General features: G+C 72.1%; 100 protein-coding genes, 4 tRNA genes, 1 rRNA gene and 1 pseudogene. 59 read left to right on the forward strand and 47 right to left on the reverse strand.

Going from position 1 to position 101999, the window contains the following annotated elements; all coding sequences use genetic code 11:
• The first annotated feature begins 47 nt into the window (after positions 1–47).
• Positions 48–164 (forward strand): 5S ribosomal RNA (rrf, locus tag B124_RS20105).
• Positions 165–229: 65 nt separating this feature from the next.
• Here rrf and B124_RS20110 read toward each other — a convergent pair.
• Positions 230–1810 (reverse strand): type IV secretory system conjugative DNA transfer family protein, encoded by a 1581-nt coding sequence (locus tag B124_RS20110; protein WP_496504273.1) that lies wholly within the window; start codon positions 1808–1810, stop codon positions 230–232.
• 1 nt (position 1811) lies between these two features.
• Positions 1812–3185, reverse strand: a complete 1374-nt coding sequence (locus tag B124_RS20115; RefSeq protein ID WP_496504274.1) for an ATP-binding protein — start codon at positions 3183–3185, stop codon at positions 1812–1814.
• On the opposite strand from B124_RS20115, the gene B124_RS20120 reads away from it, so the two are divergent.
• On the forward strand, positions 3184–3333 hold the full coding sequence (locus tag B124_RS20120) for a hypothetical protein (protein WP_496504275.1): 150 nt from the start codon (positions 3184–3186) through the stop codon (positions 3331–3333). The two genes, B124_RS20115 and B124_RS20120, sit on opposite strands and share 2 nt — an antisense overlap.
• Positions 3334–3341: 8 nt before the next feature.
• On the opposite strand, the gene B124_RS20125 is transcribed toward B124_RS20120, so the two are convergent.
• From B124_RS20125 to B124_RS20140, 4 genes are all read right to left on the reverse strand, one after another.
• The gene (locus tag B124_RS20125; protein WP_496504276.1) at positions 3342–4877 is read right to left on the reverse strand and encodes an SCO6880 family protein; all 1536 of its coding nucleotides are present in this window, start codon (positions 4875–4877) and stop codon (positions 3342–3344) included.
• Positions 4878–4883: 6 nt separating this feature from the next.
• Positions 4884–6212 (reverse strand): hypothetical protein, encoded by a 1329-nt coding sequence (locus B124_RS20130; protein WP_496504277.1) that lies wholly within the window; start codon positions 6210–6212, stop codon positions 4884–4886.
• Positions 6202–7038 carry a hypothetical protein gene (locus B124_RS20135; RefSeq protein WP_496504278.1) on the reverse strand — a complete coding sequence of 279 codons (837 nt, stop codon included), beginning with the start codon at positions 7036–7038 and terminating at the stop codon, positions 6202–6204. The genes B124_RS20130 and B124_RS20135 overlap by 11 nt, the downstream gene beginning before the upstream one ends.
• Positions 7039–7247: 209 nt before the next feature.
• Positions 7248–7556 carry a DUF8827 family protein gene (locus tag B124_RS20140; protein WP_018840935.1) on the reverse strand — a complete coding sequence of 103 codons (309 nt, stop codon included), beginning with the start codon at positions 7554–7556 and terminating at the stop codon, positions 7248–7250.
• A gap of 343 nt (positions 7557–7899) precedes the next feature.
• Between B124_RS20140 and B124_RS20145 the strand changes: the two genes are divergently transcribed.
• Positions 7900–8121 (forward strand): hypothetical protein, encoded by a 222-nt coding sequence (locus tag B124_RS20145; RefSeq protein ID WP_496504279.1) that lies wholly within the window; start codon positions 7900–7902, stop codon positions 8119–8121.
• A gap of 81 nt (positions 8122–8202) precedes the next feature.
• Here the strand turns inward: B124_RS20145 and B124_RS20150 are convergent, their stop codons facing one another.
• Positions 8203–8910, reverse strand: coding sequence for an SDR family oxidoreductase (locus B124_RS20150; RefSeq protein WP_496504280.1), 708 nt, complete (start codon positions 8908–8910; stop codon positions 8203–8205).
• Positions 8911–9128: 218 nt separating this feature from the next.
• On the opposite strand from B124_RS20150, the gene B124_RS20155 reads away from it, so the two are divergent.
• From B124_RS20155 to B124_RS20165, 3 genes are all read left to right on the forward strand, one after another.
• Positions 9129–10304 (forward strand): serine hydrolase domain-containing protein, encoded by a 1176-nt coding sequence (locus B124_RS20155; RefSeq protein WP_496504281.1) that lies wholly within the window; start codon positions 9129–9131, stop codon positions 10302–10304.
• A 58-nt stretch (positions 10305–10362) separates the two neighbouring features.
• Positions 10363–11349 (forward strand): C40 family peptidase, encoded by a 987-nt coding sequence (locus tag B124_RS20160; RefSeq protein WP_496504282.1) that lies wholly within the window; start codon positions 10363–10365, stop codon positions 11347–11349.
• 216 nt (positions 11350–11565) lie between these two features.
• On the forward strand, positions 11566–12306 hold the full coding sequence (locus B124_RS20165; RefSeq protein WP_496504283.1) for a phosphatase PAP2 family protein: 741 nt from the start codon (positions 11566–11568) through the stop codon (positions 12304–12306).
• 165 nt (positions 12307–12471) lie between these two features.
• Here the strand turns inward: B124_RS20165 and B124_RS20170 are convergent, their stop codons facing one another.
• Positions 12472–14028, reverse strand: a complete 1557-nt coding sequence (locus B124_RS20170; RefSeq protein WP_496504284.1) for an FAD-binding oxidoreductase — start codon at positions 14026–14028, stop codon at positions 12472–12474.
• 80 nt (positions 14029–14108) lie between these two features.
• Positions 14109–14324 (reverse strand): hypothetical protein, encoded by a 216-nt coding sequence (locus B124_RS20175; protein WP_496504285.1) that lies wholly within the window; start codon positions 14322–14324, stop codon positions 14109–14111.
• A gap of 92 nt (positions 14325–14416) precedes the next feature.
• Here B124_RS20175 and B124_RS20180 point away from each other — a divergent pair, with 92 nt between their 5' ends.
• Positions 14417–15304: an SCO4651 family lipoprotein gene (locus B124_RS20180; protein WP_496504286.1), complete on the forward strand. Its 888-nt coding sequence runs from the start codon at positions 14417–14419 to the stop codon at positions 15302–15304.
• Positions 15305–15469: 165 nt separating this feature from the next.
• The gene (locus tag B124_RS20185; RefSeq protein ID WP_496504287.1) at positions 15470–15667 is read left to right on the forward strand and encodes a hypothetical protein; all 198 of its coding nucleotides are present in this window, start codon (positions 15470–15472) and stop codon (positions 15665–15667) included.
• Between the two features lie 193 nt (positions 15668–15860).
• On the opposite strand, the gene B124_RS20190 is transcribed toward B124_RS20185, so the two are convergent.
• A complete protein-coding gene (locus tag B124_RS20190; protein ID WP_496504288.1) occupies positions 15861–16193 on the reverse strand; it encodes a metal-sensitive transcriptional regulator in 333 nt (110 codons plus the stop codon).
• Between the two features lie 204 nt (positions 16194–16397).
• Here B124_RS20190 and B124_RS20195 point away from each other — a divergent pair, with 204 nt between their 5' ends.
• Together B124_RS20195 and B124_RS20200 are read left to right on the forward strand one after the other, a co-directional pair.
• The gene (locus B124_RS20195; protein WP_101423001.1) at positions 16398–17018 is read left to right on the forward strand and encodes a DUF47 domain-containing protein; all 621 of its coding nucleotides are present in this window, start codon (positions 16398–16400) and stop codon (positions 17016–17018) included.
• 5 nt (positions 17019–17023) lie between these two features.
• Complete coding sequence (locus B124_RS20200; RefSeq protein WP_496504289.1) at positions 17024–18022, forward strand: inorganic phosphate transporter; 999 nt, start codon at positions 17024–17026, stop codon at positions 18020–18022.
• A gap of 76 nt (positions 18023–18098) precedes the next feature.
• Here the strand turns inward: B124_RS20200 and pstB are convergent, their stop codons facing one another.
• From pstB to pstS, 4 genes are all read right to left on the reverse strand, one after another.
• Positions 18099–18875: a phosphate ABC transporter ATP-binding protein PstB gene (gene pstB, locus B124_RS20205; protein WP_496504290.1), complete on the reverse strand. Its 777-nt coding sequence runs from the start codon at positions 18873–18875 to the stop codon at positions 18099–18101.
• A 29-nt stretch (positions 18876–18904) separates the two neighbouring features.
• The gene (gene pstA / locus B124_RS20210; RefSeq protein WP_496504291.1) at positions 18905–19963 is read right to left on the reverse strand and encodes a phosphate ABC transporter permease PstA; all 1059 of its coding nucleotides are present in this window, start codon (positions 19961–19963) and stop codon (positions 18905–18907) included.
• On the reverse strand, positions 19960–20961 hold the full coding sequence (pstC, locus tag B124_RS20215; protein WP_496504292.1) for a phosphate ABC transporter permease subunit PstC: 1002 nt from the start codon (positions 20959–20961) through the stop codon (positions 19960–19962). Before pstC ends, pstA begins: the two co-directional genes overlap by 4 nt.
• A 140-nt stretch (positions 20962–21101) precedes the next feature.
• The gene (gene pstS / locus B124_RS20220; RefSeq protein ID WP_496504293.1) at positions 21102–22235 is read right to left on the reverse strand and encodes a phosphate ABC transporter substrate-binding protein PstS; all 1134 of its coding nucleotides are present in this window, start codon (positions 22233–22235) and stop codon (positions 21102–21104) included.
• Between the two features lie 306 nt (positions 22236–22541).
• On the opposite strand from pstS, the gene B124_RS20225 reads away from it, so the two are divergent.
• The 11 genes from B124_RS20225 to B124_RS20275 all read left to right on the forward strand — a co-directional run bounded on the left by B124_RS20225 (position 22542) and on the right by B124_RS20275 (position 34009).
• Complete coding sequence (locus tag B124_RS20225) at positions 22542–23702, forward strand: zinc-dependent metalloprotease (protein WP_496504294.1); 1161 nt, start codon at positions 22542–22544, stop codon at positions 23700–23702.
• 205 nt (positions 23703–23907) lie between these two features.
• On the forward strand, positions 23908–25077 hold the full coding sequence (gene tilS / locus B124_RS20230; RefSeq protein ID WP_496504295.1) for a tRNA lysidine(34) synthetase TilS: 1170 nt from the start codon (positions 23908–23910) through the stop codon (positions 25075–25077).
• Positions 25078–25261: 184 nt separating this feature from the next.
• Positions 25262–25801, forward strand: coding sequence for a hypoxanthine phosphoribosyltransferase (gene hpt / locus B124_RS20235; protein WP_496504364.1), 540 nt, complete (start codon positions 25262–25264; stop codon positions 25799–25801).
• A gap of 301 nt (positions 25802–26102) precedes the next feature.
• The gene (gene ftsH / locus B124_RS20240; RefSeq protein ID WP_496504296.1) at positions 26103–28178 is read left to right on the forward strand and encodes an ATP-dependent zinc metalloprotease FtsH; all 2076 of its coding nucleotides are present in this window, start codon (positions 26103–26105) and stop codon (positions 28176–28178) included.
• Between the two features lie 85 nt (positions 28179–28263).
• Positions 28264–28905: a GTP cyclohydrolase I FolE gene (gene folE / locus B124_RS20245; protein ID WP_496504297.1), complete on the forward strand. Its 642-nt coding sequence runs from the start codon at positions 28264–28266 to the stop codon at positions 28903–28905.
• Positions 28905–29885 carry a formylglycine-generating enzyme family protein gene (locus B124_RS20250; RefSeq protein ID WP_496504298.1) on the forward strand — a complete coding sequence of 327 codons (981 nt, stop codon included), beginning with the start codon at positions 28905–28907 and terminating at the stop codon, positions 29883–29885. The genes folE and B124_RS20250 overlap by 1 nt, the downstream gene beginning before the upstream one ends.
• 353 nt (positions 29886–30238) lie before the next feature.
• Positions 30239–31102 (forward strand): dihydropteroate synthase, encoded by an 864-nt coding sequence (gene folP, locus B124_RS20255; protein ID WP_496504299.1) that lies wholly within the window; start codon positions 30239–30241, stop codon positions 31100–31102.
• A 171-nt stretch (positions 31103–31273) separates the two neighbouring features.
• Positions 31274–31642 (forward strand): dihydroneopterin aldolase, encoded by a 369-nt coding sequence (gene folB / locus B124_RS20260; RefSeq protein ID WP_496504300.1) that lies wholly within the window; start codon positions 31274–31276, stop codon positions 31640–31642.
• A gap of 3 nt (positions 31643–31645) precedes the next feature.
• A complete protein-coding gene (gene folK, locus B124_RS20265; protein ID WP_496504301.1) occupies positions 31646–32239 on the forward strand; it encodes a 2-amino-4-hydroxy-6-hydroxymethyldihydropteridine diphosphokinase in 594 nt (197 codons plus the stop codon).
• A gap of 60 nt (positions 32240–32299) precedes the next feature.
• Positions 32300–32791, forward strand: coding sequence for a DUF3180 domain-containing protein (locus B124_RS20270; protein WP_496504302.1), 492 nt, complete (start codon positions 32300–32302; stop codon positions 32789–32791).
• 33 nt (positions 32792–32824) lie between these two features.
• Complete coding sequence (locus tag B124_RS20275; protein ID WP_496504303.1) at positions 32825–34009, forward strand: NADH-quinone oxidoreductase subunit D; 1185 nt, start codon at positions 32825–32827, stop codon at positions 34007–34009.
• A 24-nt stretch (positions 34010–34033) separates the two neighbouring features.
• On the opposite strand, the gene B124_RS20280 is transcribed toward B124_RS20275, so the two are convergent.
• Complete coding sequence (locus B124_RS20280) at positions 34034–34981, reverse strand: coiled-coil domain-containing protein (protein WP_496504304.1); 948 nt, start codon at positions 34979–34981, stop codon at positions 34034–34036.
• Between the two features lie 370 nt (positions 34982–35351).
• Here B124_RS20280 and B124_RS20285 point away from each other — a divergent pair, with 370 nt between their 5' ends.
• From B124_RS20285 to B124_RS20310, 6 genes are all read left to right on the forward strand, one after another.
• The gene (locus tag B124_RS20285) at positions 35352–35996 is read left to right on the forward strand and encodes a hypothetical protein (RefSeq protein WP_496504305.1); all 645 of its coding nucleotides are present in this window, start codon (positions 35352–35354) and stop codon (positions 35994–35996) included.
• Positions 35997–36310: 314 nt separating this feature from the next.
• Complete coding sequence (locus tag B124_RS20290) at positions 36311–37036, forward strand: hypothetical protein (protein WP_496504306.1); 726 nt, start codon at positions 36311–36313, stop codon at positions 37034–37036.
• Between the two features lie 406 nt (positions 37037–37442).
• Entirely contained in the window at positions 37443–37736 is a 294-nt protein-coding gene (locus B124_RS20295; RefSeq protein ID WP_496504307.1) for a hypothetical protein, read from the forward strand.
• A 1-nt stretch (position 37737) separates the two neighbouring features.
• The gene (locus B124_RS20300) at positions 37738–39090 is read left to right on the forward strand and encodes an enoyl-CoA hydratase/isomerase family protein (RefSeq protein ID WP_496504308.1); all 1353 of its coding nucleotides are present in this window, start codon (positions 37738–37740) and stop codon (positions 39088–39090) included.
• A 64-nt stretch (positions 39091–39154) separates the two neighbouring features.
• Complete coding sequence (locus B124_RS20305; RefSeq protein ID WP_496504309.1) at positions 39155–40036, forward strand: hypothetical protein; 882 nt, start codon at positions 39155–39157, stop codon at positions 40034–40036.
• Positions 40033–40713, forward strand: coding sequence for a hypothetical protein (locus tag B124_RS20310; protein WP_496504310.1), 681 nt, complete (start codon positions 40033–40035; stop codon positions 40711–40713). Before B124_RS20305 ends, B124_RS20310 begins: the two co-directional genes overlap by 4 nt.
• Before the next feature lie 130 nt (positions 40714–40843).
• Here B124_RS20310 and B124_RS20315 read toward each other — a convergent pair whose 3' ends face one another.
• From B124_RS20315 to B124_RS20325, 3 genes are all read right to left on the reverse strand, one after another.
• Complete coding sequence (locus B124_RS20315) at positions 40844–41782, reverse strand: ABC transporter substrate-binding protein (RefSeq protein ID WP_496504365.1); 939 nt, start codon at positions 41780–41782, stop codon at positions 40844–40846.
• A gap of 208 nt (positions 41783–41990) precedes the next feature.
• Positions 41991–42770 (reverse strand): ABC transporter permease, encoded by a 780-nt coding sequence (locus B124_RS20320; protein WP_496504311.1) that lies wholly within the window; start codon positions 42768–42770, stop codon positions 41991–41993.
• Positions 42770–43498 carry an ABC transporter permease gene (locus tag B124_RS20325; protein WP_496504312.1) on the reverse strand — a complete coding sequence of 243 codons (729 nt, stop codon included), beginning with the start codon at positions 43496–43498 and terminating at the stop codon, positions 42770–42772. Before B124_RS20325 ends, B124_RS20320 begins: the two co-directional genes overlap by 1 nt.
• Positions 43499–43581: 83 nt before the next feature.
• Here B124_RS20325 and B124_RS20330 point away from each other — a divergent pair, with 83 nt between their 5' ends.
• Positions 43582–44745, forward strand: a complete 1164-nt coding sequence (locus B124_RS20330) for an ABC transporter ATP-binding protein (protein WP_496504313.1) — start codon at positions 43582–43584, stop codon at positions 44743–44745.
• 149 nt (positions 44746–44894) lie between these two features.
• Here B124_RS20330 and B124_RS20335 read toward each other — a convergent pair whose 3' ends face one another.
• On the reverse strand, positions 44895–45935 hold the full coding sequence (locus tag B124_RS20335) for an SAM-dependent methyltransferase (protein ID WP_496504314.1): 1041 nt from the start codon (positions 45933–45935) through the stop codon (positions 44895–44897).
• A 94-nt stretch (positions 45936–46029) separates the two neighbouring features.
• Between B124_RS20335 and B124_RS20340 the strand changes: the two genes are divergently transcribed.
• Positions 46030–47259 carry a sensor histidine kinase gene (locus B124_RS20340; RefSeq protein WP_496504315.1) on the forward strand — a complete coding sequence of 410 codons (1230 nt, stop codon included), beginning with the start codon at positions 46030–46032 and terminating at the stop codon, positions 47257–47259.
• 93 nt (positions 47260–47352) lie between these two features.
• Complete coding sequence (locus B124_RS20345; protein ID WP_496504316.1) at positions 47353–48027, forward strand: response regulator; 675 nt, start codon at positions 47353–47355, stop codon at positions 48025–48027.
• 143 nt (positions 48028–48170) lie between these two features.
• Here the strand turns inward: B124_RS20345 and B124_RS20350 are convergent, their stop codons facing one another.
• Positions 48171–49259 (reverse strand): DUF5937 family protein, encoded by a 1089-nt coding sequence (locus B124_RS20350; protein WP_496504317.1) that lies wholly within the window; start codon positions 49257–49259, stop codon positions 48171–48173.
• A 106-nt stretch (positions 49260–49365) separates the two neighbouring features.
• Complete coding sequence (locus B124_RS20355; protein WP_496504318.1) at positions 49366–50628, reverse strand: threonine aldolase family protein; 1263 nt, start codon at positions 50626–50628, stop codon at positions 49366–49368.
• A 208-nt stretch (positions 50629–50836) separates the two neighbouring features.
• Here B124_RS20355 and B124_RS20360 point away from each other — a divergent pair, with 208 nt between their 5' ends.
• The 10 genes from B124_RS20360 to B124_RS20405 all read left to right on the forward strand — a co-directional run bounded on the left by B124_RS20360 (position 50837) and on the right by B124_RS20405 (position 59088).
• Positions 50837–51745 (forward strand): Rossmann-like and DUF2520 domain-containing protein, encoded by a 909-nt coding sequence (locus B124_RS20360; RefSeq protein WP_496504319.1) that lies wholly within the window; start codon positions 50837–50839, stop codon positions 51743–51745.
• Positions 51746–51756: 11 nt separating this feature from the next.
• Positions 51757–52677, forward strand: a complete 921-nt coding sequence (gene panC, locus B124_RS20365) for a pantoate--beta-alanine ligase (protein ID WP_496504320.1) — start codon at positions 51757–51759, stop codon at positions 52675–52677.
• On the forward strand, positions 52674–54395 hold the full coding sequence (locus B124_RS20370) for an L-aspartate oxidase (protein WP_496504321.1): 1722 nt from the start codon (positions 52674–52676) through the stop codon (positions 54393–54395). Before panC ends, B124_RS20370 begins: the two co-directional genes overlap by 4 nt.
• A 32-nt stretch (positions 54396–54427) precedes the next feature.
• A complete protein-coding gene (gene nadC, locus B124_RS20375) occupies positions 54428–55450 on the forward strand; it encodes a carboxylating nicotinate-nucleotide diphosphorylase (RefSeq protein ID WP_496504366.1) in 1023 nt (340 codons plus the stop codon).
• Positions 55451–56248, forward strand: a complete 798-nt coding sequence (locus B124_RS20380) for a type III pantothenate kinase (protein ID WP_101422945.1) — start codon at positions 55451–55453, stop codon at positions 56246–56248.
• A 119-nt stretch (positions 56249–56367) separates the two neighbouring features.
• Complete coding sequence (locus B124_RS20385; RefSeq protein WP_496504367.1) at positions 56368–57183, forward strand: hypothetical protein; 816 nt, start codon at positions 56368–56370, stop codon at positions 57181–57183.
• 213 nt (positions 57184–57396) lie between these two features.
• Entirely contained in the window at positions 57397–57567 is a 171-nt protein-coding gene (locus B124_RS20390; protein ID WP_496504322.1) for a hypothetical protein, read from the forward strand.
• A gap of 114 nt (positions 57568–57681) precedes the next feature.
• Positions 57682–58107: a BlaI/MecI/CopY family transcriptional regulator gene (locus B124_RS20395; protein ID WP_496504323.1), complete on the forward strand. Its 426-nt coding sequence runs from the start codon at positions 57682–57684 to the stop codon at positions 58105–58107.
• A 15-nt stretch (positions 58108–58122) separates the two neighbouring features.
• Positions 58123–58641 carry an amino-acid N-acetyltransferase gene (locus B124_RS20400; RefSeq protein ID WP_496504324.1) on the forward strand — a complete coding sequence of 173 codons (519 nt, stop codon included), beginning with the start codon at positions 58123–58125 and terminating at the stop codon, positions 58639–58641.
• Positions 58642–58761: 120 nt separating this feature from the next.
• Positions 58762–59088, forward strand: a complete 327-nt coding sequence (locus B124_RS20405) for a histone-like nucleoid-structuring protein Lsr2 (RefSeq protein WP_496504325.1) — start codon at positions 58762–58764, stop codon at positions 59086–59088.
• On the opposite strand, the gene B124_RS20410 is transcribed toward B124_RS20405, so the two are convergent.
• Positions 59027–59764: a hypothetical protein gene (locus tag B124_RS20410; RefSeq protein ID WP_496504326.1), complete on the reverse strand. Its 738-nt coding sequence runs from the start codon at positions 59762–59764 to the stop codon at positions 59027–59029. The two genes, B124_RS20405 and B124_RS20410, sit on opposite strands and share 62 nt — an antisense overlap.
• A 461-nt stretch (positions 59765–60225) precedes the next feature.
• Between B124_RS20410 and B124_RS20415 the strand changes: the two genes are divergently transcribed.
• A complete protein-coding gene (locus B124_RS20415) occupies positions 60226–62754 on the forward strand; it encodes an ATP-dependent Clp protease ATP-binding subunit (RefSeq protein ID WP_496504327.1) in 2529 nt (842 codons plus the stop codon).
• 161 nt (positions 62755–62915) lie between these two features.
• On the opposite strand, the gene B124_RS20420 is transcribed toward B124_RS20415, so the two are convergent.
• Positions 62916–63476 carry a TetR/AcrR family transcriptional regulator gene (locus B124_RS20420; RefSeq protein WP_496504328.1) on the reverse strand — a complete coding sequence of 187 codons (561 nt, stop codon included), beginning with the start codon at positions 63474–63476 and terminating at the stop codon, positions 62916–62918.
• Positions 63477–63579: 103 nt separating this feature from the next.
• On the opposite strand from B124_RS20420, the gene B124_RS20425 reads away from it, so the two are divergent.
• From B124_RS20425 to B124_RS20435, 3 genes are all read left to right on the forward strand, one after another.
• Positions 63580–65169 carry an MDR family MFS transporter gene (locus B124_RS20425; RefSeq protein WP_496504329.1) on the forward strand — a complete coding sequence of 530 codons (1590 nt, stop codon included), beginning with the start codon at positions 63580–63582 and terminating at the stop codon, positions 65167–65169.
• Positions 65170–65395: 226 nt separating this feature from the next.
• Complete coding sequence (locus B124_RS20430; RefSeq protein WP_496504368.1) at positions 65396–65782, forward strand: helix-turn-helix transcriptional regulator; 387 nt, start codon at positions 65396–65398, stop codon at positions 65780–65782.
• A 58-nt stretch (positions 65783–65840) separates the two neighbouring features.
• Entirely contained in the window at positions 65841–66281 is a 441-nt protein-coding gene (locus B124_RS20435; protein ID WP_496504330.1) for a VOC family protein, read from the forward strand.
• Positions 66282–66476: 195 nt separating this feature from the next.
• Here the strand turns inward: B124_RS20435 and B124_RS20440 are convergent, their stop codons facing one another.
• The 9 genes from B124_RS20440 to B124_RS20480 form a co-directional block, all read right to left on the reverse strand.
• Positions 66477–67454, reverse strand: a complete 978-nt coding sequence (locus B124_RS20440; RefSeq protein ID WP_496504331.1) for an HhH-GPD family protein — start codon at positions 67452–67454, stop codon at positions 66477–66479.
• A gap of 103 nt (positions 67455–67557) precedes the next feature.
• Positions 67558–67633 (reverse strand) — tRNA-Gly (locus tag B124_RS20445).
• A gap of 70 nt (positions 67634–67703) precedes the next feature.
• Entirely contained in the window at positions 67704–68309 is a 606-nt protein-coding gene (locus B124_RS20450; RefSeq protein WP_496504332.1) for a response regulator, read from the reverse strand.
• On the reverse strand, positions 68306–69619 hold the full coding sequence (locus B124_RS20455) for a sensor histidine kinase (protein ID WP_496504333.1): 1314 nt from the start codon (positions 69617–69619) through the stop codon (positions 68306–68308). The genes B124_RS20450 and B124_RS20455 overlap by 4 nt, the downstream gene beginning before the upstream one ends.
• A gap of 118 nt (positions 69620–69737) precedes the next feature.
• Positions 69738–70571, reverse strand: a complete 834-nt coding sequence (locus tag B124_RS20460) for an ABC transporter permease (protein WP_496504334.1) — start codon at positions 70569–70571, stop codon at positions 69738–69740.
• Positions 70568–71587 carry an ABC transporter ATP-binding protein gene (locus tag B124_RS20465; protein ID WP_496504335.1) on the reverse strand — a complete coding sequence of 340 codons (1020 nt, stop codon included), beginning with the start codon at positions 71585–71587 and terminating at the stop codon, positions 70568–70570. Before B124_RS20465 ends, B124_RS20460 begins: the two co-directional genes overlap by 4 nt.
• A gap of 185 nt (positions 71588–71772) precedes the next feature.
• A tRNA-Gly gene (locus B124_RS20470) sits at positions 71773–71845 on the reverse strand.
• Positions 71846–71919: 74 nt separating this feature from the next.
• Positions 71920–71991: transfer RNA gene (locus B124_RS20475), tRNA-Gly, on the reverse strand.
• Positions 71992–72155: 164 nt separating this feature from the next.
• Positions 72156–72473: a histone-like nucleoid-structuring protein Lsr2 gene (locus B124_RS20480; RefSeq protein WP_496504336.1), complete on the reverse strand. Its 318-nt coding sequence runs from the start codon at positions 72471–72473 to the stop codon at positions 72156–72158.
• A gap of 321 nt (positions 72474–72794) precedes the next feature.
• Between B124_RS20480 and purS the strand changes: the two genes are divergently transcribed.
• The 3 genes from purS to purL are packed head-to-tail and all read left to right on the forward strand — an operon-like array spanning position 72795 to position 76017.
• On the forward strand, positions 72795–73064 hold the full coding sequence (gene purS / locus B124_RS20485; protein WP_496504337.1) for a phosphoribosylformylglycinamidine synthase subunit PurS: 270 nt from the start codon (positions 72795–72797) through the stop codon (positions 73062–73064).
• Positions 73061–73741: a phosphoribosylformylglycinamidine synthase subunit PurQ gene (purQ, locus tag B124_RS20490; RefSeq protein ID WP_496504338.1), complete on the forward strand. Its 681-nt coding sequence runs from the start codon at positions 73061–73063 to the stop codon at positions 73739–73741. Before purS ends, purQ begins: the two co-directional genes overlap by 4 nt.
• Positions 73738–76017 carry a phosphoribosylformylglycinamidine synthase subunit PurL gene (gene purL, locus B124_RS20495; protein WP_496504339.1) on the forward strand — a complete coding sequence of 760 codons (2280 nt, stop codon included), beginning with the start codon at positions 73738–73740 and terminating at the stop codon, positions 76015–76017. The genes purQ and purL overlap by 4 nt, the downstream gene beginning before the upstream one ends.
• A 24-nt stretch (positions 76018–76041) precedes the next feature.
• On the opposite strand, the gene B124_RS20500 is transcribed toward purL, so the two are convergent.
• The gene (locus tag B124_RS20500) at positions 76042–76554 is read right to left on the reverse strand and encodes a PH domain-containing protein (RefSeq protein WP_496504340.1); all 513 of its coding nucleotides are present in this window, start codon (positions 76552–76554) and stop codon (positions 76042–76044) included.
• Between the two features lie 54 nt (positions 76555–76608).
• On the opposite strand from B124_RS20500, the gene B124_RS20505 reads away from it, so the two are divergent.
• A complete protein-coding gene (locus B124_RS20505; protein ID WP_496504341.1) occupies positions 76609–77457 on the forward strand; it encodes a sterol carrier family protein in 849 nt (282 codons plus the stop codon).
• A gap of 192 nt (positions 77458–77649) precedes the next feature.
• Here the strand turns inward: B124_RS20505 and B124_RS20510 are convergent, their stop codons facing one another.
• The 4 genes from B124_RS20510 to B124_RS20525 form a co-directional block, all read right to left on the reverse strand.
• Complete coding sequence (locus B124_RS20510; protein ID WP_496504342.1) at positions 77650–78939, reverse strand: hypothetical protein; 1290 nt, start codon at positions 78937–78939, stop codon at positions 77650–77652.
• On the reverse strand, positions 78926–80500 hold the full coding sequence (locus tag B124_RS20515) for a hypothetical protein (RefSeq protein WP_496504343.1): 1575 nt from the start codon (positions 80498–80500) through the stop codon (positions 78926–78928). The genes B124_RS20510 and B124_RS20515 overlap by 14 nt, the downstream gene beginning before the upstream one ends.
• Positions 80500–81234, reverse strand: coding sequence for a hypothetical protein (locus tag B124_RS20520; RefSeq protein ID WP_496504344.1), 735 nt, complete (start codon positions 81232–81234; stop codon positions 80500–80502). Before B124_RS20520 ends, B124_RS20515 begins: the two co-directional genes overlap by 1 nt.
• Positions 81235–81303: 69 nt before the next feature.
• Positions 81304–81960: a flavin reductase family protein gene (locus B124_RS20525; protein ID WP_496504345.1), complete on the reverse strand. Its 657-nt coding sequence runs from the start codon at positions 81958–81960 to the stop codon at positions 81304–81306.
• Between the two features lie 56 nt (positions 81961–82016).
• Here B124_RS20525 and B124_RS20530 point away from each other — a divergent pair, with 56 nt between their 5' ends.
• Together B124_RS20530 and B124_RS20535 are read left to right on the forward strand one after the other, a co-directional pair.
• A complete protein-coding gene (locus tag B124_RS20530; protein WP_496504346.1) occupies positions 82017–82745 on the forward strand; it encodes an ArsR/SmtB family transcription factor in 729 nt (242 codons plus the stop codon).
• A gap of 130 nt (positions 82746–82875) precedes the next feature.
• Entirely contained in the window at positions 82876–83430 is a 555-nt protein-coding gene (locus tag B124_RS20535; RefSeq protein WP_496504347.1) for a YciI family protein, read from the forward strand.
• A 58-nt stretch (positions 83431–83488) separates the two neighbouring features.
• On the opposite strand, the gene B124_RS20540 is transcribed toward B124_RS20535, so the two are convergent.
• Positions 83489–83893, reverse strand: coding sequence for a DMT family transporter (locus B124_RS20540; protein ID WP_496504348.1), 405 nt, complete (start codon positions 83891–83893; stop codon positions 83489–83491).
• A gap of 50 nt (positions 83894–83943) precedes the next feature.
• Positions 83944–84264 carry a DMT family transporter gene (locus tag B124_RS20545; protein ID WP_496504349.1) on the reverse strand — a complete coding sequence of 107 codons (321 nt, stop codon included), beginning with the start codon at positions 84262–84264 and terminating at the stop codon, positions 83944–83946.
• A 143-nt stretch (positions 84265–84407) separates the two neighbouring features.
• Here B124_RS20545 and B124_RS20550 point away from each other — a divergent pair, with 143 nt between their 5' ends.
• Positions 84408–84767, forward strand: a complete 360-nt coding sequence (locus tag B124_RS20550; RefSeq protein WP_496504350.1) for a MerR family transcriptional regulator — start codon at positions 84408–84410, stop codon at positions 84765–84767.
• Positions 84768–84892: 125 nt separating this feature from the next.
• Here the strand turns inward: B124_RS20550 and B124_RS20555 are convergent, their stop codons facing one another.
• Complete coding sequence (locus tag B124_RS20555; protein WP_496504351.1) at positions 84893–85423, reverse strand: PadR family transcriptional regulator; 531 nt, start codon at positions 85421–85423, stop codon at positions 84893–84895.
• 33 nt (positions 85424–85456) lie between these two features.
• Here B124_RS20555 and B124_RS20560 point away from each other — a divergent pair, with 33 nt between their 5' ends.
• Entirely contained in the window at positions 85457–86116 is a 660-nt protein-coding gene (locus B124_RS20560; protein WP_496504352.1) for a cysteine hydrolase family protein, read from the forward strand.
• Here B124_RS20560 and B124_RS20565 read toward each other — a convergent pair.
• Positions 86082–86507 (reverse strand): annotated as a pseudogene (locus tag B124_RS20565) (ATP-binding protein); the annotation flags it as partial. The gene B124_RS20560 and the pseudogene B124_RS20565 overlap by 35 nt on opposite strands.
• Before the next feature lie 303 nt (positions 86508–86810).
• Between B124_RS20565 and B124_RS20570 the strand changes: the two are divergent.
• Complete coding sequence (locus B124_RS20570) at positions 86811–88163, forward strand: NsdA family TPR-like regulatory protein (protein ID WP_496504353.1); 1353 nt, start codon at positions 86811–86813, stop codon at positions 88161–88163.
• A gap of 148 nt (positions 88164–88311) precedes the next feature.
• Positions 88312–89496 (forward strand): helix-turn-helix domain-containing protein, encoded by a 1185-nt coding sequence (locus B124_RS20575; protein WP_496504354.1) that lies wholly within the window; start codon positions 88312–88314, stop codon positions 89494–89496.
• Here B124_RS20575 and B124_RS20580 read toward each other — a convergent pair.
• Complete coding sequence (locus tag B124_RS20580) at positions 89493–89840, reverse strand: hypothetical protein (RefSeq protein ID WP_496504355.1); 348 nt, start codon at positions 89838–89840, stop codon at positions 89493–89495. The two genes, B124_RS20575 and B124_RS20580, sit on opposite strands and share 4 nt — an antisense overlap.
• 109 nt (positions 89841–89949) lie before the next feature.
• Between B124_RS20580 and B124_RS20585 the strand changes: the two genes are divergently transcribed.
• The 3 genes from B124_RS20585 (at position 89950) to purM (ending at position 93330) form a co-directional block, all read left to right on the forward strand.
• The gene (locus B124_RS20585) at positions 89950–90420 is read left to right on the forward strand and encodes a GNAT family N-acetyltransferase (RefSeq protein ID WP_496504356.1); all 471 of its coding nucleotides are present in this window, start codon (positions 89950–89952) and stop codon (positions 90418–90420) included.
• 171 nt (positions 90421–90591) lie between these two features.
• A complete protein-coding gene (gene purF / locus B124_RS20590; protein WP_496504357.1) occupies positions 90592–92109 on the forward strand; it encodes an amidophosphoribosyltransferase in 1518 nt (505 codons plus the stop codon).
• Positions 92110–92184: 75 nt separating this feature from the next.
• Positions 92185–93330, forward strand: a complete 1146-nt coding sequence (gene purM / locus B124_RS20595) for a phosphoribosylformylglycinamidine cyclo-ligase (protein ID WP_496504358.1) — start codon at positions 92185–92187, stop codon at positions 93328–93330.
• Positions 93331–93506: 176 nt separating this feature from the next.
• On the opposite strand, the gene B124_RS20600 is transcribed toward purM, so the two are convergent.
• Together B124_RS20600 and B124_RS20605 are read right to left on the reverse strand one after the other, a co-directional pair.
• A complete protein-coding gene (locus tag B124_RS20600; RefSeq protein WP_496504359.1) occupies positions 93507–93779 on the reverse strand; it encodes a DUF3073 domain-containing protein in 273 nt (90 codons plus the stop codon).
• 384 nt (positions 93780–94163) lie between these two features.
• Positions 94164–95246 (reverse strand): Leu/Phe/Val dehydrogenase, encoded by a 1083-nt coding sequence (locus tag B124_RS20605; RefSeq protein ID WP_496504360.1) that lies wholly within the window; start codon positions 95244–95246, stop codon positions 94164–94166.
• A 194-nt stretch (positions 95247–95440) separates the two neighbouring features.
• On the opposite strand from B124_RS20605, the gene B124_RS20610 reads away from it, so the two are divergent.
• Together B124_RS20610 and bldC are read left to right on the forward strand one after the other, a co-directional pair.
• Positions 95441–96274 carry a DUF8083 family protein gene (locus B124_RS20610; RefSeq protein ID WP_496504361.1) on the forward strand — a complete coding sequence of 278 codons (834 nt, stop codon included), beginning with the start codon at positions 95441–95443 and terminating at the stop codon, positions 96272–96274.
• Between the two features lie 691 nt (positions 96275–96965).
• Complete coding sequence (gene bldC, locus B124_RS20615) at positions 96966–97172, forward strand: developmental transcriptional regulator BldC (protein WP_003949541.1); 207 nt, start codon at positions 96966–96968, stop codon at positions 97170–97172.
• 364 nt (positions 97173–97536) lie between these two features.
• On the opposite strand, the gene B124_RS20620 is transcribed toward bldC, so the two are convergent.
• The 3 genes from B124_RS20620 to hrpA all read right to left on the reverse strand — a co-directional run.
• Positions 97537–97758, reverse strand: coding sequence for a DUF6274 family protein (locus B124_RS20620; protein WP_496504362.1), 222 nt, complete (start codon positions 97756–97758; stop codon positions 97537–97539).
• A gap of 187 nt (positions 97759–97945) precedes the next feature.
• Positions 97946–98020: transfer RNA gene (locus B124_RS20625), tRNA-Asp, on the reverse strand.
• Positions 98021–98111: 91 nt separating this feature from the next.
• The coding region (gene hrpA, locus B124_RS20630; protein WP_496504363.1) for an ATP-dependent RNA helicase HrpA at positions 98112–101999 on the reverse strand (3888 nt) is incomplete at its 5' end.

Below are 101999 nucleotides of genomic sequence, written 5' to 3' on the forward strand. Positions count from 1 at the left end.
ACCTGTGTGTGCTGGTGTTGGGGGTGTGGGGGATAGTTTCATAGTGTTTCGGTGGTCATAGCGTTGGGGAAACGCCCGGTCTCATTCCGAACCCGGAAGCTAAGCCCGACCGCGCCGATGGTACTGCATGGGGGACCGTGTGGGAGAGTAGGTCACCGCCGAACAAACTTTACGATTCAACCCCCGGACACCCTCCGGGGGTTGAATCATTTCCAGACCCCTCGACCCCTCATACCCCCAGCGACAACCCCGGCCAGCGGCTGCGCGCCTGCTCCGGGGAGCGCATCGTGGCCAGGGTGGGCAGTCCCTCGCGGTCGCCTTCGGTGAGGAGGGCGGGGAGCTGGGCGAGGGGGGCGACGGCGGCGATGTCGTCGAGTACGAGGGTGAGTGGTGGGTCGAGCCGGCCGTCGGATGACCCTGCGGCCATGCGGCGGCCGTGCTCGACCACGTCTGCGGCGAGGGCGGTGAGCAGTGGCATCGCACCCGGGCGGGACCGGGGGCCCTCGATGGCTTCACCCACCAAGTAGAGCGTTCCCCCTTCGTCGATGAATGACTCCAGGACGAGCGAATCTGCTCGGGTGGGTTTTGAAGAGTTTCGGATGTGGACCGACGACATGCCCTCCAGCGCAGTCGCCACCAACTCCGAAGCCTCGTCCCGCCGTTCCGGATGGCCTGTCAGTACCGACTCCAACTCGCCGGCCGCGCCCGAGGCCGCCTCAGGGGCCGAGCGGAGGATGCCCACCGGTTCGTGGGCGCCGGTGCCCTGGGCCCAGCGGTGGACCTGGGCGAAGGGGCGGTCCGCTACGGCGGCTGCGTGGAGCCAGCACGCCAGCATCGTCTCCGCGGTGTCCGCCAGCGTGGTGTCCGTACGGTGCTGGGGGCGGACCGGGCGGAGGAGGGCTGCGGAGCGGGTGGCTGCCGCCTGGCGGTCCCTGCAGCCTGCGGTGGGGGACCAGCGGAGGCGGTCCGGGGTGTCGCAGAGCTGGCCCGGGTCGTAGACGAGGACGGGGCCGAGCTTGGCGCGGGCGTCCTTGGTGTCCGCCCACAGGGTGGCGTCGGAGGTGGTGACGAGTGCCGGGCCCGCTGCGCCCAGCAGCGTCTCCCGGGTGACGGCCACGGCCGTCGGGCTGCCCTTGCGGAACACCAGCGGGCCCGCGTGTGCCGGCGGCGAGCCGCTGGGGGGCCGGCCTGCCGGGGGCTGGGTTGTCGCTGGCTGGGTTGTCGGGGGTTGGGCCGGGCGCTGCTGCGGGACCCTCGGCTGGGGGTGCGTGGGCTGAGCAGGCTGCGGGTGCGGCTGCCGGGTGCGCTGTACGGGCGGTCTGGGCTGGGGTCTGGGTTGGGGCGCCGGTGCCGGGGGGTCCGTGTCCTCGTACCGGTCGGCAAAGCCGTCTGCGAGCGCCTCGTCGCCCGCCGCCGCCTTGTGTGCCGCCGCCCGGCGCGCCTTCCAGCTCGCCAGCGTCGTCATCCCCGCGAGCGTGAATGTGCCGAGCACCATCAACTGGCTGATGAACACGCCCCAGAACAGCCCCCACCCCGACAGGGACTCCCGTGGTGTGTCCGGCCAGGCGGCCGGCAGGTCGTGCGGCTCCGAGACCAGCTCGCGCATCGCCAGCGGGGTTCGCGTGAACGTCACGCCGTCCGGCCAGGCGCCGTGCGCCAGCAGCCCGGACAGGCCCGTTGCCATCCACACCAGGACTGTCAGGCCGAGCAGGAACGCCAGTCCGCCGATGAGCAGGCCGTCGGGGATGCCGCGCTCCGGGCTGCCCTGTGCCGGTCCGCCCCCGTTTCGTCCACCGTGACGCTGCGCCATCTCAGGCCACCGTCGATTCCTTCTCCATCACCACCGGACCCGTGTCGTCCGCCGCCTCCAGGGCCGGTACCGGGGAGGACTCCGTCATCGCCCGGTCGGTGAAGACCAGCGGCCGTTCGGCCTCGGTCACCAGGTGTTTGACGACCTGGACGTTGCCGTTGACGTCCCAGACCGCGATGCCGGGCGTCAGGGACGGGATGATTTCGACGGCCCAGCGGGGCAGCCCGAGGACCTTTCCCGTCGCACGGGCCTCGTCCGCTTTCTGGGCGTAGATCGTACGGGTCGACGCCATCTTCAGGATCGCCGCCGCCTCCCGCGCCGCGGCTCCGTCCACGACGTCCGACAGGTGGTGCACGACGGCGACGAAGGAGAGGCCCAGGCGCCGGCCGAACTTCAGCAGGCGCTGGAAGAGCTGGGCGACGAAGGGGGAGTTGATGATGTGCCACGCCTCTTCCACCAGGAAGATGCGCTTCTTGCGGTCGGGGCGGATCCAGGTGTGCTCCAGCCACACGCCGACGATCGCCATGAGGATCGGCATGGCGATCGAGTTCCGGTCGATGTGGGAGAGGTCGAAGATGATGAGCGGCGAGTCGAGGTCGATGCCGACGGTCGTCGGGCCGTCGAACATGCCGCGGAGGTCGCCGTCGACGAGGCGGTCGAGGACGAGGGCGACGTCGAGGCCCCAGTTGCGGACGTCCTCGACGTCGACGTTCATGGCCTCGGCCGCGGTCGGGGCGGGGTGGCGGAGCTGCTCGACGATGTCGGTGAGCACCGGCTGGCGGTCGGTCACGGTCTCGTTGACGTAGGCGTGGGCGACCTTGAGGGCGAAGCCGGAGCGTTCGTCGAGGCCGCTGCCGGTGGCGACTTCGATGATCGTACGGAGCAGGGCGAGCTGGCCGGTGGTGGTGATCGCCGGGTCCAGGGGGTTGAGGCGGATGCCGCTGTCGAGGGCGGCGAGGGGGTCGAGGCGGATGGGCGTGATGCCCAGCTCCTGGGCGATCAGCGCCCATTCGCCGACGCCGTCCTCACCCTGGGCGTCGAGGACGACGACCTGCCGGTCGCGGAAGCGGAGCTGGCGCAGGACGTAGGTCTTCTCCAGCGCGGACTTGCCGTTGCCGGACTCGCCGAGCACCAGCCAGTGCGGCGCGGGGAGCTGCTGGCCGTAGAGCTGGAAGGGGTCGTAGATGTAGCCCTTGCCGCTGTAGACCTCGCGGCCGATGATGACGCCGGAGTCGCCCAGGCCGGGCGCGGCGGTGGGGAGGTAGACGGCCTGCGCCTGCGCGGTGGAGGTGCGCACGGGCAGCCGCTGGGTCTCCGTCTTGCCGAAGACGAAGCCCGCGAAGGCGCGCGTCGCCAGATCGAGAAGGTCGGCCATGGAGGGTCACCTGATCCCGGTCGCGGAGGGCAGCGTGGGCACGAACGCGCGGTGGTGCCGGGTGCCCTTCCGGGCGTGGAACGGGGCGTGGGGCGGCGGGCCGCACGGCACCGTGCGTTCCGTCTCGTGGGGGAGCATCAACCGCTGAGCCATGGGTCACCTGATCCCGGTCGCGAAAGGCAGCGTGTTCACGAAGGCGCGGTGGTGCTCTCGGTCGCACCATTCCAGTTTCAGGTATGACTTCCCCGCTGAGGCGCGGATCGTGCGCTTGTCCCGGGCGAGGGCTTCGGGGGAGCGGGCGGAGACCGTCAGATAGCCGACGAGGTTGACGCCGGCGGCGCCGGAGGCGAGGTCTTCGCCGCGCTGGTCGATGCGGTCGTGGTGGGCGATGTCCCGGGGGTCGACGACGCGGTTCATCTTCGCCTGCCGGGACGCCTCGGCGTCGTCGTTCGTCTTCTCGGTCAGCATCCGCTCGATGGCCACTTCTGTGGGCTCCAGGTCCATGCATACGGCGACCGTGCGGATGACGTCCGGGGTGTGGACGAGGAGCGGGGCGAGGAAGTTGACGCCGACCGGGGTCATCGGCCATTCCTTCACCCACGCGGTGGAGTGGCACCAGGGGTCGCGGGTCGCCGACTCGCGGGTCTTGGCGCGCAGGAACTGCGGGTCTACGGCGTCCAGTTCGGCCGGCCAGGCGTTGCGCTGAGTCATGGCCTGGATGTGGTCGATGGGGTGGTCCGGGTCGTACATGGAGTGCACGAGGGCCGCGAGGCGGGCGATGCCCAGCGGCTGCCGTACGCGGATGTCGGCCTCGGAGAGGCGGGCGCAGATGTCGCCCAGCTCGCGGGCCATGATGACGGCGATGCACTCGTCGCGGCTCTGCTTGGTCGCGCGGCCCATCACCGTGGCCTCCTGGCCGAGGTCGCGGGTGTAGGGCATGCAGGCGACGAGGTAGGCGCGGTGCTGCTCGGAGGAGGTGGAGACCATGGACTGGAGCTGGTCGTACGAACCCTTTATCCACTGCGGCGCCCGCGGGTCGCCGCGCTGCGCGACGTCCTTGGCGTGCGCGTCCGGGTCGGCGGGCAGCGTACGGGCGAGCATCTGCAGGCGGCGTACGAAGCCGTCGCCGTTGGCGGCGTGCTTGAGGAGCGTGCCGAAGCGGTCGACGAGGGCCTCTTGGTCCTCGCTGTCGCGCAGGCCGACGCCGGGGCCCTCGATCTCTATGACGGCGGTGACGGTGCGGCGGTCGGCGTGCAGCAGGACGGCGATCTCGTCGGGGCCGAAGGGGGCGACCTGCCAGTTGATGCGGCCGATGCCGGGCGGGGTGCCGACGGCGACCTCCTCGCCGTTGAGTCGGGTGCCGGCTTCCTGGGCGCCGGAGCGGTAGACGGCGGCGCCGCTGCGCAGGAGGCGGCGGTGGCTGCGGCTGATCTCGAACCAGCGGTAGAAGGTCCGGCCGCGGTACGGCACGTAGACGGCGGCGAGGGCGAGCAGCGGGAGGCCCATGAGCAGCACGATGCGCAGCGTCAGCACGGGGACGAGGAGGCCGCACATCATGCCGAGGAAGGCGCCGCCGATGATCATACCGATCTCGCCGGTCTCGCGGTTGCGGCCGACGATGGCGTTGGGGCGGGCCTTGCCGATGAGGTACGTGCGACGGGGGGTGATCGGTGGTGTGTCGTGCGTGGTCACCGCAGGTCACCTCCTGTTTCCGGGCTGTTGGGGGGACTGCGAGGGCACGCTGCGGCCACCTTGTGAGCCGGAGCCGGCACCGCTTGACCCGCGGCTGGGCGTGCTGGGCTTGGGCGGGGCGGACTGCTGCGGGCGGGTGCTGTGGGCGGAGACGCCGCCGGCGACGGGGTTGGCCGGCCGGGCGGCGGAGCGGGACTCGCCGGTGGCGCCGCCGGCGGGGCCGGCGGACGAGGTGCGGGAGCCGTGGGTCTTCATGCCGGCGGTGACGAGGGCGGCGGGGGTGGCCATGACGGCGGAGGCGGGGTTGGCGGAGGTGGCGCGGCGGCCCTGCTTGGCGGTCATGATCTCGTCGCCGAAGCCGGGCACGAAGCGGTAGATCATCGCGCTGGCGAAGATGGCGAGCAGGATGATGGCGAGGCCGGAGACGACGGCGGAGAACGCGTCGGGCCCCTCCTCGGCGGAGAGGGCGCCGGCGAGGCCGAGGACGATGACGATGACCGGTTTGACGAGGATCACGGCGATCATGATCCCGGCCCAGCGGCGGACGTGGTGCCACATGTTCTTGTCGACGAGCCCGGCGTAGACGGCGGTGCCGAGGAGGGCGCCGACGTAGAGGAGGGCGGCGCGGATGACGAGTTCCAGCCAGAGCACGCCCGCGGCGAGCACGGAGACGAGGGAGACGACGATGAGCATGATCGGCCCGCCGCCGATGTCCTCGCCCTTCTTGAGCGCTTCGGAGAAGCCGCCGAAGAAGGTGTCGGTGTTGGCCGACGTACCGGACGCGATGGCTTCGGTGACGGAGTCGGTGGCGGTGACGAGGGTGTAGAGGACGAGGGGGGTGAAGGCGGAGGCGAGGACGGTGAGCCAGAGGAAGCCGATGGCCTCGCCGAGGGCTTCGCCGAGGGGGACGCCGCGGATGGCGCGCTTGGCGACGGCGAGGAGCCAGAGGGTGAGGGTGAGGATGGTGGAGGCGGCGAAGACGACGGCGTACTGGCGCAGGAAGGTGGCGTTGGTGAAGTCGACGGTGGTGGTGGAGGTGACGGCGTCGGAGAGCTTGTCGATGGTCCAGGAGGCGGCTTCGGCACACCCCTTCGCCAGCGAGGACAGGGGGTCGACGGATTCGGTGACGTCACCGGGTGAGTTGGGCGCGGAGCGACCGCCGTCGTCCTCCTTTTCGCAGTAGTCCCGGGCGGGGCCGATGAGGCTGTCGCAGGGACTGTCGTCCTGTGCGGGTACGGCGCCGGAGGCACGGGGCGCGGCGAGCAGGAGAGCGGCCGGCGCGCCGGCGAACAGGGTCAGGGCTGAGGCGACGCGACGCCGCGGGCTACCGCGCATAGGTGAAGCCTCCGAACTGCTCGACGGCGTCCTCGATCTGCTCGTCGGTCGCCGCGGGCACGTCACCGGGGACGGGGGCGGGGCCCCGCTTCTGGGAGTCGGCGGCGATCTTCCAGTCGCCGCCCGACCACTGGAGTTCGAAGGTCCAGGTCTGCCAGGTGGTGCGTACGGGCACGTCCGAGTCGGGGCCCGCCAGGCCGATCAGGCCGGTGTACCAGACGGCGACGGTGGCCGTTTCGTCCTCGTACTCCTTGACGGTCGTGCCGATCGGGACCGTCCGGGAGATGAAGGTCATGCCGGAGGGGGGCTCGCCCTCGGCGTCGAGGCCGAGGTTGGCGAGGAAGTCCTCGGAGTACGCGGCGTCCATGCCGCTCTTGGTCTTCTCCGCCAGGGCCGGTGTGTACAGGGCGTCGACCAGTTCCTGGCGTCCCTCGGGCGTGAACATCTGGTCTCCGCCGAGCGCGACGGCGTAGTTCGCCGCCGCCGACTGGGCGCCCGCCGCGGACTGGGGGAAACCCGTGGGGATGCCGGCGGTGGGGTTTTTGACCGGGGTGTCGCCTGTGGGGGCCGTGGGTTGGGTGGTCGTGTCGGGGTTGGCGGTGGATTCGGAGTCTTCCTGGGCGTTGCCGCCGCGGTTCGCGAAGGCGATGGCGGCGATCAGGAGGACCACGACGCCCACGACCGTGACCATCGCGCGGGAGGGCGAGACCCGACCGCCGCGGCGCGGGGCGCCGTAGCGGTCGTCGTTGTCGCCTTCGGCGAAGCGGGTACGGGTGCCGGGTGCGGGGGTGGCGTAGTCGACGTAGTCGGCGTCGTCGTGGCTCATGCCGGGTCACCCCCTTCGTGCGCCGGTGCCGCGTTGCACCGGCGTCGTAGGCACAAGAAGGTAGCGGTGCGCCGTCTGACGTCGCACGGGGGTGCCCGGGCCGCGGCCGGGGGGTGGTCGCCTCCCGGGCCGCGGGCTCGGGCGGCGTCCCGTCGCCGTGTGCCGCACCGCCGTTCGCCGTACGCCTGGCCCTGAAGTCACGGCCCGGCCTACACCGCCATTCCGTACACGATCGTGAACACGGTGCCGAGGGAGCCGATGATGAACACTCCCGTCAGTCCCGCGACGATCAGCCCCTTGCCCTGCTCCGCGCTGAACGTGTCGCGCAGCGCCGTCGCGCCGATGCGCTGCTTGGCCGCGCCCCAGATCGCGATGCCCAGGCACAGCAGGATCGCGACCGCCATGACCACCTCGATCATCACGCGCGCCTCTTGGCCCAGGCTTCCGAAGGGGCCCCAGTCAGGGGCGATACCGCCGATGATGGTGTTGATGTCGCCCTTGTCGGCTGCCAGGAACATGTCGTAACTCACCGCCCCATGCGCTGTGTTGCCGTCCTGGGTGGACGGCAGGAGTCATCGTCCATCCTCCCTGATGATGCCCCCGTGAGAGTCGATTTGGCGTCAACCGCGCGGATTTCACAAGGGTGTTCGGAACTCTCCCCCGACCTTCCTGTATGTATCACGTTAGGTGACTATTGGCAACGCTGCGTGCCTACGGGGTCGGGGAGGCGATCGGCTTGTCCGACCTGCGCCGAATCGGAGTATGTGAAGAGTGGGCGGTGCGGTGACGGCGCCGGGCGGGCGTCGTTGGTGGATTTGACTCAAACAGGCCCTGGGGAAGGCGGCGGATGTGTTCGAGGGGATGACGGTCGTCTCGGGGGTCGTGGTGCTCGTCGGCGCGGTCACCGGCGTCGGTGCGTCCCTGCACGGGGCCGCCGGGCCGGCGGTGGCGCGGGCGGCGCAGGCGGGCGGGGCGGCGGGCGCGGCGAGCGTCGCGGAGGGGGCCGTGCTGGAGGCGGCGGTGGGGGGCGCGGTGCCCGGTCGGCCGGTGGCGGCGGGGTGGCCGGTGCCGGCCGCGGCCTGACGCGCCGCGCCCGCCGGCCGCCGGGGCGCGGCGGCGGGCGGGCGGGGGCGTACGGGCGCGCGGGCGGCGCGCCCGTGTGCCCTATACGGGCTGGCCGATGGGGCGCATGACGACCGTGTTGACGTCGACGCCCGCCGGCTGGTTCAGCGCCCAGACGATCGACTCGGCGACCTGGTCGGACGTCATCATCTCCATGTCCCCCGTCCCTCCGCTCAGGCCGTTCCAGAAGGGGCTGTCGGTGCGGCCGGGGGCGACGAGCGTGACGCCGACGCCGTCGCCTGTCACCATGCGGCGGGTGTTCTCCGCCAGGCCCGTCATGGCCCATTTGGTGATGCCGTAGATGTTGCCCGGGGTGTTGATGAAGCCCGCGACGCTGCCGACGATGACGATCCGCCCGCGCGTCTCGCGCAGCGCCTCCAGCGAGCTGCGGATCAGCAGTGCGGGGCCCAGGACGTTGGTGAGCACCATGTCCCGCCAGCCGGCCGGGTCGCCGGTGGCGAGGTCGTCGTGGGTGGCGAAGCCGGCGTTGGCGACGACGGCGTCGAGCCGGCCGAACGCCTTGAGCGTCGCCTGCACCGCCTCGTCCACCACCTCGTGGTCGGAGGCGTCGCCGGGCAGGGTCAGCAGCTCCGGCGGATCGCCCGCGTCCGCGGCGAAGCGGCGCAGCCGCTCGGCGCCGCGGCCGGTGACGGCGACGCGCCCGCCGCGGGCGAGGAGTTGACGCGCGGCGGCGGCGCCGATGCCGCTGCCGCCGCCGGTGATGAGGGTGACGGGCGAGTCGTGGGTCATGGGGTACGGGGCCTCCGGTGGCGTTCTGGTGGGATGCGCCGAGTGGACCACTTGGAGTGTTCTCTATGTCAACACCTCGGGCGGAGGCGGGCGGAGGTGGCCGTACGGCGCCCTCGGCCGTGGTGCTGGTGCCACCACCGGTCCGGCGGGCGGCACCAGTGAGCGCGGGCCGTACGGGCACGAGGGTGGAGCCCACACCACGACCGAGGGAGACCACCGTGAACCGCCCCCGCCCCGCCGCCCCCGGCCCCGCCGCCCCCGGCCCCGCCGCCCGCCGCGCCGCCGCCGCTGCCCTCCTCACCGCCGCCGTCATCGCCGGTGCCGCCGCGCCCGTCGCCGCCGCCCACGGCGCCACGGGCGGCCCCGACCCCGTACAGAGCCGCCTCGACGCCCTCGTCGAGCGCGACGGCGTCCCCGGGGCCCTCGCGTACGACGGCCGCACGACCCGTACCGCCGGCGTCGCCGACACCGCGACCGGGCGGCCCATGGTCGGCGCCGAGGGGCGCTTCCGGATGGCCAGCAACACCAAGGCGTTCACCGCCACCGCTGTGATGCGGCTGGTCGCCGAGGGCCGGGTGCGGCTCGACGCGCCCGCCGCGCGGTACGTGCCGCAGCTCGCGGGCACCGGCGTCACCGTGCGGCACCTGCTCAAGCAGACCAGCGGGCTGCCGGAGTACCTGCAGTTCGTCGACTGGACCAGCGCCGCCACCGAGGAGGAGTACCTCGCGCTCGCCCTCGGCCACCCCGCCGACTTCGAGCCCGGGGCCGACTGGGGCTACTCCAACACCAACTACCTCGCGCTCGGCCTGCTGATCAGGCACGTCACCGGCGAGGACTACCGCACGCACATCGAACGCACCCTCATCCAGCCGCTCGGCCTGAAGGACACGTACTGGCCGGCGCAGGGCGAGCTGACGATCCGCGGCCCGCACGCCCGCAACTACGGCGTCGACCCCACAGACCCGGAGGCCGGCGTCACCGACGTGACCGAGCTGCCCGGCTACGAGTTCGGCGCCTCCGGCGGCCTCGTGACCTCGCCGAAGGATCAGAACGCCTTCTGGAACGCCCTCTTCGGCGGCCGGCTGCTGCCGGGCTGGGCGCTGCGGGCGATGACCCACGACACCACCGACGTCGGCGGCCGGGACACGTACCCCGAGGGCAGCCGCTACGGCTACGGCGTCGCGTCCTTCCCGCTGAGCTGCGGCGGCGTGTACTGGGGGCACGGCGGCGACCTGCCCGGCGACTCCGTCGCCGGCGGGCGGGCCGGCCGCGGGCGGGGGACGGTCACCGTCTACACCACCACCTGGGCGGCGGAGGGCGAGCGGCTGGCGGACCTGCAGGGGGCGGCCGACGCGGCGCTGTGCGCGAAGGAGCGTACGGGCAGGGGGCGTTGACGGCGCGCCGCGCAGGCAACGGGCAGACAGCCGGGGCCCGATGAGGGATGGTTGAGGGGTGCGCAAGCTCTGGCTGTTCGTGGTGCTGGGGCTGGGGATGGCGATGGCGTTCCTGGCCCTGCTCGTCGTCGGCACGTACACCGCCGCGTCCGGCCTCGCCGGCCGCGGCGTCGGCCTGGCGAAGGGCGCGGTGCCCGCGACGTACCAGCCGCTGGTGCAGAAGTGGGGCAACCTCTGCCCGGCCCTCAACCCCGCCCTGCTCGCCGCGCAGTTGTACCAGGAGAGCGGCTGGGACCCCGGCGCCGTCAGCCCCGCCGACGCGCGCGGCATCGCGCAGTTCATGCCCGGCACCTGGGCCACCCACGGCATCGACGCCAACGGCGACGGCGAGCGCGACATCAACGACCCCGAGGACGCCATACCGTCGGCGGCGACGTACGACTGCAAGCTCGCCGGCTACGTCGAGGACGTGCCCGGCGACCCGACGGACAACATGCTCGCCGCGTACAACGCGGGACCGTACGCCGTCATCAAGTACAACGGCGTGCCCCCGTACGACGAGACGCAGAACTACGTACAGATCATCCGCGCCCTGGAGCAGAGCTTCGCCGCCCCCACCGCGCGCCTGTCGCCGTCGAAGCAGGCCGCCGGCGCCATCCACTACGCGCAGAACAAGCTCGGCACGCCCTATCTGTGGGGCGGCGACGGCACGCCCGAGGAGGGCGGCCGGTTCGACTGCTCGGGGCTGACGAAGGCGGCGTACGCCGAGGTGGGCATCGAGCTGCCGCGGGTGGCGAACGACCAGTGGAACGCCGGGCCCCACCCGGGCAGGGACGAACTGCTCCCCGGCGACCTGGTGTTCTTCGCGTACGACATGAACGACTCGCGCTCCATCCACCACGTCGGGCTGTATGTAGGGGGCGGCTACATGATCGACGCCCCTTACACCGGCGCGGTGATCCGCTTCGATCCGGTCGACTCGCCGGACTACTTCGGCGCGACCCGGGTCACGGAGGCCGGCGCCGAGGCGCTGCCGCAGCGCTGACGTGCGGCGGGCCGCCCGACCCCGAGCCCGGCGGCGCCGGCGGCCGGTGCCGTACGGGCCGCGGGGGCGGTCACTCTTCGATAACCTCCCGGTGATCTTTCGGTCGCGGGCGGAACGCCGGCCCGCGATGCGCCGTTGCAAAGGTCGGGCGGCACCGTTGCAATAGGAAAGACGGCAGCCGCCGGTCAGCGGGAAACGGGTGGGGAGAGGAGCCGAGTGGACATGCGTTCGCTGCACCTGGCGGGGGCACCCCCGAGCGGGTCGAACGCCGACGTTTCCGTGCTGTACGACATCAACGGCGTCGCGGACTCCACGCCGCCCTGGTTCGACCGCGGGGCGGCGTTTCTGGGTGAGTACGGGCTGATCGGGCTCCTCGGCGTGCTGCTGGTCGTGTGCTGGTGGCGGGCGCGCCGGCGCCCCGGCGCGGCGGGGGCCGTGACCGCGCTGCTGTGGGGGCCGCTGGCGGCGGCGCTCGCGTGGGTGGCGAACATGCCGATCCGCGCGATCGTGGAGCGCCCGCGGCCGTTCCGGGAGCACGACGGCCTGGAGGTCCTGCTGCCTGGCACGACCGGGTACTCCTTCGTCAGCGACCACACGTCGGTCGCCATGGCGCTTGCGGTCGGCATCTTCATGGCGAGCAGGCGCTACGGGCTCGCGGCCCTGGCGCTGGCGCTGCTGGAGGCGCTGAGCCGGGTCTACCTGGGCGTGCACTACCCCTCGGACGTCGTCGGCGGCATCGCGCTGGGCACGTCGGTGGCGCTGCTGCTGGCGCCGGCGGCGACGGCCGCGCTGCTGCCGCTGGTGCGGCGGGCGCCGGAGTGGCTGGTCGGCGACCCGGAGCCGCCGGACGCCGGGGCGGACCCGGCGGGCGGTCCCGGCGCGGTCCCGGCGCCGCGCACGGAGCCGCTGGAGCGGGGCGGGCCGGGCGGCCGGGACGGCGACGAGCTGGCTGCGTAGGGGCCGTAGGGGGCTGTCAGGGGTACGGCAGGGGGCGTGCAGGGGGCGCGGCAGCCGCCTGCGGAGGCCGGGGCCCGGGGGCGTACGGAAGCACTCCCGGCCGGGCGCGTGCGCCCATGCGCCCCCTGGAAAGCCTCGCGCCCTGCTGCTGCACACACCCTGCTGCTACACCGCCTGGTCGAAGTCGAACAGCCGCTCAGGGTCGTACCGCTCCTTCACCTTCGCCAGCCGGTCCGCCGCCGGCCCGTAGTACGCGCCGCGCCACTTCCGCAGCGCCGGATCCGCGTAGTTCTGGTACGCCGCCCCCGAGGCGTACCCCCGCATCGCCGCGTGGGTGTCCGCCAGCCACCGCTCGCCCGGCCCGCCGTCGTCGCCCTCCTCCCACGACGAGATGTACTGCGCGAGCACCCGCGACTCCCGGTGCACGAACGCCGTCTCCGCCACCGGCACCCGGTTCATCGCCCCGCCCAGCGCCGTGAGGATGAACAGCGCGTCCGCCGCCTGCGACGCCTTCTCCGCCCGGTCCAGCAGCGTGCCGATGCCGCTCGCGCTCAGCGGCTCGTCGTAGAAGTCGGAGCGCGCCGCGAACGTGTCGCGCTGCAGGATGCCGCGCGCGTTGCGGCCCGGCACACTGCCCTGCAGCCGGCACTGCTCGCGGCTGGCCTGCGCGCAGCCCGCGTAGGAGCGCATGGCGTGGATGTACGTCTGCGGGCCGATGGAGACGTCCTCGGCGGGCCCCGGGCCGCCGGCCTGGTCGGCGAGGAAGTCGACGGCGGTGTGCATGTCGTCCTCGCTGCCCAGCGACAGCGCGGCCACGGAGATCGTCGGCTCGCCGCCGCGGGTGGTGCCGAAGTGGACCGCGGACCACAGCTCGTCGGGCTGGTCCGGCCCCCACTGCTGCCAGGTGGTCAGCAGCGCCTCGGCCTTCGACCAGGGCCACACCATGTTCGCGGCGACGACGTCCGCGGCCTCGCGGGTGTCGTAGCGCAGCTCGGTGACGATCCCGAAGTTGCCGCCGCCGGCGCCGCGCAGCGCCCAGAACAGGTCCTTGTTCTCCTCCGCCGAGCACTCGACGGTCTTGCCGTCCGCGGTGACGACGGTGGCGCCGGTCAGGTGGTCGCAGGTGAGCCCGTACGCGCGCGAGACGACCCCGTGGCCGCCGCCGAGGGTGAGGCCGGCCATGCCGACGGTGGCGCAGGAGCCGGCGGGTATGGTCCGGCCGCGGACGGCGAGGGCCTCGTAGGCGTCGATGGTGCGCGCCCCGGCGCCGACGGTGGCGGTGTCGGAGTCGGAGTCGATGGTGGAGAGGGCGGAGACGTCGACGACGAGGCGGCCGTTGCCGCTGGAGAAGCCGGCGTAGGAGTGGCCTCCGCTGCGTACGGAGACGGGGACGCCCGCGGCGCGGGCGAAGCGCAGGCACTCGGCGGCGTCGTCGGCGTGGTCGACGTATGCCACGGCGGCGGGGCGCAGGTCGTCGAAGCGGGTGTTGTACTGCTGGGCGGCGAGACGGTAGTCGTCGTGCCCGGGGAGGACCAGGCGGCCGGCGAGGGACTCCGCGAGCGCGGGCCAGTCCGGCGGGCCGGTGGTCCTGCCGCCGCCGGAGCCGCTGGGCTTGGGGTCGGGCTTCCCGCCGTCGTCGTCGCCCGAGCAGCCGGCGAGGCCGGCGCCGCCCACGCCGGCGGCGGTGGCGAGGGCGGTACGGAGCACTGTGCGCCTGTCCATCCGCACAGCACAGCGCATGCGGTCCCTCCTTCGCTACCCCCAAGTAGCAAAGCCTGGCCGTGCGCGCCCCTGAGCCCGGGTCAGCCGGGGGCGTCCGGCAGGTGGTCCGCGGCGTCCGCGCGGGCGCGGGAGCGGGCACGGCGGGCCGGGCCCCTCCAGCCGCAGGTGCAGCAGGCGTACGCGAACGAGCCCCGCTCGGCGGTCGATGTGCGGTGGCTCCCGTCGCGGTACGGGCCCTCAGAACCCGCGTCGCCCCGGGGGTCGCCCGGCCCGTGGCCGGGCCCGTCGCTCAGCACGCGGTCACCGTACCGCGGTGGGAAAGACCGTGACGGGGCCCCCTCCGCATCGTTAAGCGAACCGAGGAAACACCGGCCGGGGGTAGCGAGAGATGGCGGCTGAGCAGCGGCGGACCGTACGTACCGGCACCACGCCCGCACGCCCCGGCGCCGCCCCCGCGGCCCGGTCCGCGGCGGCGCTCGCGCTCCTCGGCGCCCTCGCCGCGGCGGCCCTGACCGCCACCGCCGGCTGCTCGGAGCGCGGCGCCGTGGCCGACGAGCACCCGGGCGGCGACCCGCTCAGCGCCGTGCGGCACGCCGCCGACGCCCTGGCCGGCGCGGGCAGCTCCCGGGCGCGTACGGCGATGGAGATGACCAGCGGCGGCACCCGGGTCACCGTCAGCGGCGACGGCGCCTTCGACTACGCGGCGCGGCGCGGCATGCTGCGCGTGGTGCTGCCGCAGGCGGAGGGGGAGCCGATCACGGAGCTGTACGCGGGCGGCGAGCTGTACATGAAGAACCGCGGCGCCGGCGTCCCCGCCGACAAGTGGCTGCGCCTCGACACGACCCGGCTGTCCGACGGGAACCTCGTCACCAACGGCGCCACCGACCCGCTGACCGCCGCCGAGCTGCTGCGCGGCGCCCGCGAGGTGCGGTACGTGGGCGAGGAGCGGGTCGGCGACAGCGTCGTACGGCACTACGAGGGCACCGCCGACCTCAGCCGTGCCGCCCGCGCGGCGTCCCCGTACGCGCGCGGGGCGCTGGCCGCCGCGGCCGGCGGGTTCGTCCAGACCGCGGTGCCCTTCGACGCCTATCTGGACGAGGCCGGCCGGCCGCGCCGGGTGCGGCACGAGTTCGAGCTGTCCGGCGCCTCACCGGTGCGGGTGGCGTCGACCGTCGAAACCTACGACTTCGGGGCCCCGGCCGGCGTGAAGCTGCCCGCGGATCGCGACATCTATGCCGGAACGGTTCGCCAGAGCGGCCAACAGCCCGCTTCCTGAGGGGAGTTGATTCCGCTCGTTTGCGCGGGGGCGTCGGGATTCGCCCGGGAAGGCCGGGGCCGTAAATGGTCCAGACGTGTCATGCGCAGACTGCGCCGCCCTACCTACGCTGAGCGGGAGCCCGGCTGCCGGCGGGTGTGCATGGGGAAATGGGGGTGATTGCACGTGGGTCGGGGGTCGACTGTCCAGGACCATGTGGCTCTCGCCGAAATCGAGCTGTGCGGTGAATTGATCATCGCGGCGACGAGCGCACCGGAAGAGCGCCTGAGCGATGACCGCATCGACGAAGTGCTGAGGGTGGACGCCGCGCGGCGCGGCTCCGAGCGGGACCGCAGGCGCGGCCGGCAGGAGATCACGTCGTAGCGCGAGAGCGCTGGAGTACGAGAGCGATGAAGTGCGAGGGCGCTGAGGTACGAAGGCGCCGTAGCGTGAGGGCGCCGAGCGAGGCGAAGGCGCGCAGCAGAGCAGAGGCACGGAACGGAAAGGCACGCGGCGGCGCGGGCCGCGGGCGCCGCGCGCGGTGGCAGGGCGCGCGGCAGCGGCTCCCCGCCCGGCGTTACGCGCGCAGCATCCGGGCGATCGCGGCGGTGGCCTCCTCGACCTTCGCGTCGACCTCGTCGCCGCCCCGGGCGGCGGCGTCGGCGACGCAGTGCCGCAGGTGCTCCTCCAGCAGTTGCAGCGCGAAGGACTGCAGCGCCTTCGTGCCCGCGGAGACCTGCGTGAGTATGTCGATGCAGTAGACGTCCTCTTCGACCATCCGCTGCAGACCGCGGACCTGGCCCTCGATCCGGCGGAGGCGTTTGAGGTGGGCCTCCTTGTCCTTGCTGTACCCGTGCGGGCCGTCCGGCGCCGTCTCGACGGCGGTCGTCGTTGCTGTGGTGTCGCTCACGTGCCCGTCCTTCCGTTCCCTTCCCCCGGTCCGCGTACCACCGTAGGCGAACCGGGGCTACCATACCCTCCAGGGGTATATGGTACCGCGTTCGTGGCATTCTGTCCTGCGGCTGCTCCGCAGAGCCGGTTCGCTCCGCAGGTGTGGCTCGCCTAGCATCATCACGAACTATTCGCCGATATTCGCAGCACTGAGGATCATCACGTGCGATTTCGTCTGACCCCCAGGGAGACGAGCTTCTACGATATGTTCGCCGCCTCGGCGGACAACATCGTGACGGGCTCGAAGCTCCTGATGGAACTGCTCGGGGCGGATTCCTCCGCCCGGGCCGAGATCGCCGAGCGGATGCGTGCCGCGGAACACGCCGGCGACGACGCCACCCACGCCATCCTCCACCAGCTCAACGCCTCGTTCATCACGCCCTTCGACCGCGAGGACATCTACCGGCTGGCCAGCTCCCTCGACGACATCATGGACTTCATGGAGGAAGCCGTCGACCTCGTCGTCCTCTACCAGATCGAGGAGCTGCCGCGGGGCGTGGAGCAGCAGATCGAGGTGCTCGCGCGGGCCGCGGAGCTGACGGCGGAAGCGATGCCCAACCTCCGTACGCTCAACCACCTGCCGGAGTTCTGGATCGAGGTCAACCGGCTGGAGAACCAGGCCGACCAGATCCACCGCAAGCTCCTCGCGCACCTCTTCAACGGCAAGTACGACGCCATCGAGGTGCTCAAGCTCAAGCAGATCGTCGATGTCCTGGAAGAGGCCGCCGACGCCTTCGAGAAGGTCGCGAACACCGTGGAAACGATCGCGGTCAAGGAGTCCTGAGCCCGGTGGACACCTTTGCGCTCGTCGTCACGATCGGGGTTGCGCTCTTCTTCACGTACACCAACGGGTTCCACGACTCCGCCAACGCGATCGCGACCTCCGTCTCCACCCGCGCCCTGACGCCGCGCGCCGCGCTGCTGATGGCCGCGGTGATGAACTTCGCCGGCGCCTTCCTCGGCAGCGGCGTCGCCAAGACGGTGAGCGAAGGGCTGATCGAGACCCCGCGCGGCTCGCACGGGATGTGGATCCTGTTCGCCGCCCTGGTCGGGGCGATCACGTGGAACATGATCACGTGGTATTTCGGGCTGCCGTCGTCGTCCTCGCACGCGCTCTTCGGCGGCATGGTCGGCGCGGCGCTGGCGGCGTCGTCCACGGTGTACTGGTCCGGGGTGCTGGAGAAGGTCGTCATCCCGATGTTCGTCTCGCCGGTCATCGGGCTGTGCGTCGGCTACCTGGTGATGTGCGCGATCCTGTGGCTGTTCCGGCGCTCCACCCCGCGCCGCGCGCAGCGCGGCTTCCGGATGGCGCAGACCGTCTCGGCGGCGGCGATGGCGCTGGGGCACGGGCTCCAGGACGCGCAGAAGACGATGGGCATCGTGGTGATGGCGCTGGTCATCGCGGATGTGGAGGACGAGGGCGACGCCATCCCGTGGTGGGTGAAGGTGCTGTCCGCGACGATGCTGTCGCTCGGTACGTACGCGGGCGGCTGGCGCATCATGCGGACGCTGGGGCGGCGGATCATCGACCTGCAGCCGCCGCAGGGGTTCGCGGCCGAGACGACGGCGGCGGGGATCATGTACTCGGCGTCGTTCATGTTCCACGCGCCGATCTCGACGACGCACGTGATCACTTCGGCGATCATGGGCGTGGGCGCGACGAAGCGGGTCAAGGCCGTGCGGTGGGGGGTGGCGAAGAACATCGTGATGGGGTGGTTCGTCACGATGCCGGCCGCGGCGGGGGTGGCGGCGGCGGCGTACTGGCTCGCGTACCTCGCCTTCGAATAGTGCTGAAGCGTTTCTCCTGCGCCTGAGCCCTCTCCTGAGCCCGCTGCCTGAGCCCTGAGCCCTCCGCCGCGAGCCCTCAGCCGAAGCGGCCCGAGATGTAGTCCTCGGTGGCCTTCACCTCGGGGTTGGAGAAGATCTTGTCGGTGTCGCCGACCTCCACCAGCCGCCCCGGCTCCCCGACCGCCGACAGGTTGAAGAACGCGGTGCGGTCCGAAACCCGCGCCGCCTGCTGCATGTTGTGCGTCACGATCACGATCGTGAACCGCTCCTTCAGGTCGGCCATCAGGTCCTCGATGGCGAGGGTGGAGATGGGGTCGAGGGCCGAGCAGGGCTCGTCCATGAGGAGCACCTGCGGCTCGACGGCGATGGCGCGGGCGATGCACAGCCGCTGCTGCTGGCCGCCCGAGAGGCCGGAACCCGGCCGGTTGAGGCGGTCCTTGACCTCGTTCCACAGGTTCGCGCCCCGCAGCGACTTCTCCACGATCTCGTCCAGCGCGCGCTTCTTGTACGAGCCGTTGAGCCGGAGCCCGGCGGCCACGTTGTCGTACACGCTCATCGTCGGGAACGGGTTCGGCCGCTGGAAGACCATGCCCACCACCCGGCGCACCCCGACCGGGTCGACGCCCGGCCCGTACAGGTCGTCGCCGTCGAGGCGGACCTCGCCCTCGACGCGCGCGCCCGGGGTGACCTCGTGCATGCGGTTGATGGTGCGCAGGAAGGTGGACTTGCCGCAGCCGGACGGGCCGATGAAGGCGGTGACGGACTTCGGCTCGATGGACATCGAGATGCCGTCGATCGCCTTGAAGTCGCCGTAGTAGGCGCTCAGGTCGCCGATGTCGATGCGCTTGGCCATGGTTCTGGGATCTCTCTCGTACGTGGCCGTCAGCGGCCGGTCTTCGGGGCGTGGAAACGGGCGATGAGGCGGGCGATCAGGTTGAGGAGCATGACGAAGACGATGAGCACCAGGGCGGCGGCCCAGGCGCGGTCGTAGGAGGCGTCGTTGCCGTTGGCCCACTGCTCGTAGATGTAGAGCGGCAGGGACGCCTGGGCGCCGTCGAAGGGGTTGTCGTTGATGGCGGGGTTGCCGAAGACGAGCAGCAGCAGGGGAGCCGTCTCGCCGGTGATGCGGGCGACGGCGAGCATGACGCCGGTGGTGATGCCGCCGATGGAGGTGGGCAGGACGACCTTCAGGATCGTCTTCCACTTCGGTACGCCCAGGGCGTACGACGCCTCGCGCAGCTCGTCGGGGACGAGCTTCAGCATCTCCTCGGTGGAGCGCACGACGACCGGCATCATCAGGATGGCCAGCGCGAACGAGCCGGCGAGGCCGGAGTAGCCGAAGCCCAGCCCCATGATCCAGACGCTGAGGACGAACAGGCCGGCGACGATCGACGGGATGCCCGTCATGACGTCCACGAAGAACGTCACCGCCTTCGCCAGCCGCCCGCGCCCGTACTCGACGAGATACACGGCCGTCAGCAGCCCGATCGGGGTGGCGATGGCCGTGGCCAGCGCGACCTGCTCGATGGTGCCGAGGAGGGCGTGGTAGATGCCGCCGCCGGGGGCGATGGCGACGACGCCGTTCATGGAGTGGGTCAGGAAGTAGCCGTCGAGGACCTTGACGCCCTGCCGCACGGTCTCCCAGACCAGCGACGCCAGCGGGATGACGGCCAGCAGGAAGGCGCCCCACACGAGCGACGTCGCCAGCCGGTCCTTCGCCGTGCGGACACCCTCCGCGCGGGCCGAGACGGCGTACAGCCCGGCCACGAAGAGCAGCGCGGCGATCAGCCCCCACTGCACCCGGCTGGTCAGCCCCGCGCCCAGCCCGACGGCCACCGCCGCGGCCACCGCGGCGAGGGCGACGCCGGCGGGCGCCCAGCGGGGCAGGCGGGGCTGGTGGATGGCGAAGGTGTCGGCACGCTCGGCCACGGGCGCCCTCATGCGCGGGCCCCCGAATACTCCCGGCGCCTGGCGATGATCAGCCGGGCCGCGCCGTTGACCAGCAGCGTGATGACGAACAGCACCAGGCCGGACGCGATCAGCGCGTCCCGCCCGAACTCACCGGCCTCCTTGAACGCCGAGGCGATGTTCTGTGCGAACGTCCCGCCCCCGGGGTCCAGGATCTTCGCCGACAGGACCGCCGACGGCGACAGCACCGTGGCCACCGCCATCGTCTCGCCGAGCGCCCGCCCCAGGCCCAGCATCGAGGCCGAGATGACGCCGGAGCGCCCGAAGGGCAGCACCGACATCCGGATGACCTCCCAGCGCGTGGCCCCGAGCGCCAGCGCCGCCTCCTGGTGCGTCTGCGGCGCCTGCCGGAACACCTCGCGGCTGACGTTGGTGATGATCGGCAGGATCATGATCGCCAGCAGGATGCCGGCGGTCATCAGGGAGCGCGGGGCGCCGCCGCCGTACGAGAAGACGCCGGTCCAGCCGAGGACGTCGTCCAGCCACTCGTACGGGCCGACCAGGTGCGGCACCAGGAACAGGGCGCCCCACAGGCCGTAGACGATGGACGGGACGGCCGCCAGCAGGTCGATGACGTAGGCGAGGAGGCCGGCCAGCCTGCGTGGCGCGTAGTGGGTGATGAACAGCGCGATGCCCACCGCCACCGGCACCGCGATGACCATCGCGACGACCGACGAGACGACCGTGCCGAAGGCCAGCACGGCGATGCCGAAGACCGGCGGGTGGGCGTTGGCGTCCCACTCGAAGGTGGTGAGGAAGTTGCCCTCGTTGTCGGCCAGGGCGAGGGACGCGCGGTACGCCAGGAACGCGGCGATCGCGGCCATGACGACGAGCAGGATGATCCCCGAGCCCTTCGACAGGCCCGCGAAGACGCGGTCGCCGAGGTGCGCGGAGGCCCTGCGGCGGCGGTGCCGCCCGGGCGGCGCTTTGGGCGGCGGGGCCGGGGTGCGTATGTCTGTGTCGGTACTCACGTGCGGTCTCCGGTCTGGGTGGGGCGGCGGCGCGGGGGTGTGCGCCTGTCGTCCCGGCGGCGGTGCACCGGATACGGGACCCGGGCGCTCCCGGCCCCCGCGCGGGTGGGCGCGGGGGTCGCGGGGGCGCGGGCCGGGGGTCAGGAGAGGGACTCCACGGTCGTACGGACCTTCCCGGCGATCTCGGCGGGCAGCGGGGCGTAGCCGAGCTGGCTCAGCTTCGCCTGGCCGGCCTCGCTGGCGGTGTAGCCGAGGAAGGACTTGACCTTGTCGAGGGTCGCCTTGCTGTTGCCCGTGTCGCAGGCGATCTCGTAGGTGAGGAGGGTCAGGGGGTAGGCGCCCTTGGCGTCGGTGGTGTAGTCGAGCTTCATGGCCAGGTCCTTGCCGGTGCCGGTGACCTTGGCGGCGGCGATGGCCTTCGAGGCGTTCTCGCTGGTGGCCTCGACGGGCTCGTCGGCACCGGTGTCGAGCTTGACGGTGTCGATGCCGCTGGCCGTGGCGTAGGACAGCTCGAAGTACGAGATGGCGCCGTCGGTCTGCTTGACCTGCGAGGAGACCCCGGAGGAGCCGTCGGCGGCCTGGCCGCCCTGTACGGGCCACTTCTTGCCGGGCTGGTGCGGCCAGGCGTCCTGCGCGGCGGCGGCCAGGTACTGGGTGAAGTTGTCGGTGGTGCCGGACTCGTCCGAGCGGTGCACCGGCTGGATCGTGGTGTCCGGCAGGTCGGCATCGGGGTTGAGAGCGGCGATGGCCGGGTCGTTCCAGGTGGTGATCGAGCCGGCGAAGATCTGGCCGAGGACGTCCGCGTCGAGCACGAGGTCGTCCACGCCCTCGACGTGGTAGCCGACGGCGATGGGGCCGCCGAGCATCGGGATGTTGATGGCCTCGCCGTCCTTGCAGACCTTCTTCGACGCCTGCACCTCCTCCGGCTTGAGCGCCGAGTCGGAGCCGGCGAAGCCGGTCTTGCCCTGCAGGAACTCCTGGATGCCGGCGCCGGAGCCGGTGGCCTTGTAGTTGACGGTGATGTCCGGGCAGGAGCTCTGGAAGTCGCTGACCCACTGGTCCACGGCGTTCTTCTGCGCGGAGGAGCCCGACGCCAGCAGCTCGCCGGAGCCGGCGCACGTCACGTCTCCGGCGGCGGCCTGCGCGCCGCCGCCGGCCTGGGCGCCGCCGCCGGTGTTGTCGTCCGACCCGCAGGCACCGAGGACGAGGGCACCGGCGAGGGCGAGTGAACCGGCGGCGGCGGTGCGCAGCCGGGTGGTGCGGGAAAGGTTCACGGTGGGGGGTCCTTTGCGGTTCTTGCGGTACTGGAGCGAGACCTCTTCCTCAGGTATGCGCGTTCTCATCCGTCTCGCCTGCCCTGATTCACGTTTCGTTGCCGAAGTTAGGCAGAAGAGGTGAATCGATTCGCCATCGAAAGTGAACGAAAAGTGAATCTCGTCCCTCGTTCGGGCGCCCGCCTCACCGCCCCGCCCGGCGCCGCGTTCCGCGCCGGTCCTGCCAGGTCCCCTACGGGGCCTCCCGCAGCCGGTTCCGGGAGCCGTGCGCTCCCGCTCGGCCGCGTGGGCACGTACGGTGAAGAGATGACGAGCATCGGTGGTGCGGAGATGGTCGACTGGAACCTCGCGGTTGCGACCGCGACGCGGCTCGTGCGGCCGGGGCCCGAAGTGAGCCGGGACGAGGCGCGCGCCATCGTCGGCGAACTGCGGGCGCACGCCCGGTCGGCCGAAGAGCACGTACGCGAGTTCTCCCGGATGTATCCCGAGGGCGCCGACCCCCGGCACGACACCCCGATCCTCGTGGTCGACCGGCCCGGCTGGATCAAGGCGAACGTCGCGGGCTTCCGCGCCGTCCTCGCGCCGCTGCTGGAGAAGATGGACAAGCGCCGCTCGGGCCTGCCCGGCGGGGCCGTCCTGGGCGCCGTGGGCGGCAAGGTCACCGGCGTCGAGCTGGGGATGCTGCTGTCGTTCCTGGCCTCCCGCGTCCTCGGGCAGTACGAGACCTTCGCCCCCGCCACCCGCGAGCTGCCCGGCGGCCCCGCCGCCCAGGCCGGCTCCGACTCCGGCAGCGGCGGCGCGGGCCAGGGCCGGCTGCTGCTCATCGCGCCGAACATCGTCCACGTCGAGCGCGAGCTGGAGGTCGCCCCGCACGACTTCCGGCTGTGGGTCTGCATCCACGAGGAGACCCACCGCACGCAGTTCACCGCCGTGCCGTGGCTCCGCGACCACCTGCAGGGCGAGATCCAGTCGTTCCTGGGCGAGACCGAGATCGACCCGGCCACCCTGCTGGACCGCGTACGCGAGGCGCTGCAGAGCCTCAGCGGCAGCCGGGAGGAGGGCGGCGAGGAGCGCAGCATCGTCGAGGTCGTCCAGACCCCCGCCCAGCGGGAGATCCTGGGCCGGCTGACCGCGGTGATGTCCCTGCTGGAGGGGCACGCCGACTACGTGATGGACGGCGTCGGCCCGCAGGTCGTCCCGTCGGTCGCGGAGATCCGGGAGAAGTTCACCAAGCGCCGCCAGGCCGGCGCCGGCCGGCTGGACCAGGCGCTGCGCAAGCTGCTGGGCCTGGACGCCAAGCTCCGCCAGTACCGCGACGGCGAGCGCTTCGTCCGGCACGTCGTCGACCAGGTCGGCATGGACGGGTTCAACCGGGTGTGGACCTCGCCGAACACCCTGCCCACCAAGTCGGAGATCGCCAAACCGGCGGACTGGATCGCGCGGGTGCACAGCCGCGCCGAGAACTGACGCCCGCTTCCGGCGGTTCCCGTGGCGGCGTATTCGCGCGACATTCGCTCGACTTTCACCCGTCCGAGGGAGCGAACCCGGCGTTGCCTGCGTGCAATGCTCGGTTGTCCGCTCTCCTCTGTCACCATCGGCATACTTACAGTGACGGTCGCGGGGGTGAGCCCGAACAAGCTCTTCCGCCGCCAGCGAAAGTGAAGTGAAAGCCATGGGTCCCCATCCAGCGGTCGCCGCGATACGTCTGGCGGTACGCCAGGTCCTGCACGACGTGCTGACCGAGTACGCGACGGCGCACGTTCCCCCCACCACCGCGGCCTCCCCTGCGTCTCCGGCGGCCCCCGCCGGCCCCACGGCCGCGGTCCCCGCACCCGCGTCACGCACCCGGCCCGCGGGCCCCCACCCGGCCGCCCCCGCCGACTCCTCCGCTCCCGCCCCTCCTGCCCCTCCTGCCATCCTTTCCGCCGCCCCGCTCGTCCTCGTCGCCTGCTCCGGCGGCGCCGACTCCATGGCGCTGGCCTCCGCCCTCTCCTTCGAAGCCCCCCGCCAGGGCGCCCGCGCCGGCGGCATCACCGTCGACCACGGCCTCCAGAACGGCTCCGACCTGCGCGCGCAGGAGGTCGTCGGCCGGCTGCGCGCCCTCGGTCTGGACCCCGTCGAGTCCGTGCGCGTCGCCGTCGGCCGCGGCGGCGGCCCCGAGGCCGCCGCCCGCGACGCCCGCTACGCGGCCCTGGACGAGGCCGCAGAGCGCCTCGGCGCCGCCGCCGTGCTCCTCGGCCACACCCGCGACGACCAGGCCGAGACGGTGCTGCTGGCGCTCGCTCGCGGCTCCGGGGTGCGCTCCCTGTCCGGCATGGCCGCCGCCTCCGGGCCCGGTGGCCGCTACCGCCGCCCGTTCCTGCAGATCGACCGCCAGGTCGCCCGCAAGGCGTGCCTGGTCCAGTCGCTGCCCGTCTGGGACGACCCCCACAACGCCGACCCCGCCTACACCCGCTCCCGCGTCCGCCACGAGGCGCTGCCCGTGCTGGAGAAGGCCCTCGGCCGCGGTGTCGTCGCCTCCCTGGCCCGTACCGCCCGGCTCTCCCGCGACGACGCCGACGCCCTCGACGAGTGGGCCGCCGACGCCGAGCGCGGCGTGCGCGACGCCGACGGCGGCCTCGACGTCCGCGGCCTGCACGCGCTGCCGCCCGCCGTCCGCCGCCGCATCCTGCGCCGCGCCGCCCTCGCGGCCGGCTCCCCCGCCGGCTCGCTCTTCAGCCGGCACATCGAGGAGATGGACAAGCTCATCACCGGCTGGCGCGGGCAGAGCGCCCTCAACCTCCCCGGGCGGGTGTCCGCCCGCCGCGAACAGGGCCGGCTGATCGTCCGGCGGGGGGGCTGAGACCCGTACGCCGCGGATCCCGCCGGTGCCCCGGCCGGCGGGGCCGTACCGCCGCCGGCCGGCGGGCAGACGTGCGGAAAACGTGTCCGACGCGCTCCTGACCGGCGGGAGAACGGATGGCAGACTGTTCGTTCGGCAGTGGTCGTCGGACGAACGAGAGTGACCCCGGGTGGACGTGAAGGACATGGGCACGGACCTTGAGAAAGTGCTCATCACCAAGGAAGAGATCGACGCGAAGCTCGCCGAAATGGCCGCGAAGATCGACGCGGAGTACGCCGGCAAGGACCTCCTGATCGTCGGGGTGCTCAAGGGCGCCGTGATGGTCATGGCGGACCTCGCCCGCACGCTCTCCACGCCCGTGACCATGGACTGGATGGCCGTGTCCTCCTACGGCGCGGGCACCCAGTCCTCCGGTGTCGTCCGGATCCTCAAGGACCTCGACACCGACATCCAGGACCGGCACGTGATGATCGTCGAGGACATCATCGACTCCGGCCTCACCCTCTCCTGGCTGCTGTCCAACCTCGGCTCCCGGCATCCGGCCTCGCTGCGGGTCTTCACCCTGCTGCGCAAGCCGGAGGCGGCGAAGGTGCCCATCGACGTGGACTGGGTGGGCTTCGACATCCCCAACGAGTTCGTCGTCGGCTACGGCCTCGACTACGCGGAGAAGTACCGGAACCTGCCCTTCGTCGGCACCCTCGCACCGCACGTGTACGGTGGCTGAGACAGCCTGCGGCCCCATGTGCGCGGGCTGAGGGGGAAGGCCGGACGCCGCCTCCAGGTGGCCGGACGCGGGCCGGCAAGGTCCCGCCCGGGGAACACCGGGGCGTTTCCCGCCGTTGGAGCATGGGAAAGCCGGTTTGTTAGCCGTCCCCGCCGGGGGCGGGTGACAATTCTGGGGTACCGTCCGAACGACAGTCGTTTCAGTTTGGACCCATACAGGCATACGCACGGCCACAGGCTCGGTCAGGAGCCAGCCGTGCCTCACTGGGCAGGAGGGACGGGGCGTACGCCGCCCCGTGTGGATGGACGTGAAGCGCTACTTCCGTGGGCCGGTCATGTGGATCGTGCTGGCCGTCCTCGCCGTGGTCCTGTTGATGCAACTGGTCGGCTCCTCCGAGGGCTACAAGTCCGTTGACACCGCCAAGGTCGTCGCCGCGATCGAGAAAGATCGCGTCAGCTCCGCGGAGCTGACCACCGGCAACAGCGAGACCATCAAGGTCCAGCTCAAGGGCGACGACGAGATCGACGGCAGCGGCAAGGTCCAGGCGAACTACATCGACACCCAGGGTGCCGACCTCGCCGACCGGCTCCAGACCAAGTTCGAAGGCGGCCACATCCCCGACGGGTACTCGGTCAAGGAGACCAAGGACAACCCGTTCCTCAGCATCCTGCTCTCCCTGCTGCCGTTCGTCCTGATCGTCCTCGTCTTCCTCTTCCTGATGAACCAGATGCAGGGCGGCGGCTCCCGGGTCATGAACTTCGGGAAGTCCAAGGCCAAGCTCATCACCAAGGACACCCCGAAGACGACCTTCTCCGACGTGGCGGGTGCCGACGAGGCCGTGGAGGAGCTCCACGAGATCAAGGAGTTCCTGCAGGAGCCCGCGAAGTTCCAGGCCGTCGGCGCCAAGATCCCCAAGGGTGTGCTGCTCTACGGCCCGCCCGGCACCGGCAAGACGCTGCTGGCCCGCGCGGTGGCCGGCGAGGCCGGCGTGCCGTTCTACTCCATCTCCGGGTCCGACTTCGTCGAGATGTTCGTCGGTGTCGGCGCCTCCCGCGTCCGTGACCTGTTCGAGCAGGCCAAGGCGAACGCGCCGGCGATCGTCTTCGTCGACGAGATCGACGCGGTCGGCCGGCACCGCGGCGCCGGCATGGGCGGCGGTCACGACGAGCGCGAGCAGACGCTGAACCAGCTCCTCGTCGAGATGGACGGCTTCGACGTCAAGGGCGGCGTCATCCTCATCGCGGCCACCAACAGGCCCGACATCCTCGACCCCGCCCTCCTGCGCCCCGGCCGCTTCGACCGGCAGATCGGCGTGGAGAGCCCCGACATGCAGGGCCGGCTGGAGATCCTCAAGGTCCACCAGAAGGGCAAGCCCGTCGCCCCCGACGTGGACCTGTCCGCCGTGGCCCGGCGCACCCCCGGCTTCACCGGCGCCGACCTCAGCAACGTGCTGAACGAGGCCGCGCTGCTCACCGCGCGCAGCAACCGGAAGCTGATCGACAACGAGATGCTGGACGAGGCCATCGACCGCGTGGTCGCCGGCCCGCAGAAGCGCTCCCGGATCATGTCGGAGAAGGAGAAGAAGATCACCGCGTACCACGAGGGCGGGCACGCCCTGGTCGCGGCGGCCTCGCCCAGCGGCGACCCGGTCCACAAGGTGACGATCCTCTCCCGCGGCCGGGCCCTCGGCTACACGATGGTGCTGCCCGACGAGGACAAGTACTCCACCACCCGCAACGAGATGCTCGACCAGCTCGCGTACATGATGGGTGGCCGCGCGGCCGAGGAGCTGGTCTTCCACGACCCGACGACCGGCGCCGCCAACGACATCGAGAAGGCCACCGGCCTCGCCCGCAAGATGGTCACGCAGTACGGCATGACCGAGCGGCTCGGCGCGATCAAGTTCGGCTCCGACCAGTCCGAGCCCTTCCTGGGCCGGGAGCTCTCGCACCAGCGCGACTACTCCGAGGAGGTTGCCGCGCTGGTCGACGAGGAGGTCAAGAAGCTGATCGAGACCGCGCACAACGAGGCGTGGGAGATGCTCGTCGAGAACCGCGACGTGCTGGACAACCTGGTGCTGGAGCTGCTGGAGAAGGAGACCCTGGGCAAGGAGGAAATCGCGGAGATCTTCCGCCCGCTGGTCAAGCGTCCGCTGCGGCCGGCGTGGACCGGCTCCTCGCGGCGTACGCCCTCCACCCGGCCGCCGGTCACCTCCCCGCGGGAGACGAACGGCTCGGGCCCTGCGGGCCCGAGGATGCTCGACAAGGCCGAGACTCCGCAGGTCGGCGGCGGGCTGCCGGGCGGTCTCCAGGGCGGCACACTGCCGGGCGAGGGCCCGCAGCACCAGCCGTCGCCGAGTGAGGGCGGTCAGCCGTAGCGGATACTGCTGGAATGTGTGCAGCGCCCCCGAGGTTCTAGCCTTGGGGGCGCTGGCCATGGGCGCAGGTACGAGAGGCACCACGATGACGGATGCGGCTGTCCGGCCGGGACACGGCGACACGGAGTACGGCGACACGGAATACGGCAACGCGGAGTACGGCGACTTCGACGAGAAGCGCGCCGAGGACGCCGTGCGGGAGCTGCTCATCGCCGTCGGCGAGGACCCGGACCGCGAGGGTCTGCTGGAGACGCCGGCGCGGGTGGCGCGCGCGTACAAGGAGATCTTCGCGGGGCTGCGGCAGCGTCCCGAGGACGTACTGACGACGACGTTCGACCTGGGCCACGACGAGATGGTGCTGGTCAAGGACATCGAGGTGCTGAGCACGTGCGAGCACCACCTGGTGCCGTTCGTGGGCTTCGCGCACGTGGGATACATCCCGTCGCAGGACGGGAAGATCACGGGGCTGTCGAAGCTGGCGCGGCTGGTGGACGTCTACGCGCGCCGGCCGCAGGTGCAGGAACGGTTGACCACGCAGGTCGCGGACTCCCTGATGGAGATACTGGAGCCGCGGGGCGTGATTGTGGTCATCGAGTGCGAGCATATGTGCATGACAATGCGGGGAGTGCGCAAGCCGGGGGCGAAGACGCTGACGTCGGCGGTGCGCGGGCAGTTGCGGGACCCGGCGACCCGGGCCGAGGCGATGAGCTTGATCAGGTCGCGCTGATGGGGAGCGGGGGTACGGAGCCGGGAGCCTGCTGCGCACCCGGCCGCGGGGCGCAGGGGAGCGGGGCGGAGGAGCCCGCTGCCCCGGCGCCGGCGGAGGCCGCCCCCGTAGCGGGAGCGGGGACGTACGAGCCGCGCGGAGGGTGGCGGAAGCTGCCCGGCGGGACGTTTCTGATGGGCTACGACGACGGCCCGTACCCGGCGGACGGGGAGGGCCCGGCGCGCGAGGTGACGGTCGACGGCTTCGCGGTCGCGGCGACGACGGTGACGAACGAGGAGTTCGCGGCCTTCGCCGACGCCACGTCCTACGTCACGGACGCCGAGCGCTTCGGCTGGTCCTTCGTCTTCGCGGGCTTCCTGCCCAAGAACTTCCCGCCCACCGCCTCACCGCCGCAGACGCCCTGGTGGCGGCAGGTCTTCCAGGCCGACTGGCGCCACCCCGAGGGCTCCGGATCGGGCCTGCGCGGCCGGTGGGACCACCCGGTGGTGCACGTCTCGCACACCGACGCGCTGGCCTTCTGCGACTGGGCGGGCGCCCGGCTGCCGACGGAGGCGGAGTGGGAGTACGCGGCGCGCGGCGAGCTGGAGGGCCAGCAGTACCCGTGGGGCGCGGAGCGGGATCCGGAGGGCGCGTACCGGATGAACATCTGGCGCGGCAGCTTCCCGGACCGCAACACGGCCGCGGACGGCTACCGGGGCACGTGCCCGGTGGACGCCTTCGAGCCGAACGGCCACGGGCTGTACAACGCGACGGGGAACGTGTGGGAGTGGTGCGCGGACTGGTTCCACGCGAGGCACCACCGCAACGGGCCGCGGGACAACCCGCGGGGGCCGCGGATGGGGCAGTCGCGGGTGCTGAAGGGGGGGTCGCATATGTGCCACGAGTCGTACTGCATGCGGTACCGGACGTCGGCGAGGATGGGGAACACGCCGGACAGCTCCAGCGGCAACACGGGCTTCAGAACGATCCGCGAGCCCTGACCCCCACACCTCCGCCACCCGCGCGCTGGCACTCCTGCCCGCACACCCGCCCCAGGGTAGGCACTCCCTCTGACATCGCACAGGACTGCGTCGGCGCCGACGGACTGCCCCCGGACTGCCCCGCACACCCGCCCCAGGGTAGGCGCCCCCTCTGACATCGCTCCTGCCTGCTCTCGCCGCCTCGGGCGCCCCGCGCCCCGCCCTGCCGCCCTGAGCCGCCCTGAGCAGCTCCGCCCTGCCGCCCTGAGCCGCCCTGAGCCGCCCTGAGCAGCTCCGCCCTGCTCAGACCGCCCTCGGCGCCGCCCCGGCGCCCTGCCGCGCCCCGTCGTACCGGAGGCGCATACGCTGGTGGTATGACGGATGCACGCAGGGGGCAGGTGGCAGGGCTGCCGGACTTCGGACGCTGCGCCGTCATGGGCGTCGTCAACGTCACCCCCGACTCCTTCTCCGACGGCGGCCTGTGGTTCGACTCCGCGACCGCCATCAAGCACGGCATCGACCTCGTCGCCACCGGCGCCGACATCGTCGACGTCGGCGGCGAGTCCACCCGCCCCGGCGCACCCCGCGTGGACGAGGACGAGGAACTGCGCCGCGTCCTGCCCGTCGTACGGGGCCTCGCGGCCGAAGGCGTACTCGTCTCCGTCGACACCATGCGCGCCACCGTCGCCGAACGGGCCGTCGCCGCCGGCGCCCGGCTCGTCAACGACGTCAGCGGCGGCCAGGCAGACCCCGCGATGGTGCCGACGGTGGCCGCGGCCGGGGTGCCGTTCGTCGTCATGCACTGGCGCGGGCAGTCCATCGACATGAACAACCGCGCGGTCTACGAGGACACGGTCACCGAGGTCGTCGAGGAGATGCGCCGCAGCCTGGACCGGGCCGTCGCCGGCGGGATCGGCTTCGAGCGGATCATCGCCGACCCGGGCCTGGGCTTCGCCAAGGAGGCGCCGCACGACCTCGTGCTGCTGAACAGCCTCGCCCGGCTGCGCGCGGAGCTGGGCCGGCCGCTGCTGGTCGCGGCGTCGCGGAAGCGGTTCCTCGGGCGCGTGCTGGCCGGCCCCGACGGTTCGCCGCCGCCGGCGCGCGAGCGGGACGCCGCGACGGCGGCGGTGTCGGCGATAGCGGCGCGCGAGGGCGCGTGGGCGGTACGGGTGCACGAGGTGCGGCCGACGGCGGATGCCGTACGGGTCGCGTCGGCGCTGGAGGGCAACGGGGCGTAGCAGCGCGGGAGGGGGCGCACCCGCTGCCCCTCCCCGCAGGCGTCGCCGCACGCCATCCCCCTGCCCCGAACCCGCAGCCCCGGTCGTGTGGCTTGTCAGAGGCCGCAGGTACATTCGATCGAGAGCTCCGGGGCAGCAGGCAGCCGCAAGACGCAGAAGGCGAGGTGAGCCATGACCGATGCCGACCGGGTTGCGCTGCACGGCCTCAGGGCCCGCGGCCACCACGGCGTCTTCGCGCACGAGCGCGCCGAAGGCCAGCCGTTCGTCGTCGACCTCGTCCTCCACCTCGACACCCGCCCGGCCGCCGCCACCGACGACCTGGCGCGCACCGTGCACTACGGCGTCGTAGCGGAAGAGGCCGTCGCCATCGTCGAGGGCGAGCCCGTGGACCTGATCGAGACGCTCGCCGAGCGGATCGCCGCGCAGTGTCTGACGCACACGCCCGTGCAGCAGGTGGAGGTGACGGTGCACAAGCCGGACGCGCCGATCACCGTTCCGTTCGACGACGTGACCATCACCATCACCCGAAGCAGAGGTTGACCATTGAATCGCAGCGACCCGACCGTGCAGCCAGTGCCGCGTTCCGTGGTCGAGCAGGTCGACGCGGCCGACTCGACCCTGCAGAACCCCAAGAGCGCCGTGCTCTCCATCGGCAGCAACCTCGGCAACCGCCTGGAGACCCTCCAGGGCTCCGTCGACGCCCTCGAAGACACCCCCGGCCTCCGCGTCAAAGCCGTCTCACCGGTCTACGAGACCGACCCCTGGGGCGTCGAGGCGGGCAGTCAGCCGGCGTACTTCAACGCCGTCCTGCTCGTACGGACCACCCTCCCGCCGACGTCGCTGATGGAGCGGGCGCACGCCGTCGAGGAGGCGTTCGCGCGTACCCGGAACGAGCAGTGGGGCCCGCGCACGCTGGACGTCGACATCGTGGCGTACCAGGGCGTCGTCTCGGACGACCCCGCCCTGACCCTGCCGCACCCCCGTGCGCACGAGCGCGCCTTCGTCCTCGTCCCGTGGCACGACGTGGACCCCGCGGCGGAGCTGCCGGGGCACGGGCCGGTGGCTGAGCTGCTGGCGCACGTCGGCCGGCAGGGCGTGCGCCCGCGCGCGGATCTCGAACTGCGGCTGCCCGACTGAGCGCGTCCTGCGGGCCCTACGGGGCTACGATCTCTGGGAGTTCTGGGAGGAGCGCGTTCGGTGAGGCAATTGCGCATCGGGGTGTTGGCCGGCATCTTCTTGGTGGCGGGAGTGCTGGCCTGGGCGGGATCCCGGCTGTGGAACTCGGTGGGTACGCTGCCGAGCGTCCCCGTCGCCGCCCCGGTGGTGCTCGCGGTGATCGCCACGATCCTCACGGCGACGGCCCTGTCCATCCGCTCCCGCCTCGGCGCCCAGCGCGACCGCGACCCGCAGGCCAAGGGCGTCGACCCGCTGATGGCGGCGCGGGCGGTGGTGCTCGGCCAGGCGAGTGCGCTGGTCTCGGCGCTGGTCGCGGGGTTGTACGGCGGGCTCGGGCTGTTCCTGGTGCTGGACGGGCTTGACTACGGCACGCGCCGCTCCCAGGTGGTGTACGCGGCCCTGGCGGTGGTGGCCGCGGGGCTGGTCGTCGCGGCGGCGCTCTTCCTGGAACGGGTGTGCAAGCTGCCGGACGACGACGATGAGGACAAGGACCGCAAGCCCCCGCGGGCCTAGGGCCCGTACCGTACGGCCGCTAGGCTCGATGGCATGACTGCCGCGCCCACCGGAGACGCCGCGCCCGCCGCACGCACAGCCCCCGTGACGATCGGCATCGGAGGTGCGGCAGAGCAGACCGACATGGTGCTCAACATCGGCCCGCAGCACCCCTCGACCCACGGCGTGCTGCGCCTGCGCCTGGTGCTCGACGGCGAGCGCATCCAGACCGCGGAACCGGTCATCGGCTACATGCACCGCGGCGCGGAGAAGCTCTTCGAAGCCCGCGACTACCGCCAGGTCATCGTGCTGGCCAACCGCCACGACTGGCTGTCGGCGTTCTCCAACGAGCTGGGCGTGGTCATGGCCGTCGAGCGCATGCTCGGCATGGAGGTGCCGGAGCGGGCGGTGTGGCTGCGTACGCTGCTCGCCGAGCTGAACCGGGTGCTCAGCCATCTGATGTTCCTCGGCTCGTACCCCCTCGAACTCGGCGGCATCACCCCGATCTTCTACGCCTTCCGCGAACGTGAGGACCTGCAGGCCGTCATGGAGGAGGTCTCCGGCGGGCGGATGCACTACATGTTCAACCGCGTCGGCGGCCTCAAGGAGGAGCTGCCCGCCGGCTGGACGGACCGGGCACGTGCGGCCATACGCGCCACGCGCGCGCGGATGGACGTCTTCGACCGCCTGGTGCTGGGCAACGAGATCTTCCGCGGCCGTACCCGCGGCGTCGGCGTACTGCCCCCGCAGACGGTGCACGCGTACGGCGTGAGCGGGCCCATAGGGCGCGCCTCCGGGGTGGACTTCGACCTGCGGCGCGACGAGCCGTATCTGGCGTACGGGGAGTTGAGCGGCACGCTGCGCGTCGAGACCCGCCGGGAGGGCGACTGCCTGGCGCGCTTCGAGGTGCTCCTGGCGCAGACGCACAACTCCCTCGACCTGGCCGACGCCTGCCTGGACCGGCTGGCGGAGCTGCCGCCCGGGCCGGTGAACCAGCGGCTGCCGAAGGTGCTGAAGGCGCCGGAGGGGGAGACGTACGCCTGGACGGAGAACCCGCTGGGGCTGAACGGCTACTACCTGGTGTCGAAGGGCGAGAAGACGCCGTACCGGCTGAAGCTGCGCTCCGCGTCGTTCAACAACATCCAGGCGCTGACCGAGCTGCTGCCGGGGACGCTGGTGGCGGACATGGTGGCGATCCTGGGGTCGATGTTCTTCGTGGTCGGGGACATCGACAAGTGAGGAGGAACGGGGGCGAATCCCCGTTCAGCTCGCCTGCTCCAGGTTGATGACACGCCCGACGGGCCCGTGGGGGTCGTCGTCGGGGTCGTCGGCGTCACCGGAGGAGGCCGAAGGGGCGTCCGCCTCAGCCTCGGACTCGGCCCCGGCTTCGGCTTCGGCCTCGGCGAGGACCTCGGGCCCGACGACATCGGCGAGGTCGGTCCCGGCGTCAACGGGCTCGTCGGGGCCGGAACGGTGGCCGCCGGCGGTCTCACGCCCGGACACCGGGGGAGGCACCTGCGGGGAACCGCCGACCGCGGGCTGCGCGGGGGACTGGGCCCGCTGCGGCCGGGAGAAATAGCTGAAGCCGGCGGCGTCGCCGGAGGGCGCCTGCTCGTGGGTCTGCCCGAGCCCCTGACGCGCGGCGTTGCCGGCGAGGCTGTCGAGGGCGTGGGAGGCGCGCAGGTACGCGCTGGCGGAGGGCGGTCGCTGCGGCGACGGAGAGCCGGCGGGCGGCAACTGCTTGACGGGCGACGCGGCCTCGATAGCCAACTGCCGCCGCCCCTCGAGCGCGGCGGCGCGCTCGGACTCGGCGGTGGCGTACCGCGCGAGCAACGCGGCGTGGTCCGTACGCAGCCGGGCGAGGTCGCCGTGCCGCGACCCGAGCCGCTTCTCCAACTCCCCGCGTATCCGGCGCGCCTCTTCGAGGTCGCTCTTCACCTCGGCCAACTGCTCCTCGTGCCGCCGCTCGGCCCGGGCCAGCGCCCCGGTCGCCTCGGTGACGTGCAGCGCGGCCATCCGGTCCCGCAACCGCATGAACGCCGAAGCCCCCACAGCAGCCCCGGCACTCCCCACGGCCAACCACCGCACGGCGGACCCGTCCCCGGGAACCAGCCAGGCCGCAGCCGCGCAACCCAGCGCGACCGCGGCGAACGACACGGGCGGCAGGAGCCCGCGCATCGGCGAGGAGAAGCGGTGGCGTCCACGAGGCATAGGCCGCAACTTACCGTGGAGATGTCCCAAATGGAGCAGCCCAGAACCAATTGTTTCCCGCCAGTTACGTCCCACCCACCCGACACCCCGCCCCCCGCGGAGACCGGTCCGCGCCGGTCGGTCGATCTTGGACGGCCCGGGGCCGACCAGGGCAGACCGGGAGCGGTGGGGGGCGGTCGGGCGGGCGGGGGTGCGAATTCGGGGAATCGGTTTAGCGGGAGGGGATCCGCCTGGCTCGGAGCCGGTGGCCGATGGAATTTCATCACTGCCGGATGAGGCAATAGGTGACGGAAATTCGACGGTGGTGCAACTCGATGGACCTTCGATAGCGTCACACCCCAGAGAGATCCCCCTACTCCCCGGAGCCGATGTGAAGCGCCGCCCTATCCCCGCCGCCGCGGCGGCCGTTGCCGCCCTGAGCCTGCTCCTCGCCGCCTGCGGCGACAGCGACGACGACACAAAAGCGAACGACAAGATCACCGGAGCCGACTCGCCCACCCCGTCCCCGTCGCCGTCCGAACTGGACGACGGGAGACCGGAGATCGAACTGCCGGACGAGGCGAAGAACGTGTTCGAGGGTTGGGAGACCGGTGACCCGAAGAAGGACGCGGTCCTGGCGGACAGTGCCGCTTCCGTCGATTCGGTGGACGAGGCTATTCTGCGCGGAACAACAGACACCGAGGCGTTGGAGTTTTACAATTCCGGAAACGCTCTCATGTCGTCGCTGCAGTACATCAACGGCTACCTAGACAAAGGGCGGTCGTGGGCGGGAACCACCCGGTACTTCAATCAAGAAGTGACCTTTCGGGACGATGGGGCGGTGTCCGTCATCTATTGCTCCGACGAGAGTGACTCCTATATTACGAATGCGGACACCGGTAAAGCGATCGAGGATTCCTCTGGCGGCGCCAGTGCGTATGTCCTGTACAACACCCGCCTGGAGAAAAATGCGGAGGATGTCTGGCAGACCGTCAATGTCGTCTCGAAGCGGGGGGCGGAACAGTGCGAGGGGTGAAGTTAGCAACGTCGGTGGTTGCATTCGCTGTCGTCGTCGGCACTCTGACCACCACCGAAAGCCTTGCGCAGAGCGGCGGGCGAGCCGCTGGCGGTAGCCGTGGAGGCGACACGGTGGAAAAGGGAGGAACCGGCGGTGGAGCTGTCTCCGCCACCGCGGGAGCCGAGATCGAGATCGAGCAGGCCGGTGGCAGCGATGCAGGCGGCTCCGGCTCCCTTGCCCCCCTCGCCGACTGGACACCCCCTGCGTGTTGGTACGCACCCAAGTGGACGGCTCGGGAGGCCGCGCAGACCAGGTTTGACGGAGGAATCGACATGAGCCCGCAGCATGATGCGGGCAACGCGGAGGCGATGAGGGACAAGTACGTAGATGGAAAGCACGGGCCCTTCAATGTTGAGAAGAACGACGAGGGGTTCTGGTGGGGTGTTTACACGGATCCCGACCAGGCCGACACTCTTGCAGCCGCTGAGTGTCTCGGGACGCCCTTCTGGGTCGATATCGGTGACGAGCCGCCTGCCGAGATCGAGAACGCCATCAACCCCGAGATTCTCGCCCAGCTCGCCTACCAGGAGATCCGCATCCCGGAGGCCACGCCAACCCTGCAGCCCGACACCGGCCGGCAGGTCGTGAACCTCCCCACCTGGGTGTCGCTCGACGACGCCGCCTTCCAGCCCGTGTCGGTCACCGCATCCGTCGACGTCCTCGGCATCTCCGCCACCACCACCGCCACCCCCGGGAGTCTGCACATCGACGCCGGTACCGACGACGCCCTCACCTTCCCCGAGTCCGGCGAATGCCCCCTCAACGACGACGGCAGCGTCGGCCAGAAGCGGCCGGCCGGCGCCGAAGGGCCGCCGCCGTGCGGTGTGCAGTACCTCCGCTCCACCGAGGCGACGGGGCCGTACGAGTTCGCGGGCACCGTCACGTGGGACGTCAGTTGGACCGGGACCAACAACCCCGAACCTGCCGAACTGCCCTCCGGGACATACGGCAGTGAACAAGAGGTCACGGTCAGGGAAGTCCAGTCCGTCGTCCGCTGAGTGAGCAGGTTCGGTGGTGGCGGGTGGGGGCTTGATCACGCCCTGACCCGCGGCCGGATCGTCTTCCGTTACCGGAGCTTGCGCCGGTGGCCGCCGCCCGCGGGGACTGATCCCGGATTCCGGCTCCCGGTCGCGGTGTACCCGTGGCCCGGACTCCGGCGACCACGCGCACGGCCCTGGCGCCGGCCATCGCACCGGCAGCGCGGCCCGCGAGTCTGGCCCGAGCCGCGTACCCCGCCCTGAGAGCGGCAGTCGTCGGGCGATGTTGCCGCGCAGGTGCGAAATGGTATTTCAGAGTTGCCTCATGAGGCAATGCCTGGCGAGAATTCGACGGTGGTGTGTCGGCGCCGACTTCGGCTAGCGTGACGTCACGCAGGGATATCTCGACCTCGGCTGAAGGAAGTTGATGGCGGACTTAAAGATCAAGGGCGACGTTCTCGATGATCTGTTCCACACGTTCACGACCATGGCCAAACGCATGGACTACGCCGCCCGGTCGAAGAGAGGCGCCGACACCGACGTGGTCGGAGCCTGGATGCTCATGCGGGAGCTGCAGGATTTCGCCGAGTCCTGGGAATACGGGATCGGGCAACTCGGAGAGCACGCCGACGGGGCCGCCAAGATGCTCCGGAAGATTGCCACGGACTTTGACGGGCTGGAAAAGGAGCTGGAAGCAGCCCTCCAGCCCAAGGGGAGCTGACGTGGCCGACAAGGACTACCCCACCCTCGGATTCGACCCGACCCCCGGTGACGCGCACAGCACCAAGTACTTATCCCGCACCGTCGGCCGGCTGGCCGGTGAGCTGGGCACCACGGCCAGGGAACTGGAGCGCCTCGACAAGGGAGCGTGGAAGGGCAAGGCCGCTAACGCCTTCGCCGACCACGTGTCAGACAAGGTCACTCCCGATATCAAGCGGGCGCACGAGTCGTTCGAGAAGGCCGCAAGAGCACTGCGACGCTGGTCCGACAAGTTGGAAGACTTCCAGGACGAGGCGCGTGCGTTGGAGCGCGAGGCGCGGCGGAAGCAGGAAGCTCTCGGCGACGCGCAGCGCCTGCTGGACGCGGGCAAGGCGACACCGTTCCCCGGCGCGTCGGATGACGACAAGGCGTCGGACGCGCAGAAGGAGCAGCAGGAGAAGCGCGAGAAGGCCGCGGAGGAGGCCGGTGACGCGCTGGACGACGTACGGAACCGGGCGGAGGAGCTGAAGGGGCGCTACTTCGCGGAGGCGTGGTCGATCTCCCGGGAACTGGACAGTGCCGGCGACATAGCCCCGGACGAGCCGGGGCTGTTCGACCGTATCGCCAGCGGGGTGTCGGATGCACTGGGCGACACCCTCGACTGGGTCCAGGACCACGCGGACCTGATCAAGGCGATCGGTGACGTCCTCAGCTACGTCACCGTCGCGTTGACCGTGCTCGCCATTGCCACTGCCCCCTTCCCGCCGATCGGTGCGGCCTTCGCGACGGCGGCGCTGTTCTATGCCGGCTTGACGCTGGTGACGCACGGGGTGGCGAAGGCGGCGGGCGCGGATGTCAGCTGGACGGCCCTGGGGCTGGAAGCTCTCGGGTTGATACCGGGCATGGGTGTGTTCGCTAAAGGGGTCAAGATCGTCGGCAAGGGTGCGGCGGAAGCCCGGGTCGCCCAACTGGGAGGGAATTTCGCGATGAAGCAGGTGCCGAGCGTACGCAACATTGTCTCCACCGGGGACCTCGCGGGCACGGTCCGCGGCGGCGTCAGGCTCACCATCGCGGGCAAGGGTGTCGCCCTGTGGGGGAAGAACCATGACGTCTTCATGCTGGCGGACGACTTCAGCAGGACGAGCACCAAGATGGCCGCGATCAGCGAGCCCACCCGCCGCGGGCGGATGCTCGGCAGCATGGGCCTCGACATCGTCACCGGGGGGAAGGTGGCTATCAACCCGATGTCCGTGGGAGGGCGGCTACTGGATACGGGTACCAAGCTCGCTCCGCAGTTGGCCGCGCCGATCGTCGAGCGTCTCCCCGGTGATCCGGTGGGAAGTCTCGGGGACCGTCTCCAGGGTGCGTTCGGATAGGGAAGGGAGGAGTGCCATGGCCTGGTATCCCCGAGCGGGCGAGACGTTCTTGTACCGAGGACCGATGGCTTTCGCCACCGGAGTGGCGGCACCCGTCGCCGGCATGCGGTTCTTCCGGGACACTGATCGCCGTGACATCCAGCACGAGTTACCTGGCTGGCCCGAAGGGCCACGTTACGTCGTACGTGACCGGGCGGGCCGGAGCACGCGGCGGGTTGGACGGGGGGTGTCCGTGGGACTCCAGTTGGTCGTGGGCTTCGCCCTGAGCGCGGTGACCATGGGCACGTTCGGCCCCAGCCTGCGCGGTCGGCCGGAGGACCCGGCCAATGAGGTCGAGGACTTTCCCGTCATGTGGGCGGCGCCGGGTACCGTCGCCCGCAACCTGCCGTGGCAACTCGACCCGAAGCGACGCACGAAGAAATACAGCACCCACGCCATCGCGACCGACCGGCGACTGGTCTTCGTCGGCTTTCCCGACGAAGACACCACCCGTGACGAGGTGCTCGGCGAATTCGACCGGGCCTGCATCGCGCGGGTCGCGCGACAGAAATTCAGCAGCGAACAGCGCGACATCCGGGTCGACTTCGCCGACGGCTCATGGTGCCGCCTCCACTCTGACAGGGAGGATTCCGTCGAGGAATTCGTCCGCCATCTGGAGGCGCCGCCTCAGCTTGTCCCCGAGGAACAGCTCACTCCCGGCCAACTCGCCACCATCCACAAATGTGTCACATCCGCCGCGAGCTTCAACAATAGAGCCCCCACCGACTACGACGGCTGGAACGTCACCCTCAGGCCGAGCGGAAACTTCTTCTTCCAGGCGTGGTGGTACCGGGCCGATCCCTGGTCCGGTGCCGTCGGTCCGAGCGCCATCATGGACCGCGACGGAAACCGGGCCTACGACCCCAGCGACTTCGCCTCCGCCGACCGTCAGGGACCTGCCTCATGAGCGCCCCCGCAGACCTCACCGCAACCCCGCCCGGGACAGGCATCCCACCGATGTGGTTCACCGTCCCCGACGGATTCCACCCCCTGCCGATCGCGGCCACCGCCGAGGAGCGCACCGCCCTGGCCGACGCATTCGTGCGGGAGTTGTACCCCAACGGCGACGACGCACTGTGGGCTGCCTCCGCACCGTACTACGGTGCAGTGGGGGAGTTCATGGGCAGCAGTGGGCTCTCCTATTCCGCGATGGGGCTCTTCGCGCGGGACGACGGCGGAGTCGTGCACTGCACGCTCACCGCCGCGGGCATCGAGTCCAGGCACACTTCCGTGGAGGCGGCAGCCAACGGAATAAGGGAAGTCCTGGTCCGGGATCCCACGAACGATGCGCGGTGGGTGGATCTGCCATGTGGGCCAGCGGTTTCGTGTATTACCTTGCGGGAATTCACCGTGCCCGCGGAGCTGGCCGCCGACGGGAAGGAGACGAAGCTCCACACGGCACAGATCCAAGTTCATGTCCCGTTCCCCACCGGGCCGTACCTAGCGGTCTTCACACTCGACACCACGGCCCTGGACTATTGGGGCGAGTTCTGTGAGATGACAGCAGCAATCATGCGAACCGTCAGCTTTTCCCCGCCCCAGGAAGAGGAGACTGCCCCGTCCAGCACGCAGAGCCACCCGTGAAGCGCCGAAAGTTTCCCGCCGTTGCCGCCGCCGCTGCGGGACGACCCGGCGCAACCTGACGCCGAACCCCCCCGCCCCGCCGGGGTGAACCGGCGGGGCAGAGGGCAGGGGGTCGGGTGATCGGCGGGGGTCAGGAGCCGAGGAGGTTCTTCTCCTCCAGGTACTCCTTCGCCGCGTCCTCCGGCTTCATCCGCTCCGCGTCGACCTTGCGGTTCAGCTCGATCAGGTCCTCCGTCGTCAGCACCTGGGTGAGCTTGTCCAGGGTGGCCGCGATCTCCTTGTCGCCCGCCGCGTCGGCGTTGACGACCGGAAGGATGTTGTCCGCGTTCTGCAGGCCCTTGTCGTCCTCCAGGAGCACCAGGTCGAAGCTGTCCAGGGTGGCGTCCGTGGTCGTCGTCAGGGCGAGCTGGTTGGTGCCGTCCTGGACCGACTGCTTGGCCGCCGGGGTGCCCACGCCCAGGGGGTCGATCTTCGTGATGTCGATGTCGTACGTCTTCTCCAGGCCCGGTTCGCAGAACGGGCGCTCCGGGCATTCGTCGCCCGCGGCGAGGCGGATGGGGTCGCCGGTCTTGCCGAGGTCGGAGAGGGTCTTGAGGTCGTTCTCGGCGGCGAAGTCCGTGGAGACGGCGAAGGCGTTCTGGTCGACGGCGTCGCCGGCGGAGAGCACCTTGAGGCCGCGGGGCTCGGCGAGCTTGCGCAGCGCCGCCACGGTCTCGTCCACGTCGTTGGAGGCGACGGGGTTCTTGTCCGGGGCCTCCACGCCGTTCTCCTTCGCGTTGAGGAACTCGGCGAGGGTCGCGGCGTACTCCGGGAAGACGTCGATGCTGCCCTTCTCCAGCTCCGGCTCGTACAGTTCGCGGTTCTCCAGCTTCTTTATCGTGACGTCGTAGCCGGCGTCCTTCAGCATCGCCGAGTACAGCTCGGCGGTCACCGTGGAGACCGTGAACCCGGCCTGGCCCACCACCAGGGATGACTTGTCGTCGTCCGAGGAGTCCGTGCCGCCCTTTTCCTCCAGGCTGTCGCCGCCGCAGGCCGCGAGCCCCGCGGTCAGGGCGGCGGCGGCCAGCACCGAGGCGGCGGCGCGGGCGCGAACGCGGTTGGTAATCAAGGGATTCTCCGTCCATAGGGAGTCGGTAGTCGTGGCATTACTGGAAAAAGGGGGGGCTGGATGACTGGTGATTCTGTTGAGTATCCGGAGGAGAATGCCGGCATTTTGGGGGTACGCCGACGGCGCCACGTGACACGGCGCTGCGCTGCGCGCGACGTGACGCCGAACCCTACAGCGACGCCGGCACGGACTTCTGTTCCCCCGGCGGTACGTCCGCACCCTCCGCTCCCGGCGCCGCCAGGTCGTCTCCTGGCGTCCGCCGCCCGCGTCCGCGGCGGCCGTTGCCACGGCCGCGCATCGGGTCGAGCAGCCGCTCGGCGACGACGAGCACGCCCTCCAGCACCAGGGCCAGCACCGCCACCAGGAAGGCGCCGGCCACCACCATCGGTGTGTTGTACGTCCGGAAGCCCGCGGTGATGATCCGGCCGAGCCCGCCGCCGCCCGCGATGGCCGCCAGCGTGGCCGTCGCGACCACCTGCACCGTCGCCGACCGCAGGCCGGTCATCACCAGGGGATAGCCCAGCGGCAGCTCGACCCGGCCCAGCAGTTGCGGTCCGGACATGCCCATGCCCCGCGCCGCCTCCACCACGTCCCTGTCGGCCTCGCGGATCCCCACGTAGGCGTTCGTCAGCAGCGGCGGCACCGCGAACAGCACCAGCGCGATGACCGTCGGCCAGTCGCCGTGCATGCGCAGCGGCGTGAGCATGAGCAGCCCGAGCACCGCCAGCGTGGGCACGGCCCGCCCGATGTTCGAGATGTTGATCGCCAGGGTGCCGCCCCTGCCGATGTGGCCCAGCCAGAACGCGATCGGCAGCGCGATGGCGCAGGCTATGGCCAGCGACATGCCGGTCAGGTACAGGTGTTCGCCCAGCCGTACGCTGATGCCGCTCGGACCCGACCAGTTCGACCCCGTCGTCAGCCAGGTCCACGCGTCCGCGATCGTGCCCATCAGGCCGCCTCCTTCTGCCGCCCGGCGGTACGCAACCGGAACCTGCCGCCACCGCTGCGCCGCTGCGCTCGCGTCCACGGCGTCAGCAGCCGCTGGACACCCAGGAGCAGCAGGTCCGCCAGCACGGCGAGCAGCACGCACAGCACCGACGCCGTCAGCACCTGCGCCTTGAACAGGCTGCGCATGCCCTCGACGATCAGGTTGCCCAGGCCGCCGTAGCCGATGATGCCGCCGACGGTCGTCATCGCGATCGTCGACACCGTCGCAATCCGCAGCCCGGCCATGACGGCGGGCAGCGCGAGCGGCAACTCGACGGCGAACAGCAGCCGCGTCTGCCCGTACCCCATACCGCGCGCCGCCTCCCGCGTCTCCGCCGGAACGGAATCGAGGCCCGCCAGCAGATTGCGGATGAGGATCGTCAGCGAATAGAGCACGAGGCCGGTGACGACCACGGACGCCGAGATGCCCATGAGGGGGACCAGCAGGGAGAACATGGCGAGCGACGGAATCGTGTACAGCACCGTCGTCAGGCCGAGCACCGGTCCCGTCAGCACCCGCCAGCGGCGGGCGATCAGGGCCAGCGGGAAGGAGACAAGCAGGCCGATCGCCACGGACGCCAGCGTGATCCAGACGTGCTGGACCGTGGCGTCCACGAGCTCGTCGCTGCGGCTGCGGACGTATTCACCGCAGATCCACTCGTTCGCTGCCAGGCAGCCGGAGGCTTTCACGCCACCGCTCCTTCCCATAGGCAGCTCCATTAGACCCTCCGCCACTGACACCGGGGGCGGCGGGCGGGGCAGAATGAGGAAACATGATCCGATTCGAGCACGTGACCAAGCGGTACCCCGATGGGACTACCGCGGTGAACGACTTGTCGTTCGACGTCGCCGAGGGCGAGCTGGTGACGCTTGTCGGCCCGTCCGGCTGCGGCAAGACCACCACGCTGAAGATGGTCAACCGGCTCATCGAGCCCACCGCCGGCCGCATCGAGGTCGACGGGCAGGACGTCATGGCCGCCGACCCCGTCGAACTGCGCCGCCACATCGGCTACTGCATCCAGAACGTCGGCCTCTTCCCTCATAAGAACGTCCTCGACAACACCGCCACCGTGCCCCACCTGCTGGGCACCCCGCGCGACAAGCGGCTGAAGCGGGCGGCCGAGCTGCTGGAGATGGTCGGCCTCGACCCGCACGAACACGGCCGCCGCTACCCCGACCAGCTCTCCGGCGGCCAGCGCCAGCGCGTCGGCGTGGCGCGGGCGCTGGCGGCGGACCCGCCGGTGCTGCTGATGGACGAGCCGTTCGGGGCGGTGGACCCGGTGGTGCGGGAGCACCTGCAGAACGAGTTCCTCAAGCTGCAGGCACAGATGCGCAAGACCGTGCTCTTCGTCACGCACGACATCGAGGAGGCGGTACGGCTCGGCGACCGCATCGCGGTGTTCGGCGAAGGGGACATCGAGCAACTCGACTCGCCGGCGGCGGTCCTGGGCGCGCCCGCGACCCCGTACGTGGCCGACTTCGTCGGCGCCGACAGGGGCTTGAAGCGGCTGTCGGTGACGGAGATCGAGCACGGTGACCTGGAGCAGCCGCCGGTGGTCCGGCTCGACGACGACGCGCGGAGTGCCGCGGTGGCGCTACGGGACGAGGGCGCGCGGTGGGCCGTCGTGCTGGACAGCGACGGTGAACTGCACGGGTGGGTCGCGGCCGACGAGATCGCCAAGGGCGGCGCGGTGTCCGACTACGCGCGACGGATGGACGCCTGGCTGCCGCTGGGCGCGAGCCTGAAGAAGGCGTTCGCGACGATGCTGCAGTACGACGCGGGGTGGATCGCGGTGGTGGACGCCGAGGAGACGGGGCGGTTCGCCGGCGTCCTGACGCCGACGAGCCTGCACGAGGCGCTGCGGCGGTCGATCGACGCGGACGCGCGCGCGGTGGCGCGGACGGAGGTGGAGCTGGACTCGCTGTCGCAGGTGTGAGAGCCGCCGCAGGCGTGCGGCGCTGCCGCGCAGGCGCGGCGCGCGGCGGCACGGGCCCGGGCGGCGGTCCGTACGGAACGGGCCCGGGCGCTGCGGAGCCGCGCCGGGCGGCGACGCGTACGGGCGTCGGCCTGCCCGGGCCCGCGGAGTCAGGGGAGGACCGGGGCGATGCCCACGTGGTGGGCCAGCCAGGTGAAGCCGCCGAGCCCCGCGGGGTCGAGGAGTTCGGCGGCCTGCCCGGCGGCGGCGAGTCGCCGCAGGTAGCCCGCCGGGTCCGTTGACGCCAGCGCCAGCGGCGGCCGGCTCCCCTCCAGTCCGAGACCGCGCAGCCCGTCCCGCTGCGACATCGGCAACGGCGGCCCGCCGCCCTCCGCCGGCCCCGCCACCAGCGCGGCTGCCACCGCGTCCAGCGCCACGTGCGCCGTCACGTCGCAGCTCCCGTCCGGCACCGGGGCGACCTGGTGCCCGTCGCGGAACGCCGTCAGCGTGCCGTACGGGGGACGGGTGGCCCGGGTGTGGGCGTAGTCCGCGGTGAGCGCCAGCCCGGCGGTCAGCGTCGTGACCGCCGCCGACCACGCCGCGTCGCGCGGTGCGCCGATCTCCGCGCGGCTGCCCGGCGGCGCACCCGCCAGCGGCCACCAGCGGCGCAGCCACTCCGCGTCGGCGCCGGTGATCTCCGTCCCCAGCCGCTCCGTGCCGTCCGCCGCGACCTCCACGTACCGCGGCACACCCACCTCGTCCGTCTCCGCGACCTCCACCGGCACGTTGTCCAGCCACTCGTTGGCGAACAGCAGGCCCCGCACCCCCGCCGGCGGCTCCGCCAGCCACGTGATCCGCTCGTCCAGCCCTTCCGGCCGCGGGCCGAGCTCCACCGCGTACGCCCGCAGCCGCCCCGGCCCGCCGTACGCCGCCAGCACCCCCGTCAGCAGCTCCCCGCGGCCCGCTCCGACGTCCACCACGTCCAGCTCCGCCGGCCGCCCCAACGCGACCGCCACCCGCCGCACCAGCTCCGCCACCGCCGCCGCGAACAGCGGCGACGCGTGCACCGAGGTCCGGAAGTGCGCCGCCGCCCCGTCCCCAGGTCCGCCCCGGCGGTAGAAGCCCTCCGGCCCGTACAGCGCCCGTCCCATGGCCTCCCGCCAGCGCAGCCGGCCCCCCGCGCCCCGTCCGCCCGTCCCACCGTTCTCCACAGGCGCATCCTCCACCCTGCGGAGTAGTTGCATGTGTCAGGGATCGCCCCGCGGACTGACTCCCGCCCACGCGCGCGTGCCTACGCTGGGTGACGTGCAACGTGTCTACGATTTCCTCCGCCGTCATCCGACGCTGGTGGACAGCTTCTGGGCTGTCTGCCTCGTCCTGATGACCGGCGCCTGGCTGATCGCCGTGGACACGACCGATCCCCACGACACCCCGCACGCCCCTTATTCCGACGGCGAGAAGACGGTCGCGCTGGTCATCGGCATCGTCTACGCCGTCGTGGTCGCCCTGCGCCGCCGCTTCCCCGAGCGCATGCTGCTCGTCGCCGGTGCGCTCGGCGTTACCCAGGTCGTGCTGGACTCGACCCCGGGCCCGGCGAACTTCGCCATGCTCGTCATCATCTTCACCGTCGCCGCCGGCGACGTGCCCTGGGCGTCGCGGCTGGCGCTCGTCGGCGCCGCCATCGCGCCCGTGGTCAACCAACTGCGGTGGCCGGCCGCCGACGAGTCCGTCGTCGAGAAGGGCGTCGGCCTCGTTTTTCTGACGGTCCCGTTCCTGCTCGCGTGGGTGCTCGGCGACTCGCTGCGCACGCGTCGCGCCTACTACGCGCAGCTTGAGGAACGGGCCGCCCGCCTGGAGCGGGAGCGGGAGACGCAGTCCCGCATAGCGGTCGCGGCCGAGCGCGCGCGGATAGCCCGCGAGCTGCACGACGTCGTGGCGCACAACGTCTCCGTCATGGTCGTCCAGGCGGACGGCGCCGCGTACGTGCTGGACAGCGCGCCGCAGCAGGCCAAGGAGGCGCTCACGACGATCTCCGGCACCGGCCGGCAGGCGCTGGCGGAGATGCGCAGGCTGCTCGGCGTGCTGCGCACCGGCGACCCGGGCGCGGGCCGCGAGTACGTGCCGCAGCCCGGCGTGGAGCAACTCGCGGAGCTGGTCGAGCAGGTGCGCGGCGCGGGGCTCACGGTCTCGTTCGAGGTGGCCGGCTCGCCGCGGGAGCTGCCGAGCAGCATCGAGCTCGCGGCGTACCGCATCGTCCAGGAGGCGCTGACCAACACCCGCAAGCACGGCGGCCCCGAGGCGGGCGCCGCGGTGCGGCTGACGTACGCGGACAGCGAGCTGCAGGTGCTGGTGGAGGATGACGGCCGCGGGTCGCTGCCCGAGCTGTACGAGGAGGGCGGCGCCGACGGCCAGGGGCACGGGCTCATCGGCATGCGCGAGCGGGTGGGGATGACCGGCGGGGAGCTGGACGCGGGTCCGCGGCCCGGCGGCGGCTTCCGCGTGCGTGCCGTGCTGCCGCTGAAGGCGGCTGCCTGACGGGCGGTCCGGCGGGCGGCTTACCGTCGGACGCGGGAAGAGGCGGGAACCCAGGGCGGCCCACGCGGCCCTGTTGAGAGAGAAGGGGCTCACGTGACGATCCGGGTCATGCTCGTGGACGACCAGGCGCTGCTGCGCACCGGCTTCCGGATGGTGCTGGCGGCCCAGCCCGACATGGACGTCGTCGCGGAGGCCGGGGACGGCGACGAGGCGGTGCAGCTCCTCGCCGTGACGAAGGTGGACGTCGTCCTCATGGACGTGCGCATGCCGCGCCTCGACGGCGTCGAGGCGACGCGGCGCATCTGCGCGGACAAGCCGGCGGAGGCACCGCCGAAGGTGCTGATCCTGACCACCTTCGACCTCGACGAGTACGCCTTCTCCGCGCTGCAGGCCGGGGCGTCCGGCTTCATGCTCAAGGACGTGCCGCCGGGCGACCTGCTGAGCGCCATCCGGGCCGTGCACAGCGGCGACGCGGTCGTCGCGCCGAGCACGACGCGGCGGCTCATCGACCGGTTCACGGCCGTGATGCCCGCCCCGGCGGGCGAGCGGGCGCACCCGGAGCTGAAGCGGCTGACGGACCGGGAGCGCGAGGTGCTGCTGCTGATCGCGCAGGGGCTGTCGAACGGGGAGATCGCGGCGCGGCTGGTGCTGTCGGAGGCGACGGTGAAGACACATGTCGGGCGGATCCTCACGAAGTTGGAGCTGCGGGACAGGGTGCAGGCGGTGGTCCTGGCATACGAGACGGGCCTGGTACGGGCCGGGGGCTGACGGCGGACGGGAGCCGGCCGGGGGAGACCCGGGCCGCCGAGCCGGCTGAGGGCATGAAGGTCGCGCACGTACGGGCATGCCGGCGGTACCCCACTCCGGGGACCGGCGTCCCGCGGGCCGCGCCGCCGCGCCGGCGGCCCGCCTCAGCGCAGCAGGCCCTCCAGCAGCGACCCGCCCAGGCGGGCGACCGCCGGCAGCGACAGCTCGTACTGCACGTACCGCCCGCGGCGCCGCGTGACGACCAGCCCGGCCTTCTTCAGCACCGCCAGGTGCCGCGAGACCTCCGGCGCCGTCAACTGGTGCACGGCGGCCAGCTCCACCGTCGTCGTCGGCGTCCGCGAGATCGTGCGGCACAGCCGGAGCCGCACCGGGTGCGCCAGCGCCTCCAGCCGCAGTTGCAGCGTCTCCAGCGGCGGCGTCCGGGGCAGGTCCGGTGACGGTATGGGGTACTGAATCACCGGGTGCCAGCCCGGTGCGTACACCACCAGCACGTGCGGCCAGCCGAACGCGGTCGGTATGAGCGTCACGCTCTCGTGGGCGACCGCGCCGCCGCTGGTCAGCTTGTCCGCGACGATCCGGACCGAGCCGTCCTCGCCCTCGTCCAGCCGCAGCGCCCCCGACACGTCCTCCAGCGCCACCGCCAGCCCCTTGCGCCGCAGCAGGTCCGTCTTGTGCCGCGCGTCCGCGGCGAGGGGGTGGCGGACCCGCTCCCACGTCTCGTCGAAGAACGCCTGCCCGCAGTCCTCGAGCAGCCGTCGCAGCCACACCCGCAGCCCGTCGGGGTCGGTGAGCATCCGCTCCACGAACGCCGCCTGCCGCGGGCCGCGGGCGGCTGCCCGCTCGACCGCGGTCCTGCGGGTGGCAGGGTCGGTGAGCGGAGAGGGACTGCCGTGCTGGTAGGCCGGGTTGCAGACGATCTCGAACGCGGCGGTGACGAAGGCGTCGTCAGGGATCCGGTCGAGCGCGTCCAGCTCCTCGGTGAGGGTCGCTCCCGGCGCGGCGGGCAGCAGGATGTCGGCCCGCCCCGCACTCCACAGGAACTCCGCCTCGCTCAGCCGGTCCGCGAGCCCGGGGTCGAGCGCGGCTGCGGTCGCGGTCGTCCAGCCGGCCGCCCCGGGGTGGTGGGCGGGCGAGGAGAGCGCGTGCAGCGCGGCGCCCAGCTCGGCGAGCGGGGAGGGCGTGAAGCCGATGCGCTCGACGGCCAGGCCGGTGATGTCGAGGGTGACGCTCATGAATCCATGGTCCGGCACGGGACTGACAGCACCGGGCCCGCGAGCAGGTATTCGGGGCCGCGCAGTTGGACAAGGCCCGAAACGGCGGGCTCAAATCCACCTGCGGTCAGTTGGACACCCCCGGGTCCCCGGCGCCCCAGTCTCCAGCGCCCGGGTCCCCAGCGCCCGGCTCCGCACCCTCCGAGTCCGCAGCCCCCGGGTCGGTACCCCCCGAGCCGGCCCGTCCCGCCCCCGCCACCAGCCGCACCCGCTCCACCAGCGCCGCCGCCTCCCGCGCCACGTCCTCCGCCGTCCACGCCAGCCCCGGCTCCGTCACCGTGACCTCCGTCATCGAGAGCCCCGGCGGGTCGCCCGGCTCCGTCCACACCCGGAACAGGCACGTCCCCGTCTCCTCCGCCAGCGCCGTCCCCGCGTCCATCAGCGTCTCCGCCCCGTACGGCAGCCAGACCTGGAACTGGTGCGTGTGCGGCACCTCCGGATGCACCCGGAAGAACGGCACCCCCGCCCCCGCGAACCCCTCCCGCAGCCCTTCCGCGACGACCCGTGCGTGCGCCACGTACGACGGCAGCCGCGGCAGCTCCCGCTGCAGCCCGTCCAGCGCGGCCAGCGCCGCCGGCCACTGCTGGAACACCTGGCCGCCGTACCGGTGCCGCCAGGCCCGTGCCTCCGCCACGAACCCGGCGGGGCCAGCCAGCGCTGCGCCCGACAGCCCGCCCAGCGACTTGTAGAACGAGACGTACACGCTGTCCGCGAGGCCGGCGATCTCCGCAAGACCGCGCCCGAAGTGCGTCGTGCACTCCCACAGCCGGGCGCCGTCGAAGTGGACGACCGCCTCCCGCTCCCGCGCCGCCGCGACGACCTCCTCCAACTCCTCCCACCCCGGCAGCACGAACCCCGGCTCGCGCATCGGCAGCTCCAGCATCAGCGTGCCGAAGGGCTCGTCCAGCGCCCGCACCTCCGCCGCCGTCGCGACCCGGGGCGCCCGCGTGGGGTGGACGGCGCGCAACCCGCTGACGACCGCGTACGCCGCCCGCTCGTGCACCTCCAGGTGGGCCAGCGGGTGCGAGGCGACGGTGCGGCTGCCGGTGCGCTCCGCCCAGCAGCGCAGCGCGACCTGCTGCGCCATGGTGCCGGTGGGGAAGAACGCCGCGTCCGCGCAGCCCAGCAGGTCCGCGGTGCGCTCCTCCAGCTCACCGACGATGCCGCCGGCGTAGACGTCGACCTGCTGGTCGAGGTCGACGCCGCCGGGGCGGGTGGAGGCGAGGCGGGCCAGGCGCGCGGCGATGGTGGGGAGGGAGGCCGTGAGGGTGTGCTCGGCCGCCGCCCACGTCGCGCGCCTGCGGGTCATCGGGTCGTCCGCGTCCGTCATGAGGCCCGATCATGCCTCCCGTCGCACGTCCGTCACACCGGATTTACGCCCCGTGGCGCCTCGCCGTACCCCGAAGCGGCCGGCACGCGCGCGTAGGACGCACCCCCGGCCGTACACCGTGCTCAGTCACACACCGGCACCCGCCCTCGCCGCAAGTACCATGAACCCGTACGTCCGGTACCCGAAGCGGACTGGAACGGAAGGCGACGTGAACCCCAGCCCCACCCCTGAGCCGCAGGAGAAGCCCGCCCGGCTCGCCGTCGGCGTGGTCGGCGCCGGCCGGGTCGGCCCGCCGCTCGCCGCGGCGCTCGCGCTCGCGGGACACCGTCCCGTCGCCGTGCACGCCGTCTCCGACGGCGCCCGCCGGCGGGCCGACGAGATGCTGCCCGACGTGCCCGTCACCGAGCCGGCCGAGGTGCTGGCCCGCGCCGACCTCGTGCTGCTCACCGTGCCCGACGACGTGCTGCCCGGCCTCGTCGAGGGCTTGGCGGGCACCGGTGCCGTTCGCCCCGGGCAGCTCCTCGTGCACACCTCCGGCCGGTACGGGGCCGGGGTGCTGGAGCCCGCCACCCGCGCCGGCGGGCTGCCGCTCGCGCTGCACCCCGCGATGACGTTCACCGGCACCGCCGTCGACGTGCAGCGCCTCGCCGGCTGCTCCTTCGGCGTCACCGCGCCGGGCGAGCTGCGGATGGCGGCGGAGGCGCTGGTCGTGGAGATGGGCGGCGAGCCGGAGTGGGTGGAGGAGGCGGCCAGGCCGCTGTACCACGCGGCGCTCGCCATCGGCGCCAACCACCTCGTCACGCTGGTCGCGCAGTCGACGGAGCTGCTGGCCAAGGCCGGCGTCGGCGCCCCCGACCGGATGCTCGGCCCGCTGCTCGGCGCCGCCCTCGACAACGCGCTGCGCAGCGGCGACGCCGCGCTCACCGGCCCGGTCGCGCGCGGCGACGCGGGCACCGTGGCGGCGCACATCGCGGAGCTGCGCGTCCACGCGCCGCAGGCCGTGCCGGCGTACGTCGCGATGGCCCGGGCGACGGCGGACCGCGCGCTGGCGGGCGGGCTGCTCAAGCCGGAGCTGGCCGAGGACCTGCTCGGGGTCCTCGCCGACGGAGGACGCTGAGGACGGCGACGATGACCGCTCTGCTCGTACACCAGGCCGCGGATCTGCCCGAGCCGCCGGGGGCGCACGTGCCGCCGGCAGCGCACGGCGCGGCGCCTGAACGCCCGGCGCGCGCCGTGGTGATGACCATGGGCGCGCTGCACGAGGGCCACGCCGCCCTCGTCCGCGCCGCCCGCGCCGAAGCCGGCCCGCACGGTCAGGTCGTGGTCACCGTCTTCGTCAACCCGCTGCAGTTCGGCCCCGGCGAGGACCTGGACCGCTACCCGCGCACCCTCGACGCCGACGTGAAACTCGCGGGCAAGGAGGGCGCCGACGTCGTCTTCGCGCCGTCCGCCGACGAGGTCTACCCCGGCGGCGAGCCGCAGGTGCGCATCAGCGCCGGGCCGATGGGGGAGCGGCTGGAGGGAGCGTTCCGCCCCGGGCACTTCGACGGCATGCTGACCGTCGTCGCCAAGCTGCTGCATCTCACACGGCCGGACATGGCGCTCTACGGGCAGAAGGACGCGCAGCAGCTCGCGCTGATCACCCGGATGGTGCGCGACCTGAACTTCCCGGTACGGATCCTCGGCGTGCCGACCGTACGCGAGCCGGACGGCCTCGCGCTGTCCAGCCGCAACGTGTACCTCTCCGCGCCGGAGCGCCGCACCGCGCTCGCGCTGTCCCGTGCGCTGTTCGCGGCGCGCGACACGGCGGGCGGGCCGCGGGAGGCGCTGACCGCGGCACAGTCTGTGCTGCACGGCGCGGGCGGGCTGACGCCCCCGCTGGAGCTGGACTACGCCGCACTGGTGGACCCCGCGGACTTCACACCGATCCCGGACGGCGCCGCACAGCAGAACGGCACCGCCCACGGGGCCGTCCTCGCCGTCGCCGCCAAGGTCGGCGCCACCCGCCTCATCGACAACATCCGCCTCACCTTCGGAGGTGCCCGGTGACCGCGATACGGCTCGGGGCCCCCGCCCCCGGCTGGGTGCTGAACACCGACGTCGTCGTGGTCGGCTCCGGCGTCGCCGGCCTCACCGCGGCGCTGCGCTGCGCCGAGGCGGGCCGCCGGGTCACCGTCGTCACCAAGGCCAACCTCGACGACGGCTCCACCCGCTGGGCCCAGGGCGGCATCGCCGCCGCCCTCGGCGACGGCGACACCCCCGAGCAGCACCTCGCCGACACCCTCGTCGCCGGCGCCGGGCTGTGCGACGAAGACGCCGTACGCACCCTCGTCACCGAAGGCCCCGCCGCCGTACGCCGCCTCATCGCCACCGGCGCCGCCTTCGACACCGACCCCGCCACCGGCGCCATCGAGCTGACCCGCGAGGGCGGCCACCACCGCCGGCGCATCGCCCACGCGGGCGGCGACGCGACCGGCGCGGAGGTCTCCCGCGCGCTGGTCGCGGCGGTGCGCGAGGCGGGGATCGAGACCGTCGAGCACGCACTCGTACTCGACCTGCTCAAGGACGCGGAAGGGCGCGCCGCGGGCGTCACGCTGCACGTCATGGGGGAGGGCGCGCGCGACGGCGTGGGCGCCGTGCACGCCCCCGCCGTGGTGCTCGCCACCGGCGGCATGGGCCAGGTCTTCTCCGCGACCACCAACCCGGCGGTCTCCACCGGCGACGGTGTCGCGCTTGCGCTGCGGGCCGGGGCGGAGGTGTCGGACCTGGAGTTCGTGCAGTTCCACCCGACGGTGATGTTCCTGGGCGCGGACGCCGAGGGCCAGCAGCCGCTGGTCTCCGAGGCGGTACGCGGCGAGGGCGCCCACCTCGTCGACGCGGACGGCGTGCGGTTCATGGTGGGCCAGCACGAGCTGGCGGAGCTGGCGCCGCGCGACATCGTGGCGAAGGGCATCACGCGGCGGATGCGCGAGCAGGGCGCCGACCACATGTACCTCGACGGGCGGCACTTCGGCGCGGAGATGTGGAAGCAGCGCTTCCCGACGATCTCCGCGGCCTGCCGCGCGCACGGCTTCGACCCGGTCCACGACCTCGTCCCCATCGCCCCCGCGGCCCACTACGCCTCCGGCGGCGTCGTCACGGACCTGCGCGGACGGACGAGCGTCCCGGGTCTTTACGCCTGCGGTGAGGTGGCCTGTACGGGCGTGCACGGCGCGAACCGGCTGGCGTCCAACTCCCTGCTGGAGGGGCTCGTCTTCGCCGAGCGCATCGCGGCGGACGTCGCGGCCGGGCCCGTACCCCGGGAAGCGACGGCGCCGACGGAGAAGGGCCGGACCCGGGAGATGGCCCTCCTTCCGCCGGAGGCCCGCGCGGACGTCCAGCGCGTCATGACCGCCGGCGCCGGCGTCCTGCGCTCTGCCGCCAGCCTGGACGGGGCCGCGGCAGAACTGCGCGCGATACGCGACACCGCCAGGCCGGCCACGGCGGCGCCGTGCGTGGAGACCTGGGAGGCCACCAACCTCCTGCTCGTCGCGCAGGTGCTCGTCGAGTGCGCCCGCCGCCGCACCGAGACCCGGGGCTCGCACTGGCGCGAGGACCACGCCGGCCGCGACGAAGCCCACTGGGCCCGCCACTTCCTCGTCACCCTCACCACCGATCCCGTACGCACCGAAAACCCCGAAAACCCCGAAGCCCCCGAAGCCCCCGCACAACCCGCACTCGCCGTCCGGGCCACGGCCGGCACCGCCTTCCACCGGGAGACCCCGTGAGCAGCACCCCAGAGCCCCACCGCCCCCAGCCCGTGGAGCTGACACTCCTGCCCCTCGGCGGCCCGGACACCGACGCCGCCGCCGGCGGCTGCGGTGACGCCTGCGGCTGCGGGGCAGACGACGGTGCAGCCGGCGCGGCGTACGGCCACGACCCCCTGGAGTGCGGTCTCGACCCCGGTCTCGCCCAGCTCCTCGCCGACGCGGGCCTCGACCCCGTCTACGTCGAGGACGTCGCCCACCTCGCCGTCGAGGAGGACCTCGACCACGGCGTGGACGTGACCACCGTGGCCACCGTCCCCGAAGACGCCGTCGCCACCGGCGACTTCACCGCCCGCGAGGCCGGCGTCGTCGCCGGGCTGCGGGTCACCGAGGCGGTGCTGTCCGTCGTCTGCACTGACGACATGGAGGTGGAGCGGCACGTCGAGGACGGCGACCGGGTCGCGGCCGGACAGCCGCTGCTGACGGTCCGTACCCGTACCCGCGACCTCCTCACCGCCGAACGCAGCGCGCTCAACATCCTTTGCCGCCTGTCCGGAATCGCCACCGCCACGCGCGCGTGGGCCGACGCCCTCGACGGCACCAGAGCCAGGGTCCGCGACACCCGCAAGACGACGCCCGGCCTGCGCGCGCTGGAGAAGTACGCGGTGCGCTGCGGCGGCGGCGTCAACCACCGCATGTCGCTGTCGGACGCCGCGCTGGTCAAGGACAACCACGTGGTCGCCGCGGGCGGCCTGGCCGAGGCGTTCCGGCTGGTCCGGGCCGAATTCCCGGACCTGGACGTGGAGGTGGAGGCGGACACCCTGCACCAGGTGCGCGAGGCCGTCGACGCGGGCGCCGACCTGATCCTTCTGGACAACTTCACGCCCGTCGAGACCGAGGAGGCCGTCGCCCTGGTCGCCGGCCGCGCCAGACTGGAGTCCTCCGGGCGGCTGACGCTCGACAACGCGCGCGCGTACGCGCAGACGGGCGTCGACTATCTGGCCGTAGGGGCGCTCACGCACTCCACCCCCATCCTCGACATCGGCCTCGACCTGCGCGAGGAGGGCGACGGCTAGATGCTCCTCACCATCGACGTCGGGAACACCCACACCGTCCTCGGCCTCTTCGACGGCGAGGAGATCGTCGAGCACTGGCGCATCTCCACCGACGCGCGCCGCACCGCCGACGAACTGGCGGTGCTGCTGCAGGGCCTGATGGGCATGCACCCGCTGCTCGGCGAGGAACTGGGCGACGGCATCCACGGCATCGCCATCTGCTCCACCGTCCCCTCGGTGCTGCACGAGCTGCGCGAGGTCACCCGCCGCTACTACGGCGACGTCCCCTCCGTGCTCGTCGAGCCGGGGGTGAAGACCGGCGTGCCCGTCCTGATGGACAACCCCAAGGAGGTCGGCGCCGACCGGATCATCAACGCGCTGGCGGCGGCCGAGCTGTACGGCGGCCCGGCCATCGTCGTCGACTTCGGCACGGCGACGACGTTCGACGCGGTCAGCGAGCGCGGCGAGTACGTCGGCGGGGTGATCGCGCCGGGCATCGAGATCTCCACGGAGGCGCTGGGCGTACGCGGCGCGCAACTGCGCAAGATCGAACTGGCCCGGCCGCGTTCGGTGATCGGCAAGAACACGGTCGAGGCGATGCAGTCCGGCATCCTGTACGGGTTCGCCGGGCAGGTCGACGGCGTGGTCAACCGCATGGCGGCGGAGCTGGCCGACGACCCGGACGAGGTCACCGTCATCGCGACCGGCGGTCTTGCGCCGATGATGCTGGCCGACTCCTCGGTGATCGACGAGCACGAGCCGTGGCTGACGCTGATCGGCCTCCGCCTGGTCTACGAGCGGAACGTCTCGACCACCTGACGGGTACGAGCCGGCGACCCGCCCCGCCGCGAAAGCCCGCTCCGCGCGCCTTCGCGGCTTGAGCCCTGTTAAGGGCCTAAAGTCGGATTATGCCTACGCCATACGGTTCCCGAGGCGGTGTGGCGCTCAGCGCCGACGAGCTCCGCGTCGTGCGTGACGCGCTGGCCATCGCCATCGAGTCGAGTTGGGGCCTGCCCAGGCCCGCCAGGGGTGAGTCAGCGGAGCCGGCCGCCGCGCCGGCGGTCCCGCGCGGCGCCGTCGTACGGGACTGTACGGAGCTGGCCGCGGCGCTGGACGAGGCGGCGGCCGAGGCGGACCGGATGCGCCTGTTCCGTAACGCCGACCTCGCCCGCTACCGCGCCGCGCTCCCCGGCAGCGCCTCCGGATACGCGGAGGTGCTGCACGACGCCCTGGGGACCGGCTACGTGCCCCGGCAGGCCGACGTCGCCGCGCTGCGCGCCCTGTGCGCCGAGCCGGCGGCCCCGGGCGTGACGGAGCGCCGGCGCCGGCTACTGCGGCGCTGCGAGGCGCTGACGGCGGCCCAGGTGGCGCCCCGCCGCCGCCCGCCGCCGCTGCCGTCGCTGCCGAAGTCGCCGCCGTCGGCGGAGCCGGTCGCGCCGGTCGCGCCGGTCGCGCCCGTCACGCCGCCCGTGCCGCTGGCGCTCTTGCCGCGCCCCGTGCTGCGCGCTCTGCCGGGCGGCAGGGGCCTCTGGGCGGCGCAGGCGTCGGAGGAGCGGGAGCCGGCCCCTGACCGGCAGCCGCGCAAGCCCGGCGAGCAGCCCCGGGAGCGCCCGCCCCGCGACAACCCCCCGGACCGGCAGCCCGCGTCCCCGAACCGGCCGGTGCCCACCCCCGCCGAGGTCTTCCCACCCCGCCGCCGCCCGGCCCCGCCCACGGAGCACCTGCTACGCCCCCACGCGGCCCGCACGGCCTGAGCCCCCGTATCCGTACGGCCCGAGCCCCCGTATCCGTACGGCCTGGGCCCCGCATCCGTACGGCCCGAGCCCCGGCGCGGCACCGCGCCTGATAGCACCATCCACCCCTCTCGGCAACCCGCCACTCCGGCCCTTCAGGGGGCGGGCTACGCTGGAGCCCGCGGCACCTCCGCGGCGCCCGCGCCCAGTAGCCCGCAACGATGGATGGCTCTCATGGATTACCTCTCCGCGCTGCTGCCGTCGACCGTCATGGCCGTCGCCTTCACCGCGATGATCGTGACGATCGTCAAGAACCAGGGCGGGCCGAACAAGGCGAAGGAAGACGCCGCCGTCGATGCCGCATTCGCACAGGCCGAGGCGGCGAAGCGGAAGTCCGCCGAGTAACGCACCCCGCACCCGGCGGCGGCCCCGCCACCGCCGCGTGAATCGCCACGCCCGCCGCCCCCTTCACTGTCCCAATCGCCCCGTTGTTCATGCTCCTGCGGGTATTGTGCTGGCGTGGTCCGGCCATTGGGAGAGCTCGAAGACGCGGTCATGACCCGGGTGTGGGAGTGGAACCGCCCGGTCACGGTCCGGGAAGTGCTGGAAGACCTCCAGCAGGAACGCTCTCTCGCCTACACCACCGTCATGACCGTAATGGACAACCTCCACCAGAAGGGCTGGGTGCGGCGTGCTCCCGAAGGCCGCGCCTATCGATATGAAGCGGTGTCCACCAGGGCGGCCTACTCCGCCGCACTCATGAACGAGGCATGGGCGGCCAGCGACAATCCGGCCGCCGCCCTTGTCGCGTTCTTCGGCATGATGTCACCGGCCCAGGTCGAGGCCCTGCGCGATGCGCTACGCGTTGTGTCGCTGGACTCACCCGGTGACACCGGAGCCGGTGACACCGGTGCAGAAGCCGGTGGCACCGGAGCAAGCGCGTGACGATAGCGTCATGCCATGCCCAGCGATTCTCACGGCGTCACCATCCGGCGTGCCCGCACCTCGGATGTCCGGGCCATCCGGCGGCTGCTCGATCCCTACGTGCACCGTGACATCCTTCTCGGCAAAGCCACGGTGACGCTTTACGAGGACATCCAGGAGTTCTGGGTCGCCGAGCGGGACTCGGACGGCGTCGTGGCCGGTTGCGGAGCGCTCCACGTGATGTGGGAGGACCTCGCGGAGGTGCGTACGCTGGCCGTGGATCCCGCCCTCAAGGGCACCGGCATCGGCCACCAACTCCTCGCCAAGTTGCTGGACACCGCCCGCTGGCTCGGTGTCAGCCGCATTTTCTGCCTGACGTTCGAAGTGAACTTCTTCGCCAAGCACGGCTTCGTCGAGATCGGTGAGACTCCGGTGGACCAGGACGTCTACAGTGAGCTGCTGCGCTCGTATGACGAGGGCGTTGCCGAGTTCCTGGACCTGGAGCGGGTGAAGCCGAACACCCTCGGCAACAGCAGGATGTTGCTGCATCTCTGATGGCGCTTTGTCCGAATCGCGAAGATATAGTTGGGCGAGTTCTCCGACAGGGTTTGAGTTTTTCGCTGAAAAGCGGTTTGCTTTCGCCAGCACACATTGTTCCGATGAAAGGGAAGCCCGGTGGCTCAGAAGGTACAGGTCCTTCTCGTCGATGATCTCGATGGCGTTGAGGCAGACGAGACCGTGACGTTCGCTCTCGACGGCAAGTCCTACGAGATCGACCTCACGACCGCCAACGCGGAAAAGCTGCGCACCGCTCTGGAGCAGTACGTGAAGAGCGGCCGCAGGACTGGCGGGCGCACCACGAAGCGTTCTCGCGGCGGGGCGTCCGGCAGCCAGGACACGGCGAAGATCCGCGCGTGGGCGAAGGAGCAGGGTTACGAGGTCAGCGAGCGTGGCCGTGTTCCGGCGAACATCCGCGAGGCATACGAAAAGGCGAACGGCTGACGTTCAGGGCGAGGCGGTGGCAGGCCGTCGCCGCCGCGCTCACCAGCCGAACCAGATCCGGCCGGTCCGCAACCCGGTGCCGCGCCGGAACGGCATCGCCGTCCGCGTAACCCCTGTCCCCATCCATTTCGACAGCATCCCGGACGGCGTCTCCGGCACCATCCGCGTCCTCTCCTGCGACATCCCCGTCCACGACTCCGCCCCCGCGGCCGGCCCCCGTGTCCACGGGCAGCCGTACCGCGGGGAGCCGTGCCAGCGCCGCCCTGCCCGGCGGGCGCAGCCACAGAGTCGGCGGCCAGTTCCGTACCGCCGCCGGCGCCGCGCTCAGGTCCAGCGGGATGCCGCCCCACTCCAGCCAGTCCAGCAGCCCCGGCAGCTCTGCCGCGCCGCCCTCGGCGATCAGGAAGTGCATCCGGCCCCCGGCCAGCCCCACGGGCCCCGTGGCCGGCCGCCTGCGCAGCACCGCCCAGCCGGCCTCCGCGGGCATCTCCAGCACGTCGCAGCGCAGCGCCCCGGGCGGCAGGGCGCCGGCTGAGGACCCGCCCGCCGCGGACTGCGCGGCGGGCTCCCCGCCCGGCTGCGCACCCGACCCGTTCCGGCCGCCCGCGCCGCTCCCGCCCGCCGGGGCGGGCCTGCCCTGCGGGCCGGTCTGGCGGGGAATCCTGGAGCCGGTCACACCCTGAGCAACGGGGTCGCGACCGCGTTGGTTACGACATGTGTCATCCCGGTCGCCTAGCGCGCTTCTTCTTCCCCGCACCCGCGCCCGCAGACGTTCCACCTTGTTCGCCGTCAGCGCAGGGAAGAGGCCGGAAAATCTGATGGCACCGCCCGCGGTGCGGGTAAGACTTGGCTAGTGGCGCTGGTGAGAGCGGTGGCTTCGGCAAGCTTCGGTGGTCTTCGACGGCGGCGTTCGCCATGGGCGTAGCGGCATTGAGAGTATTCGCCTGGCCTGCGGGAACATCGTCTCGCACCATCGGGTTGGAGCAGTTGTCGGCTGTTCGGTGCAGGAGACTGAGGGAGTCAGCGTCCGGGTGTCGGCAGTTGGAATGAGCGGTCCCTGCTTGCGGGACTAAGCTGCGGAAGGACAGGGAGGGGAACGTCCCCGATCTGCCTGACCGCTCTGAGGAGCGATTAACGATGTTCGAGAGGTTCACCGACCGCGCGCGGCGGGTTGTCGTCCTGGCTCAGGAAGAAGCCCGGATGCTCAACCACAACTACATCGGCACCGAGCACATCCTCCTGGGCCTGATCCACGAGGGTGAGGGTGTCGCCGCAAAGGCCCTGGAGAGCCTCGGGATCTCGCTCGAGGCGGTCCGCCAGCAGGTGGAGGAGATCATCGGCCAGGGCCAGCAGGCCCCGTCCGGCCACATCCCCTTCACTCCCCGGGCGAAGAAGGTGCTGGAGCTGTCGCTCCGCGAGGCCCTTCAGCTCGGCCACAACTACATCGGTACGGAGCACATCCTGCTCGGCCTCATCCGCGAGGGCGAGGGCGTCGCCGCCCAGGTCCTCGTGAAGCTGGGCGCCGATCTGAACCGGGTGCGCCAGCAGGTCATCCAGTTGCTCTCCGGCTACCAGGGCGGCAAGGAGACCGCCACCGCCGGCGGCCCCGCGGAGGGCACGCCGTCGACGTCCCTGGTGCTCGACCAGTTCGGCCGGAACCTCACGCAGGCGGCCCGCGAGTCCAAGCTCGACCCGGTCATCGGGCGCGAGAAGGAGATCGAGCGGGTCATGCAGGTGCTGTCCCGCCGGACGAAGAACAACCCCGTGCTCATCGGCGAGCCGGGCGTCGGCAAGACCGCCGTCGTCGAGGGCCTGGCGCAGGCCATCGTCAAGGGCGAGGTGCCCGAGACGCTGAAGGACAAGCACCTCTACACCCTGGACCTGGGCGCGCTGGTCGCGGGCTCCCGCTACCGCGGTGACTTCGAGGAGCGCCTGAAGAAGGTGCTCAAGGAGATCCGCACCCGCGGCGACATCATCCTGTTCATCGACGAGCTGCACACCCTGGTGGGCGCGGGGGCCGCCGAGGGCGCGATCGACGCGGCGAGCATCCTCAAGCCGATGCTGGCCCGCGGCGAGCTGCAGACCATCGGCGCCACCACGCTCGACGAGTACCGCAAGCACCTGGAGAAGGACGCGGCCCTGGAGCGCCGCTTCCAGCCGATCCAGGTCGCGGAGCCGTCGCTGCAGCACACCATCGAGATCCTCAAGGGTCTGCGCGACCGGTACGAGGCGCACCACCGGGTGTCCATCACGGACGCCGCGCTGGTCGCCGCGGCCCAGCTCGCCGACCGGTACATCTCCGACCGCTTCCTGCCGGACAAGGCGATCGACCTGATCGACGAGGCGGGCTCGCGGATGCGCATCCGCCGGATGACCGCGCCGCCGGACCTGCGGGAGTTCGACGAGAAGATCGCCGACGTGCGGCGCGAGAAGGAGTCCGCGATCGACTCGCAGGACTTCGAGCTGGCCGCCGGCCTGCGCGACAAGGAGAAGCAGCTCCTGGCGCAGAAGGCGCAGCGGGAGAAGGAGTGGAAGGCCGGCGACATGGACGTCGTCGCCGAGGTGGACGAGGAGCTCATCGCCGAGGTCCTGGCCACCGCCACCGGCATCCCGGTCTTCAAGCTGACCGAGGAGGAGTCCTCGCGGCTGCTGCGCATGGAGGACGAGCTCCACAAGCGCGTCATCGGGCAGGAGGACGCCATCAAGGCGCTCTCCCAGGCCATCCGCCGTACGCGGGCCGGCCTGAAGGACCCGAAGCGCCCCGGCGGCTCGTTCATCTTCGCCGGCCCGTCCGGCGTCGGTAAGACGGAGCTGTCGAAGACGCTGGCGGAGTTCCTCTTCGGCGACGAGGACGCGCTCATCCAGCTCGACATGTCGGAGTTCAGCGAGAAGCACACCGTCTCGCGGCTGTTCGGCTCCCCGCCCGGCTACGTCGGTTACGAGGAGGGCGGTCAGCTCACGGAGAAGGTGCGCCGGAAGCCGTTCTCGGTCGTCCTCTTCGACGAGGTCGAGAAGGCCCACCCGGACATCTTCAACTCGCTGCTGCAGATCCTGGAGGACGGCCGGCTGACCGACTCCCAGGGCCGGGTCGTGGACTTCAAGAACACGATCATCATCATGACGACCAACCTCGGCACCAAGGACATCTCCAAGGGCTTCGGCCTGGGATTCGCCGCCGGGGGCGACGTCAAGTCCGGCTACGAGCGGATGAAGTCCAAGGTCAGCGAGGAGCTCAAGCAGCACTTCCGGCCGGAGTTCCTCAACCGTGTGGACGACATCGTGGTCTTCCACCAGCTCACCCGGGACGACATCATCGAGATCGTCGACCTGCGGCTGGCCGAGCTGGACAACCGGCTCAAGGATCGCGACATGGCCATCGAGCTCTCCACCGAGGCCAAGGACCTGCTGTCCAAGCGGGGCTTCGACCCGGTGCTGGGCGCCCGGCCGCTGCGCCGCGCGATCCAGCGGGAAATCGAGGACGTGCTCTCGGAGAAGATCCTCTTCGGCGAGCTGCGCCCGGGCCACATCGTGGTGGTCGACACCGAGGGCGAGGGTGACGAGGCGACGTTCACCTTCCGCGGCGAGGAGAAGTCGGCGCTGCCCGACGCCCCGCCGGTCGACGCCGCCGCCGGCGGCGCGGGCCCGAACCTGAGCAAGGAGGCGTGAGCCCGTAGCGGCTCGGCTTCCGCCGTACGACATAAAGCCGCCCCGGACCCCACGGTCCGGGGCGGCTCTATGCGTACGTGCCGGGTGTGCGCCGGGTGCGCAGGGGAGCGGCGTGCGGGGCGTTCCCGTACGGGAAGCGGGCGCGGGAGCACTCGCCCGGGTCAGCCCTTGTGCGCCGCCGTCACCAGCTCCTGCGCGACCTCCAGGCAGGCGATCCGCTTCTCCTCGGCGTCGCCCGGGGCGTCGGCCAGGGCGACCATGCCGGCGTGCATGGTGAAGAGCGCCGAGATGCAGCGTGCCTGGTCCTTCAGCTCGGCGTCCTTGTCGCGCAGCATGCCGATGAGGACGCCCATGCGCTCCTTGAACGCCTCGCCGAGGCTCAGCTCGCGCATGCTGGCCTGGTTCTCGTGCATGAACCGGAAGAGGGTGCTGCCGCCGGCGAGCAGCCCGCTGTACCGCGCCAGCAGCTCCAGCCGGGTCTCCAGTGTGGCCGGCTGGTCCTGGCCCCAGGTGACCAGCTCGTCGACCTGCCCGAGATAGTCCTCGACCAGGCTGACCAGGATGTCTTCCTTGGTCTTGAAGTGGTAGTACAGCGCGGCCTTCGTGACGTCGAGCCGTTCGGCGATCTCGCGCAGGGAGGTCTTGTCGTAGCCCTTCTCGGCGAAGAGTTCCAGCGCGACGTCCTGAATGCGCTGGCGGGTATCGCCCCTGGTCGTTCCCATGATCCCTGCTTCCGTCAGTTACTTACTTGACGCCCGGCAAGTAAGCGGCGTACCTTCACATGGTACTCACTAGCCGGGCGGCAAGTAAGTAGGGAGAGGGCCCATGGCGGACAAGGATCAGGAGGCGGTCCCCGCACCGCCGCGCAACATCAGGGTGATCATGCTCGGCCTGATGATCACGATGATGCTGGCGATGCTCGACAACCTGATCGTCGGCACCGCGATGCCCACCATCGTCGGCGAGCTCGGCGGCCTGAACCACCTGTCCTGGGTGGTCACCGCGTACGCCCTGGCCATCGCCGTCTCCACGCCGCTGTGGGGCAAGTTCGGCGACCTCTATGGCCGCAAGGGCATCTTCATGTCCTCCATAGTCCTCTTCCTGATCGGTTCCGCCCTCTCCGGCATGGCCCAGGACATGGGCCAGCTCATCACCTTCCGCGCGGTCCAGGGCCTGGGCGGCGGCGGTCTCATCGTGGGCGTGATGGCGATCATCGGCGACCTCGTACCGCCCCGCGAACGCGGCCGGTACCAGGGCATGATGGCCGCCGTCATGGGCATCGCCACCATCGGCGGCCCGCTGGTCGGCGGCACGATCACCGACCACCTCGGCTGGCGCTGGGCCTTCTACATCAACCTGCCGCTCGGCCTCGTCTCGCTCTTCGTCATCTCCACCGTGCTGCACCTGCCGAAGAAGCGCATCAAGGCCCGCGTGGACTACACGGGCGCCGCCCTGCTCTCCGTCGGCCTGACCGCGCTGGTGCTGGTGACCTCCTGGGGCGGTACGGAGTACGACTGGGCGTCGGCGCAGATCATCGGCCTGGCCGTGCTCGGCGTCGCGTCGCTGGCGGCCTTCGGCTGGGCCGAGACCCGCGCCACCGAGCCGATCATCCCGCTGCGCATCTTCCGCAACGGCAACTTCACGCTGATGAACGTGATCAGCTTCATCGTCGGCTTCGTGATGTTCGGCGGCGTGACCTTCCTGCCGCTGTTCCAGCAGAGCGTCCAGGGCGCCTCGGCCACCAACTCCGGGCTGCTGCTCCTGCCGATGATGCTGCCCGTCATGGTCGTCTCCCTGTTCGTCGGCCGGGCCACGACGAAGTCCGGGCGCTACAAGATCTACCCGATCGTCGGCGGCGCCACCCTGTTCCTGGGGCTGTACCTGCTGTCGACGATGGACTCCGGCACCACCCGTCTGACCTCCGGGCTCTACATGGCGGTGATGGGCGCCGGCCTGGGCTTCATCATGCAGATGTCGATGCTCGTCGGACAGAACAGCCTGGAGATGCGCGACATGGGCGCCGGCAGCTCCACGATCACCCTGACCCGCACCATCGGCGGCTCCTTCGGCGTCGCCCTGATGGGCGCGCTCTTCAGCAGCCGGGTCTCCGAGACCATGGCGGAGAAGGCCGGGCCGGAGGGCGAGAAGGTGGTGGGCGGCGGGCAGTTGACGCCGGAGCGGATCGAGCAACTGCCGGGGGCCATCAAGGAGGCGTACCTGGACGCCGTCTCGAACGGCACCCACCAGGTCTTCCTCCTGGGAGCCGCGGTCGCGCTGGTCTCGTTCATCGCCGCGTGGTTCGTCAAGGAGGTCCCGCTGCGCGGGGCCGGCACGGGGAAGGAAGACGCCGAACCGGCCGGGGACGCCGGTTCGGGCTCCGCACAAGCGGAGGCGGAGGCCCCGGCGAAGGTCTAGAGCGGAGACCTGGAGCCCCCGAGGACGGGCCGCGTGCCTCCCGCGGTAGCGGGCGTGAGGCACGCGGCCCTTCCGTGTGCGTACGGGCCGTACGAGCCGTACGGGCCGGGAGCCGCCGGGTGCCGGGGGAGCGGCGGCTTGCGCGGGGCCGGTTGTCAGTGGGGCGTGCCATGCTCGCAGAGTGCTCCGCCCCGATCTGCGCGCTCTTCGCAGCGCCAAGGACGCCATGGACCGCGACTGGGCCGATCCGAGTGTCGACCTGGACGCGGTGGCGACGCACGCCGGTTACTCGCGGTATCACTTCATCCGCGCCTTCAAGGCCGCCTACGGCGAGACCCCCGGGCAGTATCTGACGCGCCGCCGCCTGGAGCGCGCCGAGCACCTGCTGCGCACCTGCGACCTCTCCGTCACCGAGGTCTGCCACCTGGTCGGCTTCTCCGCCCTCGGCACGTTCTCCGCCAGCTTCAAGCGGCGTACGGGGCTGTCCCCGAGCGCGTACCGCCACGCGCACGTGGGCCGCGGCACCGCGCTCATACCGGGCTGCTTCGCGCTGCTGTGGGCCGGCGGGTTCGACCCCCGGATCAAGGAGCGCAATTCTGAGGAAGCCGGCTGAGGCCCCGCCCGCCTAGCGTGGCCGCACTGCCGAAGCGCCATCCACCTGGGAGAACGTCATGATCACGAACCTGGCCATCGCCACCGTCTGGACCACCGACCAGGAGCGCAGCCGCGACTTCTTCGCCGACAAGCTCGCCTTCGAGATCCGCGACGACATCGAGATGGGCGAGGGCATGCGCTGGATCACGGTCGGGGTCCCCGGCCAGCCGGACGTCATGCTGGCCCTCATGCGGACCACGGGACCCGGCCTCGACCCGGAGTCGGCCGAGGCGCTGACGACGCTCGTCAGCAAGGGCGTGCTGGGTGCCGGGGCGTTCCACACCGACGACTGCCGGGCGACGTACGAGAAGCTGCGGGCCCGGGGGGTGGACTTCGTCCAGGAGCCGCAGGAGCGGCCATACGGGACCGAGGCGATATTCCGCGACGACAGCGGCAACTGGTATTCGCTCACGCAGCGGCGGGAAGGCGGTCTTGACCACAGCAAGCCCTGGGCCTGACGCCGCGGGGTCGCCTCCGGCGCGGGCGGCGGGTTGCACGCGCCGGCGGGACGGGTCGGCGCGCCACGGGGCCGACGGCTGCCGGGACGCGGGGTGCTCTGCGGCGGTGGGGCCTGGCGGGGTATCCCCGGCCGGGCGGGTGCCGGGTGGCCGGGCGGTGGGGCCGCTGCCCGGTGCTCGGGCAGACGGCGGCCGTCAGCCCTGCGGCAGCCGGTACAGCCCCTCCGCCAGCGGCTCCACCAGCCCGTCCGACACCAGGCTGTCCAGCGCCCGCGCCCGCTGCACCGGCTCGTGCCACACGGCGTCCAGCCGATGCTGCGGCACCGGCCCGTCCGCGTCCCGCAGCACGGCCAGCAGCCGGCCGCGCACCTGCCGGTCCGTGCCGGCGTACGTCTGCGTGCGGCGCGGCGGGCCCGCATGCGCGGGGTGTCCGGCCAGCCGCCAGGCGCAGAGCGTCGCCACCGGGCAGTTGCCGCAGTCGGGCTTGCGGGCCGTGCAGACGAGCGCGCCCAGCTCCATCGTCGCGGCGCCCCAGCGGGCCGCCTCGGCGTCCTCCTCCGGCAGCAGCTCGCGCGCGACGCGGCGCTCCACGGCCGTCGTCGCGCCGGGCGGGAACTCGCTGCCGCCGACCAGCCGGGCGTAGACCCGGCGGACGTTGGTGTCGAGCACGGCGTGCCGCTGCCCGTACGCGAAGGAGGCCACGGCGGCGGCGGTGTACTCGCCGATGCCGGGCAGGGCGAGGAGCTGCGCGTGCCGCTTGGGCACGTCGCCGTTGTGCCGCTCCTTTATGGCGGTGGCGGCGGCGTGCAGCCGCAGGGCGCGGCGCGGGTAGCCGAGCCGGCCCCAGGCGCGCACGGCCTCGCCGGGCGCCTCGGCGGCCAGGTCGGCGGGGCGGGGCCAGCGCTTCAGCCACTGCGTGTAGACGGGGAGCACACGGCTCACCGGCGTCTGCTGCAGCATGAACTCGCTGACCATGACGCCCCAGGGGCCGGCTTCCGGCCGGCGCCACGGCAGGTCGCGGGCGTGCTCGTGGAACCACTGGAGGACTGGCCCGTGCAGCGCCGCGGGCTCGGGCGCAGACGCGGGCGCGGCGCCGGCGGGGGCGGGCGCGGATGCAGGCGCGGCGCCGGCCGGGGCGGGCGCGGATGCGGTACTTGCTGTGGTCGCAGTCATGGCACCCCTGATCCTGGCACAGAAAGGGGCGGTGGCCCGGGCAGCGCCGTGGCCTTGCGTGTTGTGACGTCGGCGGGCGCGGAGAAGGCGGTGCGCCGGTGCGTGGAGCGGACGACGAGACTCGAACTCGCGACCCCGACCTTGGCAAGGTCGTGCTCTACCAACTGAGCTACGTCCGCGCGCCCATAGGGGCGACTGCCCACTATACCCCGGTACGGGGGCCGCGGACCGGCCGCGGCCGGTCCGCCCTCACAGCCAGCCGCGTTCCCTCGCCATCCGGGCCGCCGCGTGCCGGTTCTCCGCGTTCAGCTTCGCCATCGCCGACGACAGGTAGTTCCGCACCGTCCCCGGCGTCAGCGACGCGCGGCGCGCGATGTCCGACACCGGGGCGCCGTCCGCCGCCAGCTCCAGCACCTCCGCCTCCCGCGGCGTCAGCGGGGAGTCGCCCGCCGCGATGGCGTCCGCCGCCAGCTCCGGGTCGACGTACCGGCCGCCCCCGTGCACCGTGCGGATCACCTCCGCCAGCCGCTGCGCCGAGAGCGTCTTGGGCACGAAGCCCCGTACCCCCGCGGCCAGCGCCTGCTTCAGCGCCCCCGGGCGCCCGTGGCTGGTGACGATCAGCGCCGCGCAGCCGGGTGCCGCCGTACGCAGCGAGGCCGCCACGGCGACGCCGTCGAGCCCCGGCATCTGCAGGTCCAGCACGGCGACGTCCGGCCGGTGGGCGCGGGCCATGGCCAGCGCCTCGTCGCCGCCGGCTGCCTCGGCGACGACCGTGAGGTCGTCCTCCAGCGCCAGCAGCGCGGCCAGCGCGCCGCGGATCAGGTGCTCGTCGTCGGCGAGCAGGACGCGGATCACGGCACCTCCAGGTCGATACGGGCCGCCAGCCGGAACCGCCCGCCGGTCGTGCGCTGTGCGCTCAGCGTGCCGCCGACTGCCGCCAGCCGCTCCCGCAGCCCGGTGAGCCCGGCGCCGTCGGCGGGGGTGCCGGGCTCGGCGGCGGGGGCGCCGTCGTTGTCCATGACGAGCTCGGCCACGCCGTCCGCGGCCCGCAGCGACACCGTGCACGTGCGGGCGTCCGCGTGCCGCAGCACGTTCGTCGTCCCCTCCCTGACCACCCACGCCAGCGCCGAACGCGCCCCCTCCGGCACCGCCGCCCGCGCACCCGGAGCCGCCTCGTCCACCTCGCAGTCGACCCCGGCCGCGCGCAGCACCGCGCGGGCGCCGGCCAGCTCGGCGTGCAGGTCGGCGGCGCGGTAGCCGCGTACGACGGCGCGGATCTCGCGCTGCGACTCCTGCGCGACGCGCTGCACCTCGGCCATCTGGTCCGCGGCCTCGGGCCGCCCGCGCTGCGCCAGTTGGACGGCCAGCTCGCTCTTGAGCGCCATGACGGCGAGGTTGCGCCCCAGTACGTCGTGCAGGTCGCGGCCGAAGCGCAGCCGCTCCTCGGCGACGGCCAACTGGGCCTGGACGGTGCGGGCGGCGTCCAGTTCGTCGACGAGCTTCACGCCCCACGCGGAGGAGCGGTAGGTGAGCCCCAGGAAGGGCGCGCCCAGCGCCGTGGTGAGCGCGGTGATCGCCAGCCACTGCCCGCGCGGCCCGACCGCCAGCGCGGCCAGCAGCGTCGCGGCGCACAGCACCCCGACGACCACCGCGCTCCGGCGCGGCGGCAGCGCCAGCACCACCGGGCCGGCGGCGAACATCAGCACCCAGACCAGGAACGGCCCGAGCTGCTCCGGCTCCAGCCGGTCCGCCGCGCGCAGCGCGAGGCCGGCGGCCAGCAGCGCCGAGACGACGGCGAGGTGCCCGGTGAGCAGCCGGCGGCCGGGGCCTGCGGCACCGAGGTACGGGGCGGTGAGGGAGAGCCTGACCTGCAGCGTGAGGTGCGTGAGGAGCAGCACGGCCACGGCCGCGAACGGCACCGGGCCCACCGCCTCGCGGTTGCTGTCCAGCCATACGCCCATCAGCACGGCCTCGAAGACGGCGAGGAAGTACATGGTGGAGACGGTGTAGCGGCGCCAGCGCTCGGGCCCGCTCATGCGCCGGGCGCGGTGCAGCCAGCGGAGCACCCCGCCTGGCGTGCCCGGTCCCGCGTCCGGGCCCGCGTCCCGTCCCGCGTCCGGTCCCGCCTCCAGGCCGGGTGCCCCGCCCGCGTCCGGCTCGCTCATCTCGTACGTCCCCTCCGCCCGGATCGCCCCGGCCGGTCCGATCGCCCCGTACGGTCGTACCGTACGCGCACCGCCCCCGGCGGGCGCACGGCCGGCGGTACGACCGGCTGCGCCGTGCTCACGCCCGCGGCTCCCACCGGAACCGCCGCCGCACCGCCCACACCCCCGCCGCCGTCCACGCCACCGCCACCGCCAGGGCCTCGGCGACCGCGCCGCCGCCCAGCTCCCCGGTCCAGCCGCCGCGCACCAGCTCCACCACCGGCGACAGCGGCAGCCGCCGCGCCACCTCCGCGACCGAGTCCGGCAGCGTCTCGAACGGCAGGAACAGCCCCGAGCCGAACATCGACACCACCAGCAGCGGCATGCTCGTCAACTGCGCGCTCTCCGCCGATTTCGTCACCGCCGCGGTCGCCGCGGCCAGCACCGTCAGCATCGCCATCCCCGCCAGCACCCCCAGCACCGCCAGATGCGGCGCCTCCGGCGCCGGCGAGTCCATCGCCAAGGTCACGGCGACGGCCAGCACGAGACACTGCGCCAGCGCCACGCACAGGGTGGGCAGCGCGGCGCCGGCGAGCACTTCGCGGTCGCTGAGCAGGCCGGTGCGCAGCCGCTTGAGGACGAGTTCCTCGCGGCGGGCGACGTAGACGATGACGAGGTTCGAGTAGACGACGAAGAGCAGCGCGAAGACGACGGCGCTCGGCAGCACCACGGTGGCCGCGGTGAGGCCGGTGTCGGACAGGTCCAGCTCCTCGACGGCGGACCGGGTGGCCAGTGCGAAGGCCGCCGGGGTGAACAGGGCGCCGAAGAGCACGACCCTGCTGCGCCACATCAGCGTCAGCTCGGCGCGGCCGATAGCGGCGAGCCGTGCGAGCGGGCCGGGGACGCCGGCGGCTGGGCTGGCTGAGGCGGCCGAGGCGGCTGAGGTGGCCGAGGTGGCTGAGGTGGTGGTCATCGGCCGGTCCTCTCGTCGGTACGGGCCGCGTCGGCAGCGTACGCAGCGGGCCGTGCACCCGGGCCGGGCGCCTTCTGCGGCCCCGCGCGGCCGTCCGCCGCGGCGCCCGCGATCTTCAGGAACGCCTCCTCCAGCGACGCCGACCGGGCGTCCAGACCCGCCAGCTCCACGCCGTTGTCCCGGGCCCACACCAGCAGCCCCGTCAGCGTCCGCTGCAGCGTGTCCGTACGCAGCCGTACGCCCGTCCCCGCCAGCTCGTGCCCCGTCACGCCCAGCTCCGGCAGCGGCGGCAGGTCGCCCGGCAACCAGCCGGCGGGCAGCCGGAACGAGACGGTCGCCGGGTGGGCGCCGACGATCTCCTCGACGGTGCCGGCCGCGGCGATCCGCCCGCCGGCCATGATCGCCAGCCGGTCCGCCAGCTCCTCCGCCTCCTGGAGGTAGTGCGTGGTGAGCAGCACCGTCGTCCCGTCGGCGCGCAGCTCGCGCACCAGCTCCCAGGTGGCGTGCCGCCCCTCGGCGTCGAGCCCGGTGGTCGGCTCGTCGAGGAAGAGCACCTCGGGCCGGCCGAGCAGCGCGAGCGCCAGGTCGAGCCGCCGCCGCTCGCCGCCGGACAACTGCGCCACCCGTACGTCCCGGCGGTCCGCGAGCCCGACCAGCTCCAGCGCCTCCGCCACGGGCCGCGGCCGGGCCGTGCAGCCGGCCCACATCCGTACCGTCTCGGCGACCGTGAGTTGCGCGGGCATTCCGCCCTCCTGCAGCATCACGCCGGTGTACGGGCGCACGTGCCCGCGCTCGCGGTACGGGTCACGCCCCAGCACCCGCACCTCGCCCCCGCTGGGCTCCGCCAGCCCCTCCAGCAGTTCCACGGTGGAGGTCTTGCCGGCGCCGTTGGTGCCCAGCAGGGCGAACAACTCGCCCCGGCGGACGGTGAAGTCGATGCCGCGTACGGCTTCGAAGTCTCCGTACGCGCGCCGCAGCCCTGTGGCGCTGATCACGTTCTCCTGTGCACTCACCATGCCTTCAGGTTTCCGCCGCCGCGCGCGCCGGTGCAGTGCGCGCTGTCATCGGACGCGATGACAGATGTCATGAGGGGCGGTGTCACAGCTGAGATCGAGGGCGAGATCGCGGAAGACCGCTTTCGCGCACACGAAACCTTCGCACACACGAAAAGAGCCCCGGCCGAAGCCGGGGCTCTCTGCTGAGCGGACGACGAGATTCGAACTCGCGACCCTCACCTTGGCAAGGTGATGCTCTACCAACTGAGCCACGTCCGCGTGCATCCGAACAGCTTTCACCATCCGGCGCGTGCTCCACTCTACCCCACCAGCTAACGGGGCTTGTGTGGCGGAGCGGGTGACAGGAATCGCACACTGCGCCTCCCTCTTGGAAAGAGGGCGCTCTACTACTGAGCTACACCCGCGTGGCCTCGGGGGGTCTCCCCTTGGCGCGTGCCCCGACTCTATCGGATCCCGGGGGGCAGATGGCAAGCCGGACCGGTGAACGGCGCCAAGAGCGCCCGGCGGACGGCCGGATGAGGGATCGCCGGGCGGCCGGACCGGGGTCGCTGCGGGACCGGCGGCAGCCTCAGTGGGCGGCTTCGAACGCCTCGTAGACCTTCTTCGGGATACGGCCTCTGGCCGGCACCTCCATGCCCTGCGACCCGGCCCAGGCGCGCACCGTGGCGGGGTTGGGCGCGATGTCGGTGCGGGTGAACGCCCGCCCCGACGCGGCCCGCTTCCGCCCGGCCCGCAGGAAGGGCGCAAGCGTGCTGCGCAGTTTCTTGGCGTTCGAGGCATTGAGATCGATCTCGTACGACTTCCCGTCGAGTCCGAAGTTGACCGTCTCGGTCGCTTCTCCGCCGTCGATGTCGTCGAAGAGGCTGACCACTACGCGCTGCGCCACGAAACCGGTCCTTCCGTCGGTCGCGCCTGCCGTTTCCCGCCCGCCGCGCGACCTGCGCGGCAGACCGGGGGCACGGGAGCGCCGGCTTATTTGATCAATGCTTTACCTTTGTATCGCGACGGATTTTCACGCGGAAGCCAGGCAATTCAGCCGGCGTGTCACGTCGCAATGCGGACCCTACTTTTAATGGGACCTTTACCCAAGTAGATATCACGGGCGATGCGGAACCGTAACCGGCCCGACCCATATCTACCCGGGTAGATTTGTCCGCAAGGTACGCTGTCGTCACCGCTTCTTCACGACCCTTACCGGGAGTAGCCAGTGGCCCGCGTCGTAGTCGACGTCATGCTCAAGCCGGAGATCCTCGACCCGCAGGGACAGGCCGTGCAGCGCGCGCTGCCGCGCCTCGGCTTCGCCGGGATCGCCGACGTCCGCCAGGGCAAGCGCTTCGAGCTCGAAGTGGAGGGACCGGTCGACGACGCCGCCCTCGCGCAGATCAACACGATGGCCGAGACCTTCCTCGCGAACACCGTGATCGAGGACTTCACCGTGCGCGTCGAGGAAGCCGCGCACCCGGGAGAGGCGAAGTGACCGCTCGTATCGGTGTCGTCACCTTTCCCGGCTCTCTGGACGACCGGGACGCGCTGCGGGCGGTACGGCTGGCGGGCGCCGAGCCGGTCTCCCTCTGGCACCGGGACAAGAACCTGCACCAGGTCGACGCGGTCGTGCTCCCCGGCGGTTTCAGTTACGGCGACTATCTGCGGGCCGGCGCCATTTCCCGCTTTGCACCTGTGATGGATACGGTCATCGAGCAGGCCAGGTCCGGTATGCCGGTCCTCGGCATCTGCAACGGCTTCCAGGTGCTCACGGAAACTCATCTGCTGCCCGGCGCGATGTTGCGCAACAACCACCTCCACTTCATCTGCCGGGACCAGAAGCTGCGGGTGGAGAACGCCGGCACGGCCTGGACCGCCGACTACACCGCGGGCCAGGACATCCACATCCCGCTCAAGAACATCGACGGCCGCTACACCGCCGACGAACACACGCTCGACGAGCTGGAGGCCACCGGCCGCGTCGTCTTCCGCTACCTGGACGGCAACCCCAACGGCTCGCTGCGCGACATCGCCGGCATCGCCAACGAGGCGGGCAACGTCGTCGGCCTCATGCCGCACCCCGAGCACGCCGTCGAAACCCTGATCGGCACCGGCCGCACCGACGGCCTCGGCTTCTTCACCTCGATCCTCAAGAGGCTGATCACCGCATGAGCAGCACGACGCGCACCCCCCTCGACACCGTCAAGCACGCCTCCGGCACCCCCGGCGCCGAGCAGCCCTGGGCAGAGCTGGGGCTGAAGCGGAACGAGTACGAGCAGATCCGCGAGATCCTCGGCCGCCGCCCGACCGGCGCCGAGCTGGCCATGTACTCCGTGATGTGGTCAGAGCACTGCTCGTACAAGTCGAGCAAGGTGCACCTGAAGCAGTTCGGCGACAAGGCCCCGCCCTCCGACGCCCTCCTCGTCGGCATCGGCGAGCAGGCGGGCGTCGTGGACGTCGGCCAGGGCTACGCCGTCACGTTCAAGGTCGAGTCGCACAACCATCCCTCGTACGTGGAGCCCTACCAGGGCGCCGCCACCGGCATCGGCGGCATCGTCCGCGACATCATCGCCATGGGCGCCCGCCCCGTCGCCGTGATGGACCCGCTGCGCTTCGGCGCCGCCGACCACCCCGACACCAAGCGCGTGCTGCCCGGCGTCGTCGCCGGCATCGGCGGCTACGGCAACTGCCTCGGCCTGCCCAACATCGGCGGCGAGGTCGTCTTCGACCCCTGCTACCAGGGCAACCCGCTCGTCAACGCCCTCTGCGTCGGCGTCATGCGGCACGAGGACATCCACCTCGCCAAGGCCGCGGGCGTCGGCAACAAGGTCATCCTCTACGGCGCCCGCACCGGCGGCGACGGCATCGGCGGCGCCTCCATCCTGGCCTCGGAGACGTTTGACGATGCCCACGGCACAAAGGGGCCCAGCAAGCGCCCCAGCGTCCAGGTCGGCGACCCGTTCCAGGAGAAGCTGCTCATCGAGTGCACCCTGGAGGCGTTCGGCGAGGACCTCGTCGTCGGCATCCAGGACCTCGGCGCGGCCGGGCTGTCCTGCGCCACCTCCGAGCTGGCCTCCAACGGCACCGGCGGCATGCGGGTCGAACTCGACGTCGTACCGCTGCGCGACGCGACGCTCTCGCCCGAGGAGATCCTCATGAGCGAGTCGCAGGAGCGGATGTGCGCGGTGGTCGAGCCCGCGAAGGTGGACCGCTTCCTCGCCATCTGCGAGAAGTGGGACGTCACCGCCACCGTGATCGGCGAGGTCACCGACGGCGACCGGCTGGAGATCTTCTGGCACGGCGAGCAGATCGTGGACGTACCGCCGCGCACCGTCGCCCACGACGGTCCGGTCTACGAGCGGCCGATGGCCCGCCCCGGCTGGCTCGACGCCCTCCAGGCCGACGACGCGGCGAAGCTGCCGCGGCCGGCGGACGGCGCCGAGCTGCGGGCCCAGGTGCTGCGGCTGGTCGGCTCGCCGAACCAGGCGGACAAGTCGTGGATCACCTCGCAGTACGACCGCTTCGTCCTCGGCAACACCGTCCTCGCCCAGCCCGAGGACTCCGGCATGATCCGCATCGACGAGGAGAGCGGCCTCGGCGTCGCGCTGGCCACCGACGGCAACGGCCGGTACGCCAAGCTCGACCCGTACACCGGTGCGCAACTGGCCCTGGCGGAGTCGTACCGCAACGTCGCCGCCACCGGCGCCCGGCCGCTCGCGGTCACCGACTGCCTCAACTTCCCCTCGCCTGAGGACCCGGCGGGCATGTGGCAGTTCGCCGAGGCGTGCCGCGGCCTGGCCGACGCCTGCCGCACCCTGGGCACCCCGGTGACCGGCGGCAACGTCTCCCTCTACAACCAGACCGGCGACCAGCCGATCCACCCGACGCCGGTCGTCGGCGTGCTCGGCGTGATCGACGACGTGGCGCGGCGCACGCCGATGGCGTTCGCGAAGGAGGGCCAACTGCTCTACCTCCTCGGCGAGACGAAGGAGGAGCTGGGCGGCTCGGCCTGGTCGCAGGTGGTCCACGACCACCTGGGCGGGCTGCCGCCGGCGGTCGACCTGGAGCGGGAGCGGCTGCTCGCCGAGATCCTGATCTCCGCCTCCCGCGACGGCATGATCGACGCGGCGCACGACCTGTCGGACGGCGGTCTTGTCCAGGCGGTCGTCGAGTCCTGCCTGAAGGGCGGCCACGGCGCGCGGCTGGTGGTGCCGGAGGAGCAGGAGCCGGCGGTGTTCCTGTTCTCCGAGTCGCAGGGCCGCGCGGTGGTGGCGGTGCCGCGGAGCGAGGAAGTGCGGTTCACGGACATGTGCCGCGTGCGGGGGCTGCCGGCGGCCCGGATCGGCGTGGTCGACGGGGACGCGGTGGAGGTGCAGGGGCAGTTCACGCTGCCGCTGACGGAGCTGCGGGAGACGTACGAGCGGACGATCCCGGAGCTGTTCGCCTGAGCCTCATCGCGCTGCGGGGGCGGGTCAGCGCGCGGGCGCGGATCCGCCCCCGAGGGCGTCCACGGCCCGGTAGATCTCGGCCTTCAGCCCCTCCGGGTCGGGTACGTGCCGCAGCGTCATCACGCCCTGTTCGGACGCGGACTGCACGTTCAGCGTCCCGTAGCGCATGATCCGTTCCCAGAGGTTGGCGCGGAACGACACGTCGTTGACGCGGGTCAGGGGGATGCTGCGGCCGGACTTGGACAGGAAGCCGCTGCGCTTGTGCAGCCGCTTGGTGGTGAGGATGTACAGCGTGCTGCGCCACTGGAGCAGCGGGATGAGCCAGAAGTAGCAGGCGAAGATCGCCGCCACCGCCAGCACCCCGAAGGCGGTGTACTTCCCCCAGTCCTCGTCCCGCGGCAGCCACCACACGAGCGCACCGGCGGCCACCCCGATGACGCAGAGTGCGAGGAACTCGTTGACCAGAGTGGTCCAGTGCTGGCGGGTCACGTACACCAGCGACTCGTCTTCTGCGAGGTAGCGGTCGGCGATAGGCATGCGCGCATGGTGGCATACGACCGCGTTGTCACACCCCGGTCGTAGGCTCCTGTCATGCCGACCGACAAGCGGAGCGGGGCCCGCAGGGCGCGTACGTACGACCCGGAGAAGACGTGGACGGCGCTGATGGCGCAGGCGCGCGCGCTGTGCGCCGCGGCGCGGGCGCTGGACGAGCGCCGGCTCGCGCTGCCGTCGGTGCTGCCGGGCTGGGACGTACGGCTGCTGCTGGCGCACGTCGTCGACCAGGTCGAGGCGACGCCGCGGCTGCTGGCCGAGCCGGCGCCGCCGGCGCCGGGCAGGGGAGCGGGCGTCATCGACCTTCCCAGGTGGGCCGTGTCGACGGCGGGCATAGCCGACCGGCTGGACGAGCGCGCCCGCCGCGAGGCCGACCGCATCGCCGCGGAGCACGGGGAGGGGCCGGCGGCGCTCGCCGCCGCGCTCGACGCGGCGGCGGAGCGGCTGGCGGCGGCCAAGCCGGAGGCCGTACGCACCGACCGCCTGCTGCCGCACCGCTTCGGCCCGATGACCGCGCGCGACATGACCGTCACCCGCCTCGTCGAGCTGGTCGTGCACAGCGACGACCTGAACCGGGCCGCGGAGGCCGACGTCCCCCTGGACCGCGGCGCGGTGGCCGCCACCGTCCGCGTCCTGGCGGACGCGCTGGCGGCGAAGGCCCCCGGCTCGGCGGTGGAGGTACGGATCCCGCCGTACGCGGCGATCCAGTGCATAGAGGGCCCGCGCCACACCCGCGGCACGCCGCCGAACGTGGTGGAGACGGACCCGCTGACGTGGATCCGGCTGGCGACGGGGCGTATGGAGTGGTCGACGGCGCGGAAGGAGGGGGCGGTGTCGGCGAGCGGGGAGCGGGCGGACCTGAGCGGGGTCCTGCCGGTGCTGGCCTGAGGCGGGTCGGGGGTCGGGGGTCGGGGGGGTGCGGGCGTGCGGCACGCGGAGTGCCGGTGGCCGGGTGGCCGGGTGGGGCACGGCGTGCGGCGTACGGGTGTCCGGGTGGGGCAGCGCGGGGATGAGCCCGGTGACGCGGACCCACCTGGTCCCGGAGCCGTCATCGCGGACCCGGCAGGCGGGTGACCGGTGTCAGGGCTCCAGGGCGCGGGTGAAGTCGCCGCGGGCCACTCGTGCCGCCAGCGGATCGCCGGCCAGCGAGCCGTAGCCGGTGGCGGCCCAGAGGCTGCGTTCCGCGGGGACCTCGAAGTACGGCAGGTCGCGGCCGTCCAGCCGCTCGGTCAGCACCTCCGGGGCACGCCGGGCCTGGACGGCGGTCGCACACGTGGCGCAGGCCGAGACGCGCAGGTGGTCGCGGCGGCCGAGGGGGCGCCACTTGACGCGGCGGGCGCCGCGGCCGTGGAGGGGGTTGAAGAAGCACAGCGGCAGGGCGGCCCGTGAGTCCTGCAGTGCGTCGCGGCCTTCGAGGACCAGTGCCAGGACGCCCGCCAGGTCGGCGCGGCCACGCGCTCCGTCGAGCACGGTGCCCGCGGCGGTGTAGGCGTCCAGGGCGCGCTGGACGCCGGCCGGGTCGGCGTCGTGCGGGTGGGCCTGTGCCGCTTCGCCGAGGGCGATGACCTCGGCCTCCGCGCGGCGGCGCAGCTCCGCCTCGTCCGCTGCCGCGGCAGCGGCGAACACCGCCCGGGGGAAGACGAACGGCGCCCGGCCCCTGGGCCCGTGGCGGCGGCGTACCACCAGCAGCCCGGCGAGGCCGAGCAGCACGGCCGCGGCGACGGCGATCAGGGCGACGGTGCCGGCGCCGACGCCGCCGGCCGACTCCGTCGCGTCGGGACCGGCCGGTGTCCCGGTGGTCGGGGAGGGGGTCGGCGGGGCGGTCGGCGTCGGGGTGCGCAGGTCCTCGGTGGCCTGATCGTAGACCTCTTCCCCGTTGCCCGCGGCGACGATCTCGACGGCCTTGGCCAGCCGGGTGCCGAGGCCGGCGCCCCGCATCTCGTCCAGGTGGAAGACGGCAGCCGCGGCCGGCCCGGCCTGGTGCTTGCCGTACGGCCACTCCCAGCCCTCCACCACGTCGCTGGAGTCGCTGGTGGTGAGGATGACGGCATCCCGGTCGAGCCGGTCGTGCACCGCGCCGGCGAGCTGCTTGGCGTCGCCGCCGAACGCGTCGCCCGTCGTGAGGGGCACCGCCACCACGTACAGCGGCAGCCCGGTGTCCTCGATCTGCGCGGCCAGCTCCTGCTGCCGGGCGGGCGGGAGCGCGGTCTCGTACCCGTCGTCCACGTACACCGGCGACCGGCTCAGCGCGTCGGCGATCTCCTCGGCGGGGCTGGGCTGCGCCGCGGCGGAGCCGGCGCCGAGCAGCACGGCGACGGCCCCGGCGAGCAGGGCGGCGAGCAGGCGTCTGGCGGAGTCAGTGCGGCACACCGGCGTACTCCCGGACCTGGCGGATGAGTTCGGTGATCCCGGTTGCGGCGGCGGGCAGCGGGCCGGGGACGGAGTCGTACGGGACGGGCCCGTGGGCGGTGGGCAACTGGAGCTGTATCCCCTGCGGCGGCGCGGGGGCGTACCGGCAGCCGGCGCAGAGCGGGACGGGGCCCGGCCCGGGCGTCTCGGGACCGTGCAGCGGGTTGTTCCGGCAGCAGCGGTAGTCGGCGGTGGCGTGCGGGGCGCCGCCGAGGGCCGCGTGCCCGGCGCGGGCCAGCACCAGGGCGCAGACCAGAGCCGCCGGGTCGGCGTCGCGGTCGACGCGCCCGTCCTGCTGGGCGTCCACCGCGAGCAGCGCGGCATCGAGGCAGTCCGCGGCCCGGAGGACGGCGTCGGGGCCGCCGTGACCCCCGAACCCGCCTGGGCCCCCGAGCACCCCGGGTCCGGCGGGTCCTCCGGGTCCTCCGGGGTCTCCGGGTCCGCCGGGCCCGTCGGGGCCCCGGAGTCCTCCGGGGCCACCGGGGCCGCTGGGACTGCCGTGTCCTCCGGGGGCGCCTGGTCCGCCGGGACTGCCGGGACCTCCGAGTCCGCCGGGGCCGTCCGCCACGGCCGCGTACCGCTGGGCGAGCGACCGCACGGCGTCCTGCGCCGCCCGGTGCAGCACCGGCCGGCCCGGCGCGCGGAAGCTGGCCGCGCCCGGCGCGATCACCGGCGTTGCCCTGAGCAGCTTGCCCGGCTGCTGGGCGGGCAGCGGCACCCACATCGCGGCGCGGCGCCGCCGTCGCGCCCGCCACGGGGTCAACGCCGCGACCACCAGGCCGAACAGCGCCAGCGCCAGAACGGCCCCGATGGCCAGGCCGGGCCCGAAGTCCGCCCCGAACACCGACGGCAGCGGCTCCGGCTCGTACTCCTCGGACTCCTCGTCCAGCTCCCGCCCCGGCCGGTACGGCGGCTCGCCGGGCGTGCTCTTCCGCGGCGCCTCTTCCAGCAGGGTCAGCAGCGCGTCGAGCCTCTCGGCGATCTGCGGGTCGTCGACCCCGGAGTCCTCGTCGGGGCGCGGCAGTCGGTCGGGCAGCTCGTATTCGAGGTCGTCGCTGTCCAGCAGAGTGCCGTAGTTGGCGAGCTCGATGGTGCCGGTGTACACATCGGCGACGACATAGACGCCGTCGTGGCCGACCCGCTCGTGCAGCCGCCGCATCAGCTCCACGGCGTCACCGCCGGACTCGTCCTCCCGCGGCGTCGGCACGATCGCGATGTAGACCGCGTGGTCGAAGTCACGGATCCGGTCGAGCAGCGCGCGGCGCTCCGCGTCGTCCAGCACCCGCTCGCTCTCCGGATCGGAGTAGAGCGGCTCCTCGGCGAGCGCCGCGCCGACCCGCTCGACCCGCAGCCGCAGATCCGCCTTGGTCGGCGTGTGCGCCGCGGACGGGCCGGGCGCGGGCCCGGCGTCGGCCGAGTCCGAGGAGCCGCCGCCGAACAGCAGGCCGGCGGCCACCGCGACGACCACCGCGACCAGGACGGCGGCGGAGACCTCCGGCCGTCTGCGCAGCCACGCCCCCATCAGTGCCGCCCCTCTCCGGCAGCGTACGGAAGCCGCCGTGCGCGCCGGACGTACGCGCCGACGAGGAGGATGAGCAGCGGCAGCCCGGCCAGCGATATCCCGGTGAGGAAGCTCTGGTTCTTCCGGTCGGTGACCGACACGTCGTCGTCCCTCTCCGGCGCCTCCGGGGTGGGGTGAAGGGGCTCCGGCCTGGCCGTCGGCGACTGCCCGTCGGGCCCGCTGCCGTACTTCTCCCGTGCGGCCCGCGCCCGTTCGGCGACGTCGTCAGAGGTCAGCGCCTCGACGAAGAGCTCGAACGACTCGATCGGCCAGACGTCGTGGGGCAGCTCGAACGTGGTCACCGACCTGGCGTCCGTCACGGGCAGATCCACGCCGTACCCCTCGGCGTCGATCCAGGACATGCCGGCATCGATCAGCACGTACAGCCCGTTCTCGCCCAGCCGGTCGTGCACGGCGGCGAGCAACTGATCGGCGAACGCGGGGGCGTCCGGCAGCACGAGCACGTACGTCGGCACGCCGGTCTTCTCGGCCGTCTTGGCGAACTCCCCCGCCGCCGAGCGCGGGACCGAGCGGGGCACCTGATCGGAGACGTAGACGGGGTCCTCGCGCAACTGCCGGGCGAGATACGCGGCCTGTGTCTCCCCGTCCTCGGCGGCGGCCTGCCCGGCACCGAGCACCAGAACCAGCACCAGCGCGGCCGTGATCCCGGCAAGCCAACGCTCTCGAAGCCGCACGCTGCCACCCCCTCCCGGATGGCGACTGTACTCCGCGGCTCCGACACCCGACAGCGGCCTGCGCGGAGGCTAGAGCCGTGACCGGCGGGGTGTCTGCGTGCGGTAGGAATGGCCGAGTTCCGGGCCGAGCCCGAAGTAGTGGCGGAAGTTGTAGATGAGGGGACTCCAGGCGGCGGGGTCGATGTGGTCGGTGCCGGGAACGACGATGCGGGGGTCGGCGTGGACCTTGCGTACGACGGTCTCGACGATGACGAATCCCCCGGCGGCGGCCGGCAGCAGCCGCGCGGCCCGGGCCTCCAACTGGATCGGGCATTCGGCGACGCGAGGCGGCCGGACCAGGTGGGACGGCTCGCCGGTCAGGCCCGCCGCGGCGAACTTGCCGGGCTCGAACCGGCACCCCTCGGGTTTCGTCGAAGGCACGGGATTCCGGCCGGTCAGCGGCGCCAGCCGCGCCACCGCCGGCCACTGCTCGGGGGCGGGCAGGCTGATCACCACGTCGGGTCTGCTGGCGAGGTTGTGCGCGGTCTGACCCTCCTCGCCCAGCCCGATGACGACGGTCCGCCCGAGTGCCCACGCGGACGATATCGGGGCGAGGTTGACCGAGCCGTCCTCGTTCTCCGTCGTCAGGAGCACCACGGGCGTCCCGAAGTAGAGGATGCTCGGTTCGATCTCCAGGTGGGTGGCGACGGCCTTGGCGGGCGGGGCGCTGGGAATCTCTGCGTGCATGGCGGGCAGGCTAGGTTCCGGTCGTTTCGGCAGACGCCGAAGCGTCCCGGGCGACAATGGACCGCATGGACACGAGGCGCGCGCCTGGAGCAGGCCCCGACCTGGCCGCCGTAGCCAGGCTTCTGGGCGACGGCACCCGGGCCGGCTTCTGCCTGGCCCTGCTCGACGGCCGGGCATGGACGGCGACGGAGCTGGCGCGCCATGCCGGGGTGGCGCCCTCCACCGCGACCGAGCATCTGCACCTGCTCGTACGCGGCAGCCTGCTGGTCGAGGAACGGCAGGGCCGCCACCGCTACGTACGGCTGGCAGGACCGCATGTCGCCGAGCTGATCGAGAGCCTCGCGGCCATGGCACCCGACCGCACCCCGGCCCCCCGGTCCCTGTCGGCCACGGGCCGCCGCAAGGCCCTCGCGCACGCCCGTACCTGCTACGACCACCTCGCCGGCAGAGCCGGGGTCGCCCTCACCGACGCCATGATCGAGCGGGACCTGCTGGATCTGGAACACGGCCTTCGCCTCACCTCCGCCGGGGCGGCCTGGCTCGCAGACCTCGGCGTCACCGTCCCCGTCGGCACGCGCCGGCCGGCGGTGCGGTCGTGCCTGGACTGGACGGAGCGCCGGCCCCATCTGGCGGGCGCCGTCGGCGCGGCCCTGTGCCGCCACGCACTCGACGCGGAGTGGATCACCCGTATCGGCACCACGCGCGCGGTGGCCTTCACCGCACTCGGCCGCCGGGAGCTGCGTCGCCACCTCGGCGTCACCGATGATCTCCTCTTGCGGGAATGAGCGGTTCCGGTCGATGGCGGACCGCGTGGCGGGCGGGTGGTGGTCAGTGTGCGCGCCGCCGGGTGGGGGATCCTGGTACGGGTCGTAGCTGCTCGCGACGGTGTTGCCGCCGCCCCGGCAGACTGGGGCCATGGAGTTCTTCTGCTACCACCGTGACCGGCCCGGATCCCTGCCGCTGCGCATGGAGCTGCTGGAAGAGCACTGGTCCTACATGGACCGGTACGGGGCGGAGATGATCGCCCGCGGTCCGACGCTGAGCGCCGACGACCACGACATACCCACCGGCAGCGTGCACATCCTCGACCTGCCGGACGCCGCCACCGCCCGCGCGTTCGCCTTCGACGAACCCGGCTACCAGGCGGGCGCGTACCGCGACGTGCTGCTGCGCCGCTGGCGCAACGCGCTGGGCCGCACGATGTGGGACTTCCCCGGCGGCCGGACGGGCGGCAGCCGGTACCTGGTGCTGGGCCTCGGCGCGGGGGAGCCCTTCGACCTCGAACCGCCGCGGGAGCGGGACGAGCTGATCGCGTACGGGCCGCTGCTGTCCGACGACGGCGCCGCCTGGCTGGGCACGGCCGCGCTGGTACGGGCCCCGGACGCGGACGCGGCGCGGGCGGTCCTGACGGCGGACGCGTACGCGGACGTCGAGGTGCACGACTGGCAGTCCGGCGGCCGTCCGTCCTGACCCGGCCGTCGGCCCTCACCCGCCCGCCGTCCGCCGCCCGCCGGACGCCCCGCGGTCGTCACGGGCCGGCGGGCGGCGTGGTCCGGCCGGGGCCGTCGGCGAGCTTGAGCCAGACGACGCCCCCGATGATCACGGTGAGCCAGAGGGCCTTGCCGGCGGTGAGTGTCTCGTCGAAGAAGACGGGGCCGAGCAGGGCGGCCCCGACGGCGCCGATCCCCGCCCACACGGCGTACCCGATGCCCACGTCGATGGTGCGCAGGGCGACGCTCAGCGCGAAGAGCGTCAGGAGGAAGAAGACGACCGCGACGAGTGACCACGAGAGCACGGTGAATCCTTCGCTGCCGCCCACGGTGAGGGCGTAGCCGACCTCGAAGGCGCCGGCGAGGAGGAGGGTGAGCCACGCCCGTGCGCGGTCGCTCCGGGCGGTGACGTTCTGGCGGGCGGTGGCGTGGTCGCCGGACATGCGGGTCCTGCCTTTCCGATACGTCGTACGGGGGCTGCCGGGCCGGGAGGTCACGCCGCGCCGCTGAGCTGCAGGCCGACGACTCCGGCGATGACCGCGGCGATGCCGAGCAGCTTGCGCCAGCCCAGGCGCTGACCGAAGAGGGCGGCGCCGAGGACGACGATCCCGACGCCGGCGACGGAGGTCCACAGGGCGTAGCCGACGCCGACGTCGAAGGTCAGCAGCGCCCGGCTGAGGAGGTAGGTGGCGATGCCGCCGCTGAGCAGCGTGGCGGTCGTCCAGGCGGGGCGGGTGAAGCCCTGTGCCTTGCCGGCGGACAGGGCGACGGCGATCTCGAAGACGACGGCGAGGGCGAGAAAGAGCCAGTGCATGGTGGGTGTCCTTCGGGCGGGTGAGTGCCGGGGGCGGTGCAGCCGGATCGGCGTGGCGTTGCTTCGGGGCGGGTGGATCGTGGCACTTCACACCGGTGTCAACTGCAAGAATGGGTGCCGGCGGACAACCGCAAGGAGGTCTGATGCGCATCGGTGAACTGGGAGCTGCGACCGGCGTCAGCGCGCGCTCCCTGCGGTATTACGAGGAGCAGGGCCTCATCTGCTCCCAGCGCACCTCCGGCGGGTGGCGCGACTTCGACAGCGCCATGGTCGAGCGGGTCCTGATGATCCAGCACCTGTTGGCCGCCGGACTGACCAGCGCCACCATCAACGAACTGCTCCCGTGCCTGGAGGCCCCGCCGGAGGAGCGCACGGGCGTGATGGAGCGGCTGCTTGCCCAGGAAGTCGAGCGGCTTGAGGCCAAGCGGCGCGACATCGACCGCGAACTCGACACCTTGCGGGCGCTCCACAACGAAACGGCGCTGGTCGGCGAAGCCCCGTAACCGGGCCCGGCCACCGTCGCCGCGTACGGGATTCGCCCGGCCCGGCCCGGGCCGCCCCGCCCCGCCCTGCCGGGCCGGTCGGGCCGGGAATTTCCGGACCCATGTCAGTCACGGCCGGTGCCGTGTCAGCCCAGCGTCTCCCGCAGCCAGGCCCTCTCCGCGCGGCTGGTGGCGCGGGCGATGGTGAGCATGCCGCGCCGGTACGGGTCGTCCGTGTCCTCGGCGCCCAGCGGGCGGTCGCCGTCGTGGAAGAAGCTTGCCGGCTGTTCCAGGAAGTCCAGCCGGCGACGCAGCACCGCGTGCTGGTCGGCGGTGCCGGGCAGGTGGGAGAGGAAGGCCAGGACGGTGAAGAACCGGCTGCTGTCGCTCACGTCCAGGCCGTCGGCCTCCCGCAGCCGGCGCAGCAGCTCGCCGCGGCCGGCGCCGGTGAGGCTCAGCGTGTGCCGCTGGGCGGCGGAGGCGCCCGGCTCGGTCCGCCGGTCGAGCAGCCCGGCCCGGACCAGCCGGTTGATCGCGGGGTAGAGGCTGCCGTCGCTGACCGGCCGGGCGTGGCCGGACAGGTGGGTGATGCGGCGGCGTAGCTGGTAGCCGTGGAGCGGCTCCTCGGCCAGGAATCCCAGGATCGCGAGTTCGAGCATGGTGTTACTCTCGCACATCGAAACGAGGTACCTCGAATCGATGGAGTGGTCATGACGTACACAGAGGAGTGGGTGACGGCGCGGGCGCGTACGGCCTACGAGAGCGGCCGGGCGTCCTTCGACGTACGACCCGAACGGACAGCGCTGCTGGTCATCGACATGCAGGACGAGTTCGTCCGCCCCGGCTGGAGCCCGTACTGGGTCCCCGCGGCCACCCGGATGGCACCCCGCCTGCAACGCCTGGTCGCCGCCTGTCGGGCCGCCGCCGTCCCCGTGATCTGGACCATCTTCGACGACACCCACCTCGGCCTGGACCGCCCCCATGCCCTGCGGTTCCTCCCGCACGCCGCCACCGACTGGCGCCGCCCGGCCCCCGCCGAGGTCTGGGCCCCCATGGGCCGCCGCCCCGAGGAGCCGGTGATCCGCAAGCCCTCCTACGGCGCGTTCTACGACACCCCGCTCGACACGATGCTGCGCAACCTCGGCCGCGACACGGTCATCGTCACGGGCACGCTCACGAATTACTGCTGCGGCACCACGGCCCGGCAGGCGTACGAACGCGGCTACGAGGTCGTCTTCGGCTCCGACGTCACGGCCACCGACGACGAGTCCCGCCAGGAACCCGAACTCGCGGTCCTGCGCAAGGGCTTCGCGCTGGTCCTGACGGCCGAGGAGATCACCGAGCGCTTGGCCGCGGCAGCCGCGGCGTGACCGCGGCGCCCTGCGGGGACGGTCGACCGCCGACCCTGAACTCGGCCCAGACCGCCTTGCCGGGCCCGGTGCGGCCGCTGACGCCCCAGTCGTCGGCGAGGGCCGCGACGACGTGGAGGCCGCGGCCGTGGCAGTCGTCGTGGGCGGGTGCGCACAGGCGGGGGCCAGCGTCCCCGGCGTCGTGCACTTCGATCCGTACGGCGTTGTCGCGGGTGGCGACCTGGACGAGGAAGTCCCGGCCGCGCGGCCCGTACCGGACGGCGTTGGTGGCGAGTTCGGAGACGCACAGGCGGATGTCGTCGGCGGTCTTGGCGTCGACCGCGGAGGCGAGCACGCTGGCGACGAAGTCCCGCGCACGCCCCACCGCCCTCGCCCTACGGGCGAACTGCCGCTTCCCGGCGAGCCCGTCGCCGCCCCCAGCACCGGGCGGATCCGCCGCCGGGCCCGCACCAGCGATCCGGCCATGGCGATCGAGACTCGCGCCCCGGGCTCTGCGCGGAAGGGGCGTGAAAGAGTCGCCGGTCCCTTCTGGGTGGCCGTCGACAGGCGTCGCGCTGCTGGTCATAGTGATGCCCTCCCGCGAAGTGGTGAGTTCGTACGACTAGGCAACATCCGTGACACGGGTGCCGGTACTGTCTGAAGGGGTGCCGAAAGGTGTCGTTTCGCTCCCCTGTCGCGTCGGGAGGCTGTGACGATGAAATCGCCGAACGAGGATCTTGCGCGGTGGCTGGGCCAATCCGGGGTGAGCCGGGGCGAGTTGGCGCGGCTGGTGAAAGCGAAGGCCCGCGCCTGGGGGCAGCCGCATATCTCCCCATCGACTACGCGCGTACGTTGCTGGCTCGAAGGCGAAAAGCCCCGGTCACCGATCCCAGACGTCATCGCTGCCGTGTTCTCCGAGCGCTTCGGGTTCCGCGTGACGACCTACGACCTCGGGCTCGGGGACAGCTCCGTCGGCGATGCGGCGCTCGTGTACAACCGGTCGTTCATGGCTACCGTTGACGTAGTCGCAGACTTGGGGAGGGCGGACGTGGATCGACGCAAGTTCCTCGCCGGTGCACCGTTTACCGCCGCGGCCGGTGTGGGCCCCTCGCGGGACTGGCTGCTGAGCACGCTGGAGCAGAATCCGGCGCCGGGCCCGCAGGTACGTCTTGAGGACGTGACCGCGGTCAAGAACATGTTCGTGACTTTTCAGCGCATGGACATCTTCCAAGGCGGCGGGTCGGGCAGGCTCGTGCTCGCCGAGTACATGACGCAGCACGTCTACCCACTGCTCCACCGTGCGCACAAGCGCGACGTGCGCCGAGCGCTGTGCGAGGCTGCTTCCGAGCAGACCTATCTGCTGGGGTGGATGGCCTACGACAACGGCGAGCAAGGCACCGCACAGCGCTACCTGATCCAGTCGCTCCGGCTCGCGCAGGAGTCGGAGAACGCTGCGCTGGGCGCGCACGTGCTCGCAGGCATGGCAGACCAGGCCACGCTTCTCGGCAATCCCGCGGAGGGGCGCAGGCTGGCGCAGGCGGGTCGTCACGGGCTGTCGCATACCACCTCGCCGGCATGTCTGGCGGACCTGTGGTGTCTGGAGGCACGCGCGCTCGCCCTGCTCGGCGAGAGCACCGCGGCTGCTCGCGCCGTTGCGCGCTCGGAGACGGCGTACGAGCGGGTGCACCTGGACAAGGAGCCGGACTGGGCGGCGTTCATCGATCCCGCCTACCTGCACGGTGAGCACGCCAACACCTTTCGTGACCTGGGCGATCCGGCGGCGGCAGGGGAGCACGCGCGCCGGTCCATCGGCCACGCGAAAAAGCAGAAGCGCGCCCGCCGCGGAGCCATGTCACAAGCGGCACTCGCGGCGTCGCACCTCCAGGAGCGCGACCTGGACTCCGCGTACGCGGCCGGGGTGCGCACACTCTCGCTGGCCAGGCAGGTCAAGTCATCGCGCGCGGTCGAGGCCGTGCAGGATCTGCAACGGCGGATGCGACCGTTCGGGAAGAGTCCACTGGTCGCCGACTTCAACGAACGAGCACGCGAACTGGTCGCGGCGGCGTAGTCGCCGAGCCAGCCATCCCCGGCCGGGGCGCCCGCACTGCCGCGAGGCAAATCTCGGAGCCAGTGGGCGATTTGATCCGATTCGGCAAGGGGGTTACCGCGAGTTACGACCGTTTTTCTCCACCGTCGGACTGCGGGAGATTGGACTCATGAGCACGACGGATCTGCCTCCGGGCGCGAACCTCAAAGCGTTGCGGACGGCGCACGGGTGGTCACAGGTGACGCTCGCGCGGCGGGCGTCGGTGTCCGTCTCGCTGCTGAGCAAGATCGAGGTCGGCGACCGTACGCTCACGCCCGCCGTCGCCGCCGCGGTCGGCAAGGCGCTGGGCGTGACCATGGACGCCGTGCTGGGCCGGGCCGGCGTCAGCGGGCAGCGGGCGGGCGTGCAGCTTGCCGCGCTGCGGGCTGCCCTGCGCGACTACGACCTGCCGGACGGCCGGGCCGTCGCCGGAGACCGGGTCGCGGCCGGGCTTGCGGGGGCCGGGGCGTACCGCGACGCGGTGGACGTGCGGGCGTTGCTGGCGCTGCTGCCGGGGCTGGTGCGGCAGGCGACCGCGTACGCGCACGCAGAGAACACCGCCGCCGCGTGGATGGCGCTGGCCGAGGCGTACAGCAGCGTGTACTGGCTGGCCGCCCGGCACCGGTGGATGGACCTGGCGGAGCTGGCGGTGGCGCGTGAGCGGTGGGCCGTCGAGCAGCAGCCCAACCCGCTGGGTTCGGCCATCGCGGCGCGGGACCGGGCCGGGACGTACCTCAACTTCGGCGACGTCGAGCGCGGGCTGACGGTGGTCGACCGGGCGATCGCCGACGCGCAGTCGGATCTCGGCGGAGCCGACCGGGACATCGCCATGTGCGTGCTGGCGCTGCGCGGCATGACGCTGGCCGGCCGGCTCGACGACAAACGCGAGGGGCGGCGCGAAGCCGAGCGCCACGTACGCGCCGCCCGGCATGCGGCGTCCGGCATCGGCCGGGACATGGACGTACACGGGTTGACCGTCGGTCCGCAGAACGTCTTCACGCACGAGCTTGCGACCCGCGTGGACCTCGGCAGACCACGCGCCGCGCTCGCGCTGACCGACAATCTCGCCGCCGCGCTGGACGGCCTGCCGCCCACCCGGATCGCACCGACGTACATCAACGTGGCCCGCGCCCAACTCGACACCGGAGACCGTGACGCCGCGCTGGAGAGCCTGTCGATGGCCTGGGACACGGCGCCGCAGATGGCGCGCATCCATCCGATGGGCCGCGAGGTTTTCCGTGTGCTGTCGTCGCTGCACCGGCGCAGCAATGCGCAGTTGCTCAGGCTCTCGAAACTGTCCGGCATGACGCTCTAGACGTCGGCGCTTCCTCCGGGGAAGGCCAGGCCGCGCAGGGCGAGTTGCTCTACCGCGAAGCGGCCTTCGACGGTGGCCTCCACGTCGAACTCGTGCGCAACGGTCGGCTCGTACCCGATCAGTTCGACCGCGCGGCTCGGCAGCGGCTGCCGGGACGCCTCCTCCGACTCCCACAGCAGCACCGCTCCCCACCTGTCGGTATCGGAGTCGGAGAGCCACATTTTGAAGCGAAGTCCGGGTACGTCCGCGAAGGCGGAGACGGACTCCTCGCGCAGATAGTGGCGCAGGGATTCAATGGTCTGGCCGGAGTCGGCCAGGTCCCACCAGACGATGACGGCGTGCACGGAAAGCCTCCCGGTCGGCAACGTGGTTCCATTCTCGATCCTGGAAGCCGTCAGGGGTGGGCAGTCGGCCCGCGGGTGCGGCGCGTCGGCGGCATGGGAAGCTGATCTCATGCCCGTCACCCTCCGCCACCTGGACTCCCGGCTCTTTCCCGCCTGGTTCGAGCGCAGTCGCGACGAGTACGCCAGAGACCTCGTTACCACCGGCCAGACCCCCGAGGCCGCCCGCCGGCAGGCGGACGAGAGCATGGCCCGCTCCTTTCCCTCCGGCGCACCCCTCCCCGGGCACGTGGTCTTCGACGTGGTCGACGACGCCGGGGTGGCCGTCGGGTACCTCTGGATCGGACCGGACCAGAGTGACGACGCCGGGGCCTGGTGGGTCTGGGACATCGTCATCGACGACGACAAGCGCGGCCGGGGCTTCGGGCGCAGGGCCATGGTCCTGGGCGAGGAGTACGCGCGGTCGCAGGGCGCTCACACCCTCGGCCTCAGCGTCTTCGGGTTCAACACTGGTGCCCGCGGCCTGTACGGGTCGCTCGGCTACGAGACGACCACGGTCAAGATGCACAAGAAGCTCGCCTGACGCGTCGAGAGCGCCGGTGGCGACAGTGACAAGCCTCACTGTCCGTACGGGGCACACCCCCGTGTGGGCGCCCGATCTTCGGGCTGCGCCCCAGGAAGAGGCCCCCCGCGGGGCAGGGCCGCGGGTCACCTGGCTCGTCTGGTTCAGATCCAGACGGGTTACAGTGGTCTTGTGCGTGGTGACGGACGACTCAACCACGACCTGCTTCCCGGCGAGAAGGGCCCCCAGGACGCCTGCGGCGTCTTCGGCGTCTGGGCCCCGGGTGAGGAGGTCGCCAAGCTCACCTACTTCGGACTGTATGCACTGCAACACCGGGGACAGGAGTCCGCGGGTATCGCGGTGAGCAACGGTTCACAGATCCTCGTCTTCAAGGACATGGGCCTGGTCTCGCAGGTCTTCGACGAGACCTCCCTCGGCTCCCTGCAGGGCCACATCGCCGTGGGGCACGCCCGCTACTCGACCACCGGCGCCTCCGTGTGGGAGAACGCGCAGCCCACCTTCCGGGCCACCCCCCACGGGTCGCTCGCGCTCGGCCACAACGGCAACCTCGTCAACACCGCCGAGCTGGCCGAGATGGTCGCCGCGCTGCCCCCGGACGGGGCGTCGCGCAGCGGCAGGGCGGCGGCGACCAACGACACCGACCTCGTGACCGCGCTGCTCGCCGGGCAGGTCGACGACGACGGCAAGCCGCTGACCGTGGAGGAGGCCGCGCCGCTGGTGCTGCCGCGGGTCAAGGGCGCGTTCAGCCTCGTCTTCATGGACGAGCAGACGCTCTACGCCGCCCGCGACCCGCAGGGCGTCCGGCCGCTCGTGCTCGGGCGGCTGGACCGGGGCTGGGTGGTGGCGTCGGAGAGCGCCGGTCTGGACATCGTCGGGGCCAGCTTCATCCGCGAGGTGGAGCCGGGCGAGCTGATCGCCATCGACGAGAACGGGCTGCGCTCCAGTCGATTCGCCAAAGCAAAGCCCAAGGGCTGCGTCTTCGAGTACGTGTACCTGGCCCGCCCCGACACCGAGATCGCCGGCCGGAACGTCTACCTCTCCCGCGTCGAGATGGGCCGCAAGCTCGCCGCCGAGGCCCCCGCCGACGCCGATCTCGTGATACCCACACCAGAGTCCGGCACACCCGCCGCCATCGGCTACGCGGAGGCCAGCGGCATTCCGTACGGGGCCGGGCTGGTCAAGAACAGCTACGTGGGCCGCACCTTCATCCAGCCCTCCCAGACCATCCGGCAGCTCGGCATCCGGTTGAAGCTGAACCCGCTGAAGGAGGTCATCGGCGGCAAGCGCCTCGTCGTCGTGGACGACTCCATCGTCCGCGGGAACACGCAGCGTGCGCTGGTACGGATGCTCCGCGAGGCCGGCGCCGCCGAGGTGCACGTGCGCATCTCGTCGCCGCCGATCAAGTGGCCGTGCTTCTTCGGCATCGACTTCGCCACCCGCGCCGAGCTGATCGCCAACGGCGCGTCGGTCGAGGAGATCGGGCAGTCGCTGGGCGCGGACTCGCTCGCGTACATCTCGACCGACGGGATGATCGAGGCCACCGGCATCCCCAAGAACAACCTCTGCCGCGCCTGCTTCGACGGCGAGTACCCGATGGAGCTGCCCGACCCGGAGCTGCTGGGCAAGCACCTGCTGGAGACCGAGGTCGCCGGCGGGCGTGACGCCGCCGACGCCCTGCGCCGCCCGTAGCGCCCGGCTCAGCGCCCGCTGCCGGCTGTGCATGCCGTTCTTGACGCACCGAACGACCCGGAGGACCCCAACGCCATGTCTGGTGCCAGCCAGCCCCCCGCCGCCGCCCCCGGCGCTGCCGCCCCCGGCGCTGCTGCCCCCGGCGCTGCTGCCCCCGGCGCCGCCTCCTATGCGGCGGCGGGTGTCGACATCGAGGCCGGTGACCGCGCCGTCGAGCTGATGAAGGAGTGGGTGAAGAAGGCCCGGCGGCCGGAGTCGGTCGGCGCGCTCGGCGGCTTCGCCGGCCTCTTCGACGCCTCCGTGCTCAAGCGCTACGAGCGCCCCCTGCTGGCCTCCGCGACCGACGGCGTGGGGACGAAGGTCGCGGTCGCGCAGCGCATGGACGTGCACGACACGATCGGGCACGACCTGGTCGCCATGGTCGTGGACGACCTGGTCGTCACGGGCGCCGAGCCGCTGTTCATGACGGACTACATCTGCGTCGGCAAGGTGGTCCCCGAGCGGGTCGCGGCGATCGTCAAGGGCATCGCCGAGGGCTGCGTGCTGGCCGGCTGCGCGCTGGTCGGCGGCGAGACGGCGGAGCACCCCGGGCTGCTGGGCCCGGACGAGTACGACGTGGCCGGCGCCGGCACCGGCGTGGTCGAGGCGGACGCGGTGCTGGGCGCCGAGCGCATCCGCGCGGGTGACGCGGTCGTCGCGATGGCCTCCTCGGGCCTGCACTCCAACGGGTACTCGCTGGTACGCCACATTCTGCTGGACCGGGCAGGGTGGGCGCTGGACCGGGCGGTGCCAGAGTTCGGCCGCACGCTCGGCGAGGAGCTGCTGGAGCCGACGAAGATCTACTCGCTGGACTGCCTCGCGCTGCTGCGCGCCACCGAGGTGCACGCTTTCTCGCACGTCACGGGCGGCGGGCTCGCCAGCAACCTGGCCCGGGTCGTGCCGGACGGCCTGCGCGCCGTCGTCGACCGTACGACGTGGGCGCCGGGTGCCGTCTTCGACGTGGTCGGGGAGGTGGGCCGGGTCGAGCGGGCGGAGCTGGAGCGGACGCTGAACATGGGCGTCGGCATGGTCGCCGTCGTGCCGCCGGCGTCGGTCGACGTCACGCTGGCGCTGCTCGCGGACCGCGGGGTCGACGCCTGGGTCGCCGGCGAGGTGCGCGGCGTGGACGAGGCGGGGGCGGAGGTGGGCGGTGTCGAGCTGACGGGGGACTATGCCCGCTGAGAGCGCCGGCCGTGACGCCTGTGGCTCACCCGGCCACCGCGGTGCCCGGGAAGAGTGCGGGTGCGGCTATCGGTCCGTACGCCGCCGGTTCCGGCAGCAAAAACGGAGCAAAACAGCAGCAAAAAGGGCCCGTCCGGGGGTGTCCCCGAGCCGAGCTCCGATTTGCTGCCTGAGGTTCAGGCGCCGCGACGCTGCTCCGACGAGCCGGCCGAGTCCTCGCCGTCCTCGTCGTCCTCGTCCTCGTACAGCTCCGCGTAGCGTGCGTACAGGTCGTCGTCGGGCGACTCTTCCTCGACTTGCTGCTGCTGTTGCTGTTGACCGTTCGACGGCGGCTTCGCCGTCGATGCGCCCAGCTCTTCGGCAAGGCGTGAGAGGTCAGTCCCACCGCTGCTGTACTTCAGCTGGCGGGCGACCTTCGTCTGCTTGGCCTTGGCCCGGCCGCGCCCCATGGGTCGACCCCCTCAAACGACGGGGCTCGATGGCCCCAGAGTCTGATACGCGTTCATGATCGGAAGCGGACCCTCGATGAGAGAGGGACCGTCCATCGGGGTTCAACGGTACCTGTTTCTGCACCCTGACGGTACGTCGTAGGCACCACGGGCCCCGCCGCCGATCCCGGTGAAGCCCGCGTCCCCGCTGGTCAGGCCCGATTCTATCGTCTGACGAGGAGCGACCCGCCGCGTGGGGGTGACATGCGTTACGCAACGTCGCTGATTTGCCTTGGCGAATGCCTTGGTGAAGGTGCACACGTCGCCGCGCCCGCCCCGGTGTGCGCGGGGCGGGCAAGCGGCGTACGGCCGCTCAGCCGGTCAGCCGGTCGGTCGCCCCGCCGGTCAGCCGCTCCGCCGGGCCTCCGCCATGCGCTGCTCCGCGATCCGGTCCGCGGCCACCGCCGGGGGCACGCCGTCGGACGCCGCCCGATGGAATATCTCCACCGTCGTGTCGAAGATCCCCGCGGCCTTCGCCCGCGCCCGGTCCATGTCGAAGCCGTGCAGCTCGTCGGCGACCTGGATGACGCCGCCCGCGTTGACCACGTAGTCGGGGGCGTAGAGGATGCCGCGGTCGGCCAGGTCCTTCTCCACACCCGGGTGCGCGAGCTGGTTGTTCGCCGCGCCGCAGACGGCCTTCGCGGCGAGGACCGGCACCGTGTCGTCGTTGAGCGCGCCGCCCAGCGCGCACGGCGCGTACACGTCCAGCGGCTCGCGGATCAGCGCGTCCGTGTCCGCCACGACCGCGACGCCGGGGTGGGCCGCCAGCACCTGCTCGACCGACGCCGCCCGCACGTCGGTGATCACGACCTCCGCGCCGTCCTCGATCAGGTGGTCCACGAGGATGTGCCCCACCTTGCCGACCCCGGCGATGCCGACCCGCCGCCCGCGCAGCGACGGCGTGCCCCACAAGTGCTCGGCCACCGCGCGCATGCCCTGGAAGACGCCGAACGACGTCAGCACCGAGGAGTCGCCGCAGCCGCCGTTCTCGGGCGAGCGGCCGGTGGTCCACCGGTTCGTCCGGGCCACGACGTCCATGTCGTGGACGTACGTGCCGACGTCGCACGCGGTGACGTAACGCCCGCCGAGCGAGGCGACGAAGCGGCCGTAGGCCAGCAGCAGCTCCTCGGTCTTCACCTTCTCCGGGTCACCGATGATCACGGCCTTGCCGCCGCCGTGGCCGAGGCCGGCCATGGCGTTCTTGTACGACATGCCGCGGGAGAGGTTCAGCGCGTCCAGGAATGCGGCCTGCTCGGGGTCGTCCGCGGAGGCGTAGTCGTGGAAGCGGGTGCCGCCGAGGGCCGGGCCCAGGGCGGTGGAGTGGATGGCGATGACCGCCTTCAGGCCGGTCTCGCGGTCCTGGCAGAGGACAACCTGTTCATGTCCGCCCTGGTCGGAGCGGAAGAGTGTGGAGAGAACGTCGGTCACGGTGGTGACTCCGGTTTGGTCGCGGGCTGCTGCCCTCCAGGGGTGGGGGAGGGCAGGTAGTGGCTCAAGCCTAGAGCGGTGCCGGCCTCCCGGACCCCCGGCGGGGTCTCGGGTTCCCGGAGGCGTCCCCCCGGAGGACTCAGCACCATAGTCTGCGGCAGACTCGGATACGTACGTGGGAGAGGGGAGAGGGCGTGGCCGTGGTGTCGTCACTGGTGATCCCGTACGCGACGTACCTGCGGGTGTACGAGCCGCTGGCCGCCTTCCCCGAACCCGAACGCACCCACTGGTATCGCTACGCCGCCCGCGAGGCCACCCCCACCAGCCAGGATGAGCTGCTCCGGGCGCTGGCGGGGCTGGCCGGCACTCCGCCGACGGTGGCCCCGGCGCACGAGAGCGGCGACGCGTTCGTCGCCGACGTGGACGGCGTGACGTGCGTCTGCCCCTGGCGCACCCGGCTGCGGAGCTGGCTGGCGCTGGACGAACTCGTCGACGAGCTGCCCCGGCCGGTGCTGGAGGCGGCGCTGCCCGAGGTCGTACGGGAACAGGCGCTCGCCGACCACGCACGCTGGCGGGTCGACAACCCGGACGCCCGGCCGTGGATCAGGTCCGCGGTGTGGACGGTGCCGATGCGCTGGTTCGTGCTCTTCTCCGACGAGGAGCGGGAGTACGAGACGGGCCCCCGCACCCTGCTGCGCTACCGCACGCCGATGGTGCAGGCCCGGCGCCGGGTGGCGCGCGGGCTGAAGGCGCTGCGCGACGCGGTCGGGCCGGCGCCGCTGGTCGAGGGGCTTGTGGACGTCGGGAAGTGGCTGGAAGAGTTCCATCCGCGGTCGCTGGTGGAACTGGACTACGGCGGGCTCGTCCACGCCCTGCCGCAGGAGCACCTGGCCGAGGACCGCTCCGCGGCGGAGGTCGCGGAGGGCCTGGCGGCGCTGGCGGCGGGGGACGAGGAGCGGGCCGGGCGGGCGTACCAGCGGCTGACGGACCGCTGGGGCGTGGTGCGCGAGCGGCAGTTCGCCAGCTAGCGCGTACGGGCTGGGCGGCGGGCGGCGGCCGGGTACGGGTCTCGTCTGCGGGCCCGGGCGGCGGGTGTGGGCGGTGGACGCTGGCGGCGGGGCCCGCGGGGGTCCGGGTGAGCGCTGAGCCGGGGGCGTTGGCAAGGAGTTGAGCAAGCGCTCACTAGTGCGACGAACAAATCCGGACTAGTGTCCCGCCATGCCCCGGCACGGAAGGGGTCGTTCGGTCCCTGCCCCTGGGGACTTTGGCCCTGGGGCGAAGGTCCCGAACCAGGCTATTTGGTCAAGCGTGATGGAAAGCACGTACCTGGGTCTTGCCGTCACCGCATAGCTTGGGTGACGATATAGGGCAAGGAGTCCAGATGGGGTATGTTCCGTCCAACTTAGGGTGGAATGCCGAGCATTGATCCTCTCGTGGGAGACCTTGTGGCCCCTGGTGGTGCTGTGACTGATCGTCACGACGATGTGACTGTCCGCTATGGCCCGGTCCAGCGGGATCCGTCGAGGTTGAACACCTCAGAGGGCAATTCCATCGGTTTGGCCGACGCCGCTGGACAGATGGTGTAGTTGTAGTGCCGAGGACAAGCCGTTCGTCCTATTACCGACTCGACCCCCGTTGGCCATATCGGTCAACGAGGGTCAAGGTGCAGAATTTAGAGGAAAGAACCGAGAAGGTTCGGTTCTCCCGAGGAGGCCGCTCATGACCGCTCGCACCCCTGACGCCGAGCCGCTGCTGACCCCCGCCGAGGTAGCCACGATGTTCCGTGTTGACCCGAAGACGGTCACGCGCTGGGCGAAGGCCGGCAAGCTCACGTCGATCCGCACGCTCGGCGGGCATCGCCGCTACCGCGAGGCGGAGGTCCGCGCACTGCTGGCGGGCATTCCGCAGCAGCGCAGCGAGGCCTGACCCACCCGCGTCACCGGGGCAGGCCGGGACCCCCTAGCCCGGCTCACGCCCCTTGCACCACACGCGACGCAGTGTCGCCGATCGCGCTGGACTCCGCCGGGTTCAGCGCGATGTGCCGCACGGCCCCCAGTGGCCGCCCTCCCCGGGGCGGTTGCCGGGGGCCGTTCGCGTACGCGACGGCCGTGGGGCGGTGTGCCGCACATGCCCGTCCGGGCGCAGGTGCAATGGCACATACAAAATTGACCCGACGTAAGAGCGGAGTAAATCCCCCTGTTTCGAAATCGTTTGAGTGATCCCCGTCACAGTCTCCTTACCTTGCGGTGTCGGTGACCGCTGCGATATTGACCCCCAGTCAACTCGTGCACTAACCCGGGAGCGTTGCTCCCTCGGGCTCGGTTGTCTCCGCCGCGTCGTCCGCGATTCCCGCGTCGTCCGCGTCCGTGATCTCGGGCGGCGCCGTCTCCATGGCCAGCCGCAGCAGCCGGCTGCAGACGGCGCAGTGGGGGGTGAGGTGCCCGTACGACGAGGCGGCGGAGAGATGGGCGCGCAGAAGGGCCTTCGTCTCGTGTCGCGTGGTCGTCGTCATATGCCTTGAGTACCCAGTGGCCGAACGCCCGTCAAGGAAACGAGCAGCCGGTCTAGACCGCGGAGCAGGGCGGATGTGGCGGAGGGGGACTGGTGGGACGGATGAGGCGCCGTACGCGGGCGGCCTCCGGCCGGGAAGTACGCGAACGGCCCCGGCCGAGAAGGGCCGGGGCCGGACGATGGCGCTGCGGTCCTGACGGGATTTGAACCCGCGGCCTCCACCTTGACAGGGTGGCGAGCACTCCAAACTGCTCCACAGGACCTTGCGTGCGCGAACGCGCGTGCTCGACTCTACAGCAGCTCAGGCCGCCGGTCGAACCGGTTCCCGGCCCCCGCCACGCCGCCCGCGAGGGCTCACCGCGTGGGCGGCACCAGCGCGTCGACCGCCTTCATGATCCGCTTGTCGGAGACCGGATACGCCGTCCCCAGCGCGTGCGCGAAGTAGCTGACCCGCAGCTCCTCGATCATCCACCGCACGTCCCGCACCGCCCGCGGCACCGGCCGCCCCCGCGGCTGCTGCTCCACCAGCCACCCGTACTCGTCCTGCATCTCCTTGACCTTCGCCATCCGCGCCCGGTCCCGCTCCGCGTGGGTGGGGAGCTGCTGGAGCCGGCGGTCCGCCGCGACCAGGTACCGCAGCAGGTCCGGCAGCCGGCCCGCGCCGTGCTCGGTGACGAAGCCCGGCTTGATCAGCCACGCCAACTGCTCGCGTACGTCCGCCGCGGACTCGGCCAGCACGGGGCTCTTGACGGCCCGCAGCCGTCCCTCGCAGGCGTGCCAGGCCGCCAGCACCTCCTGCACCTGCCGGATGGTCTGCATCGTGGCGTCGACGATGTCGGCCCGTACGGAGTCGAAGAGCTTGCGGAAGCCCTCCTCGTCCCACGCGGGCCCGCCGCGGGCTGCGATGAGCCGGTCCGCGGAGGCGGTGACGCAGTCCTCGAAGAGGGCCTGTACGCCCCCGTGAGGGGTGCGGGAGAGGGCCAGCTTCGCCTGGTTGGACAGCGTGCTGTTCGCGAACTTCGCGGGGTTGGAGGGCAGTTGGAGCAGGATCAGGCGGCGGGTGCCGGCCCACATGGCGGCGGTCTGCTCCGCCTCCGTGTCGTACAGCCGCACGGCGACGGTCTCGCCCTCGTCCACCAGGGCCGGGTACGCCTTGACGGTGTGGCCGCCGCGCCGGGTCTCGAAGGTGCGGGGGAGGGTGCCGACGGTCCAGGACGTCAGGCCCGTGCGGCGGTCGAGTGCGGGGCCGCCCCCGTCGCTCTCCGAGCCGGCGCTACGGGCCTTCTTCCCGCCGCTGTGACCGCTGCCCCGGCCGCCGCCCGCCGCCGCCTCGTCGAACGCGCGCGTGATCGCCGCCTGCGTCTTGGGCTTCAGCCGCAGCCGCAGCTCCTCCAGGTCCTTCGACTCCGCCAGCTTCCGCCGCCGCTCGTCGGTCACCCGGAACGTGATCTTCAGATGCTCCGGCACCTTCGCCCAGTCGAAGTCCTCTGCCGCGACCGGCACCCCCACCATGCGCTGCAACTCCCGCGCCAGCGCCGTGGTCAGCGGCTCCCGCACCGGCTGCGTCTGACCGCGCCCCTCCGGGGGCGACGAACGCTCCAGGAACGCCTTCGCGTAGTTCGGCGCCGGCACATAGTTGCGCCGGATCGGCTTCGGCAGCGAGCGGATCAGCTCGGTGACCACGTCCTCGCGCAGCCCCGGGATCTGCCAGTCGAAGCCGTCCGGGACCACCTGGTTGAGGATCTGCAGCGGTACGTGCACGGTGACGCCGTCCGCGTCCGTGCCCGGCTCGAACTGGTAGGTCACCCGCAGCTTCAGCTTCCCCTGCCACCAGGAGTCCGGGTAGTCGTCCTTGGTGACGCCCTCCGCCTGCTCGTTGATGAGCATCGACTTCTCGAAGTTGAGCAGCTCCGGCTCTTCGCGCTGCTTCTTCTTCCACCAGGAGTCGAAGTGCGCGCCGGAGACGACGTCCGCGGGGACGCGCTGGTCGTAGAAGTCGAAGAGGGTCTCGTCGTCCACGAGGATGTCGCGGCGGCGGGCCCGGTGCTCCAGCTCCTCGACCTCGGTGAGGAGGCGGCGGTTGGCGGCGAAGAACTTGTGGTGCGTACGCCAGTCGCCCTCGACCAGCGCGTGCCGGATGAACAGGTCGCGGCACGTCTCGGCGTCGATACGGCCGTAGTTGACCTTGCGCCGGGCCACCAGCGGCACGCCGTAGAGGGTGACGCGCTCGTACGCCATGACCGCGGCCTGGTCCTTCTCCCAGTGCGGCTCGCTGTACGTGCGCTTGACCAGGTGCTGCGCCAGCGGCTCGACCCACTCGGGCTCGACCTTCGCGTTGACCCGGGCCCACAGCCGGGAGGTCTCGACCAGCTCGGCCGACATGACCCACCGCGGCGGCTTCTTGAAGAGCGCGGAGCCGGGGAAGACGGCGAACTTCGCGCTGCGCGCGCCCAGATACTCGTTCTTCGCGTCCGTGTCTTTCAGCCCGATGTGGCTCAGCAGCCCCGCCAGCAGCGACTGGTGGACCAGGACGGGCGCCGCGTCCTGGTCCGCCGGGTGGATGCCCATGCCGCGGGCGATGGTGCGCAGTTGGGAGTAGATGTCCTGCCACTCCCGTATGCGCAGGTAGTTGAGGAACTCGCGTTTGCACATGCGGCGGAACGCGGACGACGACAGCGCCTTCTGCTGCTCGCGCACGTACGTCCACAGGTTGAGGAACGTCACGAAGTCGCTGGACTCGTCGCGGAAGCGGGCGTGGTGCTGGTCGGCCTGCTGCTGCTTGTCGGCGGGGCGCTCGCGCGGGTCCTGGATGGACAGGGCGGAGGCGATGACCATGACCTCGCGTACGCAGCCGTTGCGCTCGGCCTCCAGCACCATGCGGGCCAGCCGCGGGTCGACGGGCAGTTGGGCGAGCTTGCGGCCGGTGTCGGTGAGGCGCTGCCCCTTGCTCCCTCCGGGGGCTTTCTGGGCCGTATCGAGCGCGTGCAGCTCCTCCAGGAGCTGGACGCCGGCCTTGATGTTGCGGCTGTCCGGCGGGTCGATGAAGGGGAACTTCTCGATGTCGCCGAGGCCCGCGGCGGTCATCTGGAGGATGACGGAGGCCAGGTTCGTACGCAGGATCTCGGCGTCGGTGAACTCGGGGCGGGCGAGGAAGTCCTCTTCCGAGTACAGCCGGATGCAGATGCCGTCGGCGAGCCGGCCGCAGCGGCCCTTGCGCTGGTTGGCGCTGGCCTGCGAGACGGGCTCGATGGGCAGGCGCTGGACCTTGGTGCGGTGGCTGTAGCGGGAGATGCGGGCGAAGCCGGTGTCGATGACGTACCGGATGCCGGGGACGGTCAGGGAGGTCTCGGCGACGTTCGTGGCCAGCACGACGCGTCTGCCGCCGTGTCTGGAGAAGACACGGTGCTGCTCGGCGTGCGAGAGACGCGCGTAGAGGGGGAGGACCTCGGTGTTGCGGAGCTTCTGCTTGGCGAGCGCGTCCGCGGTGTCGCGGATCTCGCGCTCGCCGGAGAGGAAGACGAGGATGTCGCCGGCACCGTCGCCCTCGGCCTGGAGTTCGTCGACGGCGTCGCAGATGGCGGTGATCTGGTCCCGGTCGGCGTCTTCCGCCCCTTCTTCGAGGAGCGGGCGGTAGCGCACCTCGACCGGGTACGTACGCCCGCTGACCTCGACGATCGGGGCGTCGCCGAAGTGCCGGGAGAAGCGCTCCGGGTCGATGGTCGCGGAGGTGATGACGACCTTGAGGTCGGGGCGGCGGGGGAGGAGACGGGCGAGGTAGCCGAGGAGGAAGTCGATGTTCAGGCTGCGCTCGTGCGCCTCGTCGATGATGATCGTGTCGTACTGGCGCAGCTCGCGGTCCGTCTGGATCTCGGCGAGCAGGATGCCGTCGGTCATGAGCTTGACGAGGGTGTCGCCGCCGACCTGGTCGGTGAAGCGGACCTTCCACCCGACGGCCTCGCCGAGCGGGGTGCGCAGTTCCTCGGCGACGCGCTCGGCGACCGTGCGGGCGGCGATGCGGCGGGGCTGCGTGTGACCGATCAGGCCCCGGACGCCGCGGCCCAGCTCCAGGCAGATCTTCGGGATCTGGGTCGTCTTGCCGGACCCGGTCTCGCCCGCGACGATCACGACCTGGTGGTCGCGTATGGCCGCGAGGATGTCGTCCTTCTTCTGGCTGACCGGCAGCTCCTGCGGATACGACACGGAGGGCACCGCGGCGCGCCGGCGCTCGGCGGTCAGCTCCGC

It is taken from the genome of Streptomyces sp. CNP082 (assembly GCF_059570535.1).

What these genes read in the sequence shown, in the direction of transcription:
- B124_RS20110 (WP_496504273.1), bottom strand. Translation starts at nt 1,810, where the DNA reads ATGGCGCAGCGTCACGGTGGACGAAACGGGGGCGGACCGGCACAGGGC.
- B124_RS20120 (WP_496504275.1), top strand. Translation starts at nt 3,184, where the DNA reads ATGGAGGGTCACCTGATCCCGGTCGCGGAGGGCAGCGTGGGCACGAAC.
- B124_RS20115 (WP_496504274.1), bottom strand. Translation starts at nt 3,185, where the DNA reads ATGGCCGACCTTCTCGATCTGGCGACGCGCGCCTTCGCGGGCTTCGTC.
- B124_RS20130 (WP_496504277.1), bottom strand. Translation starts at nt 6,212, where the DNA reads ATGCGCGGTAGCCCGCGGCGTCGCGTCGCCTCAGCCCTGACCCTGTTC.
- B124_RS20135 (WP_496504278.1), bottom strand. Translation starts at nt 7,038, where the DNA reads ATGAGCCACGACGACGCCGACTACGTCGACTACGCCACCCCCGCACCC.
- B124_RS20140 (WP_018840935.1), bottom strand. Translation starts at nt 7,556, where the DNA reads ATGTTCCTGGCAGCCGACAAGGGCGACATCAACACCATCATCGGCGGT.
- B124_RS20145 (WP_496504279.1), top strand. Translation starts at nt 7,900, where the DNA reads ATGACGGTCGTCTCGGGGGTCGTGGTGCTCGTCGGCGCGGTCACCGGC.
- B124_RS20150 (WP_496504280.1), bottom strand. Translation starts at nt 8,910, where the DNA reads ATGACCCACGACTCGCCCGTCACCCTCATCACCGGCGGCGGCAGCGGC.
- B124_RS20170 (WP_496504284.1), bottom strand. Translation starts at nt 14,028, where the DNA reads ATGGACAGGCGCACAGTGCTCCGTACCGCCCTCGCCACCGCCGCCGGC.
- B124_RS20180 (WP_496504286.1), top strand. Translation starts at nt 14,417, where the DNA reads ATGGCGGCTGAGCAGCGGCGGACCGTACGTACCGGCACCACGCCCGCA.
- pstB (WP_496504290.1), bottom strand. Translation starts at nt 18,875, where the DNA reads ATGGCCAAGCGCATCGACATCGGCGACCTGAGCGCCTACTACGGCGAC.
- pstA (WP_496504291.1), bottom strand. Translation starts at nt 19,963, where the DNA reads ATGAGGGCGCCCGTGGCCGAGCGTGCCGACACCTTCGCCATCCACCAG.
- B124_RS20225 (WP_496504294.1), top strand. Translation starts at nt 22,542, where the DNA reads ATGACGAGCATCGGTGGTGCGGAGATGGTCGACTGGAACCTCGCGGTT.
- tilS (WP_496504295.1), top strand. Translation starts at nt 23,908, where the DNA reads ATGGGTCCCCATCCAGCGGTCGCCGCGATACGTCTGGCGGTACGCCAG.
- hpt (WP_496504364.1), top strand. Translation starts at nt 25,262, where the DNA reads ATGGGCACGGACCTTGAGAAAGTGCTCATCACCAAGGAAGAGATCGAC.
- ftsH (WP_496504296.1), top strand. Translation starts at nt 26,103, where the DNA reads ATGGACGTGAAGCGCTACTTCCGTGGGCCGGTCATGTGGATCGTGCTG.
- folE (WP_496504297.1), top strand. Translation starts at nt 28,264, where the DNA reads ATGACGGATGCGGCTGTCCGGCCGGGACACGGCGACACGGAGTACGGC.
- B124_RS20250 (WP_496504298.1), top strand. Translation starts at nt 28,905, where the DNA reads ATGGGGAGCGGGGGTACGGAGCCGGGAGCCTGCTGCGCACCCGGCCGC.
- folP (WP_496504299.1), top strand. Translation starts at nt 30,239, where the DNA reads ATGACGGATGCACGCAGGGGGCAGGTGGCAGGGCTGCCGGACTTCGGA.
- folB (WP_496504300.1), top strand. Translation starts at nt 31,274, where the DNA reads ATGACCGATGCCGACCGGGTTGCGCTGCACGGCCTCAGGGCCCGCGGC.
- B124_RS20275 (WP_496504303.1), top strand. Translation starts at nt 32,825, where the DNA reads ATGACTGCCGCGCCCACCGGAGACGCCGCGCCCGCCGCACGCACAGCC.
- B124_RS20280 (WP_496504304.1), bottom strand. Translation starts at nt 34,981, where the DNA reads ATGCCTCGTGGACGCCACCGCTTCTCCTCGCCGATGCGCGGGCTCCTG.
- B124_RS20290 (WP_496504306.1), top strand. Translation starts at nt 36,311, where the DNA reads ATGAGCCCGCAGCATGATGCGGGCAACGCGGAGGCGATGAGGGACAAG.
- B124_RS20295 (WP_496504307.1), top strand. Translation starts at nt 37,443, where the DNA reads ATGGCGGACTTAAAGATCAAGGGCGACGTTCTCGATGATCTGTTCCAC.
- B124_RS20305 (WP_496504309.1), top strand. Translation starts at nt 39,155, where the DNA reads ATGGCTTTCGCCACCGGAGTGGCGGCACCCGTCGCCGGCATGCGGTTC.
- B124_RS20310 (WP_496504310.1), top strand. Translation starts at nt 40,033, where the DNA reads ATGAGCGCCCCCGCAGACCTCACCGCAACCCCGCCCGGGACAGGCATC.
- B124_RS20320 (WP_496504311.1), bottom strand. Translation starts at nt 42,770, where the DNA reads ATGGGCACGATCGCGGACGCGTGGACCTGGCTGACGACGGGGTCGAAC.
- B124_RS20330 (WP_496504313.1), top strand. Translation starts at nt 43,582, where the DNA reads ATGATCCGATTCGAGCACGTGACCAAGCGGTACCCCGATGGGACTACC.
- B124_RS20350 (WP_496504317.1), bottom strand. Translation starts at nt 49,259, where the DNA reads ATGAGCGTCACCCTCGACATCACCGGCCTGGCCGTCGAGCGCATCGGC.
- B124_RS20355 (WP_496504318.1), bottom strand. Translation starts at nt 50,628, where the DNA reads ATGACGGACGCGGACGACCCGATGACCCGCAGGCGCGCGACGTGGGCG.
- panC (WP_496504320.1), top strand. Translation starts at nt 51,757, where the DNA reads ATGACCGCTCTGCTCGTACACCAGGCCGCGGATCTGCCCGAGCCGCCG.
- B124_RS20380 (WP_101422945.1), top strand. Translation starts at nt 55,451, where the DNA reads ATGCTCCTCACCATCGACGTCGGGAACACCCACACCGTCCTCGGCCTC.
- B124_RS20390 (WP_496504322.1), top strand. Translation starts at nt 57,397, where the DNA reads ATGGATTACCTCTCCGCGCTGCTGCCGTCGACCGTCATGGCCGTCGCC.
- B124_RS20400 (WP_496504324.1), top strand. Translation starts at nt 58,123, where the DNA reads ATGCCCAGCGATTCTCACGGCGTCACCATCCGGCGTGCCCGCACCTCG.
- B124_RS20415 (WP_496504327.1), top strand. Translation starts at nt 60,226, where the DNA reads ATGTTCGAGAGGTTCACCGACCGCGCGCGGCGGGTTGTCGTCCTGGCT.
- B124_RS20420 (WP_496504328.1), bottom strand. Translation starts at nt 63,476, where the DNA reads ATGGGAACGACCAGGGGCGATACCCGCCAGCGCATTCAGGACGTCGCG.
- B124_RS20425 (WP_496504329.1), top strand. Translation starts at nt 63,580, where the DNA reads ATGGCGGACAAGGATCAGGAGGCGGTCCCCGCACCGCCGCGCAACATC.
- B124_RS20430 (WP_496504368.1), top strand. Translation starts at nt 65,396, where the DNA reads ATGGACCGCGACTGGGCCGATCCGAGTGTCGACCTGGACGCGGTGGCG.
- B124_RS20435 (WP_496504330.1), top strand. Translation starts at nt 65,841, where the DNA reads ATGATCACGAACCTGGCCATCGCCACCGTCTGGACCACCGACCAGGAG.
- B124_RS20440 (WP_496504331.1), bottom strand. Translation starts at nt 67,454, where the DNA reads ATGACTGCGACCACAGCAAGTACCGCATCCGCGCCCGCCCCGGCCGGC.
- B124_RS20455 (WP_496504333.1), bottom strand. Translation starts at nt 69,619, where the DNA reads ATGAGCGAGCCGGACGCGGGCGGGGCACCCGGCCTGGAGGCGGGACCG.
- B124_RS20460 (WP_496504334.1), bottom strand. Translation starts at nt 70,571, where the DNA reads ATGACCACCACCTCAGCCACCTCGGCCACCTCAGCCGCCTCGGCCGCC.
- B124_RS20465 (WP_496504335.1), bottom strand. Translation starts at nt 71,587, where the DNA reads ATGGTGAGTGCACAGGAGAACGTGATCAGCGCCACAGGGCTGCGGCGC.
- purL (WP_496504339.1), top strand. Translation starts at nt 73,738, where the DNA reads ATGAGCAGCACGACGCGCACCCCCCTCGACACCGTCAAGCACGCCTCC.
- B124_RS20500 (WP_496504340.1), bottom strand. Translation starts at nt 76,554, where the DNA reads ATGCCTATCGCCGACCGCTACCTCGCAGAAGACGAGTCGCTGGTGTAC.
- B124_RS20505 (WP_496504341.1), top strand. Translation starts at nt 76,609, where the DNA reads ATGCCGACCGACAAGCGGAGCGGGGCCCGCAGGGCGCGTACGTACGAC.
- B124_RS20515 (WP_496504343.1), bottom strand. Translation starts at nt 80,500, where the DNA reads ATGGGGGCGTGGCTGCGCAGACGGCCGGAGGTCTCCGCCGCCGTCCTG.
- B124_RS20525 (WP_496504345.1), bottom strand. Translation starts at nt 81,960, where the DNA reads ATGCACGCAGAGATTCCCAGCGCCCCGCCCGCCAAGGCCGTCGCCACC.
- B124_RS20530 (WP_496504346.1), top strand. Translation starts at nt 82,017, where the DNA reads ATGGACCGCATGGACACGAGGCGCGCGCCTGGAGCAGGCCCCGACCTG.
- B124_RS20535 (WP_496504347.1), top strand. Translation starts at nt 82,876, where the DNA reads ATGGAGTTCTTCTGCTACCACCGTGACCGGCCCGGATCCCTGCCGCTG.
- B124_RS20540 (WP_496504348.1), bottom strand. Translation starts at nt 83,893, where the DNA reads ATGTCCGGCGACCACGCCACCGCCCGCCAGAACGTCACCGCCCGGAGC.
- B124_RS20545 (WP_496504349.1), bottom strand. Translation starts at nt 84,264, where the DNA reads ATGCACTGGCTCTTTCTCGCCCTCGCCGTCGTCTTCGAGATCGCCGTC.
- B124_RS20550 (WP_496504350.1), top strand. Translation starts at nt 84,408, where the DNA reads ATGCGCATCGGTGAACTGGGAGCTGCGACCGGCGTCAGCGCGCGCTCC.
- B124_RS20555 (WP_496504351.1), bottom strand. Translation starts at nt 85,423, where the DNA reads ATGTGCGAGAGTAACACCATGCTCGAACTCGCGATCCTGGGATTCCTG.
- B124_RS20560 (WP_496504352.1), top strand. Translation starts at nt 85,457, where the DNA reads ATGACGTACACAGAGGAGTGGGTGACGGCGCGGGCGCGTACGGCCTAC.
- B124_RS20570 (WP_496504353.1), top strand. Translation starts at nt 86,811, where the DNA reads ATGAAATCGCCGAACGAGGATCTTGCGCGGTGGCTGGGCCAATCCGGG.
- B124_RS20575 (WP_496504354.1), top strand. Translation starts at nt 88,312, where the DNA reads ATGAGCACGACGGATCTGCCTCCGGGCGCGAACCTCAAAGCGTTGCGG.
- B124_RS20585 (WP_496504356.1), top strand. Translation starts at nt 89,950, where the DNA reads ATGCCCGTCACCCTCCGCCACCTGGACTCCCGGCTCTTTCCCGCCTGG.
- purM (WP_496504358.1), top strand. Translation starts at nt 92,185, where the DNA reads ATGTCTGGTGCCAGCCAGCCCCCCGCCGCCGCCCCCGGCGCTGCCGCC.
- B124_RS20600 (WP_496504359.1), bottom strand. Translation starts at nt 93,779, where the DNA reads ATGGGGCGCGGCCGGGCCAAGGCCAAGCAGACGAAGGTCGCCCGCCAG.
- bldC (WP_003949541.1), top strand. Translation starts at nt 96,966, where the DNA reads ATGACCGCTCGCACCCCTGACGCCGAGCCGCTGCTGACCCCCGCCGAG.
- B124_RS20620 (WP_496504362.1), bottom strand. Translation starts at nt 97,758, where the DNA reads ATGACGACGACCACGCGACACGAGACGAAGGCCCTTCTGCGCGCCCAT.